We start from the raw sequence: 109932 nt of genomic DNA, 5'->3' as shown, positions 1-109932 counted from the left end.
TACCTGTACGCTTGAAGGGATAAATAACAAGATAAAGTTAATCAAGCGGATGGGGTATGGCTATCGAGATACCGATTATTTCTTCTTAAAGATAAAAGCGGCTTTCCCCGGAAAGCCGCGATGAACCCCTTTTTATTACGTGTATAACGCAATGATAGACATAAAAAATCCCCCAGTTATTGGGGGATTTTTATTTCTGGATAACGTTACAACTTATTAAGTCGCCGTATTTGGATCAAGTGGACTGATATAACCGTTTGGTTTCAATGCCAGTACGTCACAATTGATCTTATCAATCACATGCTCTGCCGTGTTACCAATAAACACTGCAGAAAGCCCTGTGCGTCCGGTTGTACCAAGAATAACCATTGCCGCATTTAGCTTTTCAGCCATTGCAGGGATGATGTCTTCTGGTAAGCCTTGCTCAACGATAGTTTGCTCTTCATCCAGTCCGTGTTTTTGGCGAAGCGCTTTCATTGCTGTTAAGTGATGACCACGCACTGCGTCGGTATACGTCGTTGGGTCAAACTCAGGCAATTCGATCGTGATATTCGCCGGTGTAACCGGATAAGCATTAACAAGATACGGGTCTGCATCAAGACGATTAGTGATTTCTTTTAGACGCTCGACCATCGAATCGTTCAAGTCAATGTGCGTAGGGTTTTCAGAACCAACATGGACAGAAGCAAGAATCTTCGCATGCTCTGGCCAATCAGCATTTTTAATCAAAAGTACAGGGATAGGGCACTTACGCAACAAATGCCAATCTGTAGGAGTGAAAATGACGGATTCTAGAACATCGTGTTTACGCGTTCCTTTAATAACGATGTCGTGACCGCCAGCAAAGACTTCAGCAATGATCGCTTCATAAGGGCGATTATGCCAAACAACACAAACATCAAAGTCGAAGCTATCGTCTAAATACGGTTGGGCTATCTTACGCATCCATTGTTCACGTTGGTGGATAACACCGCGACGCATAGCATCTCTTTCATCGACCGACAGCATTGAGGTCATGTCATACGAAAAATCGTAGATTGACAGAAAGAAAGTGATTCGGCTTCTGGATACACTTTTTCGAGCGAGTTGAACTGCTCTTGCAAGTGCTGGCTGCTCATCATTATTGATGTCAGCAACAACAAGGATCTTACTGTATATACTCATATCTAAGCCCACTTATTATTGTAAAACCAAATACTGAATATAAGGTAAATCAGTATATTGGAGTACACAAGGTACATTTTTACTGTAGCTCAGTTTGGGGAAGAATTTGAGGACTTTCGAAGGGATTTTGGAAGAAATATGATGTAGCTCATTTTCGAGCTACATCAATTGATAGGGCAAATTAGTCTTTGCTGACGCCAGCAAGTTCCATCAATGCATCGTGATCTAAGATGGTGATGTACTTACCTTTTACGCTCAGAATTTCAGATTTCTGGAAGCGACCAAGTAGGCGGCTGATGGTTTCAACTGTTAGACCGAGGTAGTTACCAATATCACCACGAGTCATGGTTAGACGGAACTCTCGAGGGCTAAAACCACGTTGCGAGAAACGTGTTGATAGGTTGTAAAGGAAAGCCGCAAGACGTTCTTCAGCATTCTTTTTAGAAAGCAGAAGGATCATTTCTTGGTCACCTTTAATTTCGCTACTCATTAGACGCATGATCTGCTGACGAAGCTTAGGCATTTTGCCTGATAGGTCATCAAGGATTTCGTAAGGAATCTCACAAACCATTGAAGTTTCAAGTGCTTGAGCAAAACTTGGGTGTAGATCGCCCGTGATTGCGTCAAAACCTACAAGGTCACCTGCTAAGTGAAACGCAGTAATTTGCTCATCGCCTTGTTCTGTAATGGTGTAGCTCTTGATTGTGCCAGAGCGGATAGCGTACAGAGATTTTAGCTCATCACCTGCTTTAAAAAGCTCTTGGCCTTTTTGGATTGGCTTTTTACGCTCGATGATTTGATCCAACTGATCCAGTTCAGACTCGTTTAGAGTGAACGGAATACACAGTTGGCTAATGCTACAATCTTGGCAATGAATCGCGCAACCACCTGATTGGATACGCTTTGTTGCAGGTTTTTCAGAAATCATAACAACCTTTCACTATTTGATATACATCAATATTTTATCACCGCTTACTTCTAAAGGGTAGCAAAAAAATGATGGAAAACGACTTTGATGCTATATGAAACCAAGCATTCGCATCGCGCCGGCGGCAGTATACATGCCATAGCTTATTAGGATTAATGCAGAGATGTTTCTAAATATTAACGATTTTTGCAACTTCTGAAAATGGCTCGCACCATATCCGATGGCAAGCATTGATGGAAGAGTTCCGAGACCAAACGACAGCATGATTAATCCGCCGTTTAAAGCGTCTCCTGAAACTGCAGACCAGGTTAACGCCGAGTATACTAGTCCACACGGTAACCAGCCCCAAATAAAGCCAAATGGAAAGGCATACATTGGGTGCTTCAGTGGCAACAAGCGTTTTCCTGCTGGAGAGATGAACTTCCAGATATGTTGACCAGCTTTCTCAATAACAAGCAGTCCTTGCCACCATTTTGCGATATATAGGGCGACTAAGATCATGAAAAGCGCGGCGACAAATCGAAGCCAAGCGAGAGACTGGGTTAAACCGCTCAACTCTGAAAGACCTGATATAGCACCACCAACAATTGCCCCAATTAACGCGTAGCTTGCGAGTCTGCCAACGTTATAGAAAAGGGGAATAGAGGAAGAAGGTTTATTGTTCGGTGCGCCCATGGAGAGTAGAGAGGCGATACCGCCACACATTCCCATGCAATGACCAGCCCCAACGAGACCGATCATAAATGCACCAATAAAGTCTGGGCTCATAGAATAACGCTATTGTTTTTTATTATTTGGTTTTTCGTCTTCATCAAGAAGAATGTTGTGACCTTGTCGCTCTAGATCTTCAAACTGGTCGCTACGAACAGCCCAAAGAAAAATAGCAACGGCGACACAGACCAACACAATGGCGATAGGGATTAATATGTAAAGACTTTCCATGTTTGATCTCTCACTTACTTCTCTTTAAGCAGTCGCAACGAGTTGGATACAACGATAATAGAACTCGCTGACATACCGACTACGGCGACGTAGGGGGCGACTAAGCCTGCAACAGCAAGCGGCAAAATTAGCAGGTTGTAGCCCAAAGACCAAGCCAAGTTTTCTCGAATTATCTTTCTTGTACGTATTGCAAGCAACCTTGCTTCTAATAGCTTTTCTAAATTATCGCCTAGGAGCGTCATATCTGCAGAAGCTTTAGCGACGTCCGTACCACCACCCATCGCTACAGAAAGGTGCGCACCAGCCAGCGTAGGCGCATCATTGATGCCATCGCCAACCATCATGGTGATATCGTCTTGATCTAGTCTTTTAAGATACGCGAGTTTGTCTTCTGGTTTTGCCGATGCGATCACATGGTCGATACCCATTTCATCTGCAACAGGCTGGGCATTTTGTAATGAATCGCCTGTCAATAAGGTAGTTGTAATACCAGCGTCAGCAAAGCGTTGGATGAATGCTTTACTCTCTTTACGAATGGGATCTCGGTAGTAAAAGGTCGCCACATGTTCTTCGTTTACAGAAAGATACACAGCATTGCTTTCATCTCGGTTTTCACCAACAACAAAATTAGCACTGCCAATTTTTACTGTCTTGTTGTTCCAAACACCTTGAATACCAGAACCAATGACGTTTTGAACCTTATCGACGTAGATATCTTCATGACCAAAACCAGAAAATGCTCGTGCGATAGGGTGATTTGCATGCGCCTCAAGTGCCGCAGCAAGAGCTAATGCCACTGACTTATCTAACTCAGCTAAAGTTTTGGTTTCACTAATCTCGATATCGCCTTTAGTCAAGGTGCCGGTCTTATCCACGACAAGATGATTAATCTTACACAGCGTTTCGAAAACATGCCCTTTACGTAACAAGATACCAAAGTTACCCATACGAGAAGTTGCACACGTTAACGCGGTTGGTGTCGCTAGAGATAGGGCGCATGGACAAGTAGCAACCAGAACAGAGAGCATAATCCAGAATGCATCATCGGGTTTAGTTTGGTGCCAGTAGAACCAAGTCCCTGCAGAAATGATTAGAATTGCGCCAACAAAATAGCGCGCTACTACGTCGGCAATTTCTGCGATTTTTGGTTTGGAATGTTGGGCTTCATCTTGAAGACGAACGATATTAGAAATCATTGAATCTGCTTTAGAATTCGTCACTTCAAGTTCGAACGATTCGTCTCCATTTAATGTTCCCGCGTAAACTGCATCTCCTGCTTTCTTAACCACGTGAACAGATTCGCCGGTCAGCATCGATTCATCGATATGGATACGACCAGAAATCACTTTACCGTCGGCAGGAATATGTTCGCCAGGAAGAACGCGAATGCGATCGCCAACCTTTAGGGTTTTCACCGGAATTTGTTCACCGTCTAGTGTTGTCGCTATTGCAGGGATTAACTTAAGAAGGTTACCGCTAGCCGCAGCTGCTTTGCGACGAGCGCGCATTTCTAAGAATCGACCGACCAACAAGAAGAAGGTAAACATCGAGATAGATTCAAAGAACACTTCGCCTTGCTCAGTCACTGTTGCGACTAAGCTCGCCACATAAGCAAAAATCAGCGCAATGGAAACAGGAACATCCATACCAAGGGTTCGACCTTTGATACTTCGCCATGCATTGAGGTAAAAGGGAAGCGCTGAATAGAGCAGTACAGGTGTTGCGAAGATTAAGCTTACCCATCGAAAGTAGTTTTTAAACTCTGGCTCCAAATCGCCAAAAACTTCCAAATACAATGCTACTGCAAGCATCATTACTTGCATGGTTGCAAGACCTGCGATACCTAAACGATAAAGGTACTGTTTCATCGTATGGTGGTAGGCAGCTTCTTGCTTGTCTGCCTCAAAAGGTGCTGCTTTGTAACCAAGCTTGTGAATCACTGATAGTAACTCGCTCAGACGTACTTGTGTCTTATCCCATGCAAGTAAAGCTCGGTTAGTGGTGGTATTTACACGAATAGAAACCAATCCTTTAACGCCGGAAACTTGCTTTTCGATCAGCCACGCACAAGCAGCGCAGGACACGCCTTCTAAAGAAAGGGTTACTTCAGAAGTGTTCTCGTGGTTACGAACGAACTCTGACTGAACGTCCTCATTGTCATAATGGATGAGAGCTTGGAGTTGCTCGGGGACTAGATCCGCCTTTTCTGCTGGCGCAGTTCGATATTGGTAATAGGAGACAAGACCACTATCAACAATGGTTTGCGCCACTGTTTCACAACCCGGGCAACACATGTCGCGAATTTCACCTAATATTTCTACTTTGAAATCCGTGTTGGCTGGTACATCTTCACCACAGTGATAACAGGATTTACACATAGGCTTACTTCATTAATGTTGTTGGTTGTGCTGGGAATTCGACGCGACCTTGAATCATCCATTCTTTGTTATGCGGTTCAAGCTCAACGAACCAAGGACCTTGAATAGAGTTTTCTGGCGTTAAACGATAGTTACCTTTCGCATCAGCAGTAAGTAGCTTAGTGAAATCACGGTCTGGCAATGTACGGTGCGTGAATGTCGCTGTTAGTGCAGGGAAGTGCGGTAATTCACCTTTATTGAAAGAGATAACCACTGTGTTGTTATCAGACGAAACAGTAGCGTTAAGACCAAGGTCACGAGCGACATTCATTTTACTGATATCGATATTGATGCCTTTGCCTTTTTTATAGTAATCCTCGGCGACCAAAGAAACTGAGTTATTGGCGAATACGACCACTGTAACGATTGTCCATACCACAACAGTTAGAGGCAGGATGATCAGGAACCACGGCCAAAATTGTTTATACCAAGGCTTTACCATAAAAAAGTTCTCAACAGCTAAATGAAAAAATGTAAGGCTTTAAATTTAAAGGAAAGACAGCCCCTATGAAAGGGGCTGTTATTGAAATGTTACTTATTGTCAGAGTTGCTTAAACTCCAGACGTATGCCGCGACAAGTTGAACTTTGTCTTCGCCTAGAATGTCCTTCCAAGCTGGCATCACACCAGAGCGACCGTTCATAACTGTTTCTGTTACTGCAGCGCGTGAATCGCCGAATAACCAATCTTGGTCAGTTAGGTCTGGTGCACCTACAGCAGGGTTGCCTTTACCATCGGTGCCGTGACAAGCTGCACACACAACGAAACGAGCTTTGCCGGCTTCCGCTTCACGTGCGTTCACTTTACGACCAGAAAGGCTTAGCGTGTAGCTTACAACTTCTTGAACACCTTGTTCGCCAAGTGCATCTTTCCACGCTGGCATCTGACCGATACGGCCTTGCATGATAGTAGTCACGATAGCCGCTGGCTCACCGCCATATAACCATGCGTCGTCAGTTAGGTTAGGGAAACCTTTTTGACCACGAGCATCAGAGCCATGACATTGCGAACAGTTCTGTAGGAACAAACGTTGACCAACTTTAATTGCTTCAGGATCTTGCGCAATCTCAGGGATAGGGCGTAGACCATCTGCGTTGTGAGCAAGTGCGCGGAATGCTTCACCGAAGTATGCATCAGCATCATCTAGCTCTTTAGCGTATTGGTTAAGTTGCTTGTTTTCTTGTGCTCGTGCGATGGCTTCTTTCGACTCTTCCAACGTACGTACAGTTTGATCTGAACTCTGCCAGTTTAGGACACCTTTGAAGCTACCTAGACCTGGAAATAGGGTCAGGTATACAGCAGCAAACACAAACGTGCTCACAAACAAGTATGTCCACCATTTTGGTAGAGGGTTATTAAGCTCGCGAATACCATCGTACTCGTGGCCCATGTCTTCCCCTTCCTCGACGCCCATTTTGTCTTTAGCGCACCAAGTCAGGAGGATCGCACAGCCTACTAGCGTACCGACAGTAATCACGATAATCCAGAGACTCCAGAATGTAGTCATTACTTCTTCACTCCTTGGTTATTTGGGGTCGTTTGTTCTTCGTCAGCAAACACCAAGTTAGCATCTTCCTCAAAGCGTGCTTTACGCTTCTTACCAAATGCCCACCATACGATGCCAATAAAACTAGCGAAGAGCACAACGGTATAAATACTATGAATTGTACCGAAATCCATATGACCCCCTTACTTCATTGCATGACCAAGAGACTGAAGGTAAGCGATGATTGCATCCATCTCTGTTTTACCTTCTACTTCTTTAGCCGCATTCGCGATTTCTTCATCCTTATAAGGGACACCGAACTGGTCACGGAAGATTTCTAGTTTCTTCTGTGTCAGCTTGCCGTCTAGTACGTTCTCTTCAAGCCAAGGGAAGCCTGGCATGTTTGATTCTGGTACTAGCTCTCGCGGGTCAATAAGGTGAACACGATGCCATTCGTCAGAGTAACGTCCACCTACGCGTGCCAAATCTGGACCTGTACGCTTAGAACCCCATAGGAATGGGTGTTCCCAAACGCTCTCACCAGCGACAGAGTAGTGACCGTAGCGCTCTGTTTCAGAACGGAAAGGACGAATCATCTGGCTGTGACACACGTTACAACCTTCACGGATGTATATGTCACGACCTTCCATTTCCAGAGGAGTGTAAGCTCGTAGATTTTCTACAGGCTCCGTCGTTTGCTTCTGGAAAATCAGAGGAGTGATTTCAACAAGCGCACCCCAACTGATTGCAAAGACGATGAAAATAGCCAACAAACCGACATTGCGTTCTAGGATTTCGTGGCGATTATTCGAATTATTACTCATTCTTTAATCTCCTTATGCCGGTTGAGGGATAGCTTTTAAGCTTTCTTTAGGCGCAGTTACCGTCTTGTACGTGTTGTATGCCATTAGGAACATACCTGATAGGAAGATGAAACCACCTAAGAAACGTACGAAGTAGAACGGGTAAGATGCTTCTACAGATTCTACAAAGCTGTATGTTAGTGTGCCGTCAGAGTTAACTGCGCGCCACATTAGACCTTGCATTACACCTGAGATCCACATCGCTACGATGTAAAGAACAGTACCGATAGTCGCCAACCAGAAGTGAACATTGATTAGGCTTACAGAGTACATACGCTCTTGACCAAATAGACGAGGGACAAGGTGATATACAGAACCAATTGAAACCATTGCAACCCAACCTAGTGCACCAGAGTGAACGTGACCAATGGTCCAGTCTGTGTAGTGCGATAGCGCGTTTACTGTCTTAATAGACATCATTGGACCTTCGAAAGTAGACATACCGTAGAAAGACAATGAAACGATTAGGAAACGTAGGATAGGGTCGTAGCGAAGCTTATGCCATGCGCCAGACAGCGTCATGATACCGTTGATCATACCACCCCAAGATGGAGCAAATAGAACCAAAGACATCACCATACCAAGAGACTGAGTCCAGTCAGGTAATGCTGTGTAATGCAGATGGTGAGGACCAGCCCAGATGTATAGGGAAATCAGTGCCCAGAAGTGAACGATAGATAAACGGTAAGAGTAAACAGGACGTTCAGCTTGTTTAGGGACAAAGTAGTACATCATACCTAGGAAACCAGCGGTCAGTAGGAAACCTACCGCGTTGTGCCCATACCACCATTGAACCATTGCATCCACTGCACCAGAATAAATCGAGTACGATTTACCAAGTGACACAGGGATAGCCATGCTGTTCACGATGTGAAGTACTGCTACTGTTAGGATAAAGGCACCGAAGAACCAGTTAGCCACGTAGATGTGAGAGGTATTACGCTTGACCAATGTTCCAAAGAACACGACTGCGTAAGATACCCATACTATCGCGATTGCGATATCAATAGGCCATTCTAACTCAGCATATTCCTTACCAGAGGTTAAACCTAAAGGTAGGGTGATTGCTGCGGCTAGGATAATTGCTTGCCAACCCCAAAAGGTGAAGGCAACGAGTGGGCCACCAAAAAGACGTGTTTGACAGGTGCGCTGAACAACATAATAAGATGTTGCGAACAGAGCACTGGTACCAAACGCAAAAATTACCGCATTAGTATGCAATGGACGTAAACGACTGTACGTCAACCACGGCGTATCAAAGTTTAGCTGTGGCCAAACTAACTGAGCGGCAATCAAAACACCAACAGCCATACCAACTATGCCCCATAAAATGGTCACAAGGGTGAATTGGCGAACGACTGTATAGTTGTAGTTTTGTTCAAGCTGCTTTACTTGGCTCATTTGCATGCTTCCAATTTCTAATTAACTACACTTTACTTCCAACACGACTTGCGTCGTAACACCACCCAAGTAAACTCTAGAATTCAAGTGTTATCATCACTTTATTTCCATTGCTGACTTTAATAAAAAGTGGCATTTTCAGCGTGACACTATACTTGAATTAACATTTCAATGACAGAGTAGTAACCTTACAAGACCTCTGGAAATCATTTTTTATTTAAAAAGTTTGAAGTTTGTAACAAGGATATTAGGAATTATGGCCGCACAAAAGTTAACAAAGGCGAGACTTGCACAAATCTTAATCATGCTCAGTCTTTTAATCGGTGCCTTTTTCTGGCGCACCTTTACTTATGAGACGAGCAAAGAGGTGGACTGTTCACAAAAACAACGATGTGATGTAACAATTGGTGTATCAAAAATCACTATAAATAAGACTTCGAAAGGCTTTTCAATCGAAAGCCCAGAAAATCGCAGTATAAAAATTGATCTAAATCAATCTGGTGAATTTATTAATCTCAACGATAAATATCGAGACATCAATTGGAATAGTATTTCGGAAACAAAAGCGATTAATATCAAATTAAATGAAAATATTGTCCAAGTTCATTTATAAATCTGATCTGACGCGAGATAATTGCATCTTGTTTATGCAATTAATGCTTTCTTGCCTAGCAGTAAAAATTTGCAGTGGTATAACAGTAAAGTGATAACCAATAATAAAACCGTATGCAGTGCCAATCATTATTTACTCATATCACCGACGAATATTTAGCGATAGAAGAATTTCGCTCTGAACTCAGTGAGGAGAATCTCTCACATATCATTTGCTACTACACTGAAGAGTACGACTTCAGAGCAATTCAGTACGCATTCTCCGACCTGTTTCCTGACATTCCATTCCATGGTGCTAGCTCATGCCAAGCTATCATGACTAACCATGGTTACCATCAAGGTCCTACCATTGCGATACTCGCGATCTATGACTCAGGTTTACATTCTTACGGGACAGGAATTTCAACTTATAGTACGGATATTGAATCCAGCGTAGACCAAGCGCTGAATATGGCTTTATTTCATGCAGATAGAGTAGGTGAGGTTCCTAACTTAATTCTCTTACATGCGACACCTGGGAATGAAGAATCTGTCATAGAATGCATTGACAGTCGGTTCGGAACATTAGTCCCAATCATTGGTGGTTCTGCTGCTGACAATAACATTGAAGGTAATTGGTCAATTATTACCTCTCAAGGGTACGAACAAAATGGCGTGAGCTTAACGTTGTTTTACTCCTCACAGCCGGTCGATATCGCATTCAGCGCAGGACACTCGCCAACAGGGATAACTGGTATTGCGACGAAAACGAAAGGTCGCATCTTACTCGAGATAGATAATCAACCTGCTCTCGATGTATATCGAGCGTGGACAAATCATCAACAAACACAAACTGATAGAGAAAGCTTCCTGTTCACTAACTCAAGTGCATATCCGTTAGGGCGCATCGCGGGTCAATTGTATGAGAGACCTTACTACAAACTCTCACACCCGATAAGAGAAACTGAACAAGGTGGCATTGAGCTTTTCACCGATATTGAAGAAGGCGAAATGCTAACGTTGATGCAAGGTAGTCGCCAGCATCTTGTCGCAAGAGCGGCGAGAGTTGTGAACGCTGCATTCAATCAAAAGTTAGAGGAATCTCGAAAGATAGGGGTGATCAATATCTTTTGTGCTGGTCCTATGTTGCACTTAAAACAGGACATCAACAGTGTTTGTGAACAAATTAATCAGGAATTAGAGAACCTGCCTTTTATTTGCCCGTTTACTTTTGGTGAGCAAGGAAGATTTATAGGTGGTGAGAATGGACATGGAAACCTGATGATATCATCAGCGATATTCCATAAACCTTATGAAAGATAAATATTTAGAGATATACCAGCAGGAAGCGTTACAAGAGGCACTTGTCGAACTCAAAGAGGCAAGGCAACGTGAGAAGTTATTGGCTGATGAAAACAAAGCCATTCTGTCAGCAATCTCTGCAATGAGTGAAGCTCGAAACCGTCACGAGATTTTCTCCGGTCTAAACAGTGTTCTAAAGAAGTACATTGATTTTGATGACTTCATCGTCATTACCCGCGACTGTAATAGACAAAACTTCAAGACGTTATTATCAACAAATAGTGTTTTTGATAGAGCAGATTGGTTACCGGGTAACGCGTCGGAAAGGGCTCTTAATGGCGAATGTATTTTGTTGTTCGAGCCGATGCGATTAAAGGAGTTTGAGAGCTTAAACTCCTTTATTAAAAGCCACGTGAATTCAATGCTACTTACGGGCATTCGATCTGAAGTAACCCAGACTATTATCATCCTTGTTGGAGCTCAAAAAGGTCACTTCAGTATTGAAAACAAAGAAACGTTAAGGCGTTTTAGACCCTTAATTGAAAGGGCTGTTATCGATATTGAAACCAAAGAGAAGTTACAACGTATCGTTGAGGTGAGGACGTCTCAATTAGCACGGGCTAGAGAAGAAGCAGAAAGAGCTAACCAATCGAAGTCTGAGTTTTTGGCCATGATGAGTCATGAAATTCGAACGCCTTTGAACTCAGTTCTGGGGATGTTAGACATCTTGAGACAATCAACTTTAACCGATGCCCAGTCAGACGTATTGAACCAAATGGAATGCTCTGCAGATTTGCTATTGGCGATTATCAGCGACATTTTGGATTTATCAAAGATAGAGTCAGGAAGCTTTCATTTAAATGAACAGTGGACAGACTTAAGTGACGCGGTAACACTAATTGTTTCTCAACAAAAACAAGTGGCTACAAGCAAAAGTTTGAGCTTTGACCTACACTGCAATCTAGATAGAAATAAACAGTACTGGATTGATTCTACTCGTATATCACAGGTGCTTTTTAACTTGATTGGAAACGCGATTAAGTTTACAGACTTTGGAGATGTGCATGTTTCTGTGCTAGAAAGCAATGGTGAAATCATCATATCTGTCGCAGATACTGGGATAGGAATCCCTCAAGCTAAAATTGGTCATTTGTTTACAGCTTTTCATCAAGGCGACAGCTCCATTACTCGTCGATTCGGTGGTACTGGGCTTGGACTTGCCATCACTAAACACCTTGTTGAGATGATGCGAGGTTCAATTTCTGTAAAAAGTGAAGAGAGAGTCGGCTCTCTTTTTACAGTCAAAATCCCGGTTCTTACCAGGACTAACCAAGAAAGACCGGTAAAGATAGAATCAAATCAGCCATCAAAGTCGACCAACATTTTAGTCGTGGAAGATACTGAATCTAACCAGTTAGTGATAAAGCTTATTCTGAATAAACTCGGGCACAATGTATTTATTGCCAGCCACGGCGCGGAAGCCTTAACGTTTTTGGAGCAACAAACACAAGACATCGATATCATTTTAATGGATGTGTCGATGCCCGTTATGGATGGCATTACAGCGACAAGACTTATCAGAAAGAAAGGAATCAAAACACCAATCATCGCATTGACTGCACACGCGCTTGAGAGTGATAAAGCGACATGTATGAAAGCTGGCATGGACGGATTTGTATCAAAGCCAGTTCGCAGACAGGATATCTACGAAGCGATCCATTCATTAGTGGAGATCGCGTAGCGAATTAATATAGATCTTAACAATCGTAAGATTATTAAGATCTATATTAAGTATTTTATGGTAAATCGCGGTTATGTTTAATGACACTCATAAAAAGCCTCATATTTTAAAATCTGAGAGGGATAGGAGCCCAAACGAAGAAAGAATTGGCGTACGTTGACATTCTATTTAACATAATATACATAATGCGCACTGATTTTGTAGGCGCAAAGTTGTAATGTCACTATTTACCAAAGTTAAAAAGTTAAAATGTCTCTTTAGTTCGTAGTCACTAAGCTTTGCTTACAACCAGCTAAGGATACGTTTAAGATGCTAGTTACTATGAATGATTCTGATATCAATCGTTTTAAAGTAATCCAAGATATTTGCGATCGTAGGAGTCGACGCGGCAGACATCCTTGATTTGAGTGTTCGCCAAGTTCAGAGGCTTATGAATCGCCTGAGAGAACTCGGTGCTGTAGGATTGACTCACCAAGCTCGAGGTAAGCCAAGTAATAACCGCTATCCCAGTGGCTACCGAGACACAGTTTTAAAACTGATTCGTGATCACTATTCTGATTTTTCTCCAACACTTGCCAGAGAAAAACTAACGGAGTTACATAGTCTTCCAGTATCTAACGAGACCTTACGAAGTTGGATGATTGCAGATGGTTTATGGACACCGCATTCGCAACGCAAGCCTAAAGTTTACCAACCTCGCTACCGACGTGATTGTTTAGGCGAGCTCGTTCAAATTGATGGCTCTTACCACGATTGGTTTGAAGGACGATCTGACAAATGCTGTCTATTAGTCTTTATCAATGATGTGACTGGACGTTTGATGAACTTACAGTTAAGCATTAGTGACGTCGTAACCTTGTGTTCTTCAACAATACTGAGGTGTCACTTGTTTATTCATTTTCTTATGACATTAAAAAAGCGACTTGTTACAGTCGCTTTGAGTTTTTTTTGTGACACTGTAACTCTTTTACATCATAAGAGTCATCTTTCCTGGAGCACTCATTCTAATTGATGACAATGCTTCCCCTGATATCTGGACGTTAGCAAACCAAAATGGTTTGTGCTTTTCTGCAAACACTTCACTTCTCGATAAGTTATCATAGATTGCATATGCCCTAGCCTGCGCTAAAGCTGCTCCATAGACACTGCGCTCTAAGATGGGTTTGCTTTCGATGTCTTCAAGAACAGCAACTTTTATATGTTCTACATTCTTCGACCAGTGAAAGTTTTCTAAAAGTCTTTTAGTCACCAGAGCTTCCATATCGACAATGACTTTAGGCAAGAAAGCGGAATTTGGTCGGACATCGGCACAGGCATAATACTCATCTTTCCTGTTCGTTTTTCTATAGTTCAGCATGACTTCAATGAGTGCGTCTTCAAACGTATCTGTGAAGTGATTAATCAATACGATGCTACCTAAGCTACGAAGCGTTCCGATCAAAACACCACAATCGGAATCTTGAACATCTGCCGATTCCAATCGCATTTTGGTGACGTTGGCAGTCAAAACCAATTGTTGCCAAAACTTGGGAGTCAGGATTTTAGTATTATTATCTGACCATCTCATCATTGGGCGCGCCATTAAAACCGGGAATAGCTTACGGCAATTTTCAATTCCAAGGCGCCCAATCGCGACTCTTGCATCTGAACTAGTTTTAGCCGCACTCCCTCGCTCACGCAGTCTTGAGTTCTCAATCAGATCTATAATCGTTGAGCTTAGCTGATGGCTATTGTTAGCCAAGTCTGTCAGTTTTGAAAAGCTTAGAGATGGAGAATAGGCAAACGATGCGAATAACTCAAATGCGGGTATATTGCTCGATAATTTATCAATTGGAAGCGTTTCAAGCTTCTTCATTAACATTCGATCGGCCACTTTCGATACATCGCTGATGACTTTTTGCAGTGTTTTCTGCTTGTCTTCCACGATTTGGCGTTTTTCTTTTACTCGCTCTTGTTCGCACATGAGAAGTATTCTTTGGTTGCGCGTGATTCTGTCTTCTTCACTAAAGATCACATCGTCACAATAACGCCCCTGTAAACTGAGGAGCTTATCCACTTGTGACTGATCCACTTGGTGGTTCATACTAGCTAGCCACTTGGCATGTCTAAGTTCGACTTCTTTCGATACTTTGACCGCGATGTCCATTGCTTCTGGTGTGTAATTTTTTTGCGTGAGCAACAAACTGATATTCCTAACGTTGTTTTTATTTTCCTGTCGGCAAGTTTATCTATAAAGACACACGCAGTAAATGGAATGTGATATTAATTCCACTTATAAATGAATGCTAATTATCGAAATATTATTAGTGAATGCTAATTGCCCGTTGTTATGTGTAGTCGTATATACTTTTCAGAGAATTTATAACGATAACGTTTGCCAATTTTCACATTTGATTTGGTGAACTGACATACGCGTTTATCACCATTTCCTTTAACTCTCTTGATCGTTGCACTCTTGCCTTTGTGTTCCATTTCAATCATCAAGTCACAATATCCGTGGTAACCATCAAATGCTCTATCAGTTTTCTTCTGCAGCTCCGCTTTGATTTTTTTCGCTACAGGATTGATTTCTGAGTCGTCAGCTATAGCAACAGAAATTCCAAATAAAAAGCACAAAAACGTGACAGTGTATCGCATGATGTTCCCTTTCGATTCGTAAAAGTGAAACTCTAACTCACTGACTTTGCTAATATAAAAATGGGACACATTAAATGCGTCCCGTTTAACACGAATAAGTAATTGATAGTTTTCTTAAGCTCGCTTTTTACCTTTGGTCGACTTAAAGCCTTGGTGAGGAAAAACGTTTCTAATTCGTTGTTGAACTTTTTTCGGCACGTCTTTGGAAAAGGTTAAGCGCATACCTGTACGTTGGTTATAGACTTTCATTTCGCCATCAAACGGAGAATGCTCAGCGATGTCTTGCAGGTTGTGTTTAAAAGAAGGCGGTATGTGACCTTTCACCTTCGATATTTGCCCTTGTTCAAACTTAACTTTTAGGACCGGTCTATCTACGGCGATAAGCCAAAAAATGACAACAGCAGCAATCAATATTACGTAAAGCATTTGATACTCCTTAGCTAGAAAGCAATTTACTCAAGTCTTCTTTCAGCGACGATACCTTCATACTGGCTTTTTCACTTCGAGATGCCTCTGATAACAAATACTCAATAGCATCGGATAACGTACAGCCTAGCTCGTTCGCTCGATTGGAGAGTTTTTCCCACACTCGATAATCCAGATCGATGGACTTTTTCTTCGTGTGGACTTGTTCTGCATTGAAGTGACGTTTACGCTTAGCACGGATCGCTTGCTTCAGCTTATTATCAAGCTCTTCAGACATGTGGTTTTCAATCCAAGTAAGAACTTGGGTTGGCTCATGCTCAAGTTTACGAAGTTCGGCAATTGCGGCATCGGCTTCGCTCGTATCGATGTATCGGGTAACGGCTTCACCATCCTTCCACTTTTTGATGAGATACTTCCATTTCCAACCACATTCTAAATTTTCAAGCTGTTGATATTTCATCCTTCTGACCCTCAATACACTTATGGTGACAGCGTAACCCAAGTGTGCAGATTCGGCAAATAAAACTCATAAAAGTATCGATGTTGATCACTCATTTGTCGAAGGTTTAATCAACTGAATTTGCAGAATTTTTGGATTGGTCAAATTGTCGCTAGGGAGTTGATCGCCGTTTCGCTATAATGCTTGCAAGACTAAATTATGATGAATTTGAATGAACCAAGTTAACTGGCAAGATGTCACCCCTTCTTTCGAGCAGTACGAAGAGATTTTAAGTAAAGCCACTTCTCTACCGATTAAGCCCTTTATTGACCTTCAGCCTAGGCTTGAGGCGACCATTGACCGATTTACTCGTGTTCGAGGATTAACCCGTATTTTATTAGTGAATTGCACTGATAATGCGCTTTATCGTGGTTTCGTCAGCGAAGTATTGAAGAATAAGTCGTCAGCGCCTGTTGTGACAGTTGAGTCACTCGATGCCAAAGAGTTATTTGATCGCTACAGCGTGAATCAAGATGGTCAAACGACATTTGAGTCTGGCTTACTGTCTAAAGCAGATGGCGGTTATCTTGTTGTTCCTGCCAACTTAGTGCTTGCAAACGCTGCGCGCTGGCCAAACATTAAAGCAGCAGTTCAAGGTGGAAGCTTTGCCCCGATTAACCTTACACCAAATCGAATTGCGTCATCGCCTTTTGCACCACAAGACTACGATGTAAAGCTGATCATTACAGGCGATCGAAACCAGTTAGCGGAAATCGAATATGTCGATGAAGACTTTTCTACAGGTCTGACGATGTATACTGAGGTTGAAGAAGATATCCACTTATCTCAAGAAAACCTAAGTAAATACGTTGGTTTGGTCAATTGGATTTGCCATGAATACCAACACCCTGCATTGAGTAACGAAGCCTTCCGAAGATTAATTCTTGCCGGCATGCGCTATACAGAAGATCAACACTATCTGCCTCTCGGTGTACTGTGGCACAACCAGCTGTTAGGTCTTGCTAGCCAGTATTCAAACTCATCGAGTATCGAGTTTGACGATATTGATCGTGCTATTGATGATAAATATTACCGTGAATCTTACCTACCACAACGTGCTGTGGACGATATTCTTGATGGACAAGTGATCATTGAGACGACCGGCGAACAGGTTGGGCAAATTAATGGTCTTACAGTGATTGATATGGCCGGACACCCTGTCTCCTATGGGGAACCTGCGCGTATTTCTTGTGTTATTCACTTTGGTGATGGTGATATTTCAGACGTCGAACGCAAAGCAGAACTTGGCGGCAACCTACATGCTAAGGGCATGATGATCATGCAAGCGTTTGTGAGTTCAGCACTGAATCTTGATGAACCACTACCATACTCCGCTTCGATTGTATTCGAGCAATCATACAGCGAAGTCGACGGAGACAGTGCCTCCTTAGCAGAGCTATGTTGTTTGGTGAGTGCCTTGTCAGAATCTCCAGTAAATCAACAGATCGCGGTTACTGGTGCAGTGGATCAATTTGGTCGCGTGCAAGCCGTTGGAGGCTTGAATGAAAAGATTGAGGGCTTCTACCAAGTATGTAAACACCAAGGCTTTACGGGAGAGCAAGGTGTGATTATGCCTAAATCTAACCTAAAACATCTCGCGTTACATAAAGATGTCATAGAAAGCATTAAGAATGGTGAGTTCCATATTTGGTCAGTTTCTACTGTTGATGAAGCGATTCCCATTCTGATGTCTAAACCATTTCGCGGTGAAGACGACAGCATCATTGGTAAAATTGCCGAACGTATTGAAAACTTTGAAAGACATGAGCATCCAGAAGGAATTGTGGAGCGCATCAAAAACTGGTTTGTCTAGTACTGATCGGAGTTGTTTAGCGTACACGTGTTCACTAAGATGCAGCTATCAAAAATTGGAGTAATTGATAATGCAAAACAAACGTGATTCTTACAACCGTGACGATCTTCTCGCTTCTAGCCAAGGTGAGCTATTTGGACCAGGTTACCCTCAGCTTCCTGCGCCAAACATGCTAATGATGGATCGTGTTACTAAAATGTCTGAGACTGAAGGCGATTTTGGTAAAGGTTTGATCCTCGCAGAATTGGACATTACTCCAGATCTTTGGTTCTTTGACTGTCACTTCCCTGGAGACCCAGTAATGCCTGGTTGTCTTGGTCTTGATGCTATGTGGCAGCTTGTTGGTTTCTTCCTAGGCTGGGTTGGCGGTAAAGGCAAAGGTCGAGCTCTGGGTGTTGGCGAAGTGAAGTTTACGGGTCAAATCCTACCAACAGCGAAAAAAGTAACGTACGAGATCCACATGAAGCGCGTTGTTAACCGCAAATTAGTAATGGGTCTAGCTGATGGTCGTGTATGTGTAGATGGTAAAGAAATCTACGTAGCAAAAGATCTGAAAGTGGGTTTGTTCCAAGACACTTCAAGCTTCTAATCTCCTACTCTGAAGTATTTATCAAGGCTCCTATCAAAGGAGCCTTTTCTTTATCTTATGGCATTTAGTTTAGACACACGCGTAAATTGCTACATTTAAAAACATCCGCTTTAAACGCAGAAAAGGCTCTTAACGAGCCCTTTCAAATCCTTCTGTTTGTATGTGGAGAGTTTATTTGTAGAGACCAGATTGTCTTTCATCTCTGGCATCACGCCAACCACCTAACCAATACGACCGAGCATCAATTTGTTGATATGGGCAAGCCTCTTGAGACCTTCCATTCAACCCAGCTTTATAGCCTTGAGATTGAGCTCGTTCTAGGCGATCACGCTTTTGTCTCTTCATAGTTAATTCCTCATACAGGTCCATTTACAAACGTACTACTGTTATTGTGAAACTTTGATGGAGTTTTTATGACTCCATCTACAAGAATCGATCAAATTGCGCATTTTCTCAAGGCATAAAAAAAGCAGAGACTCATTTCTGTGAGCCTCTGCTTGATTTAAAAATTACTGACTATTTTCTACGGAACCCGAATAGACCCAGCATGGTCAAAGCCAGCCATCCTAGACCAGCGCCTTGGCGTTCCGCAGCTTCCTCTTCAACACTGCGTGATTGAATATCAGCTTTAGTTGCACCTGGAATCGGCTTAAGCTTGACTGCAACGATTTTCTCTTCACCATTACTACAGAAAGAGTTGTGAGCTGTTGTGTCATAACCGCCTGCACACTTCATTGCTGTCGCTGAGATAACGCCGGCATCGTTGATATCTGAAGCGCTAATGATACGGAACTCGTTGTTGCTGTCAGAAATATCTCTGGCGCTTGCGCTCTGATCGTTTGCACCGTTGGTGAGATCGTCGAGGAACCATGCTTTGCCATCGAAGATTTCTTTAGCACGCTCACTAACTGTTCCACCTTGAGCATATGGATAGATAAATCCACGCTTACGACGAGGTTTACCCTCTTCTTCACGAGTCTTCTCAGCGTCTAATTGACCAACAATCTCATTGTATGAGTTGATGCCACCCATTTGACCGCCAGCACCGCTAAAGAAAATACCACCGACTTCTGCCAGGTAAGATGCACTGACTGAATCTGCAGTAACGTCATCAACAACGAAAAGACGGTTCGGCGCAGAGCCTGTTGGCATTAGGTAAACACCCGAGCGTTTAGCTTCACCAATCGCAATAAAATTGGAGTTTACATCGGTTAAGCGGGAATTAGTATGAACTGTATTATCCCCAATTCTTTGTTGGGCACCATCAACTACTTTATTTACCCATGTAGAGTCAGCGACTGAGGCTTCTTTTGTCAACGTTCCTACGAAGACTGTCGCATTCATGTAGTTGTTGCCACTGTCGTATGTGTTATAGCCAACGCCATAAACAGTAGAACCTTTTACAACAAAATCTCGCATGCTGCCTTGTGCTAAGCGTTCATCTTCTTCTGCATTAGTGGTACCCCAACTTATTTCTTTCACTGAGCCGGAACCAGTCGCATCCCAAATGGCAGCTTTAGATGTAGAGTGGTCACCATTGTCATTGTTGGCAAATCGAGAAACGCTACCTACAGTAAATGTTCCGTTCGTTTTCCAAGCTCTGCTTTCTAGAAGCTTTGGAACTGCGTCGCTTGTGTCAAAGTTAGGACTAGTTCCTGGTGCAACAACCGTATTTCTTGTTTCTAAAATAGTTGGATCTGTTGTACTGATAACACTTTGATTGCCTACAGGCTTCCCTTCAGCAGTCAGACTGTTGATAACATTGTTGTACTTATTGGTATACGCTGCAGAGTCGATTGTATTGGGTGTATCCCCCTCAACATAAGCTAGTGCATTTGAAGTAAAATCTTTATTAAACGCTTCTTTTTGCCAAGGATTCCAATGCACGTATGCCCAAGATTCACATGTTGAGTAACGACGTTCGTTCTTACAGTATCTTTCAAAGTCATCGAACTCTTGTACGTAAAAGAAACCCGAATCCATCGCAAATGGCACTTCTTCGCGGTAGCTAACACCGTCGACTTCTTGGCCAGTTGAGATTGGGGTTACACGCGTTTCAAGCGCAAGTTTAAAGTGCTTTGAGTCACAATCTGCGCCTTTGTCAAAACAACCCAGCGCGAAAGGTTTTCCTGTATCAGGATCGTTATCCACGTCACCTTGTTGAATTGCGACACCGTACACTGTTTCCGTAGTGACGTTTTCAGGGGAAACTTCAACTACTTGATACAGTGCTGCATTGGCATTCATTGCCGTACCGACCATCATAGCGATAGCGGTTAATTTGAATTTGTTACTACAATTCATCGAATTCTTAACTATCCTGTTGCATTGCTTCGAGTTCTTCCCATCTCTCGAACGCGATTTCCAACTCCTGCTCTACCGCAGCGAGCTGTTCCAATACCGGTTGAGTCTGTTCTACAGATTTAGTGAAGAACTCTGGGTCGTTCACTTGTTCTTGTAGAGTCTCAATATCCGCCTCTAATTGTTCTAGTTTAGCTGGAAGAGCCTCTAATTCTCTTTGCAGCTTATACGATAACTTCTTCGAATTGTTCTTAGGTTGCGTAGTTTTGGGAGTTTCCTCAACCACTTTCTCTTTCTTCGCTGCTTTTTCAACCTGGCTGCGCGAAGCAAGAACTTGATCACGCTGCTGTTTTGCGTCGTGGTAACCACCAACAAACTCTTCGATTATGCCGTTACCTTCAAAAATCCAACTGGTCGTGACCGTATTGTCTACGAACTCACGGTCGTGGCTCACTAACAGTAACGTACCCTGATAATTGGCAAGCATTTCTTCTAAAAGTTCCAACGTTTCGATGTCCAAATCGTTGGTAGGTTCGTCAAGAATAAGCAAGTTGTTAGGTTTCAACAAGATACGAGCCAGCAACAAACGGTTTTTTTCGCCTCCAGACAAGGCTTTTACTGGCGTGCGAGCACGTTTTGGTGCAAACAAGAAATCTTGTAGGTAGCTCAATGCGTGACGCTGACGCCCTCCAACCATCACTTCTTGCTTACCATCTGCTAAGTTATCAATAACCGTCTTTTCAGGATCAAGAATTTCACGGTACTGATCGAAGTAAGCCACTTCGAGCTTTGTTCCACAATGAAGACGACCGCCTTGCGCTGATAATTGCCCTAATAGCAACTTGAGAACGGTACTTTTACCACAGCCGTTAGGACCAATCAGTGCGATTCGATCACCACGCATAATGTTGAAGCTAAAGTTATCAACGATTTTTTTGCCTTCAAAAGCAAAAGAGACATTCTCAGCTTCAAAGACGATCTTACCTGAGCGTGAAGCATCGTCGATGTTAAGGTTAACTTTACCCTGAACCTCACGTCTGTCACGACGTTCTTCACGAAGCTTTTTAAGGGCACGAACACGACCTTCGTTGCGTGTACGGCGTGCTTTAATGCCTTGGCGAATCCACACTTCTTCCTGAGCTAGCTTTTTGTCGAACTCTGCATTTTGCATTTCTTCGACACGAAGCATCTCTTCTTTGTCATTTAAGTATTGGTCATAATCACCAGGGAAAGAAGCGAGTTGTCCGCGATCGAGGTCAACAATGCGTGTCGCCATCGATTTGATGAATGCACGGTCGTGGGAAATGAAGATGATCGAGCCTTTGAAGTCCTTTAGAAAGTTCTCTAACCATTCGATGGTCGTTACATCAAGGTGGTTAGTTGGCTCATCAAGAAGCAATACATCAGGGTCACAAACAAGTGCCCGAGCGAGAGCGGCTTTACGTTGCCAACCACCCGATAGATCAGTCAGTTTGGTTTCAGGGTTTAGCTTTAGCGCGCCAAGTACATTCTTAACACGATCATCAAAGCGCCAAGCGTTAAGGTGATCCAACTGTTCTTGAATCTTAGCAAGACGATTAATGTTCTTTTCACTTGGGTCTTGAGCGACAAGATCGAGAAGATCATGATAGATCTTTAACTGCTCACCGATTTCAGCTAAACCACCAGATACGTATTCGTAAACTGTGCCTTCTTGATTGCGCGGTGGATCTTGTTCAAGTCGAGAAACAACGACGTCTTGGGTGATTTGAATCTTGCCATCGTCCAACAAAATGTCGCCAGCAAGCACTTTCATTAACGTAGACTTGCCTGCACCGTTACGACCAACTAAACAAACGCGTTCATTTTCTTGAAGAGCGAACTCTGCTTTGTCTAGTAATGGGTGGTCGCCAAATGCAAGTTGTGCGTTATGAATGGTAAGTAATGCCATTATTATCCAACCAATGTGTGAGTTTTTCAAAGTCAAACGGCCAGTTCAACTCAGAATCTTGATATTTTAATACGGGAATTGTTACGCCGTAACGAGAAAAGAGAGCATCGTCGAACGCTATGTCGACGATGTGTGTTTGTTCGGCGAGACCAATCTGACTAACGAGGTCAAACGCCATCTCGCAGAGATGGCATCCTTCAGTGCTGTAAAGCGTTAGCACGTTCAACATCCTGTCCCTATTCTGCGTGAGTAACCAACCAGCAGTTGTGAATCTGTTTGTTACGAGAAAAATCTAATGGCAGAGTTTGAGAAGAAATGTTCTGCGCTTTTAAGCCCAGTTCTGCAAGCCCTGCTTCGTCCATCTTGAAGTGACGTTTGTTGTTCGAGAAAACAATCGTACCGCCAGCACGCAACAGACGCTTAAGGTTCGTCATTAGCTTAATGTGGTCACGTTGCACATCGAACGACGTTTCCATGCGTTTAGAGTTAGAGAACGTCGGTGGGTCAATAAAGATAAGATCGTATTCACCTTTGGCGTTCTCAAGCCACTGGAGACAGTCAGCTTGCTCAAAACGATGCTGGCGACCAACACAACCGTTTAGCTGCATGTTGTCTTTCGCCCAGTTGAGGTACGTGTTAGACATATCTACCGTAGTTGTAGAACGCGCTCCACCAACCGCAGCGTGCACTGTTGCACTGCCAGTGTAAGCAAACAAGTTAAGGAAATCTTTACCCTGTGCCATTTCGCCAAGACGACGACGAGTGATCTTATGATCTAAGAACAAGCCCGTGTCTAGGTAGTCATGAAGGTTTACGATCAGCTTCACTCCGTACTCGTTCACTTCAAGCGTCTCTGAAACTTGACCTAATTTTTGGTACTGGCTACGACCCTTTTGCTTCTCACGAACTTTAAGTACTACGTTATTCGCTTCTACACCTGTTACCTGAATCGTTGCACGGATGATGTCCGTTAGACGGCGCTTGGCTTTTTCTTCAGGGATATTCTTAGGTGCTGCGTATTCTTGAATCACAATTTGATCGCCGTACACGTCGATCGCTACATTGTATTCTGGAAGATCCGCATCGTAGATACGGTAACAGTCAAGTTTCTCTTTACGTGCCCACTTACCAATCTTGCCAATGTTTTTCTTCAAACGGTTTGAGAAGTCTGGTGCAATTTGAACATTAGTGTCCGCGCCTTTCACTTCATCAACGCTGCGCTCTGCAATGCTGTAGTTCTTTTGGTGACAAGGTAACGCACCATTGTTCAATTTGAACTGTTTGTCCGCACGCATACGAAGACAGCTTAGTAGCTCGTCTGAACTTGAGAAGATAGACGCTTTACAACCGCCAAACTCTGCTTTTAGCTGACCACCAAATGCTGTGTATAGCGCGATCAGACCAGGTTCAGTGCCAAGACGCTCACCATAAGGCGGGTTAGAAACGATAACGCCAGATTCGAAACCAGCCGGACGAGTAATGGTTGCTGCATCGCCTTGTGCAAATTCAATCAACTCTTCAACACCAGCTCTACGAGCGTTGTCTCGTGCAACCTTCAATACTTTCGGGTCGTTATCGAAGCCGAAAAACTTAGCGTCAACTTTTTTGACACCGCGTCGAGCTTGTACATTTGCCTCTGATTTAATCTCTGCCCAAAGCTCTGGTTCAAAATCTTCTAGCGCTTCAAAGCCCCACTGTTTGCGCTTAACGCCTGGTGCCATATTGGCTGCCATCATCGCAGCTTCAATCAGCAACGTACCAGAACCACACATTGGGTCTAGAAGCGGTTGTGAACCATCCCAGCCACAACGCATTACGATTGCTGCTGCAAGCGTCTCACGTAACGGAGCTCGACCTGATTCTGGGCGGTAGCCACGTTGATGAAGGCCACTACCCACCATATCCACACCAAGAATGGCTTTGTCTTTGTGCAGACGAACGTGAACGCGGATATCAGGGCGTTCTTTGTTAATGTTTGGACGAGGAAGTCCTTTCTTCTCAAAGCAATCTACGATGCCGTCTTTTACTTTCATCGCACCGTATTGGCTGTTGCGGATTTCACGGTTCGTACCATTGAAGTCGACCACAAAGCGCTTTGAACTATGGAACTGGTTTACCCAGTTGATTGAAGACGTCGACAGGTAAAGGTCCATGTCGTCGTTACAGGTAAATTCCGATAAAACACGTACAAATCGAGACGCCAAGCGGCTCCACAAACAGCAACGGTAAATCTGTTCATTCGTCGCCTTAAATTTAACGCCTGCCTGTACTGGTTTGGCGTTTTCAATGCCTAGTTTAGTCAGTTCTTCAACAAGCAAGTTTTCCATGCCGTTTGAAGTTACCGCGAGATATTGATTCATAGTGTTCTTTCGTCGATAAAAAATGGCTTTGATTATACCTGACTTTACGATCAATGCCTCGTTTTTAAAGGCATTTTTACTTTATTAGCTCAAACAGTCGCCAATCTCATCTGTTGAAAATCAAAACACAGCACATCTACAAACAGAATACGTCTCTTTATCACTTTCTAGTAAAGACAAGCATCATAACGAGAGTGAATACTTATTTACATCATTTTTGGTCTATACCAACTGCTGATTTTGCGTGTAATTAACTTACAAAATGAGCGTATAGGGGAACAAAAGGTGAAATATTAGGCGTCTGGTTGCCTAAATTAAGGAAACGCTAAAATGAAAAAAGTGGAATAAAAGTGAGCTACTTCATATCTGAGATACAAAATAGCCCTCACCTAGGCATGTATTTGGCGTGCACAAGAGGAGATATTCAGAAAATTCTAGGCAAAAAAAATCGACCTAATGAGGTCGATTAATGCAAACAAAGGAACGAAAATAAAGAAAAATCAAAAGGAAATTAACCCACCATCGCCATTGGTGCCATCGTGAATAAGTGATTGGCACACACCATGCGATCGTGCATTACTTTAATTGGTTGCCCAAATGGCAGTACTTTGTTGCCATCAAGTAGAAATTCATCCTGCCCTACGTAAGCACATAGGCTTGATGTTTCACCTGGTTCTAGAACGATGAATACGCCTTCTGAATATCGATTTGTTAGGAAGACCATATCCCCTTCTTCTGGCTCATGCCCATCGCATTGGGCGTCGAAGAACCAGCTCTTCGGTTGAACAGGTTTATGAAAGCGTTTTGCAGCTACGCAATAGAGCGTAAGTTCGGCTTGACGGTATTCGTTGATGTCGAGACAACGGATTCGTTCGTTGTACGTTTGAAACGCGCTTGCGTCATCAACAGTGAATTCATTGTTTGAGAAGGCACAATTGACCAACAGCTTACGGCATAGATTGGTTTGGAAAATCATCTCCTCCCCCAAATCCAGCATTAGGCAAGCTTTCTGCTCGTCAAAATACCAATTCCATTTGTCGCTGGGTTTAAGCATTATTCCGTTCTCTTGTTTGTGACTAGTTAATCAGTAATAAGAGGTAAGACGCTTAATTACCTACTCATGATTTTTAAATTTTACAAACGAACGGGTAAAAAAAAAGAGGAAACGAATTCCTCTTTTTTTAGTAACAAGCGTCGATTTCTCAACGATTTAGCGATTGCTCTTATAGATTTTTAACAATATCGCGTACGAGACCTGGTCCGTGGTAGATGAAACCAGTGTAAACTTGAACAAGTTGTGCACCTGCCATCATTTTCTCTTTCGCTGCAACGTATGAGTCAACACCGCCCACACCGATTATCGGAAGTTTATCGCCAAGCTCTTCATGAAGTTTACGAACAACTTCTGTTGAACGTGATTGAACCGGACGTCCGCTTAGACCACCCGCTTCGTTCGCATGTTTCATGCCTTCAACGACTGTGCGATCAAGCGTTGTGTTTGTTGCAATCACACCGTCGATGTTATTCTTAATTAGCGACTCACAGATCTGGCTGATTTCGTCATCGCTCAAATCCGGTGCAATTTTTAGCGCAAGTGGTACGTACTTACCGTGCTTTTCTGCAAGTTCTGCTTGTTTCTCTTTGAGTTCAGATAGCAATTCGTCTAGCGCTTCACCGTACTGAAGTGAACGAAGCCCTGGTGTATTTGGTGACGAGATGTTCACGGCGATGTAACCGGCATACTCGTACACTTTTTCCATACAAATCAGGTAGTCCTCTGCCCCTTTCTCAATTGGTGTATCTTTATTTTTACCAATGTTGATACCGAGAATGCAGTTGTATTTTGCCTTTTTCACATTCTCAACCAGATGATCCACACCTAGGTTGTTAAAGCCCATACGGTTGATGATACCTTCCGCTTCAACTAGGCGGAACAAACGTGGCTTGTCGTTACCTGGTTGCGGACGAGGCGTAACAGTACCAACTTCGACAAAACCAAAGCCCATAGCGTCAAACGCTTCGATACATTCGCCGTTTTTGTCCAAACCAGCAGCAAGACCCACTGGGTTACGGAATGTAAGCCCCATGCATTCTACTGGACGATTTGGTAATTGTTGACGATAGAAAAGATCGAGAGGAGTGCCGTTAAAGCGTTGGAAGTTTTTGATTGCAAGATCATGTGCCTTTTCGGCATCAAGTTGGAAAAAGCCAGTTCTGGCTAGACGGTAAAGCATTGTGCCTCCGAAAGAAAAAAGCCCCGTGTAAACGGGTCAATATTATTTACTGTTTTTCAGTGCAATTCAATGAAAATGAGTGAATTCAGCAAAATAGTATGTCTCATTTTAATTTTATTCATAAAAACAGTTGATTAGCACTCTATTCTCTATACAAAATTGCTAGCTTTTTATTTAAAAGCAAACGATTTTATGCCAGGAAAACTCAAATTGCACGTTACGGCGTCACTTCTTGTGTGGAGTTATAATGATTTGAACATAAAAAAGCCCCGCGATTGCGAGGCTTTTGCTAAAGTCACTTACCCTATTCGTTCGAAGAACAGTTCAGGTTAAGTAGAACCAACTCTCGAAGTGCAACAGAGAACTTAGCGAACTCATGAACGGAACCAACTTTGAATTCATTCAAGATGCTCTCCCAACGATGTAATGACAATTCATTCGTTGTCATCCAATCTTCGAGTGCTTGCATCACGTCTAGATCTTCTGTTGAGCAGCCGCAAGTTAGAACTTGAGCAGTCAATTGACGTTGTTGCCAATCGAGATCCTCACGGAATGCTGCACGAGCAAGAGCTTGCCAGTTATTATCAACCGCTTGGCTATTGATCTGTTTCAAGAACCAGTGAAGTGATAAACGGTCACCTAGATTAAAGTAAAGCTTCGAGGCTTGTTCAACCGTTTTACCCGTTTCGCTTGCTACTGTTGAAATATCCAGTGCAGACTGTAGGCTAGAGAGACGAGCTACATGGTGTGCCAGTTTCTCCTCTACTCCGCGCTCAATCCATTTCTGAGCAAGTTCGTTATGCTCTTCCACTTCTGATGCAACTAGCATGGTGTCTAGCGTTTCAGTAATAGTGTGAACATCGTCTTTATATAGTGCAACTAACTCAGTTACTGTGCTCTTACCGCTGCGATTGCGAAGTAACCAACGAGAGATACGGCGCAATGCACGACGTACGTAAAACATGATCTCATACTGTGCTTCTGCAGTTGCAACGTTATCGAGTGCACGAGTTTGCTTAAGAATATCTTCCAGTTCGAAGATCTCACGTGTTGCACTGTAAGCGTTCGCAATATCAACGACACTCGCGCCCGTCTCTTCTTGAAGACGAGTCACGAAGTTACAGCCCATTTCATTAACCATTTGGTTTGCCAGCGCTGTTGCGATGATTTCAGCACGCAGCGGGTGGTTTACCATCTGATCTTTGTAGTTACGGCGTAACTCACTTGGGAAATAAGCAACTAACTGTTTTCCATGGAATTCATCATTTGCAATTTCGTCAGCAACCAATTGTTCTTTCAGAACCATCTTACCGTAAGCTACGAGTACTGAAAGTTCAGGACGTGTCAGACCAAGACCTTGTTTCTCTCGCTCAATCAAGGTTTCATCGTCTGGAATGTACTCAAGAGCACGATCCAAGTACCCTGCTTTCTCCATTGTATGGATAAAGCGGATTTGCTCTTTAACGATGCCAACACCTTGCTGTTCAGTCACCGAAATAGACTCAGATTGACGGTATGCATCGTCCAATACGATTTCGCCCACTTCGTCTTCCATCGATTCAAGAATCTGGTTGCGTTGTTTAACCGTTAGATCGCCATTCGATACTAAACCATTCAAGAAGATCTTAATGTTCACTTCGTTGTCCGAACAGTCTACGCCACCAACGTTATCCACAAAGTCCGTATTTACACGACCGCCTGTGCTTGCGTATTCGATACGACCAAGCTGAGTCATACCTAAGTTACCGCCTTCACCAACCACTTTCGCTTTTAAATCACGTCCATCGATACGGAGTACGTCATTTGCACGGTCGCCAACATCAGTGTGTGTCTCGCTAGAAGCTTTAACATACGTACCGATACCACCATTCCAAAGCAGATCCACTTCCATTTGCAGGATCATCTTAATCAGATCGTTTGGCGCTAGAGACGCTTTCTTCGTGCCCAGCATTTTTTGGATTTCTGGCGTTAGTTGGATCGATTTAGAGCGACGAGAGAAAATACCACCGCCCTGCGAGATCAACTCGGCGTTGTAATCTTCCCAGCTTGATCGTGGGAGATTGAACAAGCGATTACGCTCTTCCCAGCTGGTGGCTGAATCCGGATTTGGATCAATGAAGATGTGCATATGGTTAAACGCAGCTTGTAGACGAATATGCTTAGATAGCAGCATACCGTTACCAAATACGTCCCCTGCCATATCACCCACACCAATTGCTGTGAAGTCAGTGGTTTGACAGTTGATGCCCATTTCTCGGAAGTGGCGTTTCACCGATTCCCAACCACCTTTCGCAGTGATACCCATTGCTTTGTGGTCATAACCGTTAGAACCACCTGATGCAAACGCGTCACCTAGCCAGAAGTTGTACTCATCCGATACAGAGTTCGCCAAATCAGAGAATGTTGCTGTACCTTTATCGGCAGCAACAACTAAGTATGGGTCGTCTTCATCGTGACGCACTACACTCTTCGGCGGAATAACTTCGCCTTCGATGATGTTATCGGACACATCGAGAAGCGCGCGAATGAAGCGTTTGTAACAACGTTGACCTTCAGCGAAGATTTCATCACGGTTAGTTAGAGTTGGCTGACGTTTACATACGAAGCCACCTTTTGCACCCACAGGAACAATAACCGTGTTCTTAACTTGCTGTGCTTTAACCAGACCAAGAATTTCAGTACGGAAGTCCTCTTGACGATCCGACCAACGCAAACCACCACGCGCAACTTTACCGCCACGTAGGTGTACACCTTCAATATCAGGTGCGTAAACGAAGATCTCAAACGCAGGCACTGGCTGAGGAATATCTGGGATTTCGCTTGGTTTCATCTTCAACGATAACCAAGGTTTCGGCTGCTTATTTTCGTCCAATTGGTAGTAGTTAGTACGTAGCGTTGCCGTGATCATTTCCATGTAGCGACGGATGATACGATCATCATCTAGGCTTTCAACACGATCCAGTTGCTCGGTTATTTTCTTGATAAGATCGTTCTGACCTTTCTCGCTGCCTTTGTGTTTTGGATCGAATCGTTTGGCAAACAAGTTTACTAGACCCGTTGCCAAATCTGGGTAATGGCTAAGGGTATCTTCTATGTATTGTTGGCTGAATGGGAAACCAACCTGGCGCATGTAGCGCGCGTATGCACGAAGAATTGAGATTTCACGACCAGACAGTGAAGCGCCTAGTACCAAGCGGTTGAAGCCATCACTCTCTAGGTTACCAGCCCAAATCGCTGCGAATGCTTGTTGGAAACGATCGCGAGCTTCACGAAGATCAACGGTCTTGTCGCTCTTATGCAGCATTGAGAAATCTAGGATCCAGAATGTTTGACCATTGTTGGTTTCGATCTCATAAGGCGATTCGCCGATCACACGTAACCCTAGGTTTTCCAACATTGGCATCACGTCGGATAGGTGAATTGGCTCGTCGCGGTGGTATAGCTTCAAGCGAACTGCTTTCGATTCAGCCGCTTCTTCTTGCGGACGATAGAACAACATGCCGAGTTTGTTGTCGTCGCTTAACGCTTCTAGACGTTCGATATCTGCAACCGCAGAACCTGGCATCATGTCTTCTTTATATGAACGTGGGAATGCGCTCATGTACTCTTTCGAAAGCGGAAGACCTTTGCTTTCACCAAAGTTAGCAATGATAGACTCTTTTAGGCGGTCGTCCCATGAAGTCGATACTTCCATTAAGTTCTGCTCAATCTTTTTCACGTCTACATCAATGTTGTTATTGTCTACACGAACAATGTAATGGGTTCTCGCCAACGGGCTTTCTGAGAAGAAGGTTGTGAATTCAACCTCTTGTTCACAGCCAAAGTACTGCTTAAGAATGCGTTGCGTTTGACGACGAAGCTCTGTGTTGTATCGATCTTTTGTCACGTAAACCATACAGCTGAAGAATCGACCAAACGGGTCTTTACGAACAAATAGACGTAACAAGTCACGATCTTGCATTTGAACGACGCCCATCCCCACTTCTAATAACTCTTCTTCACGAGCTTGAAGTAATTCGTCACGTGGGTAGTTTTCTAGAATGTTGTGCAGGGCTTTGTACGAGTACGATCCGTTACGGTAACCACTCGCTTCTAGAATACGATCCACTTTCTCGCGGATCAGAGGAATACTTTGTACGGCTTGGTTGTATACAGCAGAAGTGTAAAGACCTGTGAAACGGTGCTCACCAATCACTTTGCCGTTCTTATCGAATTTCTTAACGCCAATGTAGTCAGTGTAAGCTGGGCGGTGAATACGAGATGCTTGATTGCCCTTAGTGATGATCAATGCGTAAGGCTTTTTCGCTTCTAGGCGCGCAGAGTCGGACAGTTCAGAAAGCTTGATGCTACGAATGCGATTGTCATCGGCAAAGAGACCAAGACCTTTCTCTTTAACAGGTTGCAGCTCAGTGTCACCATTGACGCTAACAAGATCATACTCTTTGTAACCCATGAAGGTGAAGTTATGATCCCCTAACCAACGTAGGTATTCGATCGTCTCATCTAAACGATCAGTCTTCATCGAAACTCGATCTTTGTTCTTTTCAAGATCATCAGTAACGATCTTAAGTTTATCAACCATTTGTTTCCAATCATCAACCACTAAACGCGTGTCAGACAAAATGGTCAGTAGCTCATTTTTCAGCTCTTGCATTTCACCTTTACTGGTTAAGCGGTCAACTTCGATATGGAACAGAGATTGAAGAACACCACCCTCGCCATTAACGTCCGTCACTTGCCCTTTTTTATCGCGTTCTAGTTGCGTTGGGTTGTTGAGCATCAAGTGAGAAACAAGGTCAAGTCGCGTTAACGCCATCTTGATGGAATCCACCAAAAACGGGCTGTCCGGAACAACAATTTCAACAATAGTGTGTGTTGATTGCCAACCTTGGCGGCTGACGGTTGGGTTGAATACCCTGACAGAAATGTCTTCTGGTTTCTTTTCATTGACATGATGCCACAGGCTAACAACGGCACCATATAGGTCGGATTCGTTTCGCTGAATCAAGTCATCATCAGCAATGTTACTAAATAAGTGTTGAGCAAGTTTAGTTACAAGCGGTTGGTGAGAAAGCTCGAGTTTGTCTTGAATTAGTTGGTATACCTTTTCAAGCAGAACCGGCACTACATTTTCACGCGCGGTCATATTCACACTCCACATTAGAATTGTTGTTTTGTAGGGGGACTTAACTTCGGGTTTTAGCCTCGAAACTAAGCATAGGTAATGCATGCACTTATTGTAAAAGCATAATTACAAATGTTTAACAAAAATTCGCAGTGGTAGGAGGTGAAATGTTTGATTATGTGACTAAGATTCCTGTTTAACTCACTAGGAATATCAGGCATCACAGAGTTTCTAACTTTAGAAACTTATTATTTTGGTCAGTTGTGAGTCTAAAACGACCTCTAATGCCTAATTGACTAAGAAACGGTCGAAATTTTGATGCATCTAGTTGCACCCTCAAACCATTGTCAGTAATGACTTGTACAGAACTTGCGGCACCAGAGTAGTGTGAAAGAAATGTTTGATAAGAGATGTTGAGAGAGAAGTAATACTGGTTCATGAAAATGGATTGTTGTCAGAACAAAAAACTAGGGTGATCGTAATGACCACCCTATTCTTTTGTCGATTATTCGTCTAGTGCTTTAGTCACTTTTTCGAATAAGTCTTTCGCTAGATTGTCCATCGCTTTAAGCTTTTCAAGCTCTGCACGAATAAGCGCTTGACGACCTTCATCGTATTTACGGAATTTCAATAGAGGATCGATCATGCGGGACGCCACTTGTGGGTTACTATCGTTCAAGTGACGAAGGATCTCACCAGCAAATTGGTAGCCAGAACCAGATTTATCATGGAAGCGTACTGGGTTTGCGTTCAAGAACGAACCAATCAAACTGCGCGTGCGGTTCGGGTTCTTCAAGCTAAACGCTTCGTGGCTCATGGTTTCTTTTACTTTCTCAAGTGCGTTCTCAATCGGGTTGCTGCCCTGAAGAACAAACCATTTGTCCATAACCAGACCATCGTGCTTCCACTTGTCGCTGTAATCCGCCATTAACGCTTCACGACATTCAAGTTGTGCACTGTTCGCTGCACTCATCGCCGCAATTGTGTCGGTCATATTGTTTGATGATTCATACTGCGCTTTTGCTAGCTCGTTACCCTTTTCAGTGTAAGCCAAGAACTGCAAGCACTGGTTGCGCAGAGCGCGTTTGCCAATCGCTGCATGGTCAATGCTGTATTCTGTTTGGTTCAATGCGTGATAAGTAGCACTCAGTTCATCTTCTAGTTCTTTAGAAAGTGACACTGTAATGCTATTCAGTACCGTATCTACCGCATCGATATCAATCTGCTTGTACCAACCAGTGATTTCGTTGATGGAAGGCAGAGAAAGCACTTGAGCAATAAACGCAGGTTCAAGGTTTGCATCAAGTAACACACCACGGAATGCATCGATTAAGTCTTCTGATAGCTTAACCTCACCACCCGCTTGAACGTTAGTTACGTTTTGACGAATGTATTTCGCTAGCAGCATTTGGCTTGCATCCCAACGAGCAAAATCGTTCGTTGCGTGCTTCATCAAGAAAATCAGTTCATCATCGCTGTAATCGTATTCCAATTTAACCGGTGCAGAGAACTCACGAAGCAATGATGGTACTGGTTGTTCTGCAACGTTTTCGAATACGAAAGTCTGCTTGTCTTGCTTCACGTCCAAAACGTTGTGTACGGATTCACCGTTGATAACCAGTGGAATCACATCACCATTTTGTGCGTATAGTTCAATATCGAATGGAATATGTAGCGCTTGTTTTTCTGCTTGGTCGTGCGTTGCTTCAGTAAATTGCTCAACCGTTAACGCGTAAGTTTTTGCTTCAGCGTTATATTCGCTGTTTACGCGAAGTGTTGGTGTACCCGATTGGCTATACCATAAGCGGAATTGTTTAAGATCAACGCCCGTTGCGTCTTCCATTGCAGAAACAAAATCTTCACACGTTGCCGCTGTACCATCATGACGTTCGAAGTAAAGCTTCATGCCTTTTTGGAAGCCTTCTTCGCCAAGTAATGTGTGGTACATGCGGATCACTTCGCTGCCTTTTTCGTACACGGTTAGCGTGTAGAAGTTATTCATTTCAATAACTTTATCTGGGCGAATTGGGTGTGACATTGGGCTTGAGTCTTCCGCAAACTGAGGACCACGGATAATGCGAACGTTGTCGATGCGGTTTACTGCGCGTGAACCAAGATCGGACGAAAACTCTTGGTCACGGAATACCGTTAGACCTTCTTTTAAGCTCAGTTGGAACCAATCGCGACAAGTCACGCGGTTACCCGTCCAGTTGTGGAAGTATTCATGACCGATTACCGCTTCAATGCCAAGGTATTCGCGGTCAGTCGCGGTTTTTTCATTCGCAAGCACAAACTTCGAGTTGAAGATGTTTAAACCTTTGTTTTCCATTGCACCCATGTTGAAAAAATCAACCGCAACGATCATGTAGATATCAAGATCGTACTCAAGACCAAAGCGATCTTCGTCCCACTTCATTGAGTTGATCAACGAAGTCATTGCGTGACCCGCGCGATCGAGGTTGCCTTTGTCGACAAAGATTTCTAGGTCTACTTCACGACCTGATGTGGTTGTGTATTTATCACGTAGTACATCAAAGTCACCGGCAACCAAAGCGAACAAGTAAGCAGGTTTTGGATGTGGGTCTTGCCATTGAACCCAATGACGACCATTTTCTGCCTCACCTTCAGCTACGCGGTTACCATTGCTTAATAGAAATGGATACACGGTTTTGTCTGCGATCACTTTTGTTGTGTATTTCGCAAGAACGTCTGGACGATCTAGGTAGTAAGTAATACGACGAAAGCCTTCTGCTTCACACTGTGTACAGAATGCACCCCCTGATTTGTAAAGACCTTCAAGTGCGGTGTTTGCTTCCGGGTCGATCTTAGTAACGATTTCTAAATCAAATTCTGCTGGCAGATCGGTAACAACTAGAGAGGCTTCTTTGACTTCATGATGAGACCAGTCTTCACCGTTCACTTTTACAGAGCGTAGCTCTAGCCCTTCACCATCGAGTTCTAATGTGGTTAATTCACCCTTTTGAACTACTTTTGATACTGCTGTAACGATCGTGTCGTTGTCATAAAGATCAAACGTCAAATCAATATCGGTAATTGTATGAGATGGCGCTTTATAATCTTTGCGATATTTCGCTTGGGGAGCTTGAGACATGTCCATAAATCCTTGTATATAGAACCACAAAAATACCAGGACTAGAGGCTCAAACACCTCTTACTGGTATCACGATATAAGCTATTTGTAGGGGTTGTGGTATCAGAATACAAGTCTTTCTATAAAAAAACGGAGCTTTTAGTGTCTTAGCTCCGCTTTCTGTTTAACATTTAATCAACATCAGAATATTTCACTATTAATAACCCTGCGTGAAATAATGGTGATGAATCATTTATGGTGTTACTCGATTAAGTACCGCGTACATATCACCGTTAGAATCTTGAATCGTCAGCTCGTTTTGGTTCAATGTATAGCGGGTTCCGTGCTCTCCGTTCTCGTACAAAAGAACTAGATGCTCACCTTCTGTGTAAAACACGCCTTGTTTCACTGCCTCTTCACCTTCTTCATTTGACACTCTAAACATAAATACAAAGTCTGGTTGAAGAATTAAGTCCATTTGGTTGATGTTATTTGCAAGCATGCCATCCCCTCCAACTTGAGAGCTTGACCAAATACCTGCAAGTGCATTCGACAACCCCTTAGTGAAGGTTACACCATTCAAGTCTAGGGTGTTGTGGTTATTACGATATGCATAAATTTGCGGTTCATCAGTATTCAACCCAAGGACGATGGTGTCCTCATTGGCGTTATAGAGTCCTTCCCAATGGTCGATTGAGTAATCTTTTTTCTGAATGTCGATAGAGAACGTGTAGTCCGAGCCAAGGGTGAGTTTTATCGCTCTAAAGTTCTCTGAAGAATCATCAGGGTTTGGATTCATCAAATACCAATCTCCGATCAAGAATGGAGTGTCAAAGTGACTAAGTTCGTCTTCCTTGTTGGTTTCCGCGCTAGAAACACTAAAGCAGCAAAAGCTAAGTAAAATAATGAACCATTTCATAACGGTATCCTTATCGTTTTCTTTTAGCTTAGGCTCTAGATCTCATTTTCGCGAAATATTTGATCTACATCACGTAAATTGTTAGTGCAAATTAAGCGCAGGAACAACCTATTTTTATAGAAACGCCGCTTTATAAACGCATAAAAAAAGAGCGAGTCGCTATGACTCGCTCTTTATATAGAGAATTATTAGTCGTTTTGACTGAATTTTTAGCCTTTCAGCATATCAACCATAACAGCAACTGACTCATCTAGATAAACGTCTGGCGCTTCGTAATCTTTTGGCACATCATCAAGCGTTTTGAATGGTTTTTTACCCATTGCTGCTTGACGTTCATTGATGCGCTCTAAGCGTAGAGCCTCGGCTTTATCTGATTCGTCTTCGCGCACTTTCTCGTTAAGAGACAACAAATTATCGTCTTTCTCTTTACGGTACTTCTCAATATCTTCTTTGATGAAACGGAACTCCATCTCATCAGCAATACGTTTATTGTGAAGCTCAGTTAGTTTAGTAACAAGCGCGTCGTTGCTTGGGAATGTCTGATACTTTGCTTTATCAATGCTATCCCAAGGTAATGCGTTGTCTTCAACACTCTCACCTGTTTCGCTTGGCTCAACTGGAGTTGGGTAAGCGATGTCTGGTGCAACACCACGGTTCTGAGTACTGCCACCATCGATGCGGTAGAACTTTTGAATCGTGTATTGTACGTAGCCAAGTTCTTTGTCGAAAAGATCGTAGATATGATTCAATGAGCGGTGTTGTTGAACGGTACCCTTACCGAAAGAGTTTTCACCAAGAATAATCGCACGGTTGTAATCCTGCATTGCTGCCGCAAAGATTTCAGACGCTGAAGCACTGTAGCGATTGATCAACACGGTTAGTGGACCATCGTAACTCACTTGCCCATCGGTATCTGCATTTACTTTGATGCGACCATAGCTATCGCGAACCTGAACAACTGGACCTTCTTTAATGAAGAGCCCTGTTAATGCCGTTGCTTCAGTCAGCGCACCACCGCCGTTGTTGCGTAGATCAACGATAACACCGTCGACGTTTTTCGCCTTCAATTCAGATAGCAGTTTATCGGTATCTTTTGAAAGACCAACGTAAAAACTAGGAACCTCAAGAACCCCAATCTTCTTACCGTCTTTCTCGATGATTTCAGACTTAACCGCACGGTCTTCTAAACGAACTTTATCACGCACAATAGTGACAACGTAACTCTTCGCATCTTTACCTTCTGGCAAGACTTGTAGGTTAACTTTGGTTCCTTTAGGACCTTTGATTAGTTGAACGACATCATCAAGACGCCAACCGATCACATCGACAACTTCTTCGCCATCTTGACCAACACCGATAATGCGGTCGCCCTCACCTAGCTGTTTACTCTTAGATGCTGGACCGCCGGCAACTAATGAACGAATCACTGTATAGTCGTCGGTCATTTGAAGCACAGCCCCAATACCTTCAAGAGACAGATTCATCTCTGATTGGAACTGTTCCGCGTTTCGTGGAGATAGGTAGCTAGTATGTGGATCAACTTCACGAGCGAATGCATTCATGTAAAGTTGGAAAGCGTCTTCATTGCGAGTTTGCGTGATGCGTTTCATCGCGTTGTTGTAACGTTTCGCTAGAACCTCTTTGATTTCTGGCCATTCTTTACCAGTCATTTTAAGGTTAAGAGCATCGTACTTAACGCGTTTTCGCCATAATTCATTTAACTCAGCTTCATCCTTGGGCCATGCGGCTTCAGAACGATCCAGTTCAATAAACTCATCAGTATTAAACTTGATTTCTTTATCGAGTAGAGTCAATGCGTAGGCAAAACGATCAAAACGCTTCTGCATCGAAAGATTATAAACATCAAATGCAATCTTGTTATTACCAGCTTTAAGCTGATCATCAAGGCTGACGGACCAATCTTTGAAAGAGTCGATATCGGCTTGAGTAAAAATATTTCTATTGTAATCAAGCATTTCTACGTAGCGCTCAAAGATCGCTTTGGAGAAATCATCGTTTAGATTGAAATGCTTATAATGAGAGCGGGTAAATCGAGAAGTTACTCGTTTGCTGGCTGTTTCATGCTGAACTTCAGGTGCAAGAACCGGCAAATCATCTTTGTTTAGTTTGGCTTCTAGAGCCTGAGCTGATGCTGCTAGCCAGAAGCTAGCAGCAATCAGTGTCACTTTTGAACGGCAATTCATGCGTAGGAGTATCTCCCTTATGCGCGCAAGTGCTCCGCTTTCACAACCATTTGTAGGCCGTTAGCAAGTTGAACACGTACATCATCCTTATTGACTTCAACAATGGTCGCTGCCATGTTTCCTTTGCCCATGTTCACGTTAACTGCGTTGCCGATCGTGATTTCATCAGCGTTTAGCGCGCGTGTTTCTACAGGCTTACTTTCTTTTTGTACTTTTGGTTTGTTAGCACGACGAGGCTGTTGTGGCTTTTTAGCCGCAGGTTTCGCTTTCGCCTTACCCTCTTCGCGAGCTTTTTGAGCTTGCTCTTTACGACGAGCCTGAACTTTCGCTTTGCTTTCAGCAAGTGTCGCTTTAGCGTGTTCTACGTGTTCTTCTTCTAGCTCACCACATGGGTTGCCATCTAGATCAACACGTACTGCACCTGGTTTTACGCCGTGTAGGTAACGCCATGATGAAGTGTACTGTCTTAACGCTGCACGAAGCTGAGTTTTGCTTACTTTTTCGTCTTCATTTAGACGTTCCGCAAGATCTTGAAAAATACCAATTTTCAGAGGCTTTGCTTCACCTTCTAAAGTAAAGCACTTAGGGAAACATTCAGCAATGTATGCGATAACTTCTTTGCTGTTTTTTAACTTTTCAGTCATGAGGGTTCCTGGTTTGAGCGGATTTCCGCGAAGCATTAAGAAAAAATATTCTCGTATTATAGTGACATGCCAAGGAAAAACCACACTCGAGGGCGAATTTATGCGTCGTTAGCGTGCGAATTAAGCAGCTTTTCTACTTCAGCCATAAAATGAGTGAGGCCTTCTTCATCAATTTCATTGAATCGACCGATATTTGGACTATCAATATCCAACACGCCAGCCACTTCCCCATTGATAGTAAAAGGAATAACAATTTCTGAATTACTTGCTGCATCACAAGCAATGTGACCTTCAAATGCATGCACATCGTATACTCTTTGTACGCTGTTAGTTTGTGCAGCAGTACCACAGACGCCTCGTCCCATTGGGATACGAACACAAGCAGGCTTACCTTGGAAAGGGCCGAGCACCAACTCATCACCTTTCGTTAGGTAAAAACCCGCCCAATTCAGGTCTTCAAGTTCCATAAATAGAAGAGAGCTGATGTTGGCAAGGTTTGCGATGTAGTCTTTCTCTGATTCGATAAGCGCAACTGCTTGCTTGGTAAGTCTTTGGTATTGTTCTATGTTCATATTAACTTCCTACTTTTTATTTAGGCTTCCATTCTGTTGGTATGGCGCTAAAATGCAGCCCTACTTTTTAATAGGACTTATTCTCAATTACAATGAATCCGAAAAACGACACTATTAGCCGTTCTTGGTTGATAACACAAGTGAAAAAGCACAAGTCCAAGCTGATTCTAGCGAACTTGATAGCTGTACTTGCGACCTTGATTAGTGTTCCAATCCCTCTTCTTATGCCTCTCATGGTGGATGAAGTCTTATTGGACAAACCGGCATCGGGCTTAGCAGCAATGAACGCGGTTTTACCTGAAGCGTGGCACACACCTACGGGTTATATCTTCTTTACTCTGTTCTTGGTTGTGCTGATGAGGGCAGCAAGCCAAGGATTTAATATTCTTCAAAGCCGACAATTTACCTTGGTTTCAAAGACAATCACCTTTGAAATGCGAAGTAAAATGATCGACAAGCTTGGTCGTATTAGCATTCGACAGTACGAAACAAAAGGCAGTGGTGGCATCAACGCTCACCTTATCACCGACATTGAGACCATTGATAAATTTATTGGTTCTACATTAGCTAAATTTGTTATCAGCCTACTGACGGTGATTGGTACAGCCATCGTGCTACTTTGGCTCGATTGGCGTCTGGGTCTGTTTATTCTTCTCGTCAACCCTATTGTCATTTACTTCTCACGTAAGCTGGGAAGTATGGTTAAGCACCTTAAGCGCAAAGAAAACCATTCATTTGAGATTTTCCAGAACCGCTTAGTCGAAACTCTTGACGGCATTTATCAACTACGAGCGGCTAATAAAGAGCGAGAGTTTCTCCAGCAGTTAAAAGGCAGCGCTGACCAAGTTCGTATTGATGCTGACAAGTATGCATGGCAATCAGAGGCTGCGGGACGTGTCTCTTTCCTTATGTTTTTAATCGGTTTCGAGTTGTTCCGTGCGGTTGCAATGCTAATGGTAATGTTCAGTGACCTTACCATTGGTCAAATTTTCGCGGTGTTTGGTTACCTTTGGTTTATGTTGTCTCCTGTTCAAGAACTATTGGGTATCCAATTCTCTTGGTACAGCGCAAAAGCGGCACTTAAGCGAATTAATGATCTACTCGAATTGGAAGAAGAACATAGACCTGTTTCGAAAGTAAATCCTTTCAAAGAAAATCGAGAGGTTGATGTAAAAATTGAACATGTTGATTTTTCATACAACAATGAAAACAAGGTGTTGGATGATCTCTCGTTGCACATTCCTGCTGGTAAGAAAGTGGCGCTTGTGGGTGCGAGTGGTGGTGGTAAATCAACCCTGATTCAATTATTGATCGGCGTTTACCGTCAGAATTCTGGTTCTATCCGTTTTAATGATGAGTTGACAGAAGACATCAGCTTTGAAGTAATACGCGACAAAATTGCCGTGGTTTTACAACAACCTATACTATTTAATGACACCTTAAGGCATAATCTGACCCTTGGTGGTGACTTTGATGAAATGTCATTATGGCGAGCACTAGAAGTCGCTCAGCTTCAAGACGTAATTTCGCAACTTAACCACGGATTGGATACTCAAATTGGTCGTAATGGTATTCGCCTATCTGGCGGTCAGCGTCAACGCTTAGCGATTGCACGTATGGTGCTGAGCAACCCACAATTTGTTATCCTAGACGAAGCAACGTCAGCACTGGACACCGCAACTGAAGCGGCTTTGCATAAGGCGTTAACGGAATTCTTACGCGGTCGAACGACTCTTATTGTCGCCCATCGCTTATCGGCGGTGAAGCAAGCAGATTTGATTTATGTGCTTGAAGATGGAAGAGTGACGCAAACAGGTACCCATGGTGAGCTCGTTGAGCAAGAAGGCTTATATCAAACCTTATATGGCGGCATTCAGTCCCACGCTTAAACCATTCAGTTTAGAGAGGTCGTTGTGACCTCTCTGTCTAAACACGCCATGCAACCGAATAGCGTCCGCTTGTGCCAAGGTTGCGAATTGCCTGTCGATATCGTCGATCTACCTAATGGCAAAAATGCACATTGTCCACGTTGTGGTACTCAGCTCTATCGTGGTGGTAGTCCTAGCCTATCTGGTAATCTCGCTATCGCTGTTACTTGTATTCTACTTTTTATACCTTCGCACTTTTTTAACTTCATCAGTATTCGGCTATTCGGTGTGATGATTCCGGCGACACTGCCATCTGGAATGATAACGTTATTTCAAGAGGGCTTCGTCCTCCTTTCTATCCTCATTCTTTTTTGTAGTTCTCTTGCCCCACTTATTGTGTGCAGTTCTGTTGTAACGGCACATTGGTCGTTGCATAAACGTTGGTTTAAAGGGCTTCGCGTTTCATTATGGTTAATCCAACACCTAAAACATTGGGTAATGTTGGATGTGTTCCTTGTGAGCATCGCAATCTCTTGTTTTAAGCTGCAAGATTACTCCGATATTTTTGTTGGACCGGGCTTAATTGGTCTTGTTCTATTACAAGTTTTCACGGTTCTGTTGATCTCTCGCATTAGTGTTCGTCGTTATTGGGAAGCATGGCAACCTGAAAACAGTTACGACTTCGAACACAAAGATGTGCATTGTCACGAGTGCCACTTATCGCAACCTGAAGGCGAAAACTGCCATCGTTGCCATCACGCGCTTTACCACCGTAAACCAAATTCTATCCAAAAAACGTGGGCATATTTAATTGCAGCGACGATTGCGATCTTCCCTGCCAACTTGATTCCGATTTCAATTTTGCTGACAAACGGTAAGCGCTTGGAAGACACAATTTTTTCAGGCGTGGCAGGCTTAGTTAAAAACGGTATGTACGGAATCGCGGTTATCATTTTTGTTGCCAGTATCGTCGTTCCTGTGGCTAAGATTCTCGGCCTGACTTACATCTTGTTATGTATCAAATTCAAACGTTCGGTGTTTAGAAGACAACGAATGATGGTTTACTTTGCAGTAAAATGGATCGGCAAATGGTCAGTGATGGATTTGTTTGTTATTTCTATCATGATGACGTTGGTCGATCGTGGACAAATTCTCGACTTCACACCGGGTTATGGCGCTGTTGCGTTTGGTCTGGTGGTCGTTTTAACAATGCTTGCGGCGGAGAGCATTGACCCAAGGCTTATTTGGGACCAAGCCCCAACACAATCAGAAAAAGAGTCAATTAATGAGTGATCAGAACAGTTCTCAAACGTCATATGTGCCAGATGTAAAGAGGAGTAAAGGTATTTCTCCCCTTTGGTTGTTGCCGATTTTGACGATGGTCTTAGCTGGCTGGCTTGTTGTGAAATCAATTCATGACGCGGGACAGCGTGTACAAATCTATTTTTCCGATGCTGCGGGTTTGGTCGCTGGACGAACCACTATCCGCTATCAAGGTTTAGAAGTGGGAATGGTGCGCGACATTAACCTGTCTGAAGATTTAGGCAGCATTTATGTCGACGCTGATATCTACCCTGAAGCGACGAAACTGCTGAACGATAAAACGCGTTTCTGGTTAGTAAAACCAACAGCAAGTTTAACCGGCGTGTCTGGTCTTGATGCGTTGGTTTCTGGTAACTACATTTCTATCCAGCCAGGTGATGGTGAACAGTTTGAAACCACTTTTCATGCTTTGGAATCGGCTCCTACCGACTTACGAGTCACTCAAGGTCTGAACATTAAGTTGAAAAGCCGAGACTTGGGCGGCGTTTCTATTGGCTCGCAAATCGTCTACAAAAAGATTCCGATTGGTGAAGTGTTCAGCTATCAACTGAATGATGATGCGAAGTCCATAACCATTCAAGCCAATATACAAGAGCAGTATCAGCACCTGATTAATAGCCGCAGCCGTTTTTGGAACGTAAGTGGAATTGGTGCAAGCATCGGTTTTGAAGGTGTTGATGTTCGTCTAGAAAGTATGAGCGCCCTACTTGGTGGCGCTATTGCTGTTGACTCGCCAGATGATGGCGAACCCGTTGAAGAGAATACCGAGTTCCGTCTTTATAAAGACCTTAAAACTGCGGGGCGCGGTATTCCAATCAAAATCGCGCTTCCTGATGACAACAAAATTAGCGGCGAAGGCGCGCCTATCATGTACCGCGGGATTGAAGTAGGACAAATCACCGATTTAAGCCTATCTGAAGGTCGTGAAGTGATTTTAGCGTCTGCTGCAATCCAACCTGCTTTCAGTGACATGTTGACTTCTGGCACACGTTTTGTTCTTGAAGAAGCAAAAGTTTCCCTTTCTGGTGTTGAGAATATCGCAAACCTTGTCCGCGGAAACTTTTTAACCATCGTCCCGGGTGAAGGTGAAAGATCTCGACGATTTACTGCCATTCGCCAGAATGTATTTAATCAGCAACAGCAGAAGTCGATTGCAATTCGCCTCGTTTCTGACAACTCCTTTGGCTTAGACAGCGGTGCAAACGTACTTTACAAAGGCATTGTCGTTGGCTCGATCATTAAAGTCGGTTTGCTTGATGAAAAACAAGCACAAGCGGCAAAGCATGAAGTGTTCATGGATGTCCTTATCGACAATGAGTACAAGCATCTAATAAAATCGAACAACCGTTTCTACGTGACAGGCAGTGCTTCTGCAGAACTTACAGAGTCAGGGTTGAGTGTCACAGTACCTCCAGCTAAGCAGCTTCTCACTGGTTCAATCAGCTTCGTTAGCCAAGGACAAGAACAAATCCAGAAAGAATACCAATTGTTCCAGAGCGCTTCTCTAGCGGAGCTTGCACAGTACAATCAATCTGGCTCTAAGACGCTAACTCTCTTTGCATCTGAGTTACCACCGATTTCTAAAGGTAGCCCTCTGCTCTACCGCAATTTGCCAGTTGGCAGCGTATCTGATTTCAATCTGGTCGATGGTGGCGTGATCGTCAAAGCAACCATTGAAAATCGATACGCGCACTTACTCAGTGAACAGACGGTATTTTGGAACCGTTCTGGTGTAGAGATTGATGCCTCTCTTGCTGGTATCACCGTCAAAGCTCACCCTCTTAAAACTTTGATCAAAGGTGGTATTGCTTTTGACTCCATTCCGGGCATTGAGAATAAAGTGGGTCAACGTTGGAAGCTATACAACGATCAGAACCAAGCACGTAAGTTTGGTCGAGTTATCGCGTTAGAAACCGATGGCAGTCAAGAAGTAACCAAAGGTATGCCAATTAAATATCAAGGTGTTAAGGTCGGTGAAGTTACTCTAGTCGTTCCAAACTTTCGTCGTGAAATGGTGGAAGTCACCGCGCGCATTCTTCCTGAATATGTCGACAATATCGCCGTTACCGGGTCACACTTCTGGCTAACAGAACCTGAAATTGGGCTGGGTGGCGTGAAGAACTTAGGCGCGTTAGTATCAAAATCCATCAGTGTTGAACCTGGTAATGGCGCCGCGAAATTCAAGTTTGATTTAGCGAAAAGCCAGCAAGCACAACAAGGAGTGTCATTCACACTGCAAAGTGAGCAACGTGGTTCAGTTCAAGTTGGAACCCCTATCCTATATCGACAAATGGAAGTAGGCAGTGTAACGAGTGTCAGCTTGGGTGAGTTTGCTGATCGAGTGGTAACAAAAATCGAGATAAAGCCCGCATATGCATATCTTGTTCGTCAAAACAGTGTGTTCTGGAATGTCTCAGGCGTAGATGTCTCTATTGGTCTAGGAGGCGCAAACATCAAAGCAGGTACATTTGACAGCTTAGTTCGTGGCGGCATTGCTTTCTCAACCCCTGAGCAATCACAAATTCCACCAGCGGCAAAACAAGGGCAATCTTTCTACTTATACCCTCAAGCAGAAGAGAGTTGGACTCAGTGGCGCACTGCTATTCCAAAACCATAGTGCTTTTAGAGAAAATTATCGACGTAAAGAGCAGCAATCGCTGCTCTTTTTTATTGCTCAAACCTTGCTGGCTATTCGTTTCTGACCCGCTTTCGTATATTATTTGCGGCAAATTCTGCAATCGAGACTTCACTTTGCATTCTAACGTTTACATCCCAGAAGCTTTTCTGGAAAAAATCCAAACTATTCTCCCTGCTCACCTCAACATGGAAGACTTTATCGCGTCGTGCCAAAAGCCATTACGCAAAAGTATTCGTGTTAATACGTTGAAGATCAGCGTAGAAGCGTTTTTGGAGCGTGCAGAATCAAAAGGCTGGACGCTTTCTCCGGTTCCTTGGTGTGATACGGGTTTTTGGATCGAAGCGGATGAATCGGTTGTCCCACTAGGTAACACTGCTGAGCACATGTCAGGGCTATTTTATATTCAAGAAGCAAGCTCAATGATGCCTGTCTCTGCCCTGTTCATGGATGATGAATCCTACGACGCGGTTCTCGATACCGCAGCTGCCCCTGGTTCTAAAACAACGCAAATTGCTGCGTTGATGAACAACGAAGGCGTTTTGGTCGCGAATGAATACGCCGCGAGTCGTGTAAAAGTACTTCATGCCAACATTGAGCGTTGTGGTGTGCGAAATGCGGCGCTAAGTAACTTCGATGGTCGTGTGTTTGGTGGTTGGCTCCCAGAACAATTTGACGCGGTTCTATTAGATGCGCCATGTTCTGGTGAAGGTACGGTTCGAAAAGATGAAGACGCAATGAAGAACTGGACGCAAGCGTCGGTGATTGAAATTGCAGACACACAAAAAGATCTGATTGAAAGTGCTTTCCACGCTCTTAAGCCAGGTGGCGTGATGGTTTATTCAACCTGTACGTTGAGCACCGAAGAGAACCAACAGGTTTGCCATCACCTTAAAGAAACTTTTGGCGACGCAGTTCAGTTCGAGAGCTTAAAAGATCTGTTTGAAAATGCAGAAGCGGCGCTAACAGAAGAAGGCTTCTTACATATCTTCCCTCAGGTTTATGACTGTGAAGGCTTCTTCGTAGCTCGAATTCGTAAGCTTGCAGCAGTAGAAGCGCCACAAGTAAAAAAACGTATGGGTAAATTCCCATTTGTAAAAGCGTCTAACAAAGAATCAGCAGAAATCGCTAAGCAGTTACAAAACACGATGGGCATCGAACTACCAGATGACAGCACGGTTTGGATTCGCGATAAAGACGTTTGGCTTTTCCCTGACGCGCTAGAACCTATGATTGGCGAATTACGCTTTTCGCGTATGGGCATTAAAATCGCCGAAGCGCACAAAAACGGTTACCGCTGGCAACATCAAGTAGCAACTGCCCTAGCAACTGGTAACGAGAAAAACGCAATTGACTTAACGATTGAAGAAGCTCGAGAATGGTACATGGGTCGCGATGTTCGCCCGCAAAACATTCCAACAGATATGAAAACGGGTAAAGGCGAAGTGCTCGTGAAGTACGAAGGCGCGATTATTGGTCTTGGGAAATGGGTAAGTAACCGCGTTAAAAATGGTCTTCCACGTGAATTAGTGCGAGATAAGAACTTATTTTAGTAGCAAAGTGAAATACTATAAATAAATGAAAAGCCATCGTATTTACGATGGCTTTTTGGTTCTAAAGCATGATTGGAACTGGGTTCACTAGCGATCCGAGTGCCCTGTACTAAACTGAATGTATCAAAGCATCGCTTTGAAACGGCATTTCTCTCTATGTTTAACCGACAATATGTGTTGGTCAAAAAGTTTAGCGCAGGCTCTATAAAGGAGCCGTTTCCCCTAGGCCCAAAATAAGGACGAGTTTGGGCCATTTTTTTGACTGATGCATTCCCTATATGAGCTATACCCAAGTGACTTCAAGATGCAGGATTCAGAGCGTTGTCATTGATTCGAGAGTAAGGAAAACAACGCAGTGTAATAGCTAGCTCTTTCCAAGTTGTTTGACGTAGCAATCGGGTCAATGACACGCTCCCAAAGGGCGAGCTGCCTTGGCTTGTATACTTTGTTGCCGATTCTTGATTTAGAATGACTAGATCTTTAAATCGCCGCCGCGTCTACAAACCAAGTCATTCTCGCTGAACCTAGCATCTCGAGGTTACTTGGGTATAATTACCCAAAAGGAAAAACTCACTAGTCCACCAGCCAACACTATTTTCATCAGCTGTGAATCTGTTTACTCGGCTAAACGGATACCGTCTTTTTCAATAACGATCTTACCTGCTTTGTACAAGCCACCAATGGTTTTCTTGTAAGTACCTTTACTGGTGCGGAACGCTTCAAAAATCGCTTCAGGAGAAGATTTATCGTTTAGAGGCAAGAAGCCGCCTTTTTTTTCTAGTAACTCAATCACTTTACTAGAAAGATCATCCATCTTCGCTACGCCAACTTTTTGTAGCGCTAGATCAATCTTGCCATCTTCACGAACTTGCTTAATGTAACCTTTCAGCTTCTTACCAATAAACAGCTTACCGAACACATCCGATGGGAAGATCATGCCCCAGTGTTCGCCGTTCACGATGGCTTTATAACCAAGTTGGCTACGCTCTGCGATAATCAGATCAACTTGCTCATTCACTTCGTAGTTAGCCGGCGTTTTATCTAGCCATTTATTGAACTTAGTTGTACCTACAATACGACCAGATGCCTTATCTGTATAAACGTAAACTAGGATATTTTGACCTGCAGTAAAGCGAGCGCGTTGCTCACTGAATGGGATAAGAAGGTCTTTTTCTTTAATACCCCAGTTTACGAACGCACCAGTCTTATTGATGCCTTCGATCTTCATTAGTCCCCATTCGCCGACTTGAGCGATTGGTTTATCAATGGTCGCAGCTAGCTGACTTTCTGAATCAAAGTAAAGAAATACATCTAGGTGCGCGCCAAGTTCTGTACCTTCAGGTACATACTTATTAGGCAGCAATACAGAACCGTAGTCTTCGCCATCCAGAAATACGCCAAAATCAGCCGTTTTAATGACTTCTAAGCTGTTAATTTGACCAATTTTAATCATCGAATTTGTCTCTTTTTAAATTTACAGGGAATTATACCCAAACTAACAAGAAAATCAGAGAGAAAAGCAAACCTCTCTGTTATGCTGTGTTAGTTCAACAATTTATCCTAGTCCGATCTTAAGTTAATTCAATTAACGGACGCTTATGGGTATAGGATGCTTTAGCAAAATCAGGAGCTTTCCTTGGTCACTGTCGACAAACAAGACTCGGTAACTTTAAAAATTAGCCATGCGTTGGCAAAGAGTAAAACGCTCGACCTTGATATCTATATTTTCATCCCTGGTGAGTTAGGTTTAAATTCCGACATCATCAGTGAGTCTGAGTTCTACTACACTTCGATCACGCAAAAACGATCTTATTACAGTACTGAAGTACTGCTTCCTTTGGTCCACAGTCGCCTAGCCAAACGTGGACGCTTATCTAACCGTCAGTACCGTGTAAGTTTGAGTTTGTTTGCGTATCAATACGTTATCGCGCTCGACAAAGCTGTTGCCGCACTAAATAAACATGAGAGTGACAGCGTCACGGCAGAGGAAGTAGATGAAGTCATTGAACTGACGCTCGACATCCTTAAACGTCTTCGCCGTTCGATTCCTTATGAGGAAAACCTTAAGCGCTACTACGTTAACATCGATAATTACTTGTCTTGGTACACAGAGCAAAAATTCCTATCCCTTGTGGCTCACCTGCCTCGTGAAGGAGATTACAGCACGATCAAGGAACGCTTGATTACACTGTGTGAGAAAGAGCAAGCGCACCGAAAGCTAAACAATTACAACTCTGCAAGCGTTGTTGAAGATGTGACTCGTTTATCGAACAAAATGCGTTTGTTAAGACGTTTGATTGAACACCCTATCGTTTTGAGTGAAAAAACGATGTCGATGGGTAATAACATCAAACGAGCGATTAAAGGCATCGCAACAGGTCTGGTGATGGTGGTCGTGACGAGTACCGTTATTCTTGCCCGAGATTACTTAGGAGAGATTTCTGCATCTTTCATCATCGCGATGTCGTTTATCTACGCCCTACGTGAAATCTTTAAAGATGACCTGCGCGACGCTATGTGGCGTTGGATCCGCAAAGGTAAGCCAAAGTGGCGTAAGAAGTACATGGACCCAACGACAAAGAAAGTTGTGGGTCGTAAATTGGAATGGTTAGATTACCGTTCTCTTTCAAGCCTACCTGATCGTATTCAGAACATTCGTAAAAAACGAGTTGTTCAACGGGAAGAACAAATCCTTCACTATCATGCGAAAACAGAGATGGCGACATCATTGTTCTTAAGTGGTTACGAGCAAACTCGTGAGACATTAAACATGAGTTTACGCCCGATTATTCGTTTAATGGACAAAAGCTCGAACCGCGTATATCGATTAAACGAAGGGCAAGTGAGTAAGGAATCTGTTGAGAAACGCCACTTGCTCAATGTGATTGTCAAAGAAGACAACCACACCGATGAACCTGTTTACTATCGTTGGAAAGTGGTTTTAAACCGTTCGAAGATTGTGTCTATTGAGAAAATAGAATTGAACTAGAACGTCATAAGTCGTTATTGAGAAATTAAGCAGCTTGTCTTTGAGCTGCTTTTTTTATGGAAAGCGTCAAGGAAAACTCCGCCATTGGTTCGTCACCATTAATACTTGGACACAATGCGGTGATCTTAACATCTCGATTGATACGTTCACCTGTTTCTAGAGTCATACGAAGCATTTCATCAATCAAAGGACCATCGTAACATACAAAATGCACATCGCCTTCAGGGCGTTTTAAAAACTCAGCCGTTACTCCTTTAAATGCCAGAGAAATGCGCTCCCCTTGTTCTTGGGCCTTACTCATCGCAAGAAAACCACCTGCCACATCAGCACCAACGGCAAGCGCGCCAAAATACATGCTGTTAAGATGATTCTTGGTTCTTCTTCTCAGTGGGATTCTAACCTCCACATGTTGATCATCGATCGCAAGAATTTTCGGGCGGCATAACCAAATGAGCGGAACTTTTGAAAAACCGAATAAGTTGAGATAAAGGTTTGCACGGCGAACAGCAGATAACATTTTGGTCTCCTTACCAAACTAGTCTGACCAGTTAATCAATGAAGCACCAAAATGTCAAAGAATTGTTAATAACAAATCGATCTAGCTACGGAATTTCGCAAACGGTTTCTTTCTATCGAGTTCTAAAGTTGGATATGAAACACCCAGAATACCTAGCCTCCAAGCTTCTTTTTGCAAAAATACGTGTTATCGAATAGAAAAAGTAGTTATAAATTCAAACGACTATGTATTGATCTCCTTATCGGTTTTTGTCATTTATACATAACTATCATTAATGAATAGCCACAGCATTACATACATTTCGGTATTTAACAGATAAGAATCCCGTGAAACGGTTTATTCCTAACTATAATTCCGTTATCTTTACCGCTTCGCAATAGAGAATAAAGCTATAACATGCCTATAAAAACAGATGAATTGAGAACCCAACCTTTGGGTCCAATGCCGACACCCGCAGAGCTAGGCAGCGTACATCCAATCACTGATGATGTAGCTGATCGCATCGCTCAATCTCGTCGTCAAATTGAAAAGATTTTAACTGGTGAGGATGACCGTATCCTTGCTATCGTTGGTCCGTGTTCTGTGCACGACACTGAAGCGGCAATCGACTACGCAACTCGCCTTGCGAATATCCAAGATAAGTACAAAGACGAGCTATTTATCGTAATGCGTACTTACTTTGAAAAACCTCGTACTGTTGTTGGTTGGAAAGGTCTTATCACTGACCCTAACCTAGATGGCTCATACGCACTTGAAGCGGGTCTTCATAAAGCACGTAAACTGCTACTGGATATCAACAAGCTTGGTCTTGCTACAGCTACTGAGTTTCTTGATATGATCACAGGTCAGTATATTGCAGATCTGATTACGTGGGGGGCAATTGGCGCTCGTACGACTGAGTCTCAAATCCACCGTGAGATGGCTTCTGCTTTATCTTGTCCTGTAGGCTTCAAGAACGGTACTAACGGTAACGTAAAAATCGCAATTGATGCGATTCGTGCGTCTAAAGCATCACACTACTTCTACTCTCCAGACAAGAATGGACGTATGACGGTATACCGCACTAGTGGTAACCCTTATGGTCACATCATTCTTCGTGGTGGTGAGAAAGGTCCTAACTTTGATGAAGCGTCTGTAAAACAAGCGTGTGATGCACTTGCTGAATTCGACTTACCACAACGTTTGATTGTAGACTTCAGTCATGCAAACTGTCAGAAGCAACACCGTAAACAAATTGATGTTGCACAAGACATTTGTGAACAAATTAAATCAGGCAGCACTCGCATTGCGGGTATCATGGCAGAGAGCTTCATTATTGAAGGCAATCAGCCAATGACTGATATTAACAACCTAACTTACGGTCAGTCGATTACTGACCCATGTCTAGGTTGGGATGATACTGAAACGATGCTAGACATGCTGGCAGCCGCAGTAAAATCCAGTAAGTAATTTCCCTATAACAAGATAATCAAGGAATCTTCATGCCATCGTTTGATATTGTTTCAGAAATCGATACCGTTGAACTACGTAACGCGGTTGATAACGCTAACCGTGAACTATCTACTCGTTTCGATTTCCGCAATGTGAATGCGAGCTTTGAGCTAGTAGAAGAAAATGTAAAAGTTTCAGCAGAAGGCGAGTTCCAGCTAAAGCAAATGCGTGACATCCTACGTAGCCACTTGGCGAAGCGTAACATTGATGCGAACGCTATGGATGCAAAAAATCCAGAAGCGACGGGTAAGAACTGGCACCAAAACATTGCGTTCCGCCAAGGTATCGATACGCCTACCGCGAAAAAGCTAGTTAAACTAATCAAAGACGCGAAGCTTAAAGTTCAAGCATCTATCCAAGGCGACAAACTGCGCGTAACGGGTAAGAAGCGTGACGATCTGCAAGCAACGATTGCAACGATCCGTGAAGCTGAGATGGGTATCCCATTCCAGTACAACAACTTCCGTGATTAATTGCGCTCTCCTACTCTCTTAATGTAGAGAATGAGAACAGTGGAATAAAAAACGCCGGCGAGATATTCGTCGGCGTTTTTGTATGTGTTGTGAGTAATCTAAGCGTCTATTTTTGATAACTAATTTAGATAACGAACTTGTATCTAGATAACAAAGCTTAGATTACCAAGTCTTGCCCTTGCAGAAGTGAAAACTCACTTGTTCCATAAGGAACGAAGATACAAACACGAAGCTTCTCTTCTTTGGCTTTTCTGAGCATATCTGAGAGCTCTGTTGCACTCGAAAATGCCTCACGCTCCGCATCTCTTCTTACTAACTCCATCACATTTGCTTCGCATTTGGTTGAGTGAAGCGCTAACTCCGCTTGCTGCATGTAGCGCACGGCTTTAATAGGCAGCATTTCAACGTCTTTACCTACCTGAATCCAAGTGCAGCTTCCTGTCTCGTCTAATGGCTTAGTCATGGTTTCTTGATAGATGGTTTCCAGCTCACGGTTATCACGTGCATTTTCCACCTCGGGGTGCGAAAAGTAGTTCTCCCAAAATTTACGACGCAAATCGACACTTGGCAATGCCTCTTTAATAGAGTTACGTTTTGAGTTGGCGAACTCTGCCATCAGTCCCATATTTTGCGGCAGGATGGCTTCCAACTTTTCACGGATGTTTCGGATCAATACTGGAGATGCACCGCCACTCGAGATGGCAATTTGAATACGGCCGCGGTTAATCATCGAAGGCGTAATGAAATCACAATAAGGTTTGTCATCGACGACGTTTACTAAAATACCTAGCTCTTTTGCGTCTTTATACACTTGATGGTTAAGCTCCGAGTTATCCGTTGTCGCCCATACTTGAATGAATGAGTTAGTGACAATGTCACTTGAATAAAAACGTTGAATCCATTGCACTTGCTGCTCTTGAGCAAGCTTATCAAGAAAGTCGACAAGGCTTGGGGAGACAATCGTGACGTCTGCTCCGGCTTTGAGCAATGCTTCCACTTTGCGGCTTGCTACTTCACCGCCACCAACAACCAATACTGGTTTATTTACTAAATCTAAGAACAGAGGAAAATATCGCATTTCAATCCATGATCACTTCAAATAACTGTCTAAATTCATGCTACCAAAAATGGGGCAACCACTTCACCTTGTTTCGGCTTCACAAATAATTTTTGTTCAAATTTTCGGCTGACATAGCCACCCTACACTAATGATACTTTTAATAACAAACTTTTATCCTTCTGTTTTAATCACTCTTTTATCGATTGTTCTGATGCACCAATCTGACAATTAGTTGCGCTATTTACAAACAATTAACATTTCGTCATTCTAAATCGCAAGGCGCTTTGTGACTTCTCTCCAAAACTCTTTTTAAATTATATATTTGAGAATTAGCAAATCCTTTCCTACGCTTATAACTGATTGATTTAGCGATTGCCGTTTCTTCGAAAATCAATCATGTAGGACGAAAACACTAACGAATTGGACACGTTGTATCAGGTCGCTCCTGATTAAACATGGATCATACAGGAAGGATACAAATGGCAAACAAACTAACAGTTCTTGCTTCCGTCGTAGCGGCTTCTACTGCAATGATGGCTACCTCAGCTCAAGCAGCAGACACTACTCTGGACAAAGTCACGAAACAAGGCTTCCTTACTTGTGGCGTAAGTACCGGTCTACCTGGTTTTTCAAACCCTAACTCAAAAGGTGAATGGGAAGGTATCGACGTAGAATATTGCCAAGCACTGGCTGCAGCCGTCCTTGGGGATAAAACAAAAGTTAAATATGTACCCCTAACCGCGAAAGAACGATTCACTGCGCTTCAATCGGGTGAAATCGATGTGCTTTCACGTAACACCACCTGGACTCTACACCGTGATACGGCTCTTGGTCTGAACTTTGTTGGCGTAAACTATTACGACGGTCAAGGTTTCATGGTTAAGAAAGATCTTGGTGTTTCAAGTGCGAAAGAACTTGATGGCGCATCAGTCTGTGTGCAGTCAGGTACCACTACCGAGCTTAACCTTGCGGACTACTTCCGTAACCAAGGTATGGCGTATAAACCTGTAGTATTTGATACGGCAGCGCAAACCTCTAAAGGTTTTGATGCTGGTCGTTGTGACGTACTAACGACAGACCAATCTGGTTTGTATGCGCTACGTCTGAACTTGAAAGACCCTTCTTCAGCTAACGTTCTTCCTGAAATCATCTCTAAAGAGCCTCTAGGTCCCGTTGTACGTCAAGGTGACGATCAATGGTTCAATATTGCGAAGTGGACTCTGTTTGCGATGGTGAACGCGGAAGAATACGGCATTACCTCTAAAAATGCCGATGAGATGTTGAAATCAAAAGATCCAAACATCAAACGTATTCTTGGCGTAGATGGTCCGAAGGGTAAAGGTTTAGGCATTCGCGACGATTGGGGCTACCAAGTGATTAAGCAAGTTGGTAACTACGGCGAAAGCTTTGAGCGTACGGTTGGTACAGGTTCACCTCTGAAGATTTCTCGTGGTGTGAATGCACTTTGGAATGCGGGCGGTTTCATGTACGCACCACCAATCCGCTAATACAACGATTATCACAGGGCGGTTTATGCCGCCCTTTTTCGTGAGTGAATCTATAAATAAGGGTTTGAGGTTATCGCTGTATGAAACCGACGAATGATACATCGCCAAGTACGATGTCCAAACCAAGCGGAAGTAAGAGCCTGATTTATAATCCAGCTTTTCGTTCCGCTATTTTCCAGATCATTGCCGTAGCTGCACTGGTATTTTTCTTTTACACAATCATTAATAATGCACTGACGAACCTTGATGCCCGTGGTATCGCAACAGGTTTTGGTTTTCTTAATCAAGAAGCAGGCTTTGGTATTGGTCTGACTCTTATCGAATACGACGAAACGTTTTCTTATGGGCGTACTTTCGTCGTTGGTCTACTCAATACGGCGCTGGTTTCAGTGTTAGGTATTGTCCTAGCAACCGTTATTGGTTTTGTTATGGGTATCGCTCGTCTCTCATCAAACTGGTTGGTGAGCCGATTAGCAGCGGTATATATTGAAACTTTCCGAAATATCCCACTACTTCTGCAAATCTTTTTCTGGTATTTCGCGGTTCTTCAAGCTCTACCATCACCAAGACAAAGTATGAGCCTTGGCGAAGCTATCTTTTTGAATGTACGCGGGCTGTATTTCCCTGCACCTGTCATGGAGGCTGGTAGTAGCTTCGTCGTCGCGGCACTAGTCATAGGTATCATCGCAAGCATTTTGATCAATGTATGGGCGAACAACAAGCAACGTTTAACAGGTCAACAAACTCCGATGGGTCGCATCGTATTTGGCTTAGTAATCGCGCTTCCTTTAGTGGTTTACTTCCTTGCTGGCATGCCAATTTCTTTGCAGTACCCAGAATTAAAAGGTTTTAACTTCCGAGGTGGTATCAGTATCATTCCTGAACTGGCTGCACTTCTACTTGCGTTAAGCGTCTATACTGCATCGTTTATCGCAGAGATTGTACGCTCTGGTATTAACGCTGTGAGTCATGGTCAAACTGAAGCAGCAATGTCGCTTGGTTTACCACGCACAAAAACTCTGAAGCTGGTCGTGATCCCTCAGGCATTACGTATCATCATCCCTCCTCTTACTAGCCAATACCTGAACCTAACCAAGAACTCTTCCCTGGCAATGGCGATTGGTTACCCAGATTTGGTTTCTGTGTTCGCGGGAACTACGCTGAACCAAACTGGACAAGCGATCGAAATTATCGCGATGACCATGGGCGTTTACTTGACGTTGAGTTTAATCACTTCTGCGTTAATGAACTTGTATAACCGTAAAGTTGCGCTGGTGGAGAGATAATATGAGTACACATCAATTTCAGCCTGATCTCCCGCCGCCAGCAAACACTGTTGGTGTCGTAGGTTGGCTACGCAAAAATCTATTCAATGGACCAATCAACTCCATCGTGACGTTGATTCTGGCTTATATCGTATTTTCTGCTCTTTGGAACATTGTTGATTGGGCGTTTATCAATGCAGACTGGGTTGGCACAACGAGAGACGACTGTACACGTGAAGGCGCATGTTGGGTCTTTATTAGCGTCCGTTGGGAACAGTTCATGTATGGTTTCTATCCAGAAGCGGAACTCTGGCGCCCTCGCCTGTTCTACATCACATTGGCGATCTTTACTGTGCTACTTGCTTATGAGAAAACGCCAAAACGCATTTGGATTTGGTTGTTCTTCGTAAACATTTACCCATTCATTATTGCAGCCTTGCTTTATGGTGGAGTATTCGGTCTTGAAGTGGTTGAAACGCACAAATGGGGTGGTCTACTAGTAACCTTGATCATTGCACTCGTTGGTATCGTCGTCTCCCTTCCAATCGGTGTTGCGCTTGCCCTGGGTCGACGTTCAGATATGCCAATCATCCGCAGTATCTGTACTGTATACATCGAAGTGTGGCGTGGTGTCCCACTCATTACTGTCCTGTTCATGGCATCAGTGATGTTACCTCTGTTCTTGGCTCAAGGCTCAGAAACTGACAAGCTAATCCGTGCACTTATCGGGGTGGTTATGTTCAGTGCGGCTTACATGGCAGAGGTGGTACGTGGCGGCTTGCAAGCGATCCCGAAAGGACAATATGAAGCGGCAGACGCCCTCGGTCTTACCTATTGGAAGAAGATGGGACTGATCATTTTGCCACAGGCGCTTAAGATCACTATCCCTTCTATTGTGAACACTTTTATCGGTCTCTTTAAAGACACCAGTCTTGTGCTTATTATTGGTATGTTTGACGTACTGGGCATTGGACAAGCTGCGAATACCGACCCTGAATGGCTAGGCTTCGCAACAGAAAGTTATGTATTTGTCGCGTTAGTGTTTTGGGTATTTTGTTTTGGCATGTCACGTTACTCGATATGGCTTGAAAACAAATTGCATACCGGTCACAAACGATAACTCATCAAGATCAAGGACGTATTATGACGCAACAACAAGATTATATGATCCAGTTGAAGGACATGAATAAGTGGTATGGTGAGTTTCACGTACTAAAGAACATCAATCTAGACGTTAAGAAAGGCGAAAAAATCGTTATCTGTGGACCATCCGGATCTGGTAAATCGACCATGATTCGCTGTATCAACCGTCTGGAAGAGCATCAAGCTGGCAGCATCTATGTGTCGGGTACTGAACTTACAGAAGACCTGAAAAACATTGAGGCGGTTCGTCGTGAAGTGGGCATGTGCTTCCAGCACTTTAACCTTTTCCCTCATCTAACGGTTTTGGAGAATTGTACGCTTGCCCCTATCTGGGTGAAGAAAATGCCAAAAGAAGAAGCCGAAGCCATCGCAATGCAGTACTTAGAGCGCGTTAAGATCCCCGATCAAGCGGACAAGTATCCGGGGCAGCTCTCCGGTGGTCAGCAGCAACGTGTAGCTATTGCTCGTTCTTTGTGTATGAGCCCTAAAGTGATGCTGTTTGATGAACCAACTTCTGCACTGGACCCAGAAATGGTGCGTGAAGTACTGGACGTAATGGTAGAACTGGCGGAAGAAGGCATGACCATGCTGTGTGTAACGCACGAGATGGGCTTTGCAAAAGAAGTCGCCGACCGAGTCATCTTTATGGACGCGGGGGAAATCATCGAAGAAAACAATCCTGTCGATTTCTTTGAGAACCCGCAATCGGATCGTACACAGAACTTCTTGGCTCAGATTCTTCACCATTAAACGCATTCTGAACACCGAGATAACCGACAAAGCGCTGAGCTTAATATCAGCGCTTTTTCTTTACTCTCATATTGGCAAACAGACCACGTTACGAAAGTCCAGTTGATTCAACGCGTTGTAAATTTGCGCAACGTTACAACATTCTACGTGAACTGGTCTTCAGAGCTTTGAATAATAAGCCTTTCTCCGCTAGGCAAGGCGGTAATATTGTGTTACAAGTTGCCACATACATAACACATTATTTCTATTATTATTTTGTTCTAGATGTACATGTGGCGGGCTTGATTTTTTGAACTATCGGGCCCATATATGTCTATATATTAAAGATAAGACAGTCCCTTATAGAGGAAGATTATGAACAGTCCTATGTTTTCTCGCACTACTACTCAAGAGAGTGCTCTACAAACCAACAAAGTATTGCGTAATACATATGCACTACTTTCTATGACTCTACTATGGTCAGCACTGGTTGCTGGCGTATCGATGGCGTTTAACCTACCACGTCCAGGTATCATCCTAATGTTGGTCGGTTTCTACGGTCTACTATTCCTGACTGAAAAGAACCGTAACAATAGCATGGGTCTTGTATTTACATTCCTATTTACGGGTTTCTTAGGTTACACCATCGGTCCAATTCTAAACATGTACATCGGTGCTGGCATGGGCGACGTTGTGCTAACAGCACTTGGCGGTACTGCTCTGTCATTCATGGCAGCTTCTGCTTACGCACTGACAACTAAACGTGACCTATCTATGATGGGTGGTCTAATGCTGTCACTATTCGTTGTTCTAGTTGTGGGTATGATTGCGAGTATCTTCATCCAATCTACTATCCTGCACCTAGCAATGAGCAGCTTGTTTATTGTTTTCTCTACCATGGCAATCCTGATGACTACTCAAGGCATCATCCGTGGCGGCGAAACAAACTATATCTCTGCGACAATTACGCTGTATGTTTCAATCTACAACATCTTCATCAGCCTACTAAGCATTCTAGGTATCATGAACGACGACTAAACCGTCAGATTGAATTGAAGCTCCAAAAAGCCCGAAGTTGTACTTCGGGCTTTTTCTTTGCATCTTACCTTGTGGATGTTACCTTCCTTTTCACACCGCCCCTTCAAACAACAAATTGAATACTCATGCAAAAATAGAAATACTCACCCCGAGAATTTTCTAACAACCTGCATAGGTTTACATTTTATTGCATAAATCAAAAGGTGTAAGCTTAACGATTATCGCCCACAGTTTAATATGTTGAATCGTATGAATTTAATTCGCTCAGTCGACTCAACAGATTCTTTTGTTGAGCACAAGCCAGCCTCTACGCTACCCTATACTTATCAATGGTTACTTAGCGGAAATAGAGCTATGTTCGTTTATAACGGCAAAGAAATTGAAACTGATGCTCAAGGCTACCTACTTGACCACACACAGTGGGAAGAAGGCATGATTGAGCTTCTAGCAAAAGAAGAAGAAATTGAACTGACAGAGGCGCATTTGGAAGTGGTTCACTTCGTGCGTGATTTCTATGAAGAGTTCAACACATCACCAGCTGTAAGAATGCTGGTTAAAGCGATGGAAAAAGCGCATGGTCCAGAGAAAGGAAACAGCAAGTATCTGTTCAAACTTTTCAAGAAAGGTCCTGCAAAGCAAGCGACTAAGCTAGCTGGTCTGCCAAAACCTGCTAAATGCTTATAAACCGCCCGCCTCAACGCCACGTCGACAAGCCCAGCGTGTAAAGCTGTTGCTTATCGAGTTACTGCGCTTGGAGCTATAAGATCTTAAATCCGCGGAAAGGCTTATAAGACACACTCTCTTGAGTGACACTGTCAACCGTTGCCGTCCGCGGACCATCTTCCAACCACTTAGAAAACGCCGCGATTTGTTCATCGGTGCCACAGGCAATTACTTCAACATCTCCGTTGTTTAAGTTCTTCGCGTACCCGGTTAAACCCAGTTTCAAGCCTTGATGTGATGTGTGGTATCGAAATCCTACACCTTGTACGTGACCTACTATCAGAAACTTCTCACACTTTAGTACCATCCGTATACCGCTCCCTAAATTTGAGTGATATATTATTTCCGTCTATTTACCCCACTAAGGATAGTGGGTTTTTATATGGTTATAATAATTATGAAAGAAATTCCTTTCCGTTGGATTGACAAATATCTCATCCATTTAAAGATTCAAGAAAAGTTCTACCTACTCTTCTTGCTCCCTCTCATCGCATTAGTCATCCTAACTCTCGTTTTGAACAGTGCCGCAGACTCACTCATTACTGACTTATATCAGGAAGAGTTGATATTAATGAAAGGTCTTATCGAGGCAGGCAATCTCTCGCAATCTCAAGTTGCTAGCCTAATCTCAAGTTCAGATACGATTGCTTTCGGTACAGGTCCAGAAGCTGTTTCTGTTATGAATGGGGCTTTTAGTCTCGTTGCTAACCACGAACAGTCGCTATGGACAGCACTATCTACAACGCAAGTAAGCATTATTCTTATCACTCTGTTTATCATTGCAATGGGCGTTTACTACATCATGACGTTCATCGGTGGTGCGATGTTCACAATGAACAAAGCACTAAACACATTGGCAAACGGCGATTTAACTGCTCGTATGAACTTTTTCCCTGTTCGTGACGAGTTTAGTGAGATTGCTATTACGATCGATAAAGTTGCCGATCGTGAACAAAAGATGGTTCAGTCGATTCAGGAGTCTGTGGCGCTTATGCAGCAAATCAGCTCAGATCTAAACCTATCTATTCAAAACAGTTCTGAAATCTCTAACACGCAACAAGAGCACTTGAATTCGCTGGCAAGCGCAACAGAGGAAATGGCATCAACCATTCGCGAAGTAGCAACACTGGCTCATGACTCAAGCACTCAAACTGATGATGCTCGCAGCGTCGCTCAATCAGGTCAGGTGAAAGTGGAAAACACGCTTCACTCTATCTCCAACCTTTCCACTGAGATCCAATCAGCATCTCAAGCGGTAGAAGAGTTAGATGCAAACGCGGCGCAGATTGATGAAGTGGTAACAACCATCAACGGTATCTCTGAACAAACGAACCTCCTTGCGCTAAACGCAGCCATTGAAGCGGCGCGTGCTGGTGAACAAGGTCGTGGTTTCGCAGTCGTAGCCGACGAAGTTCGTGCTCTTGCTGGCAGGACTCAACAAGCAACCGTCGAAATTCAAGCAATGATTGAAGCGCTACAACGTAACAGTCAATCACTGACTAAGTTGATGGAAGTAACAGTTCACAATGCGAATGAAGGTCAAACTCTAATGGCCGAAGTGAATCAAGAGATTGGCTCACTTGCAGACAAGAACCAAACTATTTCTGACAGCAGCGTTCAAATCGCTACGGCAGCTGAAGAACAAGGCGTAGTGGCTGACAACATTGCATCGAGTGTTGAAGAGATCCGCATTCAAGCTAACAATGTGTGTACGATGATCAGCACCACATCTCAGAATGTCGAGCAGCTTCGTGCCCAAAGTGACACTATGGAATCACTGCTGACTGGCTTGAAAGCTTAATCACATACACTAATAGCTAGGGTCACTTCGGTGGCCCTTTTTTGCGCCTGGAAAACCCGTCCGTTATTCCACTCACAAGTTTATAATTAAAGCCTCTACAAATGATTGGATTGTCGATGGATATTGCTTTTGCGGGCAACATCCCGGACAATACGCCCCTTTCAAAATTCAACAAGAGCTAAAGAAATGACAGCTGCTATCTATTTGGTTAAAGGTCGTGAGAAATCGGTTAAGCGTAAGCACCCATGGATCTTCTCTCGAGGCATCAGTAAAGTTGAGGGCGAACCTGCTCTTGGCGAAACCGTTGATGTATTTACTCACGACGGGAAATGGCTAGCTAAAGCGGCATATTCTCCAGCTTCTCAAATTCGTGCTCGTATTTGGAGCTTTGAAAAAGAAGAGATCAACAAAGCATTCTTCGTTAAGCGCTTCAACAACGCTCAGCTTCTTCGTGAAGACGTTATCGACCGCGACGGTCTTACTGGCTACCGCCTTATCGCAGCAGAGTCTGATGGTATGCCAGGTGTTACGATCGACCGTTACCAAAACTTCTTTGTGTGTCAGCTTCTAAGTGCAGGTGCAGAATACAACAAACAAGCTATTGTTGATGCGTTAGTTGAGTGTTTCCCTGGTTGTAACGTTTACGAGCGTTCTGACGTCGCGGTACGTAAGAAAGAAGGTCTTAAAGAAACAACCGGCGTATTGCACGGTGAAGAGCCACCAAAATCAGTGGTAATTGAAGAAAACGGCGTGAAGATCAGCGTAGATATCGTTGGTGGTCATAAAACTGGTTTCTACTTAGACCAACGTGATAGCCGTCAACAAGCGATGAAGTACGTGAAAGATAAAGAAGTTCTCAACTGTTTCTCGTACACAGGTGGTTTTGGTCTGTACGCGCTAAAAGGTGGCGCGAAACGTGTTATTAACGCAGATGTATCACAACCTGCTCTCGACACAGCAAAATTCAATGCAGAGCTGAATGAGTTTGATATCTCTAAGAAACGTGCTGTATTCCTAAACGCCGATGTGTTCAAACTGCTACGTGAATACCGTGACCAAGGTACGAAGTTCGACGTTGTTATCATGGATCCACCGAAATTTGCTGAAAGCAAAGCACAACTAAATGGCGCGTGTCGTGGCTACAAGGACATCAACATGTTGGCCATGCAAATTCTAAACCCTGGTGGCACGCTACTTACCTATTCTTGCTCTGGTCTGATGGACCAAGTTCTGTTCCAAAAAATTATTGCCGATGCCGCAGTAGATGCAAATCGCCAAGTAAAATTTGTGGAACGTTTCGAACAAGCAGCGGATCACCCTACTGATACCGCTTACCCAGAAGGTTTCTACCTAAAAGGCTTTGCGTGTAAGGTCCTTTAATCGCTGGCTATTTTAGATTCAAAAGAAAACGGAGCTTTCGCTCCGTTTTTTTATTCTCTCAATTGCTCAAGATTAGTAATGATACTGTTGGCAATATCTGCAGCCGATGCGCCATCGAAGTTGATATCTAACTGCTGACCCCCTTTATTAATGGTTAGGGTCGAGTCTCCAGAATCTTCCGTTACAGACAAGGTAATACCATTCACTTGTCCAGAGAAGTCACCAGACTCGAAATCATCAAGCAGCGTCGACATATCGGTACCAGAAACATCATCGAACAAATCTCTAAGTTCGAGTTTGTCGCCTTCCGACGCATCAAAGTCTGTGACTGAATCCACCGCATTATCCATTTGAGTCCAAACAAACACATCACCATCAGCACCACCGGTCAGGATATCATCGTCTAGACCTCCTATGATGATATCTTCCCCCGCATTGCCCGAGATAGTATCTTCTCCTTCCTCTCCAAGTAAGATATCGGCACTAGCTGTACCAACAAGAGTATCATCACTATTACCACCCACTCCTGAAGGCGCGCCTATACTTGCAGTAACAGACACCGTAAGCGCCCCTATATCAAAATCACCGTTTGATGACTCAGTTCGATAAGAAATTCTTGCACTATCTCCATCATCCAAACTATTTGAAGGGATAAATACCAACTGATTATCTACAACGAGTACTTGACCTTTACTTGGATCAACAACTGCGTCAGCCAACGTTAGTGTAGCCGCATTGTCGCTGTTGGTATCGTTTGAAAGTACATCAACCACAATTGGCGTCCCTTCAGGTGTTGATGCTGTGTCATCTACAGCTTCAACAGAGTTTGGCTCCAAATCAAATGAAACGGTTTCTGCTGTAGTATCACCATCGCCGTCAGTCAGTACGTAATCAAAGTCAAACTGAGTAGCAACCGCAATCGATGAAGCAAAGAAGGTGTATTCACCCGTGTTTAAATCAATAACTACAGAGTTTTGACTGTCCACTACAATCGTCACGGTATCTTCAACTGCATCAACAATGGTTGTCGCTCCAGTGTTGTTAGCGTCATCATCCACCGTAATAGTCGTACCATCAAACGTCACCGTAATACCCGTTGCGCCACCATAGTTAAATGACGATACATAGCCGCCATCAGCACCAAAGAACGACGCACTTCCCCCCATAACAGTCGAACCTAAAGCACCAGTTATTGGCGTTACGATCGATTGGATGAGTATCGCTGGAAGGCTATTAATATCCGGAACGATAATTGGGTCGATTTGTTTATCTATTGGATTATTAGCGTCATAAGCAACAGGCTCTAAGAACTGAGTTGCAGCTCCGGTACCAATACCGTAAGCGAGCGCTGTTACATTATATTGCTCTAGCTGCGCTTCCCAATCCGACTGTTCTGTTGCATCAATCTGATTCCCGGTAGAGCTAGGATTACCATCCGATAGGAAGTAGCTAAGGTTGTTTGCATCCGCAAGTAGCTCAGGATTACCCCAAACATCATCTTCGGCAGCAAGTGCAACGGCATCGTCGTAATCCGTACCGCCACCTGCAGTTAAGCTATTAATCAGTGCGATAGCTTGATCAACATCCATCCAAATTGTTGTTAAATCATTAGGTAAGCTGTTATCTGATGATTCAACACCATCTTCGCCAAGTACATTTGCATTACTACTGAAGGTTGTGATTTGAACTTTAGTATCTCCAAGTAATTGGTATTCTAATAACAAGGCTATCGATGCGCTTTTCAGTACATCAAGACGCGAAGTTACAACATTTGAACTTGAACCAGTAACTGAATCCCACCCCATCGATCCTGATACATCCAGGATCAACTGAACGTTGGAACCTGTTGTTTGCATCGCATTAACGTCTTCAACAACCGTTTCAGCAAATGGAGAGTCATCTTCAATGGCGACCGTAGCAGTTGCAGAGCTAGTAATACCAAGTGCGTTTGACGCAATCACTGGAACTTCTAAATCAATTACGTCTTCGCCACCACTATCCGGATGATCGACTTTTCCTAGTAGCTCTGTCGATAAATTACCAAGATCGTCAACAGACACCTCAATAATTGGCTGACCGCTTGCAGAGCCCGTAAGTGTCTTATCGTTGTTTGAGAGCGTCCAAACTAATGCATCTCCATCACTTGAAATTAGCGTCGTTGGTAAGCCCAATGTGACGGATTCCACAGTTGCTCCCAATGTAAGTGAGCCAGTATCATTCGTGGAATCTGTTGTATCAATAAAACCAGCTAATGCTCCATTGTCGGCATTCGCATCAGGTAAACCTTCTTCAGACACATTAAGTGCTACTGCACCAGAAATGGTTGGTGGGATAGCAGGGTTAACTGCAAATGATCCCGTAACACTGTCTCCATCGGCATCCGTTACTGTGTACTCGAAGTCAATATCACCATCACCAATAGGTTCGCTGAGTGGCTCATATTGGATGAACTCCCACTTGCCTGTGCTCGGTGTAAACTGCACTTCGAACGCAACACCATTATCTGTTAAACCAACTAAACGATTAGGGTTTTGCGCGTCGACGCTGACTGTAATATCGTCTCCACCTGCCGTCTGTAAACCTGATTCCGCACCCGTTAAAGCTGTTACGCCCGGACCATCTGCACCGTATGTAGAACTAATTGTTCCCTCTGCGGATGCGATTGGAATACCACCATCAGAACCGATAAAGGTAATGGATTTAACAGTAAAATCACTATTATCTTCAATATTCGGTCCATTACCGTTATCCGTTGCTTCTAGAATGATCTGATCAAAGCCACCTTGCTGAACACTAAAGTTTGCTGCGAAATCACCACTTTGAGCATCAGAAGTAAAGGTTTGTTGAGCAATTAGCACGCCATCTCGATAGAATGATGCGACCCCTTCTTCTAATTCACCTCCAAACATTTTGGCAAACTCAATTTCCGCACCAAACGCAACTTTATCACCCAAGTCTATGATGAGTTTTTCAGATACACCTTGATTGTTAGCAAAACGGTAATCGACCTCATTATCCAATGGGAAGCCGTTGTCACCTGAGCTTTTAACCCCAATACCATCCGAAGACTGATTGACTTGTGCTGCGCCAAGCGTCACCGATTCATCCGAAATAAAACCTTCGGCTGTTACAACAACGTCACCAAAGGTTCTACTGAAAGAATCTGCACCATTACCTGTAAAGCTCACTTGTCCAGTTATAACATCGGGGATATCCAAGTTTGTAACGTCTACTACTGGCACGTTACTTGGTACTGATGGACGGTCATCTTCAACAATAACATTGAGGCTTTCAGACGTTGTGGTTTGACCATCACTGACCGAGATCTGCAAATCAAAGTCAATGATATCCTCAACATCATTCACCGGATGATCGAGTGGTTCAAACAGTGTGATGTTGTAATCCCAAGAACCTTGTCCTGAGACAGCGGGCTCCGTGAGAACAACAGTTGCAACAACAGCTAAACTCGCAGTAGAAGCCGTCAATGTTTGAGTATTGCTGTTCCATGCCCAAGACACAGGCTCTCCACCTGATGTGAGTGTATTTGGACCAGAAAGAACGACTGAAACATTCGCTGTATCCGGGTCTCCAACTGTAAATGACCCTGAGAAGCTGGCTGCATTTGTAGTATCGGTAGGAGAACCCGTGGAATCAGGTATACCATCGGTTAACCCTTCTTCTGAAACAACCGCATCGATAACGTCGGAAGTAGCTGGAGGTGCATCATTATCGATAATTGTTGCATTACCGACATCAGAGCCCAATACAGGACCAACGCCTACAACAGAAACACTGAAGTCCTCATCCTGCTCAAACACTGCGTCGTTCAGGGTATCAATTCGAACATCAAATTGAGTCGAGCCTGCTGGTACCGTGACTAAACCATCATTCGGAACTGCAACCCAGCCGGAACCAGTATTATATTCAAGCGTGCCTAGATCACCCACTCCGGTGTCACCAGTGTTAAGAGTAAGCTGAACCTGAACCGCAGCTTCAGACTCGTTAGTGAGCGAGACAACGAAGTTGGCAGTGTCACCTTCGTTAATCGTGCCAGCATCGCTAATAGAAACCGTTGGGCGGTCGTCGTCCGGATCTGGGTCTGGTCCTGTACCGTCATCGACGATAGTGGCTGTGCCCGTGTCAGTGCCTTGAACAGGGTCGAGACCGGTCACGTCTACCGTAAAGTTCTCTGGACCTTCGTAGACTTCGTCATCAATCGATGCAATACGCACATCGAACTCAGTTAACCCTGCTGGCACAGTCACCACACCATCTACAGGAACGGCTACCCAGCCTGAGCCGGTGTTGTATTCAAGAGTACCAAGGTCACCGGCTTCGGTATCACCGAGGTTAAGGTCGAGTTGCACTTCTACTGGGGCTTCTGATGCATTAGTGAGCGAGACAACAAAGTTGGCGGTATCGCCTTCGTTAATTGTGCCTGCATCACTAATAGATACCGTTGGACGGTCGTCGTCCGGATCGGGATCAGGTCCCGTACCGTCGTCGACAATGGTTGCAGTACCTGTGTCTGTACCTTGGACAGGACCTAAACCAGTTACGTCCACCGTGAAGTTTTCAGGACCTTCGTAGACTTCGTCATCAATCGATGCAATTCGAACATCGAATTGAGTCATACCAGCAGGAACACTCACCACACCATTAACAGGAACGGCTACCCAACCTGAGCCCGTGTTGTATTCAAGGGTACCAAGGTCACCTGCTTCGGTGTCACCGAGGTTAAGGTCGAGTTGCACCTCAACTGGGGATTCAGATGCATTGGTCAGCGAGACAACAAAGTTAGCGGTGTCACCTTCGTTAATTGTGCCTGCATCACTAATAGAAACCGTTGGACGGTCATCATCCGGATCGGGATCAGGACCCGTACCGTCGTCGACAATGGTTGCGGTACCCGTATCAGTGCCTTGGACAGGACCAAGACCGGTCACATCTACCGTGAAGTTCTCTGGACCTTCGTAGACTTCGTCATCAATCGAAGCGATTCGTACATCGAACTCAGTTAAGCCTGCTGGCACAGTCACTACGCCATCGACAGGAACGGCAACCCAACCTGAGCCAGTGTTGTATTCAAGGGTACCAAGGTCACCTGCTTCGGTGTCACCGAGGTTAAGGTCGAGTTGAACTTCGACTGGGGCTTCTGATGCATTAGTTAGAGAGACAACGAAGTTGGCGGTATCGCCCTCGTTAATCGTGCCAGCATCGCTAATAGATACGGTTGGACGGTCATCATCCGGATCGGGATCAGGTCCCGTACCATCATCGACAATGGTTGCGGTCCCCGTATCAGTGCCTTGAACAGGACCAAGACCGGTCACATCTACCGTGAAGTTTTCAGGACCTTCGTAGACTTCGTCATCAATCGATGCGATTCGAACATCGAATTGAGTCATACCAGCAGGAACGCTTACTATTCCATCGACAGGCACTGCAACCCAACCTGAGCCCGTGTTGTATTCAAGGGTACCAAGGTCACCTGCTTCGGTGTCACCGAGGTTAAGGTCGAGTTGCACCTCAACTGGGGCTTCAGAAGCATTGGTCAGTGATACAACGAAATTGGCGGTATCGCCCTCGTTAATCGTGCCAGCATCGCTAATAGATACCGTCGGACGGTCATCATCCGGATCGGGATCAGGACCCGTACCATCATCGACGATAGTGGCTGTACCCGTATCAGTACCTTGGACAGGACCGAGACCGGTCACATCTACCGTGAAGTTCTCTGGGCCTTCGTAGACTTCGTCATCAATCGAAGCGATTCGTACATCGAACTGAGTTAAGCCTGCTGGTACAGTCACTACGCCATTGACAGGAACGGCTACCCAACCTGAACCAGTGTTGTATTCAAGAGTACCGAGATCGCCCACTTCGGTGTCACCAAGGTTAAGGTCGAGTTGCACTTCCACTGGGGCTTCAGAAGCGTTAGTTAATGAGACAACGAAATTGGCGGTATCGCCCTCGTTAATCGTGCCAGCATCGCTAATAGAAACCGTTGGGCGATCGTCGTCCGGATCTGGGTCTGGCCCTGTACCGTCATCGACGATAGTGGCTGTGCCCGTGTCAGTGCCTTGAACAGGGCCGAGACCGGTCACATCTACCGTGAAGTTCTCTGGGCCTTCGTAGACTTCGTCGTCAATCGAAGCGATTCGAACATCGAACTGAGTCATACCAGCAGGAACACTTACTACACCACCAACAGGGACGGCAACCCAACCTGAGCCCGTGTTGTATTCGAGAGTGCCAAGGTCACCGGCTTCGGTATCACCAAGGTTAAGATCGAGTTGAACTTCAACTGGTGCTTCAGAAGCATTGGTCAGTGATACAACAAAGTTTGCAGTATCGCCCTCGTTGATCGTGCCAGCATCGCTAATAGATACGGTTGGACGGTCATCATCCGGATCGGGATCAGGACCTGTACCATCATCGACGATAGTGGCTGTACCCGTATCAGTGCCTTGAACAGGACCGAGACCAGTTACGTCTACGGTGAAGTTCTCTGGACCTTCGTAGACTTCGTCATCAATAGAAGCAATACGCACATCAAACTCAGTTAACCCTGCTGGTACAGTCACTACACCATCGACAGGCACCACAACCCAACCAGAGCCCGTGTTGTATTCAAAGGTACCAAGGTCACCTGCTTCGGTATCACCGAGGTTAAGGTCGAGTTGCACTTCTACTGGGGCTTCAGAAGCATTGGTCAGAGATACAACGAAATTGGCGGTATCGCCCTCGTTGATCGTGCCAGCGTCGCTAATAGATACCGTCGGACGGTCGTCATCTGGGTCGGGTTCAGGGCCCGTACCATCATCAACGATGGTTGCGGTACCCGTATCAGTGCCTTGAACAGGACCGAGACCAGTTACGTCTACGGTGAAGTTTTCAGGACCTTCGTAGACTTCGTCATCAATCGATGCGATTCGAACATCGAACTCAGTTAAGCCTGCTGGCACAGTCACTACGCCATCGACAGGAACGGCTACCCAGCCTGAGCCGGTGTTGTATTCAAGGGTACCAAGGTCACCTGCTTCGGTATCACCGAGGTTAAGGTCGAGTTGCACTTCCACTGGAGCTTCAGAAGCATTGGTCAGTGATACAACAAAGTTAGCGGTGTCACCTTCGTTAATCGTACCAGCGTCACTGATAGATACCGTCGGACGGTCATCATCTGGCTCAGGCTCTGGCCCCGTACCATCATCGACGATAGTGGCTGTGCCCGTGTCAGTACCTTGGACAGGACCAAGACCTGTTACGTCTACGGTGAAGTTCTCTGGACCTTCATAGACTTCATCATCAATCGAAGCGATTCGTACATCAAACTCAGTTAACCTTGCTGGTACAGTCACTACGCCATCGACAGGCACTGCAACCCAACCAGAGCCCGTGTTGTATTCAAGGGTACCAAGGTCACCTGCTTCGGTGTCACCAAGGTTAAGGTCGAGTTGCACTTCGACTGGGGCTTCAGAAGCATTGGTCAGTGATACAACAAAGTTTGCAGTATCGCCTTCATTAATCGTGCCAGCATCGCTAATAGATACGGTTGGACGGTCATCATCCGGATCGGGATCAGGACCTGTACCATCATCGACGATGGTTGCTGTACCCGTATCAGTGCCTTGAACAGGACCAAGACCTGTTACGTCTACGGTGAAGTTCTCTGGACCTTCGTAGACTTCATCATCAATCGATGCGATTCGAACATCGAACTGAGTCATACCAGCAGGAACACTTACTACACCACCAACAGGGACGGCAACCCAACCTGAGCCAGTGTTGTATTCGAGAGTACCAAGGTCACCTGCTTCGGTATCACCGAGGTTAAGGTCGAGTTGCACTTCTACTGGGGCTTCAGAAGCATTGGTCAGAGATACAACGAAATTGGCGGTATCGCCCTCGTTGATCGTGCCAGCGTCGCTAATAGAAACCGTTGGGCGGTCGTCATCTGGGTCGGGTTCAGGGCCCGTACCATCATCAACGATGGTTGCTGTCCCCGTATCAGTGCCTTGAACAGGACCGAGACCAGTTACGTCTACGGTGAAGTTCTCTGGACCTTCGTAGACTTCGTCATCAATAGAAGCAATACGCACATCAAACTCAGTTAACCCTGCTGGTACAGTCACTACACCATCGACAGGAACGGCTACCCAGCCAGAGCCGGTGTTGTATTCGAGAGTACCTAGGTCACCAGCTTCGGTATCACCAAGGTTAAGATCGAGTTGAACCTCAACTGGTGCTTCAGAAGCATTGGTCAGTGATACAACGAAATTGGCGGTGTCACCTTCGTTAATTGTGCCTGCATCACTGATAGAAACCGTTGGACGGTCATCGTCCGGATCGGGATCAGGGCCAGTACCGTCATCGACGATGGTTGCTGTACCCGTATCAGTGCCTTGAACAGGGCCGAGACCGGTCACATCTACCGTGAAGTTCTCTGGACCTTCGTAGACTTCGTCATCAATCGAAGCGATTCGAACATCGAATTGAGTCATACCAGCAGGAACGCTTACTATGCCATCGACAGGCACTGTAACCCATCCTGAGCCTGTGTTGTATTCGAGAGTACCTAGGTCACCAGCTTCGGTATCACCAAGGTTAAGATCGAGTTGAACCTCAACTGGTGCTTCAGAAGCATTGGTCAGTGATACAACGAAATTGGCGGTGTCACCTTCGTTAATTGTGCCTGCATCACTGATAGAAACCGTTGGACGGTCATCGTCCGGATCGGGATCAGGGCCAGTACCGTCATCGACGATGGTTGCTGTACCCGTATCAGTGCCTTGAACAGGGCCGAGACCGGTCACATCTACCGTGAAGTTCTCTGGACCTTCGTAGACTTCGTCATCAATCGAAGCGATTCGAACATCGAATTGAGTCATACCAGCAGGAACGCTTACTATGCCATCGACAGGCACTGTAACCCATCCTGAGCCTGTGTTGTATTCGAGAGTACCTAGGTCACCAGCTTCGGTATCACCGAGATTAAGGTCGAGTTGAACCTCACCTGGGGCTTCAGAAGCATTGGTCAGTGATACAACGAAATTGGCGGTGTCACCTTCGTTAATCGTGCCAGCATCACTGATAGATACGGTTGGACGGTCATCATCTGGCTCAGGCTCTGGCCCCGTACCATCATCGACGATAGTGGCTGTGCCCGTGTCAGTACCTTGGATGGGACCTAAACCAGTTACGTCTACGGTGAAGTTCTCTGGACCTTCATAAACTTCATCATCAATCGATGCGATTCGTACATCGAACTCAGTTAACCCTGCTGGTACAGTCACTACACCACTAACGGGTACTGCAACCCAACCTGAGCCTGTGTTGTATTCGAGAGTACCTAGGTCACCAGCTTCGGTATCACCGAGATTAAGGTCGAGTTGAACCTCAACTGGGGCTTCAGAAGCATTGGTCAGTGATACAACGAAATTGGCGGTGTCACCTTCGTTAATTGTGCCTGCGTCAGTGATAGATACCGTTGGACGGTCGTCGTCCGGATCGGGATCAGGGCCAGTACCGTCATCGACAATGGTTGCGGTACCCGTATCAGTGCCTTGAACAGGACCAAGACCTGTTACGTCTACCGTGAAATTCTCTGGACCTTCATAAACTTCATCATCAATCGAAGCAATACGCACATCGAACTCAGTTAAGCCTGCAGGAACACTTACTACACCACCAACCGGGACGGCAACCCAACCTGAGCCAGTGTTGTATTCGAGAGTGCCAAGGTCACCAGCTTCGGTATCACCAAGGTTAAGGTCGAGCTGCACTTCCACTGGAGCTTCAGAAGCGTTAGTTAACGAGACAACAAAGTTAGCGGTATCGCCTTCGTTAATCGTACCTGCATCACTGATAGATACCGTTGGACGGTCATCATCCGGATCGGGATCAGGGCCAGTACCATCGTCAACAATAGTTGCGGTACCCGTATCAGTGCCTTGGACAGGACCAAGACCGGTCACATCTACCGTAAAGTTCTCTGGACCTTCGTATACTTCGTCATCAATCGAAGTGATTCGTACATCGAACTCAGTTAAGCCTGCAGGCACAGTCACTACGCCATCGACAGGAACGGCTACCCAACCTGAACCGGTGTTGTATTCGAGAGTACCGAGGTCGCCTGCTTCGGTATCACCGAGGTTAAGATCCAGTTGAACCTCAACTGGGGCTTCAGAAGCGTTAGTTAACGAGACAACAAAGTTAGCGGTGTTGCCTTCGTTGATCGTGCCTGCATCACTAATAGATACCGTTGGACGGTCGTCGTCCGGATCGGGATCAGGACCCGTACCATCATCAACAATGGTTGCAGTACCCGTATCGGTACCTTGGACAGGGCCGAGACCGGTCACGTCTACCGTAAAGTTCTCTGGACCTTCGTAGACTTCATCGTCAATCGATGCGATTCGAACATCGAACTCAGTTAAGCCTGCTGGTACAGTCACCACACCACCGATAGGGACGGCAACCCAACCAGAGCCCGTGTTGTATTCAAGAGTGCCGAGGTCACCTGCTTCGGTATCACCGAGATTAAGGTCGAGTTGCACTTCGACTGGGGCTTCTGATGCATTAGTTAACGAGACAACGAAGTTAGCGGTATCGCCTTCGTTAGTCGTACCTGCATCACTGATAGATACCGTTGGACGGTCATCATCCGGATCGGGATCAGGACCCGTACCGTCGTCGACAATGGTTGCGGTACCCGTATCGGTACCTTGAACAGGACCAAGACCGGTCACATCTACCGTGAAGTTCTCTGGACCTTCGTAGACTTCATCGTCAATCGAAGCGATTCGTACATCGAACTCAGTTAAGCCTGCTGGCACAGTCACTACGCCATCGACAGGAACGGCTACCCAACCTGAGCCGGTGTTGTACTCAAAAGTATCGAGGTCGCCGGCTTCGGTATCACCAAGGTTAAGGTCGAGTTGAACTTCAACTGGGGCTTCAGAAGCGTTAGTTAACGAGACTACAAAGTTAGCGGTATCGCCTTCGTTAATCGTACCTGCATCACTGATAGATACCGTTGGACGGTCGTCATCCGGATCGGGACTAGGACCAGTATTGTCATCGACAATCGTTGCACTACCTGAATCAGAACCTTGAACTGAGTCCAAACCTGTCACACTAACACTGAACTCTTCAGGACCTTCGTAGACTTCGTCATCAATAGTAGCAACGCGAACATCAAACTCGCTTAATCCCGCAGGTACCGTAACTACACCATCGTTTGGAACGGCAACCCAACCTGAACCAGTGTTGTATTCTAGGACGCCAAGATCGCCCGTTTCGGTATCACCAAGATCAAGACCTAGTTCTACTTGGACTGGAGAATCAGCTTCATTAGTTAGAGACACAACGAAGTTTGCCGTATCACCTTCATTAACAACTCCCGCATCGCTAATGGATACCGTTGGACGGTCGTCATCAGGGTCAGGTCCCGGGCCAGTACCATCATCAACAATGGTCCCTGTTCCCGTCTGAGGAATCGCTTGATTGCCAGTGTTTCCAGACAAAGTAAATGTTTCTGAGCCTTCAAAGAGGTCGTCATCAATCGTACTAATAGTGACACTGTAGCTTATATTGTTCGCTGGCACGGATACATCAAAGCTACCATCTGGATTGACGTTTACGACTTGAGTGCTGTTGTCTTCGAAAGTAATCGTAACGGATGTGTTGGTGTAATCTATTCCACCTTCAGCGCTACCATCAGCCAGATTCATACTGACCACAGTATCGGTCGTACTTAGGTTACTAAGCGTCACATCTAATATGGCTAAATCGCCCTCATTAACCGTAGTATCACTAATAGATGTAACTGTCGGTCTATCGTCATCCGGATTGGGACCGGGACCAGAACCGTCATCAACAATGGTTCCCGTTCCTGACGTTGTGCCATTTTGATTCTCTGTTGAGCCCGATAACGTAAACGTCTCCGTTCTTTCAAACAAATCATCGTCTATTGTATTTATCGTGACATTGTAACTAACCTCATTCGCAGGGACAGTGACAGCAAAGCTACCGTCTGGGTTTACATTAACAATCTGAGTGCTGTTATCCTCGAACGTAATAGTGACGGAAGTGTTTGTGTAATCTAATCCACCCTCCGCAGTTCCATCAGATAACGTCATGTTCACCGTCGTTTCTGACGTACTCGGGTTGCTAAGCGTTACCTCAAGCACAGCTTCCTCACCCTCGTTTACGGTTGTATCGCTGACAGAAGCAACGGTCGGTCGATCGTCATCAGGCTCTTCACCCGGACCAGTGCCATCATCTTTTATTGTTGCCACACCTGTAACGGGTTCCGGTTGGTTCTCCGTACCACCGCTTAACGTGAAAGTTTCGTTTCCTTCAAATACGTCGTCATCAATCGTATCCACCGTGATTACGAACGACTCATCTCCAATGGGGATTGAAACAGAAAACGTCCCATCTTCTCCGACATTTATTTGATCCGTACTTCCATCTTCAAAAGTAATAGTAATAACCGAGTTGTCGTAATCAGCTCCCCCTGTCGCAGAATCATCACTAAGGGATAATGTCACCTCAGTCTCTTGCTGTGTGGGCTGGTCGAGAGTGACTTCAAAAGACGCTTGATCACCTTCGTTTATTGTCGGGCTGGATATGTCCTGAACGATAACCTGAGCAGGGATAATTATTTGTTGGTTGATAAACTCAAGCAACGAAAGCTCTTGAGTTTCTGATAGGGGTATTGCTGTACCGACCGTTTCGAAATCCGTACTAGCAAGAGCCTCTGCGCCTGTACGATCAATTGCTCCAGTCGACTGTGGACTCGAACCATCGCTTTCACCCGCTGCAGGTTCAAAGTCACCTTCAAGCTGTGCAGGGTCTTCCCCGGCTGCGATTGCCTCAATTAGTGCGGTGATATCGTCCGTTACATTAATTGAGCTGCCATCAGGGGCTATTTGTTCGAAATTCAATTGAGAAGTGTCAGACACTTCAGTGATAACCAATTCCCCAGATGCAGGGACCTGACCTGGTTCTAAGGTCCTAATTTCCCCGTCAATTCCAATAACTACGATATTACTCGCAAGCGAGCTAAAGGTTACTCGATCCATAAATCACCCCACCAGGCTTTCAAGTTGTCAAAAGTTTGTCACCCCAACAAATACGACTATAGTTTAGTCAAAATCATCGTGTTTTCTTTGTATATGGCGACAACGAGATGGGAACGAGTTCCATAGGCGGGGATCGTTTTACTTTAGGCGCGAAACAGGTTGTAGGACGCTATGATATTAAGAATTCAAGCTTTTCTTCTGATAAAGGCTGCCAACCAAATGAGCACTCTGGCTCATATGTGCTAAGGTTTTATTAGGCGGATCACTGGATTTTCTGAATAAAAGCCTAGGGTTAACAGAATGTTGATTAATTCATCGACGATAAGCTGTTATTTGTGATGTTTCGTCTCAATCTTGAGATGAAATAACTAAAAAGCTATACAAATTTTCTAGGAGAACCACTGTGAAATGGAATCGACTAAAAATAGCTTGCTGCTGCAGTTTCATTTTGACGTCACCCGTGTTCGGTCAAACTTTAGAGCAAGCCGTAGCGCTCACGTTGAAGAATAACCCAGACATCAAGAGTGCGTTCAATGAGTTCAACAGTCGTAAATACATCAACGAAGCCTCATCTGGAGCATATTTACCATCCATAGACTTGGATGCGGGCATCGGTTATGAAGGGATTGACCCGGCTGAAGAAGTGAGCCGTGGAGACACGGATTTAACACGAAAGGAGGCGTCCATCACTTTAACCCAGCTCATATGGGATGGCAGCGCAACACTGAATGATATGGACCGAACTGCAGCAGATGCTGAATCGGTAAGGTTTCAACTACTCGCTGACGCTTCAGACACCGCATTAGAAGTAACCAGAGTTTATTTAGACTCAGTGAAAGCGTACGAAATATTAACTCTGTCAGAGAACAACCTTGCAGTGCATAAGAAAATTTACGCAGATATTAAAAAGCGCGTAAATTCTGGGATTGGATCGACTGCCGATTTAACGCAAGTTGAAGCTCGTTTAGCGAAAGCGCACGGTAACTTGGCGGCTGCACAGAACAACCTTTTCGATTCTCATACCATGTTCACACGTTTAGTGGGTCAAACACCACAAGGTTTGATCTTTCCACGAGCCGATGAAAACTTCCTTCCTTACACCGTGGACGAAGCAATCGGATTAGCATTTGAAGTCCACCCAGTCATCCAAGTCGCGTTGGCTGATGTGGATTCCGCAAAGTTCCAGTACAAACAATCTAAGGGCGTTAACTACCCAACTATCTCAATTGAAGCTTCTCAGACTTGGCGTGATGATGCGGACGGTCTAAAAGGCAGAAGCGACGAAACACTGGCTATGCTCAGATTGCGTTATAACCTTTACAACGGTGGTAGCGACGCAGCGAACTCTGAAAACTTCGCTTACCAACTCAATAAAGCAAAAGACCTTCGTGAAGGTGCATATCAAAATGTTGAAGAAGGTTTAAGGCTGTCTTGGAGCGCATTGGATCTTACGCTGCAACAAAAAGAGTTCCTATCCGATCACGTAGATTCAGCCGCAAAAACAGTCATTGCCTACGAGAAACAATATCGTATTGGTAAGCGTACCCTACTCGATTTGCTCAACACAGAAAATGAGCTGTTTGAAGCACGTAAGGACTACTTGGATGCCAAATATGCTGAGCAATACGCAAAATACCGCGTAATGAACGCAACCGGTCAACTGCTTAACTCTTTGCGTATCGATATACCACGAGAGTGGCTAGAGAAAGTGGAGTATTAATATGAAAGTAATACCTATTTTTTTCATGGTTGGTTTGATTTCCGCTTGTAGTGGCTCTAATTCAAACAGAGTAACCGGTGATGAATACGAATACATGGAAACACCGACAGCTAACCAGATTGCTGACTTAATCGACGATGACAGAGACGGTGTTATTAATGCACGAGACCTGTGTCCTGGAACACCAGAAGGCTCTTTGATCGATAACGACGGCTGTGGGGAATACGCGAAATCATCCCAAGAAATGCAGATTCGAGTTCTATTTGCTAACGACTCTTCTGAAATCAACCCTGTCTTTGCTCAGCAAATTAGCGACCTTTCTGATTTCCTTAAAGAGTACCCAACAACGTCAATTGAACTGCAAGGTTACACCAGTATCACTGGTACGGATGAATACAATCTTGCCCTTTCGAAACGCAGAGCAGAAAGCGTTCGCAACGAGCTGATTCAAAATGGGATATCACCAGATCGTCTAAGAATCGTCGGCTTTGGTGAAACCAAGCTTGCCGCTCAAGGGACAGATGAAAGAAGTCATGCACTCAATCGCCGTGTAACCGCAACCGTGGTCGGATACAAAGGTGAAGTCGAGAAAGAATGGACTATCTTCACAACGCTACCTAAGAATTAATAGTTAATAATTAATAGTTAATAGTTAAAGCCACTCTGTTAGGTAACCATCTCAAGCAATAACAAAAAAGCCAGCAAGATATCATTGCTGGCTTTCGTTTGGGCTTTCTACACCGAACTGACCAAAGGTACTTCAATCATAGATGAGTGGTAAAACTTGTAGCGCCCCTTCCCTAGTTGTTTTGCGCGGTACACCGCCATGTCTGAGCAATGGAGAAGCGTCTCAATATCTCGCTCTACATCCTCAGTCATCACAACACCAATCGACGCGGTTAGATTAATATCAATACCTAAACGGTCTGCGGTTGCTTGGAGTTGGTGAAGAAACTGATCCAACTTTAATTCTAGCTCTCGCTTACTATTAAACTCTTGAGTTAGAACAACAAACTCATCCCCACCAAAACGACCGATGAGGTCTCGTTTGTGAGCAAAGTGTTCTCGCAAGACTGCCACAAACAACGCAATCACTTTATCCCCAGCCATATGACCATAGGTGTCGTTGATAAACTTCAGGTTGTCCATATCAAAGAAGATACATGCTTTAGGACTGTTACTGAGCGACAGTGACTTTTCAGCGCCACGCAAGAAGTATTCACGAGTCAGCAAGCCACTTCGTGAGCAAAAAACACCATTCCGACTTGCTTGAAGAACTTGTTCAAAATGTTCCTTTAGTTCCATGGACGTGTCGTTGAACACAACTTGGCTCTCTTCTAAAAATCGGTCAAGGGGCTGGGTCAAACCAACCACTTGTTTCCCCATCATACGAGCAATCACAACGTAAATAGCAATGATCATGAGAACATTCACACCAAACATCATGGTGCCTTCACCCAACAAACTGCTGAACTTAGCTTTGGATAACAGAATCCAAGGTGTTCCATCTACTTTAGTGAATTCAACGTAAGATAGATCAAATGGCAAACTGTAAGTAAAGAATCCCCCATTATTTGCCCCGGTAAGTGCTTTCAGATTCCCTTCGCGATCAAACAGCTTCTCATAACCGTAGTTGAATAAGTTTACCCCTACATAGAACTCATCTTTAGAGTGGCTAATGATATTCAGATCTTCGTCCAGCAAAACGCTGTAGATATTATTTTCGCTGTCGCTTTGGAGCGCGGTTTGAATTTCGCCAAAATGAATAGAAGCTGAGATGGTACCCATTAGGTCTCCCAATTCATCGAACATAGGGCGACATAACACGTATACGATATTGCCGTTTGAGATATCAGTGAGAACGTCGGTCATCACTGCTTTTTTACTGCGAATCACTTGATGAAAGTAATCTCGATGAGCGATGGAGTGCACCTTATTGTTGTGCGTGCTCACCATGTTCCCGACTCCATCACTAAAGCCAATACCCGCAAGCTCAAAGGCTTGCTTGTAAGGGACCGCACGATTTGCCCGTTCTTGCAACGTAATATCGGGTTCGATGAAGTGTTCGTCTTTGCTCATTGCTCGTAGTAAATCGCGGTATCCATCGATGATGGTTCCTAGGTTGATCTCCGCCGATTTTACATGGTATCGAGCTAGGTTTTTCGCCTCATCAACTTGTTGATACGCCCAATAAGTAAAGTTAGTAAAGAGTGCTATCAACACTATTGGGACAGTGTAACGCAGGGTGACTGACTGAAGACTTCGAGATACGTTCATGATTTAGTTATTGTTATTTGCCATCGATTAGCGGTTTATTTAAGCCTTTTTCCAGCTCATGGGCCTTGAATGTTGGCGTACAGATTTTAAAAAATACAAGTACGTTTACACTACGGTCTCACCAGCAAGAAAATCCGCCAATTATACTCACCCCTGTATATCGAAACAGACATTTTAGTAGTCTTGACGACAAAACATTTTAATCATTCAACAAATGAAATTTGTTTATAAATATCAGTAAATTGAATAATTCTCACTGAATGAGAAACGCAATTTTTATTGATAGATTTAAAGTTTTATATCCTTAACAAATCGAACTTTTGTCGCAGGTGTCACAGTTTTCATATGGCAAAAGTACGAATTTTTGTGCTGAATTTCTAACAATTGAGATAGTTAGCCTACACTTTTCATATCAACTTATTGGATATGGACGTGCACAGTGGTCGGATCGTTTTCATGGAATAACCTATCGGTAAAACACAAGCTATTTAGCTTGGTTTTCTTACCCATCATTTTGCTTCTCTTTCTAGTCGGACAGCAAGTTCATCGACTATCTAGCCAAGCGCAAGATCTTGAGAAAGCGCAACTGTTCTCTGACTATATGGACAAAGTCTCTTATCTCTATAATTTGCCGAATAACACTGAAGTTACCGATGTTGAAGCAGAAATAAAATCGGTAACTCAATCACTCAGCAATGGTGCCAATGGCATTTTCTTGGATAAAGGCGCTGAGATGAAAGACCTTCTTTCTAGCCTCGAAGAAGCGAACCTCTCTCTGTCGGCAGCCACCGACATGGACGAGCGTCTCGATATCGCAGAGTGGCGTGCAGATACCTACAAACAGATTTTATTGGCATTAGAAAAGGTGCCATTCAATGATGCAACTTTTGAAATTCAAGCCCACCTTTCAGCATTGATGCAAATTGAGTGGTTAATGTTCTGGTCTCAAGAAGAAAACCTGCTCAGTCAATATTTGATTTACTCTATTGAACAAAATCAAAGCTATGACGTAGATGTCAGCAGCGAGATCGACTCCTTAGTTAAGAATCAGCAACTGTTCTTAGAACGCTTCGTCACATTAAACGCTAACCAACAGCAAGTTGAATTGCTTATTGAAACCTTCACCAATGACGTCTTTGTACGCAGTCAAGAATTTAGAAGCTTCCTTTTAAATGAAGAAACACTTAGTACACTTCCACCACAAGAAATCGCAGCTGGTTTAACAGCTCTAAACGGTCGACTCGCTCTGCTTAAGGCGGTCGACAACAAAATGACGGAGCAATTGCAAGCAGACGTAGAACATGCCATTTCCGCGGCAAACCAACAACGACTGATGTTCATTAGCGTCATGTCAGTCATGACAATTCTCGTCGTGAGCTTAGCCGTGCGTTTGGTTCGAAAAGTAACCAGTAATCTTCAACTGGTTCTTGAGTTCTTACGTCGCGACAGTTACAGCGAAGAATCCCCCCTTGTCGAATTAGTCAAAGGTAAAGACGAGCTGAGTAAGTTTGCCCAAGAAGTCGAGAGACTCAGTTATGAACGAGAACAAGCCAAGGTTAAATTAACTCAAGCGAAAGAAGACGCAGAGCGCGCAAAAGACGATGCAATTAAAGCAAGCAAAGCGAAAAGCAGCTTCTTAGCCAACATGTCCCATGAAATCCGCACCCCTCTTAATGGCGTTATTGGTATTTCTGAAGTGCTATCTGATACATCATTGACCGCAACACAGCGCGACTATGTTGATACTATTGAAACGTCCTCCCAACTGTTACTTAGCTTGATAAACGACATACTCGATTTCTCTAAGATTGAATCAGGTATGTTATTGATCAGTCCGCACTCGACCTGTGTGCGCGAATCCATTTACGATATTGCTTCTATCGTTTCGCCAAAAGCAAAAGAGAAAGGCATCGACCTTAAAGTAAACATCAGCCGCAACACGCCTTTCCGCTTAATGATCGACGATCACCGTTTACGCCAAGTCGTAATGAACTTTATGTCTAACGCCGTTAAATTTACCGATAAAGGAACCGTGCTCCTTTCTGTTGCAACTCATGTTGTTTCTGGTTCAAATGCCGTAATGGAGTTTTCTGTTCAAGATTCCGGTATTGGTATTGATGAGCAACAACAGAAAAAGATCTTCGAACCATTCGCACAAGAAGATGACTCCACTACCCGCCAATTTGGCGGTACTGGGCTGGGCTTAGCCATCAGCACTCAACTGGTTGAGTTAATGGGTGGGCAAATTCAACTTGAATCAGAAAAAGGCAAAGGTAGCCGCTTCTTCTTCCAATTGAACCCTTCTGTTGTTCAACTCGACTTTGATGCAAAACACACCGCAAATTATGGACAAATTTGGTTGGTCTGTGACGACACCAACATGGAAACAACGCTTCGTGATGAATTGAACTTCTACCGTATCGCTGTTCACCAATCGGTTACGAGTTTAGAGAGTTTACCAACATGGATTAATGACAATGAGCACATCATTGTTATCTACGCTGAAACTCGACCAAATGCTGCAATGGAAAGCGAAGATCACTTCAACAAGCTTGAATCGCAGAACGTCCGCTTATGCTTGGTTAAACACCTTCATAGTGACCAATTTGATTTTGGTGAAAGTGTCAGTGCCATCATTACGCAACCTCTTCTTGGGCAACGTCTGGTCAAAGCGCTTGAAAATTGCGAGACCAAATTCAACCAAGCAAATTTACAAGCAGTGGTGGGTACATCAGAACCGTCGCAAAGTAAGATTTTGGTGGTCGACGATAACACCGTAAACCAGAAAATCGCAGGCTTGCACGTAGCCAAAGCGGGTTTTACTTTTGACCTAGCAGCAAATGGACTAGAAGCGGTCGAGATGTTCAAAAAGAATCAATACTCCTTGATTCTTATGGATTGCATGATGCCAGTTATGGATGGATTTGAGGCCACGCAGAAAATCCGACAGCTGGAACACGAACAAAATCGCAGTGTGAAGATCCCAATTATCGCGTTAACGGCAAGTGTGGTCGATGACGACATTCAGAAGTGTTTTGATGTTGGCATGGATGATTACGTACCGAAACCTTTCAAAGCCAACATATTGAAAGAGAAATTAGCAAAAGCGACGGCTGTTCCAATCGTTGAAGACAACGTATCGTCTGCCTTCTCTGGTATTGGCATTAGCGCGAAATCTAAACCGCAAGATAAACCTGAACCGACCTCTATCAATACACTTCCAAGCCGCTCTGAGCGCATTTTGCTTGTAGAAGATAATACGGTGAACCAGAAAGTTGCCTCGTTATTGCTGAGTAAAGCTGGGTATCAGTTTGAGATTGCCGAAAATGGTCAGATCGCCGTTGATATGTTTCAACAAGATAACGGTTTCGACATCATTTTGATGGATTGCATGATGCCTGTAATGGACGGCTTCGAAGCGACGAAAGAAATCCGTGCTTACGAAAAAAATTCGGGATTACCCAAAACGCCGATTATTGCACTGACAGCAAGTGTTGTGGACGATGATATCCAGCGTTGCTACGACTCTGGCATGGATGCATACGTACCGAAGCCTGTCAGAAAAGAAAAACTTCTGCACCAGATTGAAAGCGTCATTTAAGGGGTAATAGTATGGATACCCACTTCTCTATAGCTAAAAATAACGTTCTCAAATCGCTCTCTACAGCTTTGATGGCTTTTGCTTTGCTGATGTCGTTCGATAGTGAAGCTCTCGCAGCCGATAGCTATGCGATTTTTTCCCTCGACTCTAATTTTGATGAGCTCAACATAACCAAAGCGAGAAAACTGTATCGTGGTAAAACCAAGCGTTTACAAGGTAAGCGAATCGAACTGTCTGATTGGCCGGATGCGTCATCTGAACGTTCAGAGTTCTACCGTTATTTACTCAATAAAAACGCGGCGCAAATGAATGCGCACTGGGCTAGCTTGTCGTTTTCAGGTAAAGCTCGCCCACCGAAAGTCATTGATAATTCCAGTATGGAAGCCCTTTTAGAATGGATGAAAGAAAAGCCTAACCGCATTGGGTATGCACCAGTGAGTAGCCTTCCTTCAAATGCTCAAATCCTCTACGTTGTAAGTTCGGAGAAATAATATGAAGAAAACACTCATCGCATCCATCACGGCAACAACACTAAGTAGCGTCGCTTTCCCGAGCTTGGCAGCAATCGAACTCACCGATAACTTATCGTTAAGTGGCTTTGGCTCAACCTCATGGGCGACAACAGACAACAAAACGCCAGTATTAGTGAATCGTTTTATCGATGACGAAAACTGTTATGACTGTGACACAACATTAGGTGTTCAACTGGATTTTTACTACGACGCGTTTAAAGCATCCGCGCAGGTGGTGAAAAGACCGCAAGACCATTGGAGTGACCCGCAACTAGAGTGGGCTTACCTCGCCTATACCTATGGCAATATTGAGTTTCGTGGCGGTCGCCTGAGAATGCCCGTGTTCTTAGCCTCTGAATACTACTATGTCGGACACGCATTTACCCCTGCTCGCCCACCAAATGAAGTTTATGACAGTATCTTAGGCATCACCGCGTTTAACGGCATTTCATTCTTGTGGAACTATGACATCAATGACAGCATGACACTGACGACTACACCATTTGTCGGCTTCCACGATGAAAGTACGGTCGACTTCAATGACAGTACTGAGCTCACCTTCAAGACCAATGAAATGTACGGTATTAACTTCATCTTAAGTGGCGATTACTATCGTTGGAATTTCACGTATTTGGATTCGAACTATGACCAAGAAACCAAGTTAACTAACTTCCCGGTTCAAGCGCCTGATGGCTCAATCATTATTCTTCCGTCATACACTGATAAGTTGAAAAATGAGAGCATTAAATTGTATTCATTAGGTGCTGAGTACGAGTTTGATGCCTTCACGCTAACCGTCGAAGGTCAAACCAACGATATCGCTTCCGCTTGGTACGCTCAAGGCGCGTATAACCTGAACAAATTTACCCCTTACGTGACTTATGGTCAGCAGTTTGATGACCACGAGCACAAGGTTGGGGGCAGCTACCTACTTGGTGTGAGATACGATCTTCACTACAACGTGTCACTCAATGCAGAATGGCAACACTTCAAAGCTTATCGCAATGTATCTGGCGCGTTCGTCGATACACCAGAGGATGATAATGCAAACATGTACACCATCATGGTGAACTTTGTCTTTTAGCGCCATGGCAGGTCGAGTAATACCGACCTGCCCGCTTTTCCGAAATGCTCAAACGATGTTCATGTAACGGGCTAACCATTAAACATGTTTTGCTCAATCTTACGATCTCTAAAGTAAAACTCTTTATCGTGCTCGCCGATTTCTCGTAATACTCGACAAGGATTGCCAACCGCAACAACATTAGCTGGGATATCCTTTGTCACGACACTACCCGCACCAATTACGGAGTTTTCGCCGATTGTCACGCCCGGTAATACCACCGAGTTCGCCCCTATCCAGACGTTATTACCAATATGAACTGGGATATTAAACTGAGCGATGTCGCGCCTTAGTTCCGGATCAATTGGGTGCCCAGCAGTCGCGATGGTGACATTCGGTCCAATCATGACATGATCGCCGATATAAATATGAGTGTCGTCAACTAAAGTCAGATTAAAGTTAGCGTAAACATTGTCACCTAGGTGAGTATGGCAGCCCCAGTTAGCTCTCAATGGCGGTTCGATGTAGCAATTCTTTCCAACCGATGCGAGCAAGTGATTCAATATGTTAGAGCGCTTCTCTCCCTCCGAAGGACGTGTTTGATTGTAGTCGTATAAGGTCTCTAGACATTCAGTTTGCATTGCTGCCAACGCTTCATCATTGCAGAAGTACACCTGTTGGCTGTGTAGCATGATTTTCTTATCCATTGTCGTTCCTGTTTAGGATGTTCTTTGCAAAAATTTAGCAAAGAGACGCTCAAAGAATCTTGGCAAAAATCATGAAAGTAGCACCGCATCGCAATCAGAAATAAATAATGCCATCAGGCGCACAATTTCACGCGATACGAGCAACAGACAAAAATGGGAGATGGTTAAACACTAATTGAATGGAGATGAGACAAGACGAAAGAATGAAACGTTGAAATGAAAGTTGCCATCAAAAATGCCGCGAAAATCGAATCTTACGGCTTATGCCCAAGTGACTTTGATATGCGGAGTTCAGAGTGTTGTCATTGATTCGAGGTTACTTGGGTATGTTATCAAACGGTCTTATTTCTTCTTTTTGCGGTTTTCTAATCGAGCTTTAAACTTCTTGTTTCGACGCTTTAGAGCACGGAAAAATTTAGACTCTTCGTGATACCAACCTATCACGCTAATCGGAAAGCCCACCAGCATCACGATAAATAAATCCGCAGGAAACTGCTCCGTGATGTCTTTAAAGGTTTGCAGCTCACCGAATATAAACAAGCCAATGACTTTGCCAAGCAGCAACGCACAGCAGATCATCAAGAAAGACTTAATAATATAGTGCCACTTGCCTTTCTTGCGCTCTTCTCGCCAATACACGTATTTGTGCTCGCGGTTGTACATTGCCCCTCCAAGTTCGTGACATTGTCACGGACACTATCGCGAATGGTTACCTATTTTGTTAATGGGCGTAGGCGCATTGCTTACGCACTACTTCTAATCATAGTGCTGTTGGAGGGAGTTGCTTGTCAGACCAATAAGAAATGACGTGAATTTTACCTAGACTGCCACATCTGCTTGTATGAACGGAACTCCTTGTTCGACTCATCCAAACCAAAACGTGCCGCAAGCGCTTCTAACTCTTGCTTATAACGAACAAGTGAACTTTCGTCATCGGTCATAATGGCGAATTCCGCAAAGTGCCCAATGCCTTCTAGATGGTCGAGAGTAATATGGAACGAGCCGATAAAGTAAATGCTGCGTACTTTTTTGGTTTGAAGAATCACTTCGTAGCCCATGTTTCCTAGCATACTTTTGGCAGCATGTGACTTAGTAATATCGGTGGCTTCACAGCGATCCTCTTCCGGTCCTTTGACAATCCAAAGTTTGATACCAGACGGCTCGATTTCTCGGATTACCAGACTTTTTCCATCATGACTGAGTTTGCGTTCTGGCGTGTCGTAGAACCAATCAGACTCTTGATTGTCTTCAAACATGACTTCATGTTCTAAACCACTCAACACCGCTAAAAAAGCTTGTTTATCTTGTACACGGTATTTCAATTCGACTTCAAACTGACCTTGAAAATGCTGATCTGCACTCATGTGGCAACCTCATTACTGCTCTACACCTCATACCTCTGGGTGTTTCAAAGCAGCAGGATGGTAGCACAGCCAAAGTCGCGAATCTGATAAACAGACCTTTCTTTTAATGTTTACGAAAGACCCAGATTGGTCCTATCAAAAGAAACTGAATATCTTCGAAAAACGAGGGCTTCTTCCCCTCTATCTTGTGCCCGATAAACTGGAATATCCAAAGGATTCCAAATAGCAGCATTGAGATGTGGAGTACCGGCCAACCGAGTATCTCCATTGACCATATCAAGCCAATACACGCAACCGTGTAGCCGATCATCATCATAAATACGCTTAGTGAGAGTCGGAAATAAAAGATCCAAGCTGGTAACGCCGCCAGCCATACCCAATTGAGATTGAACCCAAACAAAGGAATCTGCGGAATGGACCATATCAACCCGACGACAGAAAGAAAGATGCCAGGGACAGCAACTTTATGAATTTTCTGGTTGATTGGATTTTGATGGCTTTCACCGTAAGCTTCTAACCATTCAGAGAGTGCACGCATAACTTCACCTTTAACATCACCATAACATTTATATAGTCGGTGCGAGTTAAAGGTGCGAGTTTTTGTTTATTGATATTGATAATAAGCCGAATATCTGTGAGCAATAACAAACTATCTTACTGATATCCCAATGAAATACGCTGACCTTTGGTTAATTTGGCGACCACAAGATCATATGAGCGTTCACACAAATCTTGTACTAACCCGTCTTCAGGCGTTACTTTTCGGCTAGAATGGCGAGCACCTTCTCTTTGATTTTAAAAACCAACGCATCAGGACCGAACGGAAAGTCACTTTCTGCACACATCAATGTATCGAGAAACTGCGCTAACTATCTAATGCTCGCGATTCATCCCTATCCTAAACCTTTGAATTCATTTATTCATATTGAGGCAATAACAATTTTAATGCCTGATTAACCTGTTCTCTTTCGTCACGAGTCAACGATCCCATTAATTCATGCTGAGCCTGTAAATGTTGCTCAATAAGCGCATCGATCAGCTCAAAACCTTTTGAAGTAAGCTGAACACTCACACTGCGGCGATCTTCTTTGCTGTGCTCGCGAGCGATCAATCCTTTTTTTTCCAGCTTGTCGAGTCGGTTGGTCATGGCACCAGACGTTAGCATCATCGATGAGACCAACTCCGAAGGGGTTAAACGATAAGGTTCACCACTACGACGCAACGTAGCTAATACATCAAACTCACCCATTTTAAGATCGTAGCGCTTATGCACCTCGGCAACGCGGTTTTCCATATATTTAGCAATCCGCATTAAACGCCCCATGATCGCCATTGGCTCGGTATCGAGATCAGGCTTTTCCTTAGCCCACTGACTTACCACTCTATCAATTGCGTCCATTTATCCTTTTATCTCCAAAGACATTTTGATTGACCAATTTATTTTAACATAAAGATACTTTACAAGAAGCAATAACGAGCGTACCTTTACAACAAATTATCTCAACGTAAAGATATTTAACATGAACATTTTACTCGCGATGATTCCGGCGTTCTTCTGGGGTACAACGTACGCTGTGACACAGTTTACTTTGCCAGACTGGCCGCCAGTGTTACTTGGTGCACTGCGAGCATTGCCAGCTGGTCTATTGCTACTTGCTATCAAACCTTCTTTACCAAAGAAACAAGATTGGAAGATCTTGCTTGTGCTTGGCACGATTAATATTGCCCTCTTTTTTGGTCTCATCTTCGTGATGGCGTTAACCTTGCCTTCTGCAATCTCTGGTGTAGGTATGATTTCAGTACCTGTCTTTGCCATGCTGTTTGGGTGGGTAGTTTACAAGCGCCAACCGAGCCTTATTCAAGGAGTCAGCGGGGCCACCCTTATCGCCCTGGCTTGGTTTTTGTTCGACCCAAGCTCGATTACGCTAAACCCGATCGGTCTAGTGGCTATGCTCTCTGCCATTATGTGTATTGTGATCGGCAGCAGCGTAACTAAGTCTCTAGGTTCAAGAATGCATTGGTGGACGGTACTCACTTGGCAACTTATTTTAGGCGGCGTTGTTTTATCTATCGCGGCAGGTGTACTAGCAAGCATTAACCCTGAGCCATACGTTCAAGCAGTCGAAAACATCACTCTAAAAAACCTAAGTGGACTACTGTGGGTAATCATACTCAACACCGCACTCGGCTACGGCATGTACGTGTGGTTATTGCAGCGTATGTCGGTTGTGGACTTTACTTTCGGTGGCATTGCTAACCCTGTTGCGGGCATTGTCTCTGGTTTGGTTTTGATGGGTGAAAGCTTCACGCCTATTCAATACAGCCTAATGATCGGCATGATTACGATGTCACTTGTGCCTCAGTTGGTTCTTTCACTCAAAGAAAAGCGCAATGTCAGCCTCACTAAACCTTGTGAATCCAAATAACGCAGAGCGTTAACAGATCTCATTAATTCACAATAAAAGCCCGAGTTGATGATCGGGCTTTTTGTTGTTTCGTTAATCCCTTCACCTTTATCGTTCTATAAAAAATGCCCACCGAATCGGCAGGCACTTTGTACTGTTCTATACCCAAGTAACCTCGAGATACTAGATGGCGCTCTTTAAGAGAGCTTCTTCATTTGCATCCCCATAAAGATAAAGCTAATGCCTTCAATCAATAATGAGATACCAACAAAAGTGCCTAGCAATGTAGTCGAGAACGCAGGATCGTCGAGCAACATAAAGAAGTAGCCACCAATCAGAACAGAAATCACGCCACTGAACACGATCACATTACTGCTTGGTAAACTGCGATTACTTAAGCCGAAAAATACACGGGTTAAACCATTTAGAATCATCACGATCACCATCAACATAGTAATGGTCACCAAACCTGCCAATGGTTTAAACAGAATGAACAGACCGCCGACAATATACAGCACAGCACTTAATACGTACCAAAGCTTCTCTTTCCACACATTAATAGAAAACGTGTGGTATGCCTGAACCAAACCACTGAACAGTAGTACCGCACCTACGATAGTCGATATCGTTACGCCCGCAAGCACTGGCAAACTCATAGCACCAATGCCCATTAAAGAGATAATAACGCCAACGATAACGAAGTATTTCCAGCCTTTAGACAAAAATGTAGGCTGTTGTGATTGATTAGAATTTTCCATTGAATGCCTCTTGAATTAAACGCGAGCCGCCTTTTCAGTCTAGTCTAATAAAACATAGGGAGTTCACAGACTTAACAGAAATACGTGTCCCGTTTGCATAATTGGATGTTAAACCTGTATCACATCATCGGCTATACGCTATTTTTGAATAATAAGTTTCAAGATTGCTGGATTAAACCAGTGCAAAACAAAGAGATGGAGAGTAGGATGAGCGGCTTTCTAACGCCTGTTGCCTGACCTCTTCAAAGAAGTTCTCACTTCTTCATTCAGGTTACATTTTGAGGATGACATTTTGCTCGATCATCACATTCGCACTTTCATAGCAGACAAACTCAGTTCCGTGGGCATCAATAGTGACCCTTATGGCATCGAACTCACAACCGTTTTCATTCTTGCGAGCTTAACCGCAGCAGCGATCAGCTACTTGATAGTGCATCACCTGATCGTGCGGTCAGTCAATAATGTTCTACAAAAAGCCAATAAACCACTCGCTGAAAGCTTGGCGAAGTATGATGTCTTAGAAAAGCTCTCATTACTGATCCCAATCATGGTGCTGGATGTCTTTATCCCTCTCGCCGTAGGTCACTACGATTGGTTAGCGAACATCTTTGACCGGATTCTAAGCATCTCTATTTTAGTCATTTTTATCTGGATGCTCTTTGCCCTGCTTGATGCGTTAAATGACATTGCGACGTTTAAAGGCATCACGAGAAGAATGCCGATCAAAAGCTTCGTCCAACTGATAAAACTGTTCACCTTCTTTGTTGGTGTTGTGGTTTCCATGTCGATTCTTGCCAACGAATCACCGGTGATTTTCCTATCAGGTTTAGGCGTTGCGACGGGCTTCGTCATGTTGGTGTTTAAGGATACGATATTGGGCTTTGTTGCAGGCATTCAACTATCTGCAAACCGAATGATCAGTCTGAACGATTGGATTCAAATGGACTCTTACGGTGCGAATGGCACAGTAGAGGAAATCTCACTCACCACAGTAAAAGTTCGAAACTTCGATAACACTGTGAGCATGCTGCCTGCTTACGCATTGGTGCAAAACGCCTTCATTAACTGGCAAGGCATGTCAGATTCTGGCGGTCGCCGTATCAAGCGCTCCGTGAATGTTGATGTCACATCAATTCGCTTCTTATCTGATGAAGAAATTGAAAAGCTAAAAAGCATCCGAATCCTTCGTCAGTACATTTATGAAAAATCGCGTGAAATCAGTGATTACAATCAAGAAATGAGTGAGGAACCCGCCTTTGGCAACCTACGTCAAATGACCAACTTAGGTATGTTCCGCGCTTACATTAATGCTTACTTGAAAGCGAACAAAGACATTCACCAGTACATGCTGATTATGGTGAGGCAGCTAGAGCCGACACCAGAGGGTATTCCGTTGCAGGTTTACGCTTTTACCAATAATACTGACTGGGCTTACTATGAAGGTGTGCAAGCGGACTTGTTCGATCATATCTACTCAATCATGCCTTTGTTTGGTCTGCGTCCATACCAAATGTTCACAAGTAATGATGCTAAACAAATCGCTTTAGAAAAAGTAACCAGCAAAAGCAATTCATAAGACATCTTAGAGAGTGGAGCTTACTCTTCACTCTCTAAATTTAGGCTAAGACGTTTTCGATCATAACGATGCTCGGCAAGCACGCCCCCTTCAACCTTATATCTCAAGCCATATTTACCAATACAGCCTCGCAACCTTAAACGGGTTAAATCCGACAAATCAGAAGCAGTGCCAGCTTTATCAACCAACTGAATCCAATATCTCTCCATTTTATCCTTCACGCCACTTCCCCAACTAACATTTATATATTTAGGGAGATTCTGGCAAATATCCGAGAAAGTCTGGATAGCATACGCTAGAACATTTCTGAAAGAATGCCTATGAGAATCGCATAAAACCGAATTAAAAGGCTAAAAACAGCACTTTCTGCCTGATTTTCTAATCTTAGTTATATACCTCGAGATACCTGATTCAGCGAGAACGACTGGGTTTAAACACGCGGCGGCGATTTAAAGGTTTAGTGGGTCTAAATCAAGAATCGGCTATAAAGCATGCAAGCCAAGCCCCTTACTATTTGCAAAGAGTGCCCTTTGGGAGCGTGTCGTTGAAAAAGAGAGATTTACGAAAAGAGAAGGGAAATAAAAGGAAAATGACTGAAAGAGAACAGGCTCTCACCTGCTCTCTTGGGTTTATGAATTAAAGACGGATTTCTTCAACTGTAAACGAGCCGTTATCAAGCTTACGTTTAAGCTCCTGCTTTTGGTTAAAGTCTATCTTTTTCAAATCAACCTTTTTAATTCGGCTGTCATGCATGGTTGTGTAGTAAAGCGCACCATTTCCTTGGTCGATCACTGATGTCCATTGAGTGGCACTTGGCAAATTTGGGATATGCTCACGATATTCGGCGTTAAACTCAGTACCAATTGGAATATCGAAGTTGTTTAGAATATGGAACGCTTGAGAGACCGCTTCTTGCGAGTTTTTTGATTCTGGCGCGGTATTAACAAAGAACGCAGCACGAACAAAACGTGATGGCGGCGTAATGTCTCCCGGCAAACCTAAGAAACCAGAGCCAATACCAAAAGATTTCGCTTCAACGTCACCAAACTTGGTCGGCGCACTGGTGCCCGGTTGCAGATGGATGTAGTTGTTCAAGTTCGTTACTTGCCATGGGAAGGTTGGCGAATTAGTCAGTACACCCACCTCATTGTCGTAAATATGTACCTGACCACCATCCATAATTTCAATTACGATGTTGTTGCCTGCTTTATCAGTAACACGCCAATGTCCGGTTGGTGATGGCTGCCCTTTTTCATCGATATACACTGGCACAATATCGATGTTTTTCATTGCGGTTTTCACTTCTTCAACGGTTTTAAATTGTGACAACATCCAACGGACAAAGTCCATGTCAGCGATACTATTTGCGCGATCTTTCGGGTTGTAAGCCTTTAAAGAACCGTACCCTTTAAAGTAGAACAAACCAGCTGTTAGCCCTTCTTCGTTAATACCTTCGCCAATAAAGCGGTCATCACTCACTGAAATACCAACAAATCCATATTTGCTCTTCCAGCTTAAACCGTGCTTTTGGTCTGGCATGGTTGATGTGAACGTATAGTCACGCGGGGCGACAATCAGTTTACTATTGAGATCGCTCTCGCCCCATTCAATCGTTCGAGCGTGAATATGGTCATTTGCAGTAGTTGAAAGAGAGATGCCAGTACAAGCGATTGCAGGCGCAATAATACTGGCAGAAAGTGCCATAGCTAGGAGGGTTTTCTTTATCATTTTTAGATCCACCAAGGAGGGGTAACATTTCGCGATTGTATTCCTTTTTAAGTAACTTACAATCGAAAATATATAAAATCGGTAGAATATAGAGGATGAACAACTAAAGCGCTCAAAGTGATTAGCTTTGAGCGGATACCTAGCTAAGACAAAAGACTATAAGTAAAAAGTGACACTGTCATTTATTTCCAAGGTATAAGAAATCTTCCTCTAACCCAGTCCCTCCCAATTGAAATCACAACAAACCCTAGTTATTACAATCGTAACTAATGCCCTCATACATGGTACTTATGTCTATGTACTTTTCGTAGCTCAGGTACGCGACAATTCGAGCATCGGTATTGAACATCAATCGATTTACCGCATGTATCGCATCATAAAGATCTTTACCGTCCACCCCGGCTTCCTTAAAGCAATGTCTGACATAACGGTAATCTTTGTAGATCTCGTATGCCAAGAGCTGATTATTCGCATCGTTACTCGAGAAGTCGTGTTGCAAAATGCTTGAAGAATATTGTACGTAACGCAAAAGAAAATCGTGATTAATTTCACTGATTTTGAGTGCTTTCAACACTGCTTCCACGTCGTCACGGATGTGATTGTGATTCTTGTCGATTCCTAACAATGAATCGGATACGTCCTTCTTAATGGAAGGATTTGATATCACCCTCTCTAACTGCGAACTCATAGTTGGTCCAATAATGAGCTCCGCTGAATATACTGGGTGGCTAATGAATAGAAAAAAGGTAGAAGCGATAACGCATCGAGAAATAGACATTTTAATTATCGTTGTATAAAAACAAAATTAAATGCTATCGATTAATGATTGAAAAATGAAATAGACATTTATTATTCCATAATAAATATCAGTAATAAAAGAGCTTGGTAAGTACCAAGCTCTTTTACTAAACAACCCCACTTAATAGTGAGCACATAAAAATTATAATGACAACAGCAAAAAGTGGATTACACATTAGTCTATCGTTAATACAACTCGACGGTTACAGCCAGATACTTTGTTTTCATTTACCTTACAAATCGGCGCAGACTCACCGAATGCTTTTTCAACAATCCTGTTGCCTAGACCTAACCCTTGTTTCAGGTATGTTGTTGCGGCATTCGCGCGACGAGCAGACAAGCCTTTGTTATAAGCCTGAGAGCCGACTTCATCAGTATGCCCTTCAACAAGAACACGAGTACCTTCGTCAACCAGTTCCAAGTATTGCGAAATCGCTTGTTTGTGAGTGTCTGTTAAACGATATTTATCAGTATCATAGTTGAGGATCAACGACATCGAGTTCTTATCAAAGGTGCAGCTGTCGGTCGCATTCAACCCTTCAACCTTAACTACTCTCTTATCCTGTACAATAGAGCGTTCTTCATTTACCGTCACCGCTAACTTACCAACAACCTGAGTGACTTTTGTTTCGGAACTTTTAAGAATTTTAGAGCTCACGTAGTTTTCATCATGATTAATACAATTAGCGAGTGCGACATTTGAGGTAAAAATAATCGCGATTGATAATAATTTTTTCATTTTAATCTTTTAATCGTCCTGTCTCTTCGTTAATCAGATTTAATATGTATTTGTAGACATCTTTACCATTTTTTGCGTGATAAATATTTTTCTCGCCAACACAATCACCGAATCCATCGTCCTTTTGTACGTTGTAGTTAACACCTATAACGCCCATAGTGACTTTTGTTTTTTCACCTTCTAACTTCGCGTGTTCACTTTGAAACTTATTTTCTTTGCTAGAAATTCTTTTCTTGAGCTGTTCACAAAGGTTGTGTTCACGCACTAATGACTTCAAGAACTTGTCGTAAACTTGTTGATACTGAATATAACCATAACTGTCTCGATAACTTTTCGTGACCACGTCGTATTTGTTTCTATACGTACTGTTTCGATGGAGATAGTCAGGGAATCGTACGTCTGTATCTGCACCATCAGAAAGGAAGATAAACACCTGTTCTGGGTTACGCTCTTCTTTCTTAACTTTGTCTGCCTCTTTCGCTGCTGCAATCAGACCTAACCAAGAATTGGTGCCGCCGCCCCTAGCAGGCATTACCTTATTCGAATTCAAGATATTGATAAATTCCTGATAGTTGTCTGTTATTGGAATATCTCGTGCCTGATTGTAATAACTAGAGTGGTACACGTTTTGTTCATCCACAGACTGGTCAAACATATCATCGACAATGCTTTGGAAAGATGCTTCTGTGTGAGAAAACTCACTTGCATAGTCGTAGAATTTTAGTCTGCGATCTTTTTTATCGTATTTCACGTTGTAGGCGTTGTAAGTCAACAAGGCAACGCGGCTCTTCTTATTCTCACCGGTTTTGAAGTCCTTCAAATCTTCGACAACTTTGGTGATCGTTTCCTTCACCACCTGCATCTGGGTTTTGTTGTTTTGCCCATACCACAGGTTACTCATCGATTGACTGGTATCCAGTATGAAGTAGATATCCACCGGTTGAGGTAAGTATTTCCGGGTGATCGAGTCGCCAGACACTTTGAATTTTGGCTCTACGCCGATTTCATTATGTGAAATCCATGAATCATGCTCAGAGGTCGCAACCACGGTGAAGTCTGCAAATGGCGATAACTCATTGGCTTTCTGAACACAACCGTCTTTGTACTCACACTTCTTGGTCGATACGTTGATCTGAATGTCGCTAATATTGTCGGTAATATATAAGTCGACAATTCTCTGCGCATAGTCTTTGTCTTCTTGGTTGTCTTTGCCTGGACTTGCAATCAAGGCAAGACTCGCAACTTCAGCCGCCTCCTCTATTTTTGAGTGCGCAAGCAAACGTTGCGTATAGCCAACAGAAAACGAGAAAGTGATGATTAATATAGGGAGAAACGAAAGAAATATGATCCCAGCAACCCCTTTTTGCTTAGTGAAGCGCTTCATATTAAATCCTTGCAAATGAATAGGAACTGGTCACGACTTTGATCGGCTCACCGCTCATAAGACCGATAATGTTAAACGGCGTTTTGTAGCAAAGAGACACATGATAAAGAGGAAGGCGTCGGTTCTGCGTAGTCAAAGGCAATAGTTTTGTTGCTTTTTCCACTGTAATTTCCTCTAGATCCGGAAAATTACACCCCGCCGTCATGCCTTTTAAGGCGGTGGTTCTAACAAGCTTCTTATCTTTATCAATCAAAGATAGCTCTATGACTCGCATCCCCAGCTCATTTTCGTCAAAATCTGGTAGTGTGCGTTTCAACATGCCTTTCGCCATATCGAACGAATTGTTCATATGTGTCTCGCACTGCTTACCTCCTGCGCCACAAATATCGAGCTCATTGGCAAACAACTGTCGGCGTTCACTAATAACACTGACGATCGAATACACCACCCTATCCAACTGCCCTTTTTTATTAACGGCGATGGTGTAGTTGATATGCATGGCAATAATGGAGCCAAAAAAGAGTAAGACCAATGCAAGCTCAACAATAAAAGCACCGGTTTGCTTTGACTTAGTTACCACAACTGATCTCCTCTCCTAACTTGAACGTACAGCGCTCGTACTCCTGAACCGCGACCATCTCGCGACTAATGTTCATGCTTGGCATAACAAAGTTAAACAGAGGCTGATAGGTGAAGCTCAATTGGTATATGGCAATTGGCATGTTGACTGAGTTTTCAGCAGTGTCGCCTTTCTTGATGTTTGGGCATTCACTCAACGCTTTTCCACTGCGATTACAATGGATAAAGTCAGTTAGGTTTTTAAAGTAATAAACTGATGCCGAAACCGTTGAGTGATCAACAACTTTTGACCATAGTGCGCCACCACTTGATTCAAGCTTGGTTTTAATTACGTCTTGGTAGTCGACCTTTTCAGTACTGTGAGAGCTGCCTTGCTTTTTACTGCTCATCACTGCTGTGGTTAATGCATGATCCGTCACACCCATTGAGTACGTTAAAACCGACAAGTCAAACCAAGTAAACAGAACCATTAGTAAAACTGGCAAGCCCATTGCGGTCTCGACCGTCAAACTTCCCTTTTGAAACTTGATCATAGCTCGACGTACCTTTTCTTCGTGTAATCAACAACAAAGGCACCTTTGATATCCATATTTTCAAGAAATTTCTTTGCGTCATTGATATCACTGAACTCACCAATGCAGTAACGCTTCCATAAGCCGTGCGTGTAGGAATACACACTTCCATAATTGCCTTTCAGATAGTTTAAGTAATCCGAAGGAATCACCTTATAGGTTGCCAAAACTTGAATTCGGTAAATTGAAGGTGCTTTAGGGCGTAAGTTTTTTGGATCTAGAACTGAGCGTGCTACGTACTTTGGTTTCAAATCGACTGATTTCGTTTCCATTTCCATATTTTTCTTTTCCTTTACTTTAGCGACCTGCTTTGGTTGAACTGTTTTCGTTACTTTTTTAGGAAGCGGTTTAACGCTCTGCATGAGTTTTTTCAGTTTGACTCGCGCTTCCTGTTCGCTGCTGTCGTGCTTTAACACTTCCAGTGCTACGTCAGGCCGGTGCGAGCGAGTCGAAGCTAATAGTAGATTTGAGCGGACCTTTTCATCGTTCGGATTAGCCGCAAACAAGCTGTAGAGCAGTTCCATCGCAGGTTCCGGACGACCTTGCAACATCATCACGACGGCAATATTGTTATTCGCTTCTCGGTCCGATGCGCCGTTTTTCTTGCTGTCGTTGAAGTTGGCGATTGCACCGTTGTAATCTTTCTTACGCGCTAAAATCTTGCCTTTTAAAAGATAATAATTACCCTTCGGACCACCGTTTTCTAAATAGTCATCTAGATAGCGTTCACTTGCGTCATAATTACGTTTTAGATATTCCAACTTAGCTAAGATGTAAATAATCTCTGGATCTTCGAGGTCTTTCTTCTCAAGAGTATTTATGTATAACTCGGCAGACTTTTGGTCTTTATTATCGAGGTATAAATTGATCAGCTTTATCTTATAGCTTGGAACTTCAACCAAATTTGCTTTATAAAACTCGATCAGTTGTTCAGTTTGTCCAGAATTAGTTAGTAGTTTTTCTTTGGTTACTAATTCCTGATTGATGGTTGAACAACCACTTAAAAGCAGTAAAACAAAAAGGGAAATATAGTTTTTTACATTCATTATCCTAGCATCCTCATTATCCCTGGCGCTGCGATTAGAACAACAATAGGAACCATGATAAAAGCGATCATTGGTATGGACATTTTTGCCCCCATCTTTCCTATTTTTTCTTCCAAATCGAGCATGTTTATTTCTCGAATATCAGAAGCGAGGGAAGCTAATACCGCACCTACTGATGAGCCGTACTTCAAGCTTTGAGTAAGAGTCATGACAAAGCTTTGCGCTTCTGTGGTTGGAACCAGATCATAGAACTCAGTAAGCGCTCGATCCAAACCAACAATTTTGGCTCGTTCTGACGTTTTTTTAACAACATAAGCCAGGTTTTCATCGACTGTTTTTAGCTCGTTCGACAGATATTCCAAGCTCGCTTCGAGCGTCATCCCGGTATGCACACACACGTTCATTAAGTCGAGCAAGAAAGGCAGTCGACTACTGACGTGACGAACGTTCGCATTCCCTTTCGATGAAATGTACATATCTGGCGCAATCAAACACACAAGCATCGAAAGCGAGAATGAAATAAACGCAGATGAAAACTCCATGTCTCCCTGCATGTAAGAATAACCAATAAATGCTAAGCAAAATAACAGTGGTATAATCTTCAACAGGTAATAAGCTTGCGCAATAAAATCACTATGAATCCCTGCTCTAACTAAGTTGTTTTTCGTTTCTTCTTTATTAAAAGACAGGCGCGAAAGTTGTACTGCCAACTTATCCGCAAAAGGCGTCTTTTCTTGGGTTGAGTCAATGATCTTCTTTGTCGAAATATTCGCTTTGGTTTTATCAAACACTTTTAACGAGTAATACGCGACAGATAGTGAAATAAACAACCCTAATGCTAAAAAGATTAATTTTATATCGACCACTACTTCACCCCTCTTAATATCATGTAGATAAAGAAGAATCCGATAGCTTCACTGATCAACACGTAATAGAAAATAGGCTTCCCTCCATCTTCAAACATCACGAAGTTATAATTTTCAGGGCTGGTTACTTTCAAAATCATGATAAAGATTACCGGCAGAGCCGCGATGATTTTTGCTGAAGCACGCGCCTCTGACGTCAGTGCATTTTTCTTCTTCTCGATCGCCCTTGCTTCAAACATGATTCGGTTGATACGGTTAATGACGTCTTTTAGTTGACCACCTCGACTCAAGTTGATTCGAATCGTCGCCGCAAAGAAAAAGTACTCAACATAAGGGAACGACGCAGCACTTCGCGCCAAGACATCATCTGGGTCTTCACCGATAAGTAGGCGCTCTGACATCTTCTTGAACTCTTCGCCTACTTCATTATCAAGCTGAGTGCCCACATATTCGAACGCATGGACAATACTCTGACCCGAGGAGAGCGCACCAGAAAGAATGTTCAGCGCATCCGGGAAGTTATCCTTGAATCGCTGCGCTTGAATGCCACTAAGTTTGAGAATAAACATCACAAATAGTATTGGCTCCAAAGCAAGCAACACTTTCCAATACTCAAACATGAAGAACCAATCGTTAACGAAGTAAACCGCTAATGAAGAGCCCGCAAAAAAGCCAATTAATTTGATTCCTGCATTAGGACTCAACAGCTTTTTCAACTGCTTAAATTTATCCTTAATCTTTTTTCGGTAGCTGATATCAAAGCTTTCTGAATCGATAACCGCTCGAGAGCCAGAAACGCCCTCGAACGTATTAGATTGCTCAATGATCGATGTGATTTCTTTCTGTTTTTTCGAATGCCCAATAAACAGAAACAACGCAATTACAACCCATAGCAAAATGACAATCAGCATCATGAGAACAGCTCCTGCAGCGCCCCATCCAAGCCAAAGAACTTCGCACGCTCATAAATTACAGAGCGCTTAGAAAGACCTGGCGTTCGAAATTCGCCCGAGATTTTGCCTTCATCACCCATTCCGTTGTTTTCAAACCGGAAGATATCTTCCATAACAACGTTGTCACCTTCGAGACCAACAATTTCACTGATAAACAAGATCTTACGACTACCATCATGGAGTCGTCGTACTTGGACTATCAGATCAACCGCACTCACGATGGTTCGACGAATCGCCTCAAGCGGTAGACTGGCTGTCGCCATCATTACCATACTCTCCACACGAGCAATCGCATCACGAGGGGTGTTCGCGTGAAGCGTAGACATTGAGCCATCGTGACCAGTGTTCATTGCTTGAAGCATTTCAAACGCTTCACCACCACGACACTCACCAACAATGATTCTATCTGGTCGCATACGCAGGGCGTTGATTACCAAATCTCGCGCAGTGATTTCACCCGTCCCTTCAACACTTGCTTGACGAGTTTCCAATCGAACAATGTGTGGTTGTTGCAATTGAAGTTCGGCCGCATCTTCAATGGTAACGATACGTTCACCACTACCAATGAAACCGGACAATGCGTTCAACAAGGTTGTTTTACCTGAACCCGTACCCCCAGAGATAAGGATGTTGCACTTACAATGGCTGGCAATCGAAAGCAGCTTTGCCATTTCAACCGATAGCGCGCCAAACTGAACCAAGTTTTCTAGCTTGATTTTTTGCTCTTTGAACTTACGAATCGAAATGGATGTCCCATCGATTGCAAGAGGCGGAATAACAATGTTTACACGACTTCCATCTTCCAAACGAGCATCACAAAGCGGTTTTGATTCATCAATTCGACGCCCCACATTTGAGGCAATACGCTTAGCAATGGTGTTGAGCTGTTTCTCGTTGACGAACTGAATTGGTGATTTTTCTACCTTACCGTTCAATTCGATAAAAATGTCTGAGGGACCATTGATCATGATGTCCGAGATTTCATCGTTATCGACCAACGCTTGAAGGGGACCAAGACCTTTCAACTCGTCAAGCAGTGCTTTAACCAGCTCTAAACGCTTTAAGCTACTGATTTGAAGTTGCTTCTTCTCAATAAGAATATTAACGGAGTCTTTTAGTTGGCTCTCAAGCTCCAACGGTTCAACGTCAACTAACGAGGCTGCATCTAAGGCGTCAAAGATTTCGTCCCGGATCTCGATATAAACTTCTTTCAAGTGATTCATTTCTTAAACCACGCGAACTTTTTCTGTACTTTGACTTTTTTACCCGTCAACGAATTCACAATATTGGCAATGGCAGGTGCAAACTTAAGCTTTGCCGTATTTTGAATGCCTTGTTGAATAATGAGCTTCTCTAGATTGGCTTCATAAGCAAAATCAATCGCGTCTTTGGCTTTGATTTTCTCTTTCGCCCCTTGAAGCGGCATCATGTAGTCCTTCTGAGATCGTGTCATCGAGAAAATCACTCGATGCTCAGACTTACCCAACTTCTTCTTGATCGAGTGGTATGCTCTTAGTGACGCCACGGAAGGTTCACAAACAATAAAAATACGGTTGTATCGGTCACTGATGTCTTCTGCTGTCAGCTCATCAATCGCACTGAGCGGCATTGAGTCAATGATGAAGTTGTATTGATCAACCAGTTCGTTAGAGATGCGAAACAGCGAATCTACATGATCGCTCAAGCAAGCAACGTTCTTTTCTAGTGTGAGGAAGTTGAGCCTATCTTTAACAGGTTTTACGTAACTTCCGGCAATCGCGGCATCCAGTTCAGACTGGTTCAAATCAATGCTGTTTTGCTGTGCTTTTAACCCTTTTAAGCCTAGAAATATGTCTGAGTTAAGTGCGATGGTGTCATGCTCAACAAGCAAGGTTTTTAAGTTTGCTTGTTGACTCAAACTGTGTGAAAGAAAAGCACTGATCGTGGACACACCCACCCCGCCTTTGCTACCAAGCATTAAGACTCGCTTGGCAATACGAGACTTCTTCTTAACTGTTGGTGAGAATGTCGCTGTACTTGACTCTTTAAGCGCCCCTAATAGACCATCGAGTTCAGGGTCCCAAAGAATGTAGTTGGCTCCCAATGACAAGACTTTATCTCGCATCAGTATTGAGTCCATGTTACTCACTACAATAAGAGAAATGCTGACGTCTAATCTTGAAGAGATCTCCGCAACTTCTGAAATCAACTCGCCACATGCTCTTAAGTCAAGAATGACATGCTTTATTTCAGCGTTAGTTTTATGCCAACTTTCGTCATCAATATCGTCGACTTTTAAAGGTGAAGAGAAACCTTCGATTGCGTAGAGCTCGTCGATTGCTTGAAGAAAAGCCAAATCATCTGAAACAACCAGATCAATGGTGTTGTTCTTCTTATCTTTGCTTGATGAAGTCGTTTTGAATAGGTTATCTAAATCCATTTTTTACTCCGCCACAGGATTCGTCATACTCAAGCGTCTGTTGTATTCCAAGCTGCACCCAAATGGATGATGTTTAAGGGTGTTGAATGAAACAGCATCACAAGTTTGCTCTTGCATCTTGTGGTATTTCGCAACGATTTTTACGCCTTTGCTTTCGCTGTTTGCGTTTAGGGTATAACGCAACTTGTTTACGCCTTTGGCTTTGATTTCTTTCACAAAGCCATCAACAAACTGACTTTCTTTGGCGTCGTAATTGATTGCAAATGTCGACTTCGGATACTGAAGATTGATTTGATTGACGAAGTTAACCGATTTATCCATCGCCACTTCTTTGTTTGTGACTCGAAACTCAAAGGTTTCTACAATTGTGTCTACGGTTGTTTTGTTTGGTGTTACCGATACCGAGCAACCCGAGAGTAATACAGAAACCACCAACAATAGGTTTGCCTTCATTAGTTAAAGCCTCCCGCCTTTATCGTATTTTCCAGCTCTTCGTCATCAACATTTGAAAGATCAAGTTTCAACAAACGCTCAAGATCACTTGTTCGTTTAAACTTCGGCAGTTTAATATCGGTTTCTTTAACAGGATCGACGAGGTTAACTGTTGCTACGATGATCAGCTCAGTCTTTCTTCTTTCAGTATTGGTTTTACTAAACAGCGCACCCAAAATCGGGATATCACCCAGGTAAGGGATTTTGGCTAGTGATTCTTGCTCTTCTGATGTCAACAGACCTGCTAGAACAAAGCTTTGACCATCTTTCAATTGTACGGTCGTTTGGGCTTTGCGAGTCCTCAAAGAAGGCACACTGATGAGTCCAGAATTAACACCATTGGTCTTATCAATAGAGCTCACTTCCGGTAGCAGTGACAAACGAATGTTTTCAGAATCCGTTACCTTAGCCACCATAGACAGCTTTACCCCGTACTCTTTATAAGTAACAGAGATACCATCGTTATCGCGAACTGTAATAGGGATTTCACCACCAACTAGAAAGCTTGCAGACTCACCGGAAATCACAGATAGATTTGGTTCGGCAAGCACTTGTCCAATGCTGTCATTACCACTCGCTGAAATAACCGCAACGATATCCTCAGCAGTAAAGTCCAAAATCTTATTGACGAACTGACCAGCACCACCAATGGACTTACCGTTTGTTTCAGCGTATGAAACCCCTAGCTCGGTCAAGAATGAACTTGAAACTTCTGCAACCGTCAGCTTTACGTTGATTTGATCTGTGGTGAGAACTTTCAGATTGTTGATGATGTCTTCAAACACATAAGTCGCTGTATAGTCGAGAGCATCGCCAGATTCTCCGTTTGCATTAGTGAGCTCAAAAGTATTCCTTTGTTTGCTCTTTTTCAGCATTTCACCTACGTGGCGATACACCTTGTTTTTGATTTCTTCGCTGCTCACGACACCATCAATAACAACCTGCTCACCAATATTGGTCAGCTTAATGTCTTCATCGGGATATCTTGCAATAAGCGTTTGTTTTAAAAGCCTTAAGCTTTTATTTACGACCACTTCTGCATTGTAAATTTCGTTTCCTGCTCGGTCGTAAGCGATAATAGAAGTGGCACCACGACCAATGCCGTAAATCACTAATTTCCCGTTTGCGATGACCTTGTAATCCGCAATTTGAGTATCCGCAACAAACACGGTATCAATGTTGCGTTTTACATTAATCGTCTTCGCTGCACCTTTATCAAGGCTTAATAGATCCCCAGCTGACGCGGAAGCTGGGAGAAGCAAAACCAATCCCAGCGTGACTGATAATATATTTTTATTGAACACCCTTAATTCCCTCTCAGCTGTCGAACGCCAAATCGATGCTCAATCAAATCGCTACTTTTTACAGATAAGTATTTATGAACCATCTTTGCTGGAACCAGAGTTATGGCTCCAATTTTCTGTGCCATTTCTAGCTTAAGTACCTGTTTAACGGTCAACGCGATAATCAAGCCATATTCTTCATTTGACGAATCATCATCTTCAGAAACGTTCATCGATTGCAAAACCAAAGCCCCGTCAATGATGACGTTGCTCGTTAAGCTATCGATATCGGAATAGCCACTTTCTAATAAATTGGATTGAGATGAGGTTGTGGCAACAAAACTGACGCGATCGCCAGGTTGAATTGGTAGCGCTTCTACAATGCTACTGCCTTGCGACAAGTAGTAATAAGGCACTTGGTCTTTTTTAAGTGAAAGATACATGTAATCTTTTTCACCAGGATTAGAAACCAAGTCTGGTGTTAATTGCATACCTTCTTTGACGTCTTTCGCCCATAGCGCACCTGAATCAATCTTGATGCTCGCGTAAGGAACGTATGAATGCTGTTTTGCTTCCGACTCGGGAAACTCACGAATATCTATTGCATTGGCGTTAACCGGCTCAGCTTTGTTTACAGCTCGATTAACGAATGCGACCTCTACAAACACTTCATTTTCGACCACTGCCACTGGCTCAGGCTGATCAAAAAAATCGCTGACGTAGAAAAAAGCCAAAAACATAGTGATGGCAACAAATACAAAAACTAATGCTCTACTCATAGAATAAAAACCTTAAAAGAGAGGGTTTCCCCTCTCTAAATTTATAACTGGTTAACTTATCCTTGTTTACCGTCAGCTTTATTGCCAGAACCTCCAGCAGAGTTAGCACTTTCCATTGAAGTAGAAATTTTGCCCATCGCGTCATTTAGCGTTGTTTTCAAAGTGCCATCTTTAAATACAAACAGAATAATTGAAGACATTGCTACAGCGATGATTGCGTATTCCACTGCAGTTACACCACGTTTATCTGACTTAAATTTGTTACGGATATTACGAAGTTTAGAATTGATGTTTAAAAGCATGTTTACCTCTATTTCCTTGAATTAATCACTCATTTCGTGAACGTAGAAAATCTACCTCAATAGAAACAATCACACCAATTAAGCTTTTTTATTCATTTATAAATAGTTGTTATAAACACATGTAATCCGTTACATAATAATTTATTATTAGGAAGCAATTGAATTCCAATCTCCCTCCATTAAAATAGTAAAATGAATTATATAAAATTTATCTTTTGGCTAACCTGCCTTACCAGCGTGATGTGTATTTTTTATGGTGATATTCGCTATAGGATTGTGAAGCATCGATTCATTTTTCTTATCAGTGTTACCTCACTAGCTAGCTTGTATTATTCTCCAGCTCCTTTTAATCAAGTTCTGGTGAGTACATGTATTTTTATTGCATTCTTTTTGCTTTGGATGATGAACGTAGTTGGAGGTGGGGATGTAAAATTAATCGGTGCACTATTTTTAGGTGTACATAGTGAATATATGTTATTAGCAATGATTGCTATTGGATTATTGGGCGGAATTCAAATTCTTTTGATGTGGATGACGGCCATTTTTCGTCAAACTCCTCCTTTTAAAAATGGCATTCCTTACACAATACCGATCGGTATTAGTGGACTTTTTTTCTTTTATCTATCCCTTTTTTCTTGACTATAAATACAAACGCCATGCCTATTTATAATAGGCATGGCGTTTTACTACATTACTTCACAACTGGTCAGTAAGGAAGTGGGAGCTTTTCTACTTACCACTCCTTTAGATGTGAGTCGGAAAGTTTCGGTAATCAAACTTCTTAAACGTTCTTGATCAATTTTCTTGGCTGCCGAATCGTTGCACCAAACATACATCTCAATGTATTTTGGTAATAAATATTGGCTACATTTGTGATCACCTAAGGTCCAACTTGGACAAACGACAAACGTGTTTGCTGCTTGTAGTTCGTTAATCATCAGTCGTGATGATGAGGTCGTAAGCCAATGTTTTACCTTAGAAATATCTACACCAAAAGAATCAAGAAGCACCTCGGCATCTCGCCTAGAAAGAGAGTTGCAAAAGACGATTCGCTCGGGATAGCACTCTTCAGGATCAACCGCGCAGTCACAAGCTAAAATGTATTGTTCTCTGTTTAGGGGAAATACACGCCCTTCCACAGATGTGGTATCACCGATGGCAAACACCAAATCGTGGTTTTCTTTATCGACACAATTAAGGTCGCTATAACTTGTCACAGCCAACTCGACGTCGTTATATACTCTGAAAGAACTGATTACTTTTGCGACTAACTCAGGGGCGAATGAATCAGAAATCGCAATAGAATACCGATCAAACATATCAACTTGAGCCAACTCATCAAATAATTGATCATATAACGACATCGTCTGATCCGTATAATCTAGTAATATTTGACCATGTTTAGTCAAGTTAAAACCATCCTTTCGGTCAAAGACTTCTGCGCCTATAGTACATTCAAGTTTTTTAATATGTTGTGAAACGGCTGGTTGGGTTAAATATAGACTTTCTGCAGCTGCAGTAAAACTTCTATGTCTTGCAACATGTGAAAAAGTGCGTAAGTACTTTACATCAATGGTTCGTTTATTAGCTTTCATTTAATTAACACCAAGACCCAATAATTATCCGATAGTTATAATTGTTATACATCCATAAAGCTACACATTGAGCCAGTTAATAATTGGCTTCCCGCTATAACTCAGCGTCTTATTCTACGTCTAACTATTCAACAGTTGTATAAGAAACACGTTGCTTATTTCTCAAATTTGCAACTGATCAGAGGAGATTTATTTTGGTGTAAATGACTGTTTTATTTATTATTTCGCGTTGCGAAATAATTAGTTAAAAAAAGATAATTTTATAATATTGTGTCTTAATCACCCCCTTTATGAGGCCTAAACCCCCCCTTTATATTTCGAGTGACTACTTAATAATATGCATACAGTTTTAATTTATAACAAACGATATACATTATAAGAACGACAATATTATTAATGGAAATTAAGTCATTATAAGTATCCATGTATGTGAGTATAAGCTAACGTTATTAAAAATCAATCTAAAACCAACTCATTTATATTCGAACGAAAATAGCAAACGTTTGCCATTTTCGTTCGAATGACCGAGCAAGCATTAAACGACTAAAGAAATGATAATCTTATTAATAACATTACATGTAGAGTGGCTATAGGTCATAAGATAAATTTATAATTAGACTTTTTCTTGCTTTTTCTTGCGATATTCAAGTGGTGAGCAATCATTTTCTCTCTTGAATATCTGCCTGAAAAATTGTGTATCCACATAACCAGAACGACTAGCGACCTCATCAATGGACAGTTTTGTTGATCTCAACAACTCTTTAGCGAAAGACAAACGACCTAGTTGAATAAACTTAAGTGGACTAATAGAGGTCGCATCTTTAAAACGGCGCTTTAATTGCCTCTCTGACAAACAAGCTTCATTCGCTAGGTCGCTGATGGTAACGATGTCCAAGTCCATAGTAAGAATCCATTTTTGGATTTTAAGAATTAGCTCATCCTTGTGTTGCATGTAGCGAAAGACATCACAATATGAATGCGAGTTTCCACTCCCTTCTATTGTGCTTAAGAATTGGTTACCTAGGTTTCTAGTCTGTTTTCCGAAGTACTCTTCGACAATCTCCAACATGACGTTTGAGTGAGAGTACGGTCCTGAAGATAAGTAGAGATTCCCATCGATGAGCGCTTTCTGCTCAGTCACTAACATGATCTCTGGGAAAAGCTCTCTAAAAAGGTGGGCGAAGTATGAGTGCATTACCGCTTTGTTCTGCTGCAAAAGCCCCGCCTTCGCAACGACAAAAATACCGGTATCAATGGCAACTATTTTGCTGCCTTGTTTATGTAATTTTTTGATCCAATCAACCAGTGCAGGATCAATCTTATCAAGCGATTCTAAGGGGTCTCCTATTGAGCCAATAATTAGTATGTTAGTAAAATCAAAAGATTGCCATTGGGAAGTTGGTTGAACGCTTATCCCTCCTCGACCGCTCAATGGCCGGTTGTTTGGCGTTACGATATGTGTCATGAAACCCGGGAACTCAGCAAACTCAGCCGCTGTTTCTAGGATCTCTAATGAGCTTATTATTGACGCAAAATACCTCCCTGTCGGAGCTAATGCTACGACACGGAGGTTTTTCTTATTGTTTTCCTTCAATCTGCATTCATCCTGTGCATATAAGGCAATGAATTATAATGCTTTTCTACGGAAT

At 43.6% G+C, this 109932-nt stretch carries 88 protein-coding genes and 2 pseudogenes (1 of these 90 running past the window's edge); 30 read left to right on the top strand and 60 right to left on the bottom strand.

Annotation, left to right across the window (positions count from 1 at the left end):
• Positions 1–124: transposase (locus ABMY42_RS22220; RefSeq protein WP_137406502.1), on the top strand; the 124-nt coding region annotated here is incomplete at its 5' end.
• Positions 125–216: 92 nt separating this feature from the next.
• Here ABMY42_RS22220 and uspE read toward each other — a convergent pair.
• The 10 genes from uspE to ccoN all read right to left on the bottom strand — a co-directional run bounded on the left by uspE (position 217) and on the right by ccoN (position 9200).
• Positions 217–1164, bottom strand: coding sequence for a universal stress protein UspE (gene uspE / locus ABMY42_RS22215; protein ID WP_349266808.1), 948 nt, complete (start codon positions 1162–1164; stop codon positions 217–219).
• Between the two features lie 181 nt (positions 1165–1345).
• Positions 1346–2092: an FNR family transcription factor gene (locus ABMY42_RS22210; RefSeq protein ID WP_005445781.1), complete on the bottom strand. Its 747-nt coding sequence runs from the start codon at positions 2090–2092 to the stop codon at positions 1346–1348.
• Positions 2093–2182: 90 nt separating this feature from the next.
• A complete protein-coding gene (locus tag ABMY42_RS22205; protein ID WP_005445779.1) occupies positions 2183–2860 on the bottom strand; it encodes a sulfite exporter TauE/SafE family protein in 678 nt (225 codons plus the stop codon).
• A 9-nt stretch (positions 2861–2869) separates the two neighbouring features.
• Positions 2870–3034 carry a cbb3-type cytochrome oxidase assembly protein CcoS gene (gene ccoS / locus ABMY42_RS22200; RefSeq protein ID WP_005429857.1) on the bottom strand — a complete coding sequence of 55 codons (165 nt, stop codon included), beginning with the start codon at positions 3032–3034 and terminating at the stop codon, positions 2870–2872.
• Positions 3035–3048: 14 nt separating this feature from the next.
• On the bottom strand, positions 3049–5412 hold the full coding sequence (locus ABMY42_RS22195) for a heavy metal translocating P-type ATPase metal-binding domain-containing protein (protein ID WP_349266807.1): 2364 nt from the start codon (positions 5410–5412) through the stop codon (positions 3049–3051).
• Between the two features lie 4 nt (positions 5413–5416).
• Positions 5417–5893, bottom strand: coding sequence for a FixH family protein (locus tag ABMY42_RS22190; protein WP_005445775.1), 477 nt, complete (start codon positions 5891–5893; stop codon positions 5417–5419).
• 89 nt (positions 5894–5982) lie between these two features.
• Positions 5983–6957 (bottom strand): cytochrome-c oxidase, cbb3-type subunit III, encoded by a 975-nt coding sequence (gene ccoP / locus ABMY42_RS22185; protein WP_005429865.1) that lies wholly within the window; start codon positions 6955–6957, stop codon positions 5983–5985.
• The gene (locus tag ABMY42_RS22180; RefSeq protein ID WP_005429887.1) at positions 6957–7130 is read right to left on the bottom strand and encodes a CcoQ/FixQ family Cbb3-type cytochrome c oxidase assembly chaperone; all 174 of its coding nucleotides are present in this window, start codon (positions 7128–7130) and stop codon (positions 6957–6959) included. Before ABMY42_RS22180 ends, ccoP begins: the two co-directional genes overlap by 1 nt.
• Before the next feature lie 9 nt (positions 7131–7139).
• Positions 7140–7760, bottom strand: coding sequence for a cytochrome-c oxidase, cbb3-type subunit II (ccoO, locus tag ABMY42_RS22175; RefSeq protein ID WP_009697800.1), 621 nt, complete (start codon positions 7758–7760; stop codon positions 7140–7142).
• Positions 7761–7772: 12 nt separating this feature from the next.
• Positions 7773–9200 carry a cytochrome-c oxidase, cbb3-type subunit I gene (ccoN, locus tag ABMY42_RS22170; protein ID WP_005445771.1) on the bottom strand — a complete coding sequence of 476 codons (1428 nt, stop codon included), beginning with the start codon at positions 9198–9200 and terminating at the stop codon, positions 7773–7775.
• Positions 9201–9456: 256 nt separating this feature from the next.
• Here ccoN and ABMY42_RS22165 point away from each other — a divergent pair, with 256 nt between their 5' ends.
• The 4 genes and pseudogenes from ABMY42_RS22165 to ABMY42_RS22150 form a co-directional block, all read left to right on the top strand.
• A complete protein-coding gene (locus ABMY42_RS22165) occupies positions 9457–9813 on the top strand; it encodes a hypothetical protein (protein WP_005445770.1) in 357 nt (118 codons plus the stop codon).
• A 113-nt stretch (positions 9814–9926) separates the two neighbouring features.
• A complete protein-coding gene (locus ABMY42_RS22160) occupies positions 9927–11114 on the top strand; it encodes an FIST N-terminal domain-containing protein (protein ID WP_256902169.1) in 1188 nt (395 codons plus the stop codon).
• Complete coding sequence (locus ABMY42_RS22155; RefSeq protein ID WP_059678567.1) at positions 11104–12834, top strand: response regulator; 1731 nt, start codon at positions 11104–11106, stop codon at positions 12832–12834. The genes ABMY42_RS22160 and ABMY42_RS22155 overlap by 11 nt, the downstream gene beginning before the upstream one ends.
• 321 nt (positions 12835–13155) lie before the next feature.
• Positions 13156–13681, top strand: a pseudogene (locus ABMY42_RS22150) (helix-turn-helix domain-containing protein); the annotation flags it as partial.
• Between the two features lie 120 nt (positions 13682–13801).
• Here ABMY42_RS22150 and ABMY42_RS22145 read toward each other — a convergent pair.
• The 4 genes from ABMY42_RS22145 to matP all read right to left on the bottom strand — a co-directional run bounded on the left by ABMY42_RS22145 (position 13802) and on the right by matP (position 16357).
• A complete protein-coding gene (locus tag ABMY42_RS22145; protein WP_009697843.1) occupies positions 13802–15016 on the bottom strand; it encodes an HDOD domain-containing protein in 1215 nt (404 codons plus the stop codon).
• Positions 15017–15147: 131 nt separating this feature from the next.
• Positions 15148–15471: a hypothetical protein gene (locus ABMY42_RS22140; RefSeq protein WP_005446827.1), complete on the bottom strand. Its 324-nt coding sequence runs from the start codon at positions 15469–15471 to the stop codon at positions 15148–15150.
• A gap of 114 nt (positions 15472–15585) precedes the next feature.
• Entirely contained in the window at positions 15586–15897 is a 312-nt protein-coding gene (locus tag ABMY42_RS22135; RefSeq protein ID WP_005446826.1) for a DUF3634 family protein, read from the bottom strand.
• A 10-nt stretch (positions 15898–15907) separates the two neighbouring features.
• Positions 15908–16357: a macrodomain Ter protein MatP gene (gene matP, locus ABMY42_RS22130; protein WP_005446823.1), complete on the bottom strand. Its 450-nt coding sequence runs from the start codon at positions 16355–16357 to the stop codon at positions 15908–15910.
• Positions 16358–16568: 211 nt separating this feature from the next.
• Between matP and ABMY42_RS22125 the strand changes: the two genes are divergently transcribed.
• A complete protein-coding gene (locus tag ABMY42_RS22125) occupies positions 16569–18209 on the top strand; it encodes a Lon protease family protein (protein ID WP_349266806.1) in 1641 nt (546 codons plus the stop codon).
• Between the two features lie 70 nt (positions 18210–18279).
• Complete coding sequence (gene fabA, locus ABMY42_RS22120) at positions 18280–18798, top strand: bifunctional 3-hydroxydecanoyl-ACP dehydratase/trans-2-decenoyl-ACP isomerase (protein ID WP_005390081.1); 519 nt, start codon at positions 18280–18282, stop codon at positions 18796–18798.
• Positions 18799–18969: 171 nt separating this feature from the next.
• Here fabA and rmf read toward each other — a convergent pair whose 3' ends face one another.
• The 14 genes from rmf to ABMY42_RS22050 form a co-directional block, all read right to left on the bottom strand.
• Positions 18970–19143, bottom strand: a complete 174-nt coding sequence (gene rmf, locus ABMY42_RS22115) for a ribosome modulation factor (RefSeq protein WP_005446820.1) — start codon at positions 19141–19143, stop codon at positions 18970–18972.
• A gap of 171 nt (positions 19144–19314) precedes the next feature.
• Positions 19315–21102 (bottom strand): DUF3466 family protein, encoded by a 1788-nt coding sequence (locus ABMY42_RS22110; protein WP_349266805.1) that lies wholly within the window; start codon positions 21100–21102, stop codon positions 19315–19317.
• A 7-nt stretch (positions 21103–21109) separates the two neighbouring features.
• Positions 21110–23029, bottom strand: coding sequence for an ABC transporter ATP-binding protein (locus ABMY42_RS22105; RefSeq protein ID WP_349266804.1), 1920 nt, complete (start codon positions 23027–23029; stop codon positions 21110–21112).
• Positions 23007–23258: a glutaredoxin family protein gene (locus tag ABMY42_RS22100; RefSeq protein ID WP_080991058.1), complete on the bottom strand. Its 252-nt coding sequence runs from the start codon at positions 23256–23258 to the stop codon at positions 23007–23009. The genes ABMY42_RS22105 and ABMY42_RS22100 overlap by 23 nt, the downstream gene beginning before the upstream one ends.
• A 7-nt stretch (positions 23259–23265) precedes the next feature.
• Entirely contained in the window at positions 23266–25389 is a 2124-nt protein-coding gene (gene rlmKL, locus ABMY42_RS22095) for a bifunctional 23S rRNA (guanine(2069)-N(7))-methyltransferase RlmK/23S rRNA (guanine(2445)-N(2))-methyltransferase RlmL (RefSeq protein ID WP_050908734.1), read from the bottom strand.
• Between the two features lie 511 nt (positions 25390–25900).
• Positions 25901–26443, bottom strand: a complete 543-nt coding sequence (locus ABMY42_RS22090; protein WP_005446810.1) for a cell division protein ZapC — start codon at positions 26441–26443, stop codon at positions 25901–25903.
• Positions 26444–26612: 169 nt separating this feature from the next.
• On the bottom strand, positions 26613–27623 hold the full coding sequence (gene pyrD / locus ABMY42_RS22085) for a quinone-dependent dihydroorotate dehydrogenase (RefSeq protein WP_017190185.1): 1011 nt from the start codon (positions 27621–27623) through the stop codon (positions 26613–26615).
• A 304-nt stretch (positions 27624–27927) separates the two neighbouring features.
• On the bottom strand, positions 27928–32769 hold the full coding sequence (locus ABMY42_RS22080; RefSeq protein WP_005446807.1) for an NAD-glutamate dehydrogenase: 4842 nt from the start codon (positions 32767–32769) through the stop codon (positions 27928–27930).
• Between the two features lie 199 nt (positions 32770–32968).
• Positions 32969–33187 carry a DUF2835 domain-containing protein gene (locus ABMY42_RS22075; RefSeq protein ID WP_005446806.1) on the bottom strand — a complete coding sequence of 73 codons (219 nt, stop codon included), beginning with the start codon at positions 33185–33187 and terminating at the stop codon, positions 32969–32971.
• A gap of 66 nt (positions 33188–33253) precedes the next feature.
• Positions 33254–35860 (bottom strand): aminopeptidase N, encoded by a 2607-nt coding sequence (gene pepN / locus ABMY42_RS22070; RefSeq protein WP_069687131.1) that lies wholly within the window; start codon positions 35858–35860, stop codon positions 33254–33256.
• Positions 35861–36092: 232 nt separating this feature from the next.
• The gene (locus tag ABMY42_RS22065) at positions 36093–36758 is read right to left on the bottom strand and encodes a hypothetical protein (protein WP_005446804.1); all 666 of its coding nucleotides are present in this window, start codon (positions 36756–36758) and stop codon (positions 36093–36095) included.
• Between the two features lie 209 nt (positions 36759–36967).
• A complete protein-coding gene (prc, locus tag ABMY42_RS22060; protein WP_005446803.1) occupies positions 36968–38962 on the bottom strand; it encodes a carboxy terminal-processing peptidase in 1995 nt (664 codons plus the stop codon).
• A gap of 17 nt (positions 38963–38979) precedes the next feature.
• Entirely contained in the window at positions 38980–39606 is a 627-nt protein-coding gene (gene proQ / locus ABMY42_RS22055; RefSeq protein ID WP_005446802.1) for an RNA chaperone ProQ, read from the bottom strand.
• A gap of 98 nt (positions 39607–39704) precedes the next feature.
• On the bottom strand, positions 39705–40178 hold the full coding sequence (locus ABMY42_RS22050; protein ID WP_005446801.1) for a GAF domain-containing protein: 474 nt from the start codon (positions 40176–40178) through the stop codon (positions 39705–39707).
• Positions 40179–40270: 92 nt separating this feature from the next.
• Here ABMY42_RS22050 and ABMY42_RS22045 point away from each other — a divergent pair, with 92 nt between their 5' ends.
• The 4 genes from ABMY42_RS22045 to rsmF all read left to right on the top strand — a co-directional run bounded on the left by ABMY42_RS22045 (position 40271) and on the right by rsmF (position 47557).
• Complete coding sequence (locus ABMY42_RS22045; protein ID WP_349266803.1) at positions 40271–42067, top strand: ABC transporter ATP-binding protein; 1797 nt, start codon at positions 40271–40273, stop codon at positions 42065–42067.
• Positions 42068–42091: 24 nt separating this feature from the next.
• Positions 42092–43339 (top strand): paraquat-inducible protein A, encoded by a 1248-nt coding sequence (locus ABMY42_RS22040; RefSeq protein ID WP_026000329.1) that lies wholly within the window; start codon positions 42092–42094, stop codon positions 43337–43339.
• The gene (locus tag ABMY42_RS22035; RefSeq protein WP_038898058.1) at positions 43332–45986 is read left to right on the top strand and encodes an MlaD family protein; all 2655 of its coding nucleotides are present in this window, start codon (positions 43332–43334) and stop codon (positions 45984–45986) included. The genes ABMY42_RS22040 and ABMY42_RS22035 overlap by 8 nt, the downstream gene beginning before the upstream one ends.
• A gap of 134 nt (positions 45987–46120) precedes the next feature.
• On the top strand, positions 46121–47557 hold the full coding sequence (gene rsmF, locus ABMY42_RS22030; protein ID WP_349266802.1) for a 16S rRNA (cytosine(1407)-C(5))-methyltransferase RsmF: 1437 nt from the start codon (positions 46121–46123) through the stop codon (positions 47555–47557).
• A 616-nt stretch (positions 47558–48173) separates the two neighbouring features.
• Here the strand turns inward: rsmF and ABMY42_RS22025 are convergent.
• On the bottom strand, positions 48174–49010 hold the full coding sequence (locus ABMY42_RS22025; protein ID WP_005446795.1) for a S1-like domain-containing RNA-binding protein: 837 nt from the start codon (positions 49008–49010) through the stop codon (positions 48174–48176).
• Between the two features lie 183 nt (positions 49011–49193).
• On the opposite strand from ABMY42_RS22025, the gene ABMY42_RS22020 reads away from it, so the two are divergent.
• Entirely contained in the window at positions 49194–50546 is a 1353-nt protein-coding gene (locus ABMY42_RS22020; protein WP_005446794.1) for a hypothetical protein, read from the top strand.
• Positions 50547–50571: 25 nt separating this feature from the next.
• Here ABMY42_RS22020 and ABMY42_RS22015 read toward each other — a convergent pair whose 3' ends face one another.
• Positions 50572–51063 (bottom strand): DUF4442 domain-containing protein, encoded by a 492-nt coding sequence (locus ABMY42_RS22015; RefSeq protein WP_017818121.1) that lies wholly within the window; start codon positions 51061–51063, stop codon positions 50572–50574.
• 396 nt (positions 51064–51459) lie between these two features.
• On the opposite strand from ABMY42_RS22015, the gene ABMY42_RS22010 reads away from it, so the two are divergent.
• Together ABMY42_RS22010 and ABMY42_RS22005 are read left to right on the top strand one after the other, a co-directional pair.
• A complete protein-coding gene (locus ABMY42_RS22010) occupies positions 51460–52512 on the top strand; it encodes a 3-deoxy-7-phosphoheptulonate synthase (protein WP_005446791.1) in 1053 nt (350 codons plus the stop codon).
• Between the two features lie 32 nt (positions 52513–52544).
• On the top strand, positions 52545–53027 hold the full coding sequence (locus tag ABMY42_RS22005) for a YajQ family cyclic di-GMP-binding protein (RefSeq protein WP_005446779.1): 483 nt from the start codon (positions 52545–52547) through the stop codon (positions 53025–53027).
• A gap of 157 nt (positions 53028–53184) precedes the next feature.
• Here ABMY42_RS22005 and ABMY42_RS22000 read toward each other — a convergent pair whose 3' ends face one another.
• Positions 53185–54105, bottom strand: a complete 921-nt coding sequence (locus tag ABMY42_RS22000; RefSeq protein ID WP_349266801.1) for an NAD(P)-dependent oxidoreductase — start codon at positions 54103–54105, stop codon at positions 53185–53187.
• A gap of 461 nt (positions 54106–54566) precedes the next feature.
• On the opposite strand from ABMY42_RS22000, the gene ABMY42_RS21995 reads away from it, so the two are divergent.
• The 6 genes from ABMY42_RS21995 to ABMY42_RS21970 all read left to right on the top strand — a co-directional run bounded on the left by ABMY42_RS21995 (position 54567) and on the right by ABMY42_RS21970 (position 60454).
• Positions 54567–55595: an amino acid ABC transporter substrate-binding protein gene (locus tag ABMY42_RS21995; protein WP_005446777.1), complete on the top strand. Its 1029-nt coding sequence runs from the start codon at positions 54567–54569 to the stop codon at positions 55593–55595.
• Between the two features lie 80 nt (positions 55596–55675).
• Positions 55676–56881, top strand: coding sequence for an amino acid ABC transporter permease (locus ABMY42_RS21990; RefSeq protein WP_005446776.1), 1206 nt, complete (start codon positions 55676–55678; stop codon positions 56879–56881).
• Between the two features lies 1 nt (position 56882).
• Positions 56883–57980 (top strand): amino acid ABC transporter permease, encoded by a 1098-nt coding sequence (locus ABMY42_RS21985; protein WP_005443946.1) that lies wholly within the window; start codon positions 56883–56885, stop codon positions 57978–57980.
• Between the two features lie 23 nt (positions 57981–58003).
• Positions 58004–58753: an amino acid ABC transporter ATP-binding protein gene (locus tag ABMY42_RS21980; protein WP_005443945.1), complete on the top strand. Its 750-nt coding sequence runs from the start codon at positions 58004–58006 to the stop codon at positions 58751–58753.
• A 354-nt stretch (positions 58754–59107) separates the two neighbouring features.
• A complete protein-coding gene (locus tag ABMY42_RS21975; RefSeq protein ID WP_005446774.1) occupies positions 59108–59770 on the top strand; it encodes a Bax inhibitor-1/YccA family protein in 663 nt (220 codons plus the stop codon).
• Positions 59771–60124: 354 nt separating this feature from the next.
• Entirely contained in the window at positions 60125–60454 is a 330-nt protein-coding gene (locus ABMY42_RS21970; protein ID WP_005446773.1) for a TusE/DsrC/DsvC family sulfur relay protein, read from the top strand.
• 73 nt (positions 60455–60527) lie between these two features.
• On the opposite strand, the gene yccX is transcribed toward ABMY42_RS21970, so the two are convergent.
• Positions 60528–60800: an acylphosphatase gene (yccX, locus tag ABMY42_RS21965; RefSeq protein WP_005446772.1), complete on the bottom strand. Its 273-nt coding sequence runs from the start codon at positions 60798–60800 to the stop codon at positions 60528–60530.
• A 90-nt stretch (positions 60801–60890) separates the two neighbouring features.
• Between yccX and ABMY42_RS21960 the strand changes: the two genes are divergently transcribed.
• Positions 60891–62294: a methyl-accepting chemotaxis protein gene (locus tag ABMY42_RS21960; protein WP_045489065.1), complete on the top strand. Its 1404-nt coding sequence runs from the start codon at positions 60891–60893 to the stop codon at positions 62292–62294.
• Positions 62295–62480: 186 nt separating this feature from the next.
• The gene (locus tag ABMY42_RS21955; protein WP_005446769.1) at positions 62481–63674 is read left to right on the top strand and encodes a class I SAM-dependent methyltransferase; all 1194 of its coding nucleotides are present in this window, start codon (positions 62481–62483) and stop codon (positions 63672–63674) included.
• Positions 63675–63724: 50 nt separating this feature from the next.
• Here the strand turns inward: ABMY42_RS21955 and ABMY42_RS21950 are convergent, their stop codons facing one another.
• A complete protein-coding gene (locus tag ABMY42_RS21950; protein ID WP_349266800.1) occupies positions 63725–76765 on the bottom strand; it encodes a Calx-beta domain-containing protein in 13041 nt (4346 codons plus the stop codon).
• Between the two features lie 403 nt (positions 76766–77168).
• Here ABMY42_RS21950 and ABMY42_RS21945 point away from each other — a divergent pair, with 403 nt between their 5' ends.
• Both ABMY42_RS21945 and ABMY42_RS21940 read left to right on the top strand, forming a co-directional pair.
• Positions 77169–78485 carry a TolC family outer membrane protein gene (locus ABMY42_RS21945; RefSeq protein WP_026138255.1) on the top strand — a complete coding sequence of 439 codons (1317 nt, stop codon included), beginning with the start codon at positions 77169–77171 and terminating at the stop codon, positions 78483–78485.
• Between the two features lies 1 nt (position 78486).
• Entirely contained in the window at positions 78487–79113 is a 627-nt protein-coding gene (locus ABMY42_RS21940; protein ID WP_005445925.1) for an OmpA family protein, read from the top strand.
• A gap of 107 nt (positions 79114–79220) precedes the next feature.
• Here ABMY42_RS21940 and ABMY42_RS21935 read toward each other — a convergent pair whose 3' ends face one another.
• The gene (locus ABMY42_RS21935; RefSeq protein WP_349266799.1) at positions 79221–80762 is read right to left on the bottom strand and encodes a diguanylate cyclase; all 1542 of its coding nucleotides are present in this window, start codon (positions 80760–80762) and stop codon (positions 79221–79223) included.
• Positions 80763–81201: 439 nt separating this feature from the next.
• Here ABMY42_RS21935 and ABMY42_RS21930 point away from each other — a divergent pair, with 439 nt between their 5' ends.
• The 3 genes from ABMY42_RS21930 to ABMY42_RS21920 are packed head-to-tail and all read left to right on the top strand — an operon-like array spanning position 81202 to position 85959.
• Complete coding sequence (locus ABMY42_RS21930) at positions 81202–84363, top strand: response regulator (protein WP_349266798.1); 3162 nt, start codon at positions 81202–81204, stop codon at positions 84361–84363.
• Positions 84364–84374: 11 nt separating this feature from the next.
• Entirely contained in the window at positions 84375–84854 is a 480-nt protein-coding gene (locus ABMY42_RS21925; protein ID WP_005445931.1) for a hypothetical protein, read from the top strand.
• Position 84855: 1 nt separating this feature from the next.
• Positions 84856–85959, top strand: a complete 1104-nt coding sequence (locus ABMY42_RS21920; protein WP_349266797.1) for a sulfate ABC transporter permease — start codon at positions 84856–84858, stop codon at positions 85957–85959.
• Positions 85960–86030: 71 nt separating this feature from the next.
• Here ABMY42_RS21920 and ABMY42_RS21915 read toward each other — a convergent pair whose 3' ends face one another.
• The 6 genes and pseudogenes from ABMY42_RS21915 to ABMY42_RS21890 all read right to left on the bottom strand — a co-directional run bounded on the left by ABMY42_RS21915 (position 86031) and on the right by ABMY42_RS21890 (position 89408).
• Positions 86031–86645: a sugar O-acetyltransferase gene (locus ABMY42_RS21915; RefSeq protein ID WP_005445935.1), complete on the bottom strand. Its 615-nt coding sequence runs from the start codon at positions 86643–86645 to the stop codon at positions 86031–86033.
• A 342-nt stretch (positions 86646–86987) separates the two neighbouring features.
• Positions 86988–87308 (bottom strand): hypothetical protein, encoded by a 321-nt coding sequence (locus ABMY42_RS21910; RefSeq protein WP_005445937.1) that lies wholly within the window; start codon positions 87306–87308, stop codon positions 86988–86990.
• 152 nt (positions 87309–87460) lie between these two features.
• Positions 87461–88009: a class IV adenylate cyclase gene (locus ABMY42_RS21905; protein ID WP_239210951.1), complete on the bottom strand. Its 549-nt coding sequence runs from the start codon at positions 88007–88009 to the stop codon at positions 87461–87463.
• Positions 88010–88112: 103 nt separating this feature from the next.
• On the bottom strand, positions 88113–88547 hold the full coding sequence (locus ABMY42_RS21900; protein ID WP_005445940.1) for an Mpo1-like protein: 435 nt from the start codon (positions 88545–88547) through the stop codon (positions 88113–88115).
• A gap of 116 nt (positions 88548–88663) precedes the next feature.
• Positions 88664–88854 (bottom strand): annotated as a pseudogene (locus tag ABMY42_RS21895) (hypothetical protein).
• 71 nt (positions 88855–88925) lie between these two features.
• The gene (locus ABMY42_RS21890) at positions 88926–89408 is read right to left on the bottom strand and encodes a MarR family transcriptional regulator (RefSeq protein ID WP_274877939.1); all 483 of its coding nucleotides are present in this window, start codon (positions 89406–89408) and stop codon (positions 88926–88928) included.
• 121 nt (positions 89409–89529) lie between these two features.
• On the opposite strand from ABMY42_RS21890, the gene ABMY42_RS21885 reads away from it, so the two are divergent.
• Positions 89530–90435: a DMT family transporter gene (locus ABMY42_RS21885; protein WP_029788153.1), complete on the top strand. Its 906-nt coding sequence runs from the start codon at positions 89530–89532 to the stop codon at positions 90433–90435.
• A 176-nt stretch (positions 90436–90611) separates the two neighbouring features.
• On the opposite strand, the gene ABMY42_RS21880 is transcribed toward ABMY42_RS21885, so the two are convergent.
• Complete coding sequence (locus tag ABMY42_RS21880; protein ID WP_005445951.1) at positions 90612–91172, bottom strand: DUF308 domain-containing protein; 561 nt, start codon at positions 91170–91172, stop codon at positions 90612–90614.
• 292 nt (positions 91173–91464) lie between these two features.
• Between ABMY42_RS21880 and ABMY42_RS21875 the strand changes: the two genes are divergently transcribed.
• On the top strand, positions 91465–92748 hold the full coding sequence (locus tag ABMY42_RS21875) for a mechanosensitive ion channel family protein (RefSeq protein ID WP_349266796.1): 1284 nt from the start codon (positions 91465–91467) through the stop codon (positions 92746–92748).
• 20 nt (positions 92749–92768) lie between these two features.
• Here ABMY42_RS21875 and ABMY42_RS21870 read toward each other — a convergent pair whose 3' ends face one another.
• From ABMY42_RS21870 to ABMY42_RS21795, 16 genes are all read right to left on the bottom strand, one after another.
• Entirely contained in the window at positions 92769–92957 is a 189-nt protein-coding gene (locus ABMY42_RS21870) for a hypothetical protein (RefSeq protein WP_005445954.1), read from the bottom strand.
• A 427-nt stretch (positions 92958–93384) separates the two neighbouring features.
• Positions 93385–94476, bottom strand: coding sequence for a choloylglycine hydrolase family protein (locus ABMY42_RS21865; RefSeq protein WP_050924528.1), 1092 nt, complete (start codon positions 94474–94476; stop codon positions 93385–93387).
• 247 nt (positions 94477–94723) lie between these two features.
• Positions 94724–95164 carry a chromosome segregation ATPase gene (locus ABMY42_RS21860; RefSeq protein ID WP_349266795.1) on the bottom strand — a complete coding sequence of 147 codons (441 nt, stop codon included), beginning with the start codon at positions 95162–95164 and terminating at the stop codon, positions 94724–94726.
• Between the two features lie 285 nt (positions 95165–95449).
• The gene (locus ABMY42_RS21855; RefSeq protein ID WP_230845224.1) at positions 95450–95932 is read right to left on the bottom strand and encodes an OmpA family protein; all 483 of its coding nucleotides are present in this window, start codon (positions 95930–95932) and stop codon (positions 95450–95452) included.
• A gap of 82 nt (positions 95933–96014) precedes the next feature.
• Positions 96015–97397: a VWA domain-containing protein gene (locus ABMY42_RS21850; protein ID WP_005445959.1), complete on the bottom strand. Its 1383-nt coding sequence runs from the start codon at positions 97395–97397 to the stop codon at positions 96015–96017.
• Position 97398: 1 nt separating this feature from the next.
• Positions 97399–97977 carry a tight adherence pilus pseudopilin TadF gene (gene tadF, locus ABMY42_RS21845; protein ID WP_017190205.1) on the bottom strand — a complete coding sequence of 193 codons (579 nt, stop codon included), beginning with the start codon at positions 97975–97977 and terminating at the stop codon, positions 97399–97401.
• Entirely contained in the window at positions 97967–98509 is a 543-nt protein-coding gene (locus ABMY42_RS21840) for a TadE family protein (RefSeq protein WP_005445962.1), read from the bottom strand. Before ABMY42_RS21840 ends, tadF begins: the two co-directional genes overlap by 11 nt.
• Positions 98506–99594 carry a pilus assembly protein TadD gene (locus tag ABMY42_RS21835; RefSeq protein WP_050908264.1) on the bottom strand — a complete coding sequence of 363 codons (1089 nt, stop codon included), beginning with the start codon at positions 99592–99594 and terminating at the stop codon, positions 98506–98508. Before ABMY42_RS21835 ends, ABMY42_RS21840 begins: the two co-directional genes overlap by 4 nt.
• Positions 99594–100460 (bottom strand): type II secretion system F family protein, encoded by an 867-nt coding sequence (locus ABMY42_RS21830; RefSeq protein WP_017818104.1) that lies wholly within the window; start codon positions 100458–100460, stop codon positions 99594–99596. Before ABMY42_RS21830 ends, ABMY42_RS21835 begins: the two co-directional genes overlap by 1 nt.
• On the bottom strand, positions 100460–101374 hold the full coding sequence (locus ABMY42_RS21825) for a type II secretion system F family protein (protein ID WP_009697508.1): 915 nt from the start codon (positions 101372–101374) through the stop codon (positions 100460–100462). Before ABMY42_RS21825 ends, ABMY42_RS21830 begins: the two co-directional genes overlap by 1 nt.
• Positions 101371–102636, bottom strand: a complete 1266-nt coding sequence (locus ABMY42_RS21820; protein WP_005445970.1) for a CpaF family protein — start codon at positions 102634–102636, stop codon at positions 101371–101373. The genes ABMY42_RS21825 and ABMY42_RS21820 overlap by 4 nt, the downstream gene beginning before the upstream one ends.
• Entirely contained in the window at positions 102633–103832 is a 1200-nt protein-coding gene (locus ABMY42_RS21815) for an AAA family ATPase (protein WP_050908265.1), read from the bottom strand. Before ABMY42_RS21815 ends, ABMY42_RS21820 begins: the two co-directional genes overlap by 4 nt.
• Before the next feature lie 3 nt (positions 103833–103835).
• Entirely contained in the window at positions 103836–104285 is a 450-nt protein-coding gene (locus tag ABMY42_RS21810; protein ID WP_005445974.1) for a hypothetical protein, read from the bottom strand.
• Complete coding sequence (locus ABMY42_RS21805; RefSeq protein WP_009697506.1) at positions 104285–105628, bottom strand: pilus assembly protein N-terminal domain-containing protein; 1344 nt, start codon at positions 105626–105628, stop codon at positions 104285–104287. The genes ABMY42_RS21810 and ABMY42_RS21805 overlap by 1 nt, the downstream gene beginning before the upstream one ends.
• Before the next feature lie 2 nt (positions 105629–105630).
• Positions 105631–106386, bottom strand: coding sequence for a pilus assembly protein CpaB (locus tag ABMY42_RS21800; protein WP_009697505.1), 756 nt, complete (start codon positions 106384–106386; stop codon positions 105631–105633).
• A 56-nt stretch (positions 106387–106442) separates the two neighbouring features.
• The gene (locus tag ABMY42_RS21795; protein ID WP_009697504.1) at positions 106443–106688 is read right to left on the bottom strand and encodes a Flp family type IVb pilin; all 246 of its coding nucleotides are present in this window, start codon (positions 106686–106688) and stop codon (positions 106443–106445) included.
• 192 nt (positions 106689–106880) lie between these two features.
• Between ABMY42_RS21795 and ABMY42_RS21790 the strand changes: the two genes are divergently transcribed.
• Positions 106881–107327 (top strand): A24 family peptidase, encoded by a 447-nt coding sequence (locus ABMY42_RS21790; RefSeq protein WP_017818101.1) that lies wholly within the window; start codon positions 106881–106883, stop codon positions 107325–107327.
• Positions 107328–107374: 47 nt separating this feature from the next.
• On the opposite strand, the gene ABMY42_RS21785 is transcribed toward ABMY42_RS21790, so the two are convergent.
• From ABMY42_RS21785 to ABMY42_RS21775, 3 genes are all read right to left on the bottom strand, one after another.
• Complete coding sequence (locus ABMY42_RS21785; protein WP_050907269.1) at positions 107375–108283, bottom strand: LysR family transcriptional regulator; 909 nt, start codon at positions 108281–108283, stop codon at positions 107375–107377.
• Between the two features lie 613 nt (positions 108284–108896).
• A complete protein-coding gene (locus ABMY42_RS21780) occupies positions 108897–109877 on the bottom strand; it encodes a helix-turn-helix domain-containing protein (RefSeq protein WP_050908936.1) in 981 nt (326 codons plus the stop codon).
• 46 nt (positions 109878–109923) lie between these two features.
• Positions 109924–109932, bottom strand: partial view of a M6 family metalloprotease domain-containing protein gene (locus ABMY42_RS21775; RefSeq protein ID WP_349266794.1) — the end only. Its footprint extends 3027 nt past the window's final position; the window shows 9 of its 3036 coding nt (coding positions 3028–3036); the start codon falls outside the window, past its right edge — the gene reads right to left on this strand; it ends in the stop codon at positions 109924–109926.

It is taken from the genome of Vibrio sp. SSH13-20, from assembly GCF_040104475.1.
GTDB lineage: Bacteria > Pseudomonadota > Gammaproteobacteria > Enterobacterales > Vibrionaceae > Vibrio > Vibrio harveyi.
This window is presented reverse-complemented; position numbering and strand designations above follow the sequence as displayed.

Excerpts from the sequence above, each read along its gene's own strand:
- proQ (WP_005446802.1), bottom strand. The coding sequence starts at position 39,606 with ATGACTGAAAAGTTAAAAAACAGCAAAGAAGTTATCGCATACATTGCT.
- ABMY42_RS22065 (WP_005446804.1), bottom strand. The coding sequence starts at position 36,758 with ATGAAATGGTTCATTATTTTACTTAGCTTTTGCTGCTTTAGTGTTTCT.
- ABMY42_RS22025 (WP_005446795.1), bottom strand. The coding sequence starts at position 49,010 with ATGATTAAAATTGGTCAAATTAACAGCTTAGAAGTCATTAAAACGGCT.
- ABMY42_RS21860 (WP_349266795.1), bottom strand. The coding sequence starts at position 95,164 with ATGAGTTCGCAGTTAGAGAGGGTGATATCAAATCCTTCCATTAAGAAG.
- ABMY42_RS21900 (WP_005445940.1), bottom strand. The coding sequence starts at position 88,547 with ATGCGTGCACTCTCTGAATGGTTAGAAGCTTACGGTGAAAGCCATCAA.
- ABMY42_RS21985 (WP_005443946.1), top strand. The coding sequence starts at position 56,883 with ATGAGTACACATCAATTTCAGCCTGATCTCCCGCCGCCAGCAAACACT.
- ABMY42_RS21970 (WP_005446773.1), top strand. The coding sequence starts at position 60,125 with ATGTTCGTTTATAACGGCAAAGAAATTGAAACTGATGCTCAAGGCTAC.
- ABMY42_RS22000 (WP_349266801.1), bottom strand. The coding sequence starts at position 54,105 with ATGCGATATTTTCCTCTGTTCTTAGATTTAGTAAATAAACCAGTATTG.
- ABMY42_RS21795 (WP_009697504.1), bottom strand. The coding sequence starts at position 106,688 with ATGCTTTTAAACATCAATTCTAAACTTCGTAATATCCGTAACAAATTT.
- ABMY42_RS22005 (WP_005446779.1), top strand. The coding sequence starts at position 52,545 with ATGCCATCGTTTGATATTGTTTCAGAAATCGATACCGTTGAACTACGT.
- ABMY42_RS21920 (WP_349266797.1), top strand. The coding sequence starts at position 84,856 with ATGAAGAAAACACTCATCGCATCCATCACGGCAACAACACTAAGTAGC.
- ABMY42_RS21840 (WP_005445962.1), bottom strand. The coding sequence starts at position 98,509 with ATGATCAAGTTTCAAAAGGGAAGTTTGACGGTCGAGACCGCAATGGGC.
- ABMY42_RS22110 (WP_349266805.1), bottom strand. The coding sequence starts at position 21,102 with ATGAATTGTAGTAACAAATTCAAATTAACCGCTATCGCTATGATGGTC.
- ABMY42_RS22100 (WP_080991058.1), bottom strand. The coding sequence starts at position 23,258 with ATGTTGAACGTGCTAACGCTTTACAGCACTGAAGGATGCCATCTCTGC.
- ABMY42_RS21890 (WP_274877939.1), bottom strand. The coding sequence starts at position 89,408 with ATGGACGCAATTGATAGAGTGGTAAGTCAGTGGGCTAAGGAAAAGCCT.
- prc (WP_005446803.1), bottom strand. The coding sequence starts at position 38,962 with ATGAATTGCCGTTCAAAAGTGACACTGATTGCTGCTAGCTTCTGGCTA.
- ABMY42_RS21835 (WP_050908264.1), bottom strand. The coding sequence starts at position 99,594 with ATGAATGTAAAAAACTATATTTCCCTTTTTGTTTTACTGCTTTTAAGT.
- ABMY42_RS21980 (WP_005443945.1), top strand. The coding sequence starts at position 58,004 with ATGACGCAACAACAAGATTATATGATCCAGTTGAAGGACATGAATAAG.
- ABMY42_RS22165 (WP_005445770.1), top strand. The coding sequence starts at position 9,457 with ATGGCCGCACAAAAGTTAACAAAGGCGAGACTTGCACAAATCTTAATC.
- ABMY42_RS22080 (WP_005446807.1), bottom strand. The coding sequence starts at position 32,769 with ATGACCGCGCGTGAAAATGTAGTGCCGGTTCTGCTTGAAAAGGTATAC.
- rmf (WP_005446820.1), bottom strand. The coding sequence starts at position 19,143 with ATGAAGAGACAAAAGCGTGATCGCCTAGAACGAGCTCAATCTCAAGGC.
- ABMY42_RS22015 (WP_017818121.1), bottom strand. The coding sequence starts at position 51,063 with ATGTTATCTGCTGTTCGCCGTGCAAACCTTTATCTCAACTTATTCGGT.
- yccX (WP_005446772.1), bottom strand. The coding sequence starts at position 60,800 with ATGGTACTAAAGTGTGAGAAGTTTCTGATAGTAGGTCACGTACAAGGT.
- ABMY42_RS21910 (WP_005445937.1), bottom strand. The coding sequence starts at position 87,308 with ATGTACAACCGCGAGCACAAATACGTGTATTGGCGAGAAGAGCGCAAG.
- ABMY42_RS21915 (WP_005445935.1), bottom strand. The coding sequence starts at position 86,645 with ATGGATAAGAAAATCATGCTACACAGCCAACAGGTGTACTTCTGCAAT.
- ABMY42_RS21950 (WP_349266800.1), bottom strand. The coding sequence starts at position 76,765 with ATGGATCGAGTAACCTTTAGCTCGCTTGCGAGTAATATCGTAGTTATT.
- ABMY42_RS22090 (WP_005446810.1), bottom strand. The coding sequence starts at position 26,443 with ATGCTTAAACCCAGCGACAAATGGAATTGGTATTTTGACGAGCAGAAA.
- ABMY42_RS21810 (WP_005445974.1), bottom strand. The coding sequence starts at position 104,285 with ATGAAGGCAAACCTATTGTTGGTGGTTTCTGTATTACTCTCGGGTTGC.
- ccoN (WP_005445771.1), bottom strand. The coding sequence starts at position 9,200 with ATGAGCCAAGTAAAGCAGCTTGAACAAAACTACAACTATACAGTCGTT.
- ABMY42_RS22105 (WP_349266804.1), bottom strand. The coding sequence starts at position 23,029 with ATGGCATTACTTACCATTCATAACGCACAACTTGCATTTGGCGACCAC.
- pepN (WP_069687131.1), bottom strand. The coding sequence starts at position 35,860 with ATGTCTCAAGCTCCCCAAGCGAAATATCGCAAAGATTATAAAGCGCCA.
- ABMY42_RS21850 (WP_005445959.1), bottom strand. The coding sequence starts at position 97,397 with ATGAAGCGCTTCACTAAGCAAAAAGGGGTTGCTGGGATCATATTTCTT.
- ABMY42_RS22125 (WP_349266806.1), top strand. The coding sequence starts at position 16,569 with ATGAACCAAGTTAACTGGCAAGATGTCACCCCTTCTTTCGAGCAGTAC.
- ABMY42_RS21935 (WP_349266799.1), bottom strand. The coding sequence starts at position 80,762 with ATGAACGTATCTCGAAGTCTTCAGTCAGTCACCCTGCGTTACACTGTC.
- ABMY42_RS22205 (WP_005445779.1), bottom strand. The coding sequence starts at position 2,860 with ATGAGCCCAGACTTTATTGGTGCATTTATGATCGGTCTCGTTGGGGCT.
- ABMY42_RS22075 (WP_005446806.1), bottom strand. The coding sequence starts at position 33,187 with ATGAACCAGTATTACTTCTCTCTCAACATCTCTTATCAAACATTTCTT.
- ABMY42_RS22155 (WP_059678567.1), top strand. The coding sequence starts at position 11,104 with ATGAAAGATAAATATTTAGAGATATACCAGCAGGAAGCGTTACAAGAG.
- uspE (WP_349266808.1), bottom strand. The coding sequence starts at position 1,164 with ATGAGTATATACAGTAAGATCCTTGTTGTTGCTGACATCAATAATGAT.
- ABMY42_RS22045 (WP_349266803.1), top strand. The coding sequence starts at position 40,271 with ATGAATCCGAAAAACGACACTATTAGCCGTTCTTGGTTGATAACACAA.
- ABMY42_RS22160 (WP_256902169.1), top strand. The coding sequence starts at position 9,927 with ATGCAGTGCCAATCATTATTTACTCATATCACCGACGAATATTTAGCG.
- ABMY42_RS21785 (WP_050907269.1), bottom strand. The coding sequence starts at position 108,283 with ATGAAAGCTAATAAACGAACCATTGATGTAAAGTACTTACGCACTTTT.
- ABMY42_RS22210 (WP_005445781.1), bottom strand. The coding sequence starts at position 2,092 with ATGATTTCTGAAAAACCTGCAACAAAGCGTATCCAATCAGGTGGTTGC.
- ABMY42_RS21925 (WP_005445931.1), top strand. The coding sequence starts at position 84,375 with ATGGATACCCACTTCTCTATAGCTAAAAATAACGTTCTCAAATCGCTC.
- ABMY42_RS22180 (WP_005429887.1), bottom strand. The coding sequence starts at position 7,130 with ATGGATTTCGGTACAATTCATAGTATTTATACCGTTGTGCTCTTCGCT.
- ABMY42_RS21990 (WP_005446776.1), top strand. The coding sequence starts at position 55,676 with ATGAAACCGACGAATGATACATCGCCAAGTACGATGTCCAAACCAAGC.
- ABMY42_RS22195 (WP_349266807.1), bottom strand. The coding sequence starts at position 5,412 with ATGTGTAAATCCTGTTATCACTGTGGTGAAGATGTACCAGCCAACACG.
- ccoO (WP_009697800.1), bottom strand. The coding sequence starts at position 7,760 with ATGAGTAATAATTCGAATAATCGCCACGAAATCCTAGAACGCAATGTC.
- ABMY42_RS21960 (WP_045489065.1), top strand. The coding sequence starts at position 60,891 with ATGAAAGAAATTCCTTTCCGTTGGATTGACAAATATCTCATCCATTTA.
- ABMY42_RS21870 (WP_005445954.1), bottom strand. The coding sequence starts at position 92,957 with ATGGAGAGATATTGGATTCAGTTGGTTGATAAAGCTGGCACTGCTTCT.
- ccoS (WP_005429857.1), bottom strand. The coding sequence starts at position 3,034 with ATGGAAAGTCTTTACATATTAATCCCTATCGCCATTGTGTTGGTCTGT.
- rlmKL (WP_050908734.1), bottom strand. The coding sequence starts at position 25,389 with ATGAATCAATATCTCGCGGTAACTTCAAACGGCATGGAAAACTTGCTT.
- fabA (WP_005390081.1), top strand. The coding sequence starts at position 18,280 with ATGCAAAACAAACGTGATTCTTACAACCGTGACGATCTTCTCGCTTCT.
- matP (WP_005446823.1), bottom strand. The coding sequence starts at position 16,357 with ATGAAATATCAACAGCTTGAAAATTTAGAATGTGGTTGGAAATGGAAG.
- ABMY42_RS22140 (WP_005446827.1), bottom strand. The coding sequence starts at position 15,471 with ATGCGATACACTGTCACGTTTTTGTGCTTTTTATTTGGAATTTCTGTT.
- ccoP (WP_005429865.1), bottom strand. The coding sequence starts at position 6,957 with ATGACTACATTCTGGAGTCTCTGGATTATCGTGATTACTGTCGGTACG.
- ABMY42_RS21865 (WP_050924528.1), bottom strand. The coding sequence starts at position 94,476 with ATGATAAAGAAAACCCTCCTAGCTATGGCACTTTCTGCCAGTATTATT.
- ABMY42_RS21880 (WP_005445951.1), bottom strand. The coding sequence starts at position 91,172 with ATGGAAAATTCTAATCAATCACAACAGCCTACATTTTTGTCTAAAGGC.
- ABMY42_RS21825 (WP_009697508.1), bottom strand. The coding sequence starts at position 101,374 with ATGATGCTGATTGTCATTTTGCTATGGGTTGTAATTGCGTTGTTTCTG.
- ABMY42_RS21820 (WP_005445970.1), bottom strand. The coding sequence starts at position 102,636 with ATGAATCACTTGAAAGAAGTTTATATCGAGATCCGGGACGAAATCTTT.
- ABMY42_RS22050 (WP_005446801.1), bottom strand. The coding sequence starts at position 40,178 with ATGAACATAGAACAATACCAAAGACTTACCAAGCAAGCAGTTGCGCTT.
- ABMY42_RS21940 (WP_005445925.1), top strand. The coding sequence starts at position 78,487 with ATGAAAGTAATACCTATTTTTTTCATGGTTGGTTTGATTTCCGCTTGT.
- ABMY42_RS21815 (WP_050908265.1), bottom strand. The coding sequence starts at position 103,832 with ATGGATTTAGATAACCTATTCAAAACGACTTCATCAAGCAAAGATAAG.
- ABMY42_RS22035 (WP_038898058.1), top strand. The coding sequence starts at position 43,332 with ATGAGTGATCAGAACAGTTCTCAAACGTCATATGTGCCAGATGTAAAG.
- pyrD (WP_017190185.1), bottom strand. The coding sequence starts at position 27,623 with ATGCTTTACCGTCTAGCCAGAACTGGCTTTTTCCAACTTGATGCCGAA.
- ABMY42_RS21790 (WP_017818101.1), top strand. The coding sequence starts at position 106,881 with ATGAATTATATAAAATTTATCTTTTGGCTAACCTGCCTTACCAGCGTG.
- ABMY42_RS21995 (WP_005446777.1), top strand. The coding sequence starts at position 54,567 with ATGGCAAACAAACTAACAGTTCTTGCTTCCGTCGTAGCGGCTTCTACT.
- ABMY42_RS21800 (WP_009697505.1), bottom strand. The coding sequence starts at position 106,386 with ATGAGTAGAGCATTAGTTTTTGTATTTGTTGCCATCACTATGTTTTTG.
- ABMY42_RS21955 (WP_005446769.1), top strand. The coding sequence starts at position 62,481 with ATGACAGCTGCTATCTATTTGGTTAAAGGTCGTGAGAAATCGGTTAAG.
- ABMY42_RS22010 (WP_005446791.1), top strand. The coding sequence starts at position 51,460 with ATGCCTATAAAAACAGATGAATTGAGAACCCAACCTTTGGGTCCAATG.
- ABMY42_RS21975 (WP_005446774.1), top strand. The coding sequence starts at position 59,108 with ATGAACAGTCCTATGTTTTCTCGCACTACTACTCAAGAGAGTGCTCTA.
- ABMY42_RS21885 (WP_029788153.1), top strand. The coding sequence starts at position 89,530 with ATGAACATTTTACTCGCGATGATTCCGGCGTTCTTCTGGGGTACAACG.
- ABMY42_RS21905 (WP_239210951.1), bottom strand. The coding sequence starts at position 88,009 with ATGAGTGCAGATCAGCATTTTCAAGGTCAGTTTGAAGTCGAATTGAAA.
- ABMY42_RS22135 (WP_005446826.1), bottom strand. The coding sequence starts at position 15,897 with ATGCTTTACGTAATATTGATTGCTGCTGTTGTCATTTTTTGGCTTATC.
- ABMY42_RS22190 (WP_005445775.1), bottom strand. The coding sequence starts at position 5,893 with ATGGTAAAGCCTTGGTATAAACAATTTTGGCCGTGGTTCCTGATCATC.